This is a genomic window from Ralstonia flatus (genome assembly GCF_958439105.1).
Classification (GTDB): Bacteria; Pseudomonadota; Gammaproteobacteria; order Burkholderiales; family Burkholderiaceae; genus Ralstonia; species Ralstonia flatus.
This window is the reverse complement of the sequence record NZ_CAUDLI010000005.1, coordinates 1-113781: the sequence shown is the minus strand read 5'-3', so window position 1 is coordinate 113781 and position 113781 is coordinate 1. Positions and strand designations below refer to the sequence as shown.

The 113781-nt window shown below is 65.6% G+C and carries 111 protein-coding genes and 1 pseudogene (1 of these 112 only partly in view); 70 read left to right on the top strand and 42 right to left on the bottom strand.

Going from position 1 to position 113781, the window contains the following annotated elements:
- The 3 genes from R2676_RS13310 to R2676_RS13300 form a co-directional block, all read right to left on the bottom strand.
- Positions 1–194: the 5' portion of a sigma-54-dependent transcriptional regulator gene (locus R2676_RS13310; protein WP_027678375.1), read on the bottom strand. The gene continues 1123 nt to the left of window position 1, outside the view; only the first 194 of its 1317 coding nucleotides appear in the window; its start codon is at positions 192–194; the stop codon falls past the left edge of the window.
- A 25-nt stretch (positions 195–219) separates the two neighbouring features.
- Positions 220–2238 (bottom strand): sensor histidine kinase, encoded by a 2019-nt coding sequence (locus tag R2676_RS13305; RefSeq protein ID WP_206273305.1) that lies wholly within the window; start codon positions 2236–2238, stop codon positions 220–222.
- Between the two features lie 101 nt (positions 2239–2339).
- Positions 2340–3629 carry a dicarboxylate/amino acid:cation symporter gene (locus tag R2676_RS13300; protein ID WP_206273304.1) on the bottom strand — a complete coding sequence of 430 codons (1290 nt, stop codon included), beginning with the start codon at positions 3627–3629 and terminating at the stop codon, positions 2340–2342.
- A 451-nt stretch (positions 3630–4080) separates the two neighbouring features.
- Between R2676_RS13300 and R2676_RS13295 the strand changes: the two genes are divergently transcribed.
- The 4 genes and pseudogenes from R2676_RS13295 to R2676_RS13280 all read left to right on the top strand — a co-directional run bounded on the left by R2676_RS13295 (position 4081) and on the right by R2676_RS13280 (position 6709).
- On the top strand, positions 4081–4410 hold the full coding sequence (locus tag R2676_RS13295; protein WP_027678378.1) for a (2Fe-2S) ferredoxin domain-containing protein: 330 nt from the start codon (positions 4081–4083) through the stop codon (positions 4408–4410).
- A 35-nt stretch (positions 4411–4445) separates the two neighbouring features.
- Positions 4446–5093 (top strand): alpha/beta hydrolase, encoded by a 648-nt coding sequence (locus tag R2676_RS13290; RefSeq protein ID WP_027678379.1) that lies wholly within the window; start codon positions 4446–4448, stop codon positions 5091–5093.
- A gap of 92 nt (positions 5094–5185) precedes the next feature.
- Positions 5186–6389, top strand: a pseudogene (locus R2676_RS13285) (D-alanyl-D-alanine carboxypeptidase family protein).
- 20 nt (positions 6390–6409) lie between these two features.
- On the top strand, positions 6410–6709 hold the full coding sequence (locus R2676_RS13280) for a YbeD family protein (RefSeq protein WP_027678381.1): 300 nt from the start codon (positions 6410–6412) through the stop codon (positions 6707–6709).
- A 91-nt stretch (positions 6710–6800) separates the two neighbouring features.
- Here the strand turns inward: R2676_RS13280 and R2676_RS13275 are convergent, their stop codons facing one another.
- A complete protein-coding gene (locus R2676_RS13275) occupies positions 6801–7763 on the bottom strand; it encodes a transcriptional regulator GcvA (RefSeq protein ID WP_027678382.1) in 963 nt (320 codons plus the stop codon).
- A gap of 150 nt (positions 7764–7913) precedes the next feature.
- On the opposite strand from R2676_RS13275, the gene R2676_RS13270 reads away from it, so the two are divergent.
- The 3 genes from R2676_RS13270 (at position 7914) to lipA (ending at position 10167) form a co-directional block, all read left to right on the top strand.
- Positions 7914–8273 (top strand): DUF2917 domain-containing protein, encoded by a 360-nt coding sequence (locus R2676_RS13270; RefSeq protein WP_206273302.1) that lies wholly within the window; start codon positions 7914–7916, stop codon positions 8271–8273.
- Positions 8274–8433: 160 nt separating this feature from the next.
- Positions 8434–9123, top strand: a complete 690-nt coding sequence (lipB, locus tag R2676_RS13265) for a lipoyl(octanoyl) transferase LipB (protein WP_027678384.1) — start codon at positions 8434–8436, stop codon at positions 9121–9123.
- Positions 9124–9165: 42 nt separating this feature from the next.
- A complete protein-coding gene (gene lipA, locus R2676_RS13260) occupies positions 9166–10167 on the top strand; it encodes a lipoyl synthase (RefSeq protein WP_004633801.1) in 1002 nt (333 codons plus the stop codon).
- Positions 10168–10243: 76 nt separating this feature from the next.
- Here the strand turns inward: lipA and R2676_RS13255 are convergent, their stop codons facing one another.
- The 5 genes from R2676_RS13255 to R2676_RS13235 form a co-directional block, all read right to left on the bottom strand.
- Entirely contained in the window at positions 10244–10705 is a 462-nt protein-coding gene (locus tag R2676_RS13255; RefSeq protein WP_206273301.1) for a hypothetical protein, read from the bottom strand.
- A gap of 248 nt (positions 10706–10953) precedes the next feature.
- The gene (locus R2676_RS13250; RefSeq protein ID WP_027678386.1) at positions 10954–11256 is read right to left on the bottom strand and encodes a CBU_0592 family membrane protein; all 303 of its coding nucleotides are present in this window, start codon (positions 11254–11256) and stop codon (positions 10954–10956) included.
- A gap of 65 nt (positions 11257–11321) precedes the next feature.
- A complete protein-coding gene (locus R2676_RS13245; protein WP_206273300.1) occupies positions 11322–12131 on the bottom strand; it encodes a TorF family putative porin in 810 nt (269 codons plus the stop codon).
- On the bottom strand, positions 12131–13852 hold the full coding sequence (betA, locus tag R2676_RS13240) for a choline dehydrogenase (protein WP_206273299.1): 1722 nt from the start codon (positions 13850–13852) through the stop codon (positions 12131–12133). The genes R2676_RS13245 and betA overlap by 1 nt, the downstream gene beginning before the upstream one ends.
- A gap of 16 nt (positions 13853–13868) precedes the next feature.
- On the bottom strand, positions 13869–15392 hold the full coding sequence (locus R2676_RS13235) for an aldehyde dehydrogenase family protein (protein ID WP_051530829.1): 1524 nt from the start codon (positions 15390–15392) through the stop codon (positions 13869–13871).
- 266 nt (positions 15393–15658) lie between these two features.
- Between R2676_RS13235 and R2676_RS13230 the strand changes: the two genes are divergently transcribed.
- From R2676_RS13230 to R2676_RS13220, 3 genes are all read left to right on the top strand, one after another.
- Complete coding sequence (locus tag R2676_RS13230; RefSeq protein ID WP_206273298.1) at positions 15659–17104, top strand: PAS domain-containing protein; 1446 nt, start codon at positions 15659–15661, stop codon at positions 17102–17104.
- A gap of 191 nt (positions 17105–17295) precedes the next feature.
- Entirely contained in the window at positions 17296–18366 is a 1071-nt protein-coding gene (locus R2676_RS13225) for a DMT family transporter (RefSeq protein WP_206273297.1), read from the top strand.
- Complete coding sequence (locus R2676_RS13220; protein ID WP_206273296.1) at positions 18363–18665, top strand: hypothetical protein; 303 nt, start codon at positions 18363–18365, stop codon at positions 18663–18665. The genes R2676_RS13225 and R2676_RS13220 overlap by 4 nt, the downstream gene beginning before the upstream one ends.
- A gap of 179 nt (positions 18666–18844) precedes the next feature.
- Here the strand turns inward: R2676_RS13220 and R2676_RS13215 are convergent, their stop codons facing one another.
- The 6 genes from R2676_RS13215 to R2676_RS13190 form a co-directional block, all read right to left on the bottom strand.
- Positions 18845–20947: a phosphocholine-specific phospholipase C gene (locus tag R2676_RS13215; protein ID WP_206273295.1), complete on the bottom strand. Its 2103-nt coding sequence runs from the start codon at positions 20945–20947 to the stop codon at positions 18845–18847.
- Positions 20948–21425: 478 nt separating this feature from the next.
- On the bottom strand, positions 21426–22616 hold the full coding sequence (locus tag R2676_RS13210; RefSeq protein WP_206273294.1) for a VanZ family protein: 1191 nt from the start codon (positions 22614–22616) through the stop codon (positions 21426–21428).
- 115 nt (positions 22617–22731) lie between these two features.
- Positions 22732–23397 (bottom strand): ABC-type transport auxiliary lipoprotein family protein, encoded by a 666-nt coding sequence (locus R2676_RS13205; protein WP_206273293.1) that lies wholly within the window; start codon positions 23395–23397, stop codon positions 22732–22734.
- A gap of 9 nt (positions 23398–23406) precedes the next feature.
- Positions 23407–24375 (bottom strand): MlaD family protein, encoded by a 969-nt coding sequence (locus R2676_RS13200; RefSeq protein ID WP_206273292.1) that lies wholly within the window; start codon positions 24373–24375, stop codon positions 23407–23409.
- Positions 24375–25256, bottom strand: a complete 882-nt coding sequence (locus tag R2676_RS13195; RefSeq protein WP_206273291.1) for an ABC transporter ATP-binding protein — start codon at positions 25254–25256, stop codon at positions 24375–24377. Before R2676_RS13195 ends, R2676_RS13200 begins: the two co-directional genes overlap by 1 nt.
- On the bottom strand, positions 25253–26377 hold the full coding sequence (locus R2676_RS13190; RefSeq protein WP_206273290.1) for an MlaE family ABC transporter permease: 1125 nt from the start codon (positions 26375–26377) through the stop codon (positions 25253–25255). Before R2676_RS13190 ends, R2676_RS13195 begins: the two co-directional genes overlap by 4 nt.
- A 187-nt stretch (positions 26378–26564) precedes the next feature.
- On the opposite strand from R2676_RS13190, the gene R2676_RS13185 reads away from it, so the two are divergent.
- The 3 genes from R2676_RS13185 (at position 26565) to R2676_RS13175 (ending at position 29211) form a co-directional block, all read left to right on the top strand.
- Entirely contained in the window at positions 26565–27446 is an 882-nt protein-coding gene (locus R2676_RS13185) for a biotin--[acetyl-CoA-carboxylase] ligase (RefSeq protein WP_206273289.1), read from the top strand.
- Positions 27443–28324 (top strand): type III pantothenate kinase, encoded by an 882-nt coding sequence (locus R2676_RS13180; RefSeq protein WP_206273288.1) that lies wholly within the window; start codon positions 27443–27445, stop codon positions 28322–28324. Before R2676_RS13185 ends, R2676_RS13180 begins: the two co-directional genes overlap by 4 nt.
- A gap of 101 nt (positions 28325–28425) precedes the next feature.
- Positions 28426–29211, top strand: coding sequence for an SPOR domain-containing protein (locus tag R2676_RS13175; protein WP_206273287.1), 786 nt, complete (start codon positions 28426–28428; stop codon positions 29209–29211).
- Positions 29212–29215: 4 nt separating this feature from the next.
- Here R2676_RS13175 and rfaE2 read toward each other — a convergent pair whose 3' ends face one another.
- Positions 29216–29713 (bottom strand): D-glycero-beta-D-manno-heptose 1-phosphate adenylyltransferase, encoded by a 498-nt coding sequence (gene rfaE2 / locus R2676_RS13170; RefSeq protein WP_102065121.1) that lies wholly within the window; start codon positions 29711–29713, stop codon positions 29216–29218.
- A gap of 74 nt (positions 29714–29787) precedes the next feature.
- Positions 29788–30642, bottom strand: a complete 855-nt coding sequence (locus tag R2676_RS13165) for a ferritin (RefSeq protein ID WP_027678401.1) — start codon at positions 30640–30642, stop codon at positions 29788–29790.
- A 403-nt stretch (positions 30643–31045) separates the two neighbouring features.
- Between R2676_RS13165 and R2676_RS13160 the strand changes: the two genes are divergently transcribed.
- The gene (locus R2676_RS13160) at positions 31046–31741 is read left to right on the top strand and encodes a glutathione peroxidase (protein ID WP_206273286.1); all 696 of its coding nucleotides are present in this window, start codon (positions 31046–31048) and stop codon (positions 31739–31741) included.
- On the opposite strand, the gene R2676_RS13155 is transcribed toward R2676_RS13160, so the two are convergent.
- The 5 genes from R2676_RS13155 to R2676_RS13135 all read right to left on the bottom strand — a co-directional run bounded on the left by R2676_RS13155 (position 31742) and on the right by R2676_RS13135 (position 37046).
- Positions 31742–32926 carry a patatin-like phospholipase family protein gene (locus tag R2676_RS13155; RefSeq protein WP_179817601.1) on the bottom strand — a complete coding sequence of 395 codons (1185 nt, stop codon included), beginning with the start codon at positions 32924–32926 and terminating at the stop codon, positions 31742–31744.
- A gap of 3 nt (positions 32927–32929) precedes the next feature.
- Positions 32930–33838 (bottom strand): PhaM family polyhydroxyalkanoate granule multifunctional regulatory protein, encoded by a 909-nt coding sequence (locus R2676_RS13150; RefSeq protein WP_206273285.1) that lies wholly within the window; start codon positions 33836–33838, stop codon positions 32930–32932.
- Between the two features lie 56 nt (positions 33839–33894).
- Complete coding sequence (locus tag R2676_RS13145; RefSeq protein ID WP_102064385.1) at positions 33895–34713, bottom strand: enoyl-CoA hydratase/isomerase family protein; 819 nt, start codon at positions 34711–34713, stop codon at positions 33895–33897.
- Positions 34714–34793: 80 nt separating this feature from the next.
- Positions 34794–35957: an ABC transporter substrate-binding protein gene (locus tag R2676_RS13140; protein WP_206273284.1), complete on the bottom strand. Its 1164-nt coding sequence runs from the start codon at positions 35955–35957 to the stop codon at positions 34794–34796.
- An 84-nt stretch (positions 35958–36041) separates the two neighbouring features.
- Positions 36042–37046, bottom strand: coding sequence for an LLM class flavin-dependent oxidoreductase (locus R2676_RS13135; RefSeq protein WP_206273283.1), 1005 nt, complete (start codon positions 37044–37046; stop codon positions 36042–36044).
- Between the two features lie 105 nt (positions 37047–37151).
- Between R2676_RS13135 and R2676_RS13130 the strand changes: the two genes are divergently transcribed.
- Positions 37152–38060 carry an IclR family transcriptional regulator gene (locus tag R2676_RS13130; protein ID WP_206273282.1) on the top strand — a complete coding sequence of 303 codons (909 nt, stop codon included), beginning with the start codon at positions 37152–37154 and terminating at the stop codon, positions 38058–38060.
- A gap of 9 nt (positions 38061–38069) precedes the next feature.
- On the opposite strand, the gene R2676_RS13125 is transcribed toward R2676_RS13130, so the two are convergent.
- Positions 38070–39062 carry a fumarylacetoacetate hydrolase family protein gene (locus tag R2676_RS13125; protein WP_206273281.1) on the bottom strand — a complete coding sequence of 331 codons (993 nt, stop codon included), beginning with the start codon at positions 39060–39062 and terminating at the stop codon, positions 38070–38072.
- Between the two features lie 82 nt (positions 39063–39144).
- Here R2676_RS13125 and R2676_RS13120 point away from each other — a divergent pair, with 82 nt between their 5' ends.
- The 4 genes from R2676_RS13120 (at position 39145) to R2676_RS13105 (ending at position 42534) form a co-directional block, all read left to right on the top strand.
- A complete protein-coding gene (locus R2676_RS13120; protein WP_206273280.1) occupies positions 39145–40017 on the top strand; it encodes an IclR family transcriptional regulator in 873 nt (290 codons plus the stop codon).
- Positions 39983–41116, top strand: a complete 1134-nt coding sequence (locus R2676_RS13115) for a DUF3108 domain-containing protein (protein WP_206273279.1) — start codon at positions 39983–39985, stop codon at positions 41114–41116. Before R2676_RS13120 ends, R2676_RS13115 begins: the two co-directional genes overlap by 35 nt.
- 1 nt (position 41117) lies before the next feature.
- Positions 41118–41957 (top strand): 3-oxoadipate enol-lactonase, encoded by an 840-nt coding sequence (gene pcaD, locus R2676_RS13110; protein WP_206273278.1) that lies wholly within the window; start codon positions 41118–41120, stop codon positions 41955–41957.
- A 319-nt stretch (positions 41958–42276) separates the two neighbouring features.
- Positions 42277–42534: a BTH_I0359 family protein gene (locus R2676_RS13105; protein ID WP_012760982.1), complete on the top strand. Its 258-nt coding sequence runs from the start codon at positions 42277–42279 to the stop codon at positions 42532–42534.
- Positions 42535–42646: 112 nt separating this feature from the next.
- On the opposite strand, the gene R2676_RS13100 is transcribed toward R2676_RS13105, so the two are convergent.
- Positions 42647–43039 carry a rhodanese-like domain-containing protein gene (locus R2676_RS13100; RefSeq protein ID WP_027678413.1) on the bottom strand — a complete coding sequence of 131 codons (393 nt, stop codon included), beginning with the start codon at positions 43037–43039 and terminating at the stop codon, positions 42647–42649.
- Between the two features lie 151 nt (positions 43040–43190).
- Between R2676_RS13100 and R2676_RS13095 the strand changes: the two genes are divergently transcribed.
- From R2676_RS13095 to R2676_RS13065, 7 genes are all read left to right on the top strand, one after another.
- A complete protein-coding gene (locus R2676_RS13095) occupies positions 43191–44231 on the top strand; it encodes a homocysteine S-methyltransferase family protein (RefSeq protein WP_027678414.1) in 1041 nt (346 codons plus the stop codon).
- A 1-nt stretch (position 44232) separates the two neighbouring features.
- Positions 44233–44586 carry a bleomycin resistance protein gene (locus tag R2676_RS13090; protein WP_206273277.1) on the top strand — a complete coding sequence of 118 codons (354 nt, stop codon included), beginning with the start codon at positions 44233–44235 and terminating at the stop codon, positions 44584–44586.
- A 16-nt stretch (positions 44587–44602) separates the two neighbouring features.
- Positions 44603–47320: a methionine synthase gene (gene metH, locus R2676_RS13085; RefSeq protein WP_206273276.1), complete on the top strand. Its 2718-nt coding sequence runs from the start codon at positions 44603–44605 to the stop codon at positions 47318–47320.
- 240 nt (positions 47321–47560) lie between these two features.
- Entirely contained in the window at positions 47561–47986 is a 426-nt protein-coding gene (locus R2676_RS13080) for a hypothetical protein (RefSeq protein WP_027678417.1), read from the top strand.
- Between the two features lie 305 nt (positions 47987–48291).
- Positions 48292–48924, top strand: a complete 633-nt coding sequence (locus R2676_RS13075; RefSeq protein ID WP_009277190.1) for a response regulator — start codon at positions 48292–48294, stop codon at positions 48922–48924.
- 102 nt (positions 48925–49026) lie between these two features.
- Complete coding sequence (locus tag R2676_RS13070) at positions 49027–49467, top strand: response regulator (protein ID WP_027678418.1); 441 nt, start codon at positions 49027–49029, stop codon at positions 49465–49467.
- Positions 49468–49539: 72 nt separating this feature from the next.
- On the top strand, positions 49540–49680 hold the full coding sequence (locus R2676_RS13065) for an entericidin A/B family lipoprotein (protein WP_004633731.1): 141 nt from the start codon (positions 49540–49542) through the stop codon (positions 49678–49680).
- Positions 49681–49783: 103 nt separating this feature from the next.
- Here the strand turns inward: R2676_RS13065 and R2676_RS13060 are convergent, their stop codons facing one another.
- Positions 49784–51226: a CHASE3 domain-containing protein gene (locus R2676_RS13060; protein WP_206273325.1), complete on the bottom strand. Its 1443-nt coding sequence runs from the start codon at positions 51224–51226 to the stop codon at positions 49784–49786.
- Between the two features lie 219 nt (positions 51227–51445).
- Here R2676_RS13060 and R2676_RS13055 point away from each other — a divergent pair, with 219 nt between their 5' ends.
- The 3 genes from R2676_RS13055 to R2676_RS13045 all read left to right on the top strand — a co-directional run bounded on the left by R2676_RS13055 (position 51446) and on the right by R2676_RS13045 (position 52776).
- Positions 51446–51619, top strand: coding sequence for a DUF1328 family protein (locus R2676_RS13055; RefSeq protein ID WP_004633727.1), 174 nt, complete (start codon positions 51446–51448; stop codon positions 51617–51619).
- A gap of 142 nt (positions 51620–51761) precedes the next feature.
- Positions 51762–52187, top strand: a complete 426-nt coding sequence (locus R2676_RS13050) for a DUF883 family protein (RefSeq protein ID WP_206273275.1) — start codon at positions 51762–51764, stop codon at positions 52185–52187.
- A 31-nt stretch (positions 52188–52218) separates the two neighbouring features.
- Positions 52219–52776 carry a ferritin-like domain-containing protein gene (locus tag R2676_RS13045; protein WP_206273274.1) on the top strand — a complete coding sequence of 186 codons (558 nt, stop codon included), beginning with the start codon at positions 52219–52221 and terminating at the stop codon, positions 52774–52776.
- Positions 52777–52888: 112 nt separating this feature from the next.
- Here R2676_RS13045 and R2676_RS13040 read toward each other — a convergent pair whose 3' ends face one another.
- Positions 52889–53212, bottom strand: a complete 324-nt coding sequence (locus R2676_RS13040; RefSeq protein WP_012760972.1) for a DUF1840 domain-containing protein — start codon at positions 53210–53212, stop codon at positions 52889–52891.
- A 174-nt stretch (positions 53213–53386) separates the two neighbouring features.
- Between R2676_RS13040 and argS the strand changes: the two genes are divergently transcribed.
- The 5 genes from argS to R2676_RS13015 all read left to right on the top strand — a co-directional run bounded on the left by argS (position 53387) and on the right by R2676_RS13015 (position 58519).
- Positions 53387–55177: an arginine--tRNA ligase gene (argS, locus tag R2676_RS13035; protein WP_206273273.1), complete on the top strand. Its 1791-nt coding sequence runs from the start codon at positions 53387–53389 to the stop codon at positions 55175–55177.
- A 60-nt stretch (positions 55178–55237) separates the two neighbouring features.
- On the top strand, positions 55238–55948 hold the full coding sequence (locus tag R2676_RS13030) for an SPOR domain-containing protein (RefSeq protein WP_102064369.1): 711 nt from the start codon (positions 55238–55240) through the stop codon (positions 55946–55948).
- Between the two features lie 160 nt (positions 55949–56108).
- A complete protein-coding gene (locus R2676_RS13025) occupies positions 56109–56765 on the top strand; it encodes a thiol:disulfide interchange protein DsbA/DsbL (RefSeq protein WP_004633713.1) in 657 nt (218 codons plus the stop codon).
- Between the two features lie 111 nt (positions 56766–56876).
- Positions 56877–57677: an SDR family oxidoreductase gene (locus R2676_RS13020; RefSeq protein ID WP_027678424.1), complete on the top strand. Its 801-nt coding sequence runs from the start codon at positions 56877–56879 to the stop codon at positions 57675–57677.
- On the top strand, positions 57674–58519 hold the full coding sequence (locus R2676_RS13015) for a helical backbone metal receptor (protein ID WP_206273272.1): 846 nt from the start codon (positions 57674–57676) through the stop codon (positions 58517–58519). Before R2676_RS13020 ends, R2676_RS13015 begins: the two co-directional genes overlap by 4 nt.
- Positions 58520–58586: 67 nt before the next feature.
- Here the strand turns inward: R2676_RS13015 and R2676_RS13010 are convergent, their stop codons facing one another.
- Both R2676_RS13010 and R2676_RS13005 read right to left on the bottom strand, forming a co-directional pair.
- On the bottom strand, positions 58587–58973 hold the full coding sequence (locus R2676_RS13010) for an antibiotic biosynthesis monooxygenase family protein (RefSeq protein WP_027678426.1): 387 nt from the start codon (positions 58971–58973) through the stop codon (positions 58587–58589).
- Between the two features lie 34 nt (positions 58974–59007).
- The gene (locus R2676_RS13005) at positions 59008–60087 is read right to left on the bottom strand and encodes an MBL fold metallo-hydrolase (protein ID WP_206273271.1); all 1080 of its coding nucleotides are present in this window, start codon (positions 60085–60087) and stop codon (positions 59008–59010) included.
- Between the two features lie 184 nt (positions 60088–60271).
- On the opposite strand from R2676_RS13005, the gene R2676_RS13000 reads away from it, so the two are divergent.
- The 20 genes from R2676_RS13000 to R2676_RS12905 all read left to right on the top strand — a co-directional run bounded on the left by R2676_RS13000 (position 60272) and on the right by R2676_RS12905 (position 81356).
- Positions 60272–60769: a MerR family transcriptional regulator gene (locus R2676_RS13000; protein WP_027678428.1), complete on the top strand. Its 498-nt coding sequence runs from the start codon at positions 60272–60274 to the stop codon at positions 60767–60769.
- 175 nt (positions 60770–60944) lie between these two features.
- On the top strand, positions 60945–62126 hold the full coding sequence (locus R2676_RS12995) for an isovaleryl-CoA dehydrogenase (protein WP_004633702.1): 1182 nt from the start codon (positions 60945–60947) through the stop codon (positions 62124–62126).
- A 158-nt stretch (positions 62127–62284) separates the two neighbouring features.
- Positions 62285–64120, top strand: coding sequence for a bifunctional isocitrate dehydrogenase kinase/phosphatase (gene aceK, locus R2676_RS12990; protein ID WP_206273270.1), 1836 nt, complete (start codon positions 62285–62287; stop codon positions 64118–64120).
- Between the two features lie 23 nt (positions 64121–64143).
- Positions 64144–64824 carry a carbonate dehydratase gene (can, locus tag R2676_RS12985; protein ID WP_027678430.1) on the top strand — a complete coding sequence of 227 codons (681 nt, stop codon included), beginning with the start codon at positions 64144–64146 and terminating at the stop codon, positions 64822–64824.
- Between the two features lie 674 nt (positions 64825–65498).
- Positions 65499–66680, top strand: a complete 1182-nt coding sequence (locus R2676_RS12980) for an acetyl-CoA C-acetyltransferase (RefSeq protein WP_316857296.1) — start codon at positions 65499–65501, stop codon at positions 66678–66680.
- Between the two features lie 9 nt (positions 66681–66689).
- Complete coding sequence (locus tag R2676_RS12975) at positions 66690–67403, top strand: SDR family oxidoreductase (RefSeq protein ID WP_206273269.1); 714 nt, start codon at positions 66690–66692, stop codon at positions 67401–67403.
- 10 nt (positions 67404–67413) lie between these two features.
- On the top strand, positions 67414–68544 hold the full coding sequence (locus R2676_RS12970) for an acyl-CoA dehydrogenase family protein (RefSeq protein ID WP_206273268.1): 1131 nt from the start codon (positions 67414–67416) through the stop codon (positions 68542–68544).
- Positions 68545–68571: 27 nt separating this feature from the next.
- Positions 68572–69270, top strand: a complete 699-nt coding sequence (locus R2676_RS12965) for an HAD family hydrolase (RefSeq protein WP_206273267.1) — start codon at positions 68572–68574, stop codon at positions 69268–69270.
- Positions 69270–69710, top strand: a complete 441-nt coding sequence (locus R2676_RS12960; protein ID WP_206273266.1) for a YchJ family protein — start codon at positions 69270–69272, stop codon at positions 69708–69710. The genes R2676_RS12965 and R2676_RS12960 overlap by 1 nt, the downstream gene beginning before the upstream one ends.
- A gap of 28 nt (positions 69711–69738) precedes the next feature.
- Positions 69739–71346, top strand: a complete 1608-nt coding sequence (locus tag R2676_RS12955; protein WP_012760956.1) for a carboxyl transferase domain-containing protein — start codon at positions 69739–69741, stop codon at positions 71344–71346.
- Between the two features lie 29 nt (positions 71347–71375).
- Entirely contained in the window at positions 71376–72281 is a 906-nt protein-coding gene (locus R2676_RS12950) for a dienelactone hydrolase family protein (protein ID WP_206273265.1), read from the top strand.
- Positions 72278–73072, top strand: a complete 795-nt coding sequence (locus R2676_RS12945; protein ID WP_027678438.1) for an enoyl-CoA hydratase/isomerase family protein — start codon at positions 72278–72280, stop codon at positions 73070–73072. The genes R2676_RS12950 and R2676_RS12945 overlap by 4 nt, the downstream gene beginning before the upstream one ends.
- Before the next feature lie 43 nt (positions 73073–73115).
- A complete protein-coding gene (gene bioB / locus R2676_RS12940) occupies positions 73116–74198 on the top strand; it encodes a biotin synthase BioB (protein WP_206273264.1) in 1083 nt (360 codons plus the stop codon).
- A 658-nt stretch (positions 74199–74856) separates the two neighbouring features.
- Positions 74857–76881 (top strand): acetyl/propionyl/methylcrotonyl-CoA carboxylase subunit alpha, encoded by a 2025-nt coding sequence (locus tag R2676_RS12935; protein ID WP_206273263.1) that lies wholly within the window; start codon positions 74857–74859, stop codon positions 76879–76881.
- 109 nt (positions 76882–76990) lie between these two features.
- Positions 76991–77932, top strand: a complete 942-nt coding sequence (locus R2676_RS12930) for a 2-hydroxyacid dehydrogenase (RefSeq protein WP_147217435.1) — start codon at positions 76991–76993, stop codon at positions 77930–77932.
- Between the two features lie 2 nt (positions 77933–77934).
- A complete protein-coding gene (locus R2676_RS12925; protein ID WP_147217433.1) occupies positions 77935–78864 on the top strand; it encodes a hydroxymethylglutaryl-CoA lyase in 930 nt (309 codons plus the stop codon).
- 22 nt (positions 78865–78886) lie between these two features.
- On the top strand, positions 78887–79387 hold the full coding sequence (locus R2676_RS12920) for a YbaK/EbsC family protein (RefSeq protein ID WP_027678443.1): 501 nt from the start codon (positions 78887–78889) through the stop codon (positions 79385–79387).
- 10 nt (positions 79388–79397) lie between these two features.
- On the top strand, positions 79398–79664 hold the full coding sequence (locus R2676_RS12915; protein WP_027678444.1) for a DUF1289 domain-containing protein: 267 nt from the start codon (positions 79398–79400) through the stop codon (positions 79662–79664).
- A gap of 12 nt (positions 79665–79676) precedes the next feature.
- Entirely contained in the window at positions 79677–80630 is a 954-nt protein-coding gene (locus tag R2676_RS12910; protein WP_206273262.1) for an MBL fold metallo-hydrolase, read from the top strand.
- Positions 80631–80690: 60 nt separating this feature from the next.
- Positions 80691–81356 (top strand): TetR/AcrR family transcriptional regulator, encoded by a 666-nt coding sequence (locus R2676_RS12905; RefSeq protein ID WP_206273323.1) that lies wholly within the window; start codon positions 80691–80693, stop codon positions 81354–81356.
- A 5-nt stretch (positions 81357–81361) separates the two neighbouring features.
- On the opposite strand, the gene R2676_RS12900 is transcribed toward R2676_RS12905, so the two are convergent.
- From R2676_RS12900 to R2676_RS12865, 8 genes are all read right to left on the bottom strand, one after another.
- Positions 81362–82948, bottom strand: coding sequence for an AMP-binding protein (locus tag R2676_RS12900; RefSeq protein WP_316857282.1), 1587 nt, complete (start codon positions 82946–82948; stop codon positions 81362–81364).
- Positions 82949–83024: 76 nt separating this feature from the next.
- Complete coding sequence (locus tag R2676_RS12895) at positions 83025–85019, bottom strand: acetyl/propionyl/methylcrotonyl-CoA carboxylase subunit alpha (RefSeq protein WP_206273260.1); 1995 nt, start codon at positions 85017–85019, stop codon at positions 83025–83027.
- A 3-nt stretch (positions 85020–85022) separates the two neighbouring features.
- Positions 85023–86180 (bottom strand): acyl-CoA dehydrogenase family protein, encoded by a 1158-nt coding sequence (locus R2676_RS12890; RefSeq protein ID WP_065860218.1) that lies wholly within the window; start codon positions 86178–86180, stop codon positions 85023–85025.
- A gap of 61 nt (positions 86181–86241) precedes the next feature.
- The gene (locus tag R2676_RS12885) at positions 86242–87861 is read right to left on the bottom strand and encodes an acyl-CoA carboxylase subunit beta (RefSeq protein ID WP_206273259.1); all 1620 of its coding nucleotides are present in this window, start codon (positions 87859–87861) and stop codon (positions 86242–86244) included.
- Positions 87848–88735 (bottom strand): SDR family oxidoreductase, encoded by an 888-nt coding sequence (locus tag R2676_RS12880; RefSeq protein WP_206273258.1) that lies wholly within the window; start codon positions 88733–88735, stop codon positions 87848–87850. The genes R2676_RS12885 and R2676_RS12880 overlap by 14 nt, the downstream gene beginning before the upstream one ends.
- A 46-nt stretch (positions 88736–88781) precedes the next feature.
- The gene (locus R2676_RS12875; RefSeq protein WP_206273257.1) at positions 88782–89948 is read right to left on the bottom strand and encodes an acyl-CoA dehydrogenase family protein; all 1167 of its coding nucleotides are present in this window, start codon (positions 89946–89948) and stop codon (positions 88782–88784) included.
- Between the two features lie 14 nt (positions 89949–89962).
- Positions 89963–91735, bottom strand: a complete 1773-nt coding sequence (locus R2676_RS12870; RefSeq protein WP_206273256.1) for an acyclic terpene utilization AtuA family protein — start codon at positions 91733–91735, stop codon at positions 89963–89965.
- Position 91736: 1 nt separating this feature from the next.
- On the bottom strand, positions 91737–92516 hold the full coding sequence (locus tag R2676_RS12865) for an enoyl-CoA hydratase/isomerase family protein (protein WP_206273255.1): 780 nt from the start codon (positions 92514–92516) through the stop codon (positions 91737–91739).
- A gap of 274 nt (positions 92517–92790) precedes the next feature.
- On the opposite strand from R2676_RS12865, the gene R2676_RS12860 reads away from it, so the two are divergent.
- Genes R2676_RS12860 through R2676_RS12850 form a run of 3 tightly spaced genes read left to right on the top strand, consistent with a single transcriptional unit; the run spans position 92791 to position 96514 of the window.
- The gene (locus R2676_RS12860) at positions 92791–95070 is read left to right on the top strand and encodes a TonB-dependent receptor (RefSeq protein ID WP_206273254.1); all 2280 of its coding nucleotides are present in this window, start codon (positions 92791–92793) and stop codon (positions 95068–95070) included.
- Positions 95070–95840, top strand: a complete 771-nt coding sequence (locus R2676_RS12855; protein ID WP_206273253.1) for a tetratricopeptide repeat protein — start codon at positions 95070–95072, stop codon at positions 95838–95840. The genes R2676_RS12860 and R2676_RS12855 overlap by 1 nt, the downstream gene beginning before the upstream one ends.
- Positions 95831–96514: a Fe2+-dependent dioxygenase gene (locus R2676_RS12850; protein WP_206273252.1), complete on the top strand. Its 684-nt coding sequence runs from the start codon at positions 95831–95833 to the stop codon at positions 96512–96514. Before R2676_RS12855 ends, R2676_RS12850 begins: the two co-directional genes overlap by 10 nt.
- Before the next feature lie 49 nt (positions 96515–96563).
- Here the strand turns inward: R2676_RS12850 and R2676_RS12845 are convergent, their stop codons facing one another.
- On the bottom strand, positions 96564–97490 hold the full coding sequence (locus tag R2676_RS12845; RefSeq protein WP_206273251.1) for an alpha/beta fold hydrolase: 927 nt from the start codon (positions 97488–97490) through the stop codon (positions 96564–96566).
- A gap of 137 nt (positions 97491–97627) precedes the next feature.
- Between R2676_RS12845 and R2676_RS12840 the strand changes: the two genes are divergently transcribed.
- The 3 genes from R2676_RS12840 to R2676_RS12830 all read left to right on the top strand — a co-directional run bounded on the left by R2676_RS12840 (position 97628) and on the right by R2676_RS12830 (position 100943).
- Positions 97628–98176, top strand: coding sequence for a type 1 glutamine amidotransferase domain-containing protein (locus R2676_RS12840; protein WP_206273250.1), 549 nt, complete (start codon positions 97628–97630; stop codon positions 98174–98176).
- Between the two features lie 100 nt (positions 98177–98276).
- Positions 98277–99260 carry an NAD(P)H-dependent flavin oxidoreductase gene (locus R2676_RS12835; protein ID WP_206273249.1) on the top strand — a complete coding sequence of 328 codons (984 nt, stop codon included), beginning with the start codon at positions 98277–98279 and terminating at the stop codon, positions 99258–99260.
- A gap of 210 nt (positions 99261–99470) precedes the next feature.
- Positions 99471–100943, top strand: coding sequence for a DUF1254 domain-containing protein (locus R2676_RS12830; RefSeq protein WP_206273248.1), 1473 nt, complete (start codon positions 99471–99473; stop codon positions 100941–100943).
- Between the two features lie 22 nt (positions 100944–100965).
- On the opposite strand, the gene R2676_RS12825 is transcribed toward R2676_RS12830, so the two are convergent.
- Positions 100966–101997, bottom strand: a complete 1032-nt coding sequence (locus tag R2676_RS12825; RefSeq protein WP_206273247.1) for an NADP-dependent oxidoreductase — start codon at positions 101995–101997, stop codon at positions 100966–100968.
- A 181-nt stretch (positions 101998–102178) separates the two neighbouring features.
- Here R2676_RS12825 and R2676_RS12820 point away from each other — a divergent pair, with 181 nt between their 5' ends.
- Together R2676_RS12820 and R2676_RS12815 are read left to right on the top strand one after the other, a co-directional pair.
- The gene (locus tag R2676_RS12820) at positions 102179–102763 is read left to right on the top strand and encodes a helix-turn-helix domain-containing protein (RefSeq protein ID WP_206273322.1); all 585 of its coding nucleotides are present in this window, start codon (positions 102179–102181) and stop codon (positions 102761–102763) included.
- Entirely contained in the window at positions 102763–103302 is a 540-nt protein-coding gene (locus R2676_RS12815; RefSeq protein WP_206273246.1) for a GNAT family N-acetyltransferase, read from the top strand. The genes R2676_RS12820 and R2676_RS12815 overlap by 1 nt, the downstream gene beginning before the upstream one ends.
- Here R2676_RS12815 and R2676_RS12810 read toward each other — a convergent pair.
- The 3 genes from R2676_RS12810 to R2676_RS12800 form a co-directional block, all read right to left on the bottom strand.
- Positions 103299–104156 (bottom strand): PhzF family phenazine biosynthesis protein, encoded by an 858-nt coding sequence (locus R2676_RS12810; protein ID WP_206273245.1) that lies wholly within the window; start codon positions 104154–104156, stop codon positions 103299–103301. The two genes, R2676_RS12815 and R2676_RS12810, sit on opposite strands and share 4 nt — an antisense overlap.
- Positions 104157–104287: 131 nt before the next feature.
- Complete coding sequence (locus R2676_RS12805) at positions 104288–104716, bottom strand: acyl-CoA thioesterase (RefSeq protein ID WP_206273244.1); 429 nt, start codon at positions 104714–104716, stop codon at positions 104288–104290.
- 29 nt (positions 104717–104745) lie between these two features.
- Positions 104746–105600, bottom strand: a complete 855-nt coding sequence (locus R2676_RS12800) for a 3-hydroxybutyryl-CoA dehydrogenase (RefSeq protein WP_206273243.1) — start codon at positions 105598–105600, stop codon at positions 104746–104748.
- A 189-nt stretch (positions 105601–105789) separates the two neighbouring features.
- Here R2676_RS12800 and R2676_RS12795 point away from each other — a divergent pair, with 189 nt between their 5' ends.
- From R2676_RS12795 to R2676_RS12765, 7 genes are all read left to right on the top strand, one after another.
- Complete coding sequence (locus tag R2676_RS12795) at positions 105790–106722, top strand: LysR family transcriptional regulator (protein ID WP_206273242.1); 933 nt, start codon at positions 105790–105792, stop codon at positions 106720–106722.
- Between the two features lie 255 nt (positions 106723–106977).
- A complete protein-coding gene (locus R2676_RS12790) occupies positions 106978–107661 on the top strand; it encodes a hydrolase (protein WP_027678469.1) in 684 nt (227 codons plus the stop codon).
- Positions 107662–107772: 111 nt separating this feature from the next.
- Positions 107773–108594 carry an alpha/beta fold hydrolase gene (locus R2676_RS12785; RefSeq protein ID WP_206273241.1) on the top strand — a complete coding sequence of 274 codons (822 nt, stop codon included), beginning with the start codon at positions 107773–107775 and terminating at the stop codon, positions 108592–108594.
- A gap of 57 nt (positions 108595–108651) precedes the next feature.
- A complete protein-coding gene (locus R2676_RS12780) occupies positions 108652–108972 on the top strand; it encodes a XapX domain-containing protein (protein WP_206273240.1) in 321 nt (106 codons plus the stop codon).
- Between the two features lie 4 nt (positions 108973–108976).
- Positions 108977–109408 carry a DoxX family protein gene (locus tag R2676_RS12775; protein WP_104610756.1) on the top strand — a complete coding sequence of 144 codons (432 nt, stop codon included), beginning with the start codon at positions 108977–108979 and terminating at the stop codon, positions 109406–109408.
- Between the two features lie 4 nt (positions 109409–109412).
- Positions 109413–111251 carry an amidohydrolase gene (locus tag R2676_RS12770; RefSeq protein WP_206273239.1) on the top strand — a complete coding sequence of 613 codons (1839 nt, stop codon included), beginning with the start codon at positions 109413–109415 and terminating at the stop codon, positions 111249–111251.
- Positions 111241–111948, top strand: a complete 708-nt coding sequence (locus R2676_RS12765) for a YoaK family protein (RefSeq protein ID WP_206273238.1) — start codon at positions 111241–111243, stop codon at positions 111946–111948. The genes R2676_RS12770 and R2676_RS12765 overlap by 11 nt, the downstream gene beginning before the upstream one ends.
- A gap of 12 nt (positions 111949–111960) precedes the next feature.
- Here the strand turns inward: R2676_RS12765 and R2676_RS12760 are convergent, their stop codons facing one another.
- Positions 111961–112683, bottom strand: coding sequence for a GntR family transcriptional regulator (locus tag R2676_RS12760; RefSeq protein WP_206273237.1), 723 nt, complete (start codon positions 112681–112683; stop codon positions 111961–111963).
- 274 nt (positions 112684–112957) lie between these two features.
- Between R2676_RS12760 and R2676_RS12755 the strand changes: the two genes are divergently transcribed.
- Positions 112958–113665: a porin gene (locus R2676_RS12755; protein WP_316857287.1), complete on the top strand. Its 708-nt coding sequence runs from the start codon at positions 112958–112960 to the stop codon at positions 113663–113665.
- The last annotated feature ends 116 nt before the right edge of the window (positions 113666–113781 follow it).

The window sequence follows — 113781 nt, the reverse complement described above, 5'->3', positions numbered from 1 at the left end:
TCCAAGCCGCTCGCGCCCGGCAGGCGCAGGTCGCTCACCACCACGCCGGGAAAGTTCGCGTCGATCTTGCCGACGGCCTCTTCGGCGCTGCCGAACGCCTGCACGTTGAAGCCCGCCAGTTCCAGGCTCTGCGCGGTGGCCTGGCGCACAGGCGGGTCGTCTTCGATGAAAAGAACGGTCAAGCCTTCGGACATGGTTCGTGTCTGTGTGAAAAACGGATCAGAGGGAGGCCGCGGAAGTGACGTCGGCGCGTACCAGCGTCAGCGTAAATTGCGCGCCGCCGCCCGGCACGTTGGCAGCCGACAGCGAGCCGCCAAAGTCCCGCGCAATGCTGGTGGAAATCGCCAGCCCCAGGCCCAGTCCCTGGCCGATTTCCTTGGTGGTGAAGAACGGTTCGAACAAATGCGGCATGGCGTCGGGCGGAATGCCGGGGCCGTTGTCGCGCACGGCAATGGACAGCTGATTCGACGGCGCCTGCGCTCCCTCGATGGGCCCGATGGTGATGTCGATGCGGCCGGCGCGTGCCGGCTCATTGGCGTTGATGGCATCGAGCGCGTTGCCAACCAGATTGATCAGCACTTGCTCCAGCTTCAGTTCATCTGCGCGAACGACGGCCTCCGTCTCGGGGATGCGCCAGTGCAGTTCGACCAGCACGTCGCCCAAGCGCGGACGCAGCAGCGCGAGCGTGTGATCGAGCGCCACACGCACCTGCACATCGACCACCTTGCGCCGCGAGCGGCCCGCGAACAGCTTGAGCTGCGCAGTGATCTTGCCCATGCGTTCGGTCAGGTCGGCAATCGCCTGCAGGTTATCGGTGGCCGCGCCGTGCTGGCCGCGTTCGAGCAGGATGCGCGTGTTGTCGGAGAACGTGCGCAACGCGGCCAGCGGCTGGTTGAGTTCGTGCGTGATGCCGGCGGCCATCTGGCCCAGCGCGGCGAGCTTGCTGGCCTGCACGAGTTCGTCCTGCGTGGCGCGCAATTCGGCCTCGGCGCGCGTGCGGTCGACGATCTCGTGCTGCAGCTGTTCGTTGGTGGCCATCAGGTCAGCGGTGCGGTCTTCCACACGGCGTTCGAGCTGATCGTATGCGGCTTCCAGCAGCCGGCGGCTACGCAGCATCTCCATCATGCGCAGGCGCCGCTGCCGCCAGTAGAAGAGCAGCAGGCACGCAAACGCGAAGGCAAACGCCGCCGCCACGGTCGCGCTGCGCGCGGCGCCCATCACGGGCTCCACCGGCGTGAGGTACATCAACGTCCAGTCGGGCTCGACTAGGTCACGGGACACCTGCAGATAGCGCGTGGCGTTCGTGCGCTCGCCAACGCGGATCAGTTCTGCACCTTCCGGCAACCGCCCGGTCAATCGCAGGAAGGCCGGCGCCTCGGGCTGCAACGGCAGCGGCGTGATCTGCTTGCGGTAATACTGGCGCGTCGCCTCCAGCTGTGCCTGCAGTTTCGACGTGAGAGGTTCCACCGTGCGGTACTGCCACGCAGGCACGGACGACAGGAAAATCACGCCGTTCTCGTCGGCCACCATCACGGGCTCCGACGCGTCGTGGCTGGCGCGGCCGAACCATTCGAGGTTGAGTTTGACGACCGTGACGCCGATCACGCGGCCGTCCTGCATGACGGGCTGCGAGATGTAATAGCCCGGCTCCTCACGCGTGATGCCAATGCCGTAAAAGCGCCCGACGTGGCCTTCTGCCGCCTGCTGGAAGTACGGCCGGAACCGATATTCGGCGCCGACGAAGCTGTCGGGCTGGTTGTAGTTCGATGCGGCCAGCGCCTTGCCGCTGGGGGCGATCACATAGGTGGCGGTCGCGTGCGCGCGATCGTTGACTTCCCGCAGATAGCGGTTCGCCCGGTCGACATTGGCGGGCGTCGGATTGGCGAGCAGATCGTGGATGAACGGATGCAGCGCCACCAGCGCCGGCAGGTATTCGTAGCGGTCGAGCGTGCTCTTGAGGTTGGCGGCATAGCGATCGACCCGACCGCCGGCGGCCTGCTGGGCCTGTGCGAGGCCCCGGTTCCACGCCACCACAAAGGTGGTCGCGCACACCACGGCCATCACCGCCACGAGCCCGAGCGCCACCAGCCACCAGAAGCCGCGTCGCGGGCCGGAGGCGCTGGTCAGGGAGAAATCGGGATCGGACATCGGCTGGAGGTCGGCGGCGGAGGGGGGTGCCGTGCCTTCCAACGCCGTGCCGGCAGTCGGCATGTCGCCGAGGTGCTTCACGAGGTGCATCCCAAAAAAGAAGCGGGGCCGTCTGGAAGGACAGGCCCCGCAATCATACGCTTTGCGCTTTCAGGCGCCGGCGCCCGCAGGCGCCAGCCAGAACCCACGGATCAAGCTGCCGGAGTCGCCGGCACGCCCTCGTCGCTGCGGTCGCCCGACAGCACGCGCGCCAGCTTGGCGCGATCCAGTTCACGCTCCCAGGCCGAGATCACCACGCAAGCCACGCCGTTGCCGGTGATGTTGGTCAGGGCACGGCATTCGCTCATGAAACGGTCGATACCGAGAATCAGCACCATGCCGGCCACGGGAATATCCGGCACCACGGCCAGCGTGGCGGCCAGCGTGATGAAGCCCGCGCCGGTGATGCCCGATGCGCCCTTCGACGTCAGCATGGCAACGGCCAGGATGGTCAGTTGCTGCGTCCAGGTCAGCTCGATGTTCAGCGCCTGCGAGATGAAGATCACCGCCATCGTCATGTAGATGTTGGTGCCGTCCAGGTTGAACGAATAACCGGTCGGAACCACCAGGCCCACCACCGACTTCGAGCAGCCCAGCTTCTCCATCTTTTCCATCAGGTGCGGCAGCGCCGATTCCGACGAGCTGGTGCCGAGCACGATCAGCAGCTCTTCCTTGATATACGCAACGAAGCGGAAGATGTTGAAGCCGACTACCCGCGCGATGATGCCCAGCACCACCACGACGAAGATGATGGCCGTCAGGTAGAACGTGCCGACCAGCTTGAGCAGCGGCACCAGCGAGATCACGCCGTACTTGCCGATGGTGAAGGCCATGGCACCAAAGGCACCGATGGGGGCCACACGGGTGATGACGTGCACGATGCGGAAGAAGACGTGCGAGATCTGGTCGATGAAGTCCGTCACCATCTGCGCGCGCTCGCCCATGGCCGAGAGCGCACCGCCGAACAGCAACGCGATCAGCAGGATCTGCAGGATGTCGCCCTTGGCGAAGGCATCCACCACCGTGCTCGGGATGATGTTGAGCAGGAAATCGACCGTGCTCGCCGATTGCGCCTTGGCGGCGTACTGCGCCACGGCCTTGGCGTCAATGGTGTGCACATCAACGTTGAAACCCGCGCCCGGGTTGAAGATGTGGCCCGCGGCCAGACCGATCACCAGCGCGAAGGTCGAGACGATCTCAAAGTAGAGCAGCGCCTTGCCGCCAACGCGGCCCACCTTCTTCATGTCGCGCATGCCGGCAATGCCGGAGACGACGGTACAGAAGATGATCGGGCCGATCACCATCTTGATCAGTTGGATGAAGCCATCGCCCAGCGGCTTCATCTTCACGGCAAGTTCGGGCGAGTAATGGCCAAGCAGAACGCCGATGACGATCGCCGCCAGCACCTGTACGTACAGGATTTTGTAGAACGGTTTTTTCATGTCTTCCTCGAGTGTCACAGACCGGCCGTGCGCTCAACTGCTCGCCCGGTCCGACCCGCCCTGGTGTGGTCTCTCTCCTGCCTCGATACGCTGATGTGTCCGGCGTTTCCCGCAGCAGGTCGGTCGTTATCGCAAGGGCCATGCCAACACTCATTTCCACCGCTGGCGGCCCGCCAGCCCTTGTACCACCTTGGTGTGACTACGATGGCACCCGCCCCAGCCGTCGTCAATCCCGGAATCCGCGCAGAGGGGCGTCCAGACATCCGGAAAACGTGTTGCGACGCAGCATCGCGCGTTGGTTGCGGCCAGCGTCTTGGAAGGGCGCGCGACACCGGGGTCGTATAATGCCGGCTCGTTACGCAAATCCACATATGTGCGCGACGCCAGGAAAGCCAGCCGCGTCCTGCCGCGCGTACCGTCACGCAGCCCTCCCAGCCTTCTCGGTCCGCCCATGAGCAGCCACTACCAGCACCACGTTTTCTTTTGCCTGAACGAACGCGAGGACGGCTCGCGCTGCTGCGCCGACTTTGGCGCCAAGGCCATGCAGGAATACGCCAAGAAGCGCTGCAAGGAACTCGGCATCAACGGTGAAGGCCGCGTGCGCATCAACAAGGCCGGCTGCCTCGACCGCTGCGAACTCGGTCCGGTCATGGTGGTCTACCCCGAGGCCGTCTGGTACACCTTCGTCGACAAGGAAGACATCGACGAAATCATCCAGAGCCATCTGATCGAAGGCAAACCCGTTGAACGGTTGATGGTCGACCGCCCTGCCAACGCGTGAGCCCGCGCTTTACCGCATCTGTTTCTCCAGTTTCCATGAACGTTCATACCGAAGAACGCCTGATTCCCGGCCCCGTCGGGCAGATCGACCTGTCAATCGACCAGCCGGACGGCGCACCGCGCGGCCTGGCGCTGATCGGCCATCCGCATCCGCTGTTCGGCGGCACCAAGGACAACAAGGTCGCGCAGACGCTGGCACGCACCTTCGTCGGCCTCGGCTATGCGACGGTGCGTCTGAATTTTCGCGGTGTGGGCAAGACCGAAGGCACGCACGACAACGGCATCGGCGAGCAGGACGACATGCTGGCCGTGCTCGACTGGATGCGGACACAGACCGAATGGTCCGCCGATGTGGCTACGCTGCCGCTGGCGCTGGGCGGTTTCTCGTTCGGCAGCTTTGTCGTCTCTCAGGTGGCGCGCCGCCTGAACGAAGCCGGCACACCCGCCGAGCGCCTGGCGCTGGTGGGCACCGCCACCTCGCGCTGGGACGTCGCGCCGGTGCCGGCCGACACCATCATCATCCACGGCGAACAGGACGACACCGTGCCGCTCATCGACGTGCTCAACTGGGCGCGCCCACAGGAGCTGCCCGTGATCGTCATCCCCGGCGCCGATCATTTCTTCCACCGCAAGCTGCATCTGATCCGGCAGCTCATTACCGGCGCCTGGGCGCCAAAACCGTAACACCCACCCGTTGACTTTCCGGACGCCGCCGCCTCCCCCCCTTTTTCTGGCAGGCGGCGCCATTGAATTCCAAGCAGACCGCAGGACCCGACATGCAGACCCGCTTCGCCCATTTCACGCCCTCCGCCTTCAATTCCGCCGCAGCAACCGCCGTAGCCGCCGCCGTGCTTGCTACCGCGTTGCCCGCCATGGCGCAGCCGGTGCCGGCCCCCCCAAGTTGCGGCCCGCTCGTGGATGCTGACCGACGTGACCAGTGGCCAGGTGCTCGGCGGTGCCAATATGGACGAACGCATCGAGCCCGCCTCGCTCACCAAGCTGATGACGGCCTACCTGGTCTTCGAAGCCGTGCGCGGCGGCAAGCTCAAGTACGACCAGATGATCACGCCGACCGAGACCGTGCGCACCGTCAAGACCGACGAATCGCGCATGTTCCTGGAAGCCGGCAAGCCCGTCTCGCTGCGTGAACTGACGCAAGGTCTGATCATCCAGTCGGGCAACGATGCGGCCCTCGTGCTGGCCGAGGCGGTGGGCGGCACCGAGACCAACTTCGTGATGCTGATGAACCGCGAAGCCGAGCGCCTGGGCATGAAGAACACGCACTTCATGAATGCCGCCGGCCTGCCCGACCCGAATCACTACTCCACCGCACGTGATCTTTCGATCCTGACCGCGGCGCTGATCAAGGATTTCCCGCAGGACTACAAGTTCTACTCGCAGAAGGATTTCACCTATAACAACATCAAGCAGTCCAACCGCAACCGCCTGCTGTGGCTCGATCCGACCGTCGACGGCGGCAAGACGGGCCACACCAAGTCGGCCGGCTACTGCCTCGTCACATCGGCCAACCGCCCGCTGCCGGATGTGCCGGGTGCAAGCCGCCGCCTGCTGTCGGTCATCGTCGGTACCAAGAGCGACGCCATCCGCACGCAGGAAAGCCTGAAGGTCCTGAACTACGGCTATCAGTTCTTCGATACGGTGCGGCTGTACCAGGCCAAGGAAGCGCTGCAGACGCCCGACGTCTACAAGGGCCAGGCCAAGAGCGTGAAACTCGGCGTGGCGGAAGACAAGTGGATCACCGTGCCCAAGGGCGCAGGTGCGCGCCTGAAGCCGGTGCTGGAGCGCAAGGACCCGCTGATCGCCCCGATCGCCCAGGGCCAACAACTGGGCACGGTCAAGGTGATGGACGGCTCGACCGTGGTGTCGGAATTCCCGGTGGTGGCACTCGAAGCGGTGCCGGAAGCCGGCTTTATCGGCCGCACCATCGACGCGGTCAAGCTGTGGTTTAAAAAGAAGTAATCGTCCCCATTTACTTCGACATGACCTCCTCCCACACTCCCCCGCCGGGCCACATTCCGCCCGAACAGTCGCTCATCGAGTACCCGAGCGATTTCCCCATCAAGGTGATGGGGCCGATGCATGACGACTTTGCCCGGACCATCGTCGAAGTCGTCCGTCTGCACGACCCCGAATTCCACGAAGGGCGCCTGGAAAAACGGCCGTCTTCGAGCGGCAACTATCTGGGCCTGACCGTGACCGTGCGCGCGACGAGCCGCGAACAGCTCGATGCGCTGTACCAGGCGCTGACGAGCCATCCGATGGTAAAAATCGTGCTGTAACGCGCGTCTGCGGCGCCGCGCACCATGCAAAAACGCCCCGGTCATGCCGGGGCGTTTTGCGTTTATCGGAGCGCTTTTCGATGCCCGGGCCTCAGCCCTTCGAGACGTGCCCCAGGCACACCGCGTTGTCGTTCATCAGCCCGGCCAGTTTGAGCTTGAACGCCGCAATCTCGGGCAGCAGCCAGGCGCGAAACGCCTGCATCTTGGGCGTCTGCAGGGCGCTGTGCGGACAGACGAAGTAGTAGTTCCACGGACACGGGATCGTCGTCTCGGACAGGCGCACCACACGACCGGTCAGCAAATCATTGAAAGCCAGCGTCGGGCGGATCAGCGCAATACCCTGCCCCGCTGCCGCCGCCTGCAGCAGCAACGACGAATCCTGGAACATCAGCCCGCCGCGCGGCTCCACAAACCCCTCCAGGCCGGCCGCATCGAACCACGGTTTCCATGCCTCGCCCTCGCTGCGCAGCAGAGTCATGCCGGCCATCTCGGCGGGCGTGCGCGGCAGGCGGCCGCCGTTGAACGACGGGCTGCAGATCGGGAAGAACACATCGTCGAGCAGCTTTTCCACGTACAGGCCCGGATAGTTGCCCGAACCCATGCGCAGCGCCACGTCCATCTCTTCGCGCGCAAAGTCGACCAGCGCGGGGCTGGAGAACAGTTCCACCTCCAACTCGGGATGGCGCTCGATGAAGGTGCCGATATGCGGCGTCAGCCAGCGCGCCGCAAACGACGGCATCGTGCTGATGGCCAGGCGGTTGTCACGATTGCCGGCGCGCAGTTGATGCGTGGCCTGCGCGATCTGGTCGAGCGCCTCACGCACGCGATCGGCATAGGCGCGGCCTGCGTGCGTGAGCATGACGCGCTTGCCGCGCCGCTCGAACAGCGGCACGCCTAGCTCGTCTTCCAGGGTGCGCATCTGGTGGCTGACAGCCCCATGCGTGACGAATAACTCCGTCGCTGCACGCGAAAAACTCTCATAGCGCGCCGCCGCCTCGAACACCCGCAAGGCGCCAAGTGACGGCAAGCGCATCGGTTCGCGGATTTCGGTCATCGTTCCCTCCGGTTTTTCGTAGCACGGCGTGGTTTTTATGTGAGCTGTGCTATCAAGAAACGCAATATATATCGTTTGGTACAAGGCAACCAAGCGCCTAGACTTCCTTCAACGGCAAGGCCCCATCCCACTGCCGTGAAGGAGCCGATCATGAAAGCTGTACTAACAAAAATTGTATTCACTCTGCAGCCCGGCGAGGTGGTGGCACTGCGCATGCCGGCCAACCAGAATGTGCGCGTCGAAGAAGCCTCCGGACGCGACGTATGGATCACGCACGAGAACAAAGCCGGCGACGAATGGCTGCGCGCGGGCGGCAGCGTTGCCGTGAAGCGCGGCGAAGAAATCGTCGTCTCGGTAGACCCGAAAGCCCTCGGCCCGGTCGCGCTGGCCGTGGAAGCCACCGACGGCCACATGCCCCGCAAGCCGTGGCATGTTGCGGACGGCTGGCGCCACACGCTTGCGGCGCTCGGCTGGAACGAGCACGCCGACACGCCCATCGTGGCTGCCTGAGCCCGAAACCTGTTTCAAGCCTCCTTTTGCGGCATCCGCCGCAGAAGCCGATGCCGGCGCCGATGCCTCCCATCGCGCCGGCATTTTTTTGCCCGACCCTGCAACCAAAGCGGGCAAAGGCGCACGGCGACATCGGCGGCCCTGCGCTACACTCGCGGGCATGATTCCGATTGACATCGTCGAACGCGGCCTGCAGGACTACGCCACCTGCTTCGACGAAATGCAGACCTTTACCGCACAGCGGGGCCCCGATACGCCCGACACGATCTGGCTGGTCGAACACCCGCCGGTGTTCACGCTCGGCCTGGCGGGCGACCCGGCACATCTGTTGGCCCCGGGCAACATCCCGCTGGTGAAAGTCGACCGTGGCGGCCAGATCACTTATCACGGCCCCGGCCAAGTCGTTGCCTACCTTTTGCTGGATTTGCGCCGCCGCGGGCTGTTCGTGAAAGCGCTGGTCGACGCGATCGAGGCGGCCGTCATCGAGACGCTCGCCACGTATAATGTCGCCTCCGAACGCAAGGCTGGCGCCCCCGGCATCTACCTGTCGAGCGGGCCGCATGCTGGCGCCAAGATCGCCGCGCTAGGCCTGAAGATCCGCAACGGCTGCAGCTACCACGGCGTGAGCCTGAACCTGGCGATGGACCTGTCGCCCTTCACGCAGATCAACCCGTGTGGCTATGCCGGCCTGGAAACCGTCGATATGGTGACCGCCGGCGCCCGTGATGCGTCCGGACGCGCCGTCGATGCGAACGACTGGCAAACCGTTTCCCGCGGCCTGGCCGATGCGCTGGTCGCCCAATTGCAGCAACGCGCGCAAGCGCACCCCGCCGAGGCCGCTACCGCATAGCGCCCGCAAATGCACGAGCCGCAAGCCCGTGCGGAGAACACGATGACCGATTCCGCCGCCGGCGCCACTGAAGTCGCCACCCCTGCCACCCCGTCGAACAAGCCGTACGACGCGACGGCCAAGCAGAAGTCGCTCGACAAGACCGCCCGCATCCCCATCAAGATCGTGCCGGCCGAGAAGCTCAAGAAGCCGGATTGGATTCGCGTGCGCGCCGCTACCGGCAACTCGCGCTTCTACGAGATCAAGGACATCCTGCGCGCCAACAACCTCGTGACGGTGTGCGAAGAGGCCAGCTGCCCGAACATCGGTGAGTGCTTCGGCAAGGGCACGGCCACGTTCATGATCATGGGCGACAAGTGCACGCGCCGCTGCCCGTTCTGCGATGTCGGGCACGGCCGCCCGGACCCGCTCGACGTGAACGAGCCGGAAAACCTGGCCAAGACGATCGCTGAACTCAAGCTCAACTACGTCGTCATCACCAGCGTCGACCGCGACGACCTGCGTGACGGCGGCGCACAGCATTACGTCGATTGCATCTCGCGCACGCGCGCCTTGTCGCCGGCCACGCGCATCGAAGTGCTGGTGCCGGACTTCCGCGGCCGCCTGGAGAAGGCGCTGGACATCCTCCAGGAATGCCCGCCCGACGTGATGAACCACAACCTCGAAACGGTGCCCCGCCTGTACAAGCAGGCGCGCCCGGGTGCGGATTACGCGCACTCGCTGAAGCTGCTGAAGGACTTCAAGGCCCGCAACCCGAACGTGCCGACCAAGTCCGGCCTGATGGTCGGCCTGGGCGAGACCGATGAGGAAATCCTGGAAGTCATGCGCGACATGCGCGAGCACGACATCGACATGCTGACCATCGGCCAGTATCTGGCGCCGTCGGGCCACCATCTGCCGGTGCTGCGCTATGTGCACCCGGACACCTTCAAGATGTTCGAAGAGAAGGCATACGAGATGGGCTTCACGCACGCCGCGGTCGGGGCAATGGTGCGCAGTTCGTACCACGCGGACCAGCAGGCACACGAAGCCGGCGTGGTCTGATTAGCGCCGGAACGCTGCAGAAACAAAAAGGGCCTTGGGGTAGAACCCAAGGCCCTTTTGCTTTGGCGCGGCTGGATCAGGCTTGCGAAGCGGCGTCCTTCGGATACGAGGCATCGCCGTTCCACGACAGGTAGCCGTAAGTGTCGGCCTGGCGGTCGGCACCCTGCGTGTAGACGTCGTACTTGGCAGCGGCGCCGTCGGTGTACGGATCGGCCTTGGCGATGGCGCCATCGGTGTACGGGTCAGCCTTGCCCACGGCACCTTGGGTGTACGGATCGAAGCGATCGGTCTTCCACGACAGATAGCCGTAGGTATCAGCTTGACGATCCGCACCTTGGGTATAGACGTCGTACTTGGCGGCAGCACCCTGCGTGTAGGGGTCAGCCTTGGCGACAGCGCCTTGCGTGTACGGATCGGCGCGGCCTTGCACGGCGGCAGCGGCCGGCTGGGCCGACAGCAGCGCAGCGGAAGCGGAAAGCGTGGCCACCAGGGCCAGCAGCGTATTGCGGGAGAAAGCGGTTGCGAGACGGGTGTTCATGATGGGCTCCTGATCTGTCTGGATATTCGGTTGCGCTCAGTTCGTTGCGCTTAAGATCAGAATAGATCGTTGCCCTTGATGAATAAATGTCCAAACCAAGAAAATACTGTTCTCCAAAAATCAACAATTAGGACAGGCCATGTTCTGCATAAAGTGGCCTGTGAACCATATTTGCGGGGTAGATCGGCAATAAGAGACCCCAAAAAAAACCGCGTACGTGGACGCGGTTTTAGTCGTGCTCGGCGAACCTACTGCTGCGCCGGGTGACCCGGACGCGGTGCGCCTGGAACCTCGGCCACTGGCCGCCCCGCCTGCTTGTTGCGCCACCAGCCCATCAGCGTCAACGCCAGCCAGAAGAACTGGGTGAGGAACGACGCAAGATTGAACGCGCCCATCAACGAAATCAGGATGCAAATCGGTCCAAGGAGATTGAGGCGAACGGCAAATGCGCCGGTCGGGGGCTTATGCAGGACCTGCACGCCAAAGTGTGCAGAGACGTACGCGGCGACGCCGACCAGACCGACAACGTCGGTAAAACCCAGGGAGGCCATGGTGTGTGCTTTGAAAGCAGAGGTTGTGGAGAAAGGGTTGCAGGTAAAACGCCGTCGCCCGCCGCTCAGTACGTCGCCGTCAGCTTGAGGGCGACGGTGCGTCGGCCGAGCGTCATGCGATCCGTGCCGTTGCGGGTGGAGAGTTGGTGGGCATAAGCGGATGCGTCCGCGCCGGTCAAAGCGGCAGACAGCGTCACGAACTTGTTGATGGGTCGCGAGAGTTCAACGCGGTAATCGGTAAAGCTGAAGGCGCTGTGGTTGCGCACATGCTCGTGGCCAACGTGCAGCCCGAGCGTGAAGTTGTTCGGCAAGGGCACAGCCCAGTTGGCTTCGGCGTAAGTGGAACCACGGCTGCCGCGGTCGATGCCGTCGGCCAGCGAATTGCCATCGAAGCCGAAGTAGTTCGACAGCGTCGTCCATAACTTGACCGACACGCCGCGCCAGCCGGCCCCGACCATCCATTCCGTGTAGTCGTAGCCGGTGGCGGGGCCGCCGCCAGCGGCCTTGTCGTAGCGGGCACCGGGATACCAGTAGCGATAGAGCCCGGTGGTCAGTTCGACGCCGTGCGCGACGGTGGTGGCATAGCCGAGGTAGGTGTCGATTTCGGCATGCGCACCGGCGATGACGTGGTCGCTGACCTGCGCGCCCCACACGCCGGCATAGAAGCCGCTCGGCGATGCGTAGTCGACGCCGGCTTGGAGCGCAGGTTTTCCCCATGTCTGGCGCAGGCCGCGCGACACGTATTGCGAGACAACCGATGCGTTGGCCGACCAGCGTCTGTCATCGCCCGCTGGCACCTCGTCCGCCAATGCGGGCAACGCAGCTGCACACGCCGCCGCCCCGCCCAGCATTGCGGTGACCTTGCGCCAGCGCATCAGGCCGCCACCAGTTCACTGGCAACCAGCGGCTTGACCGGCGCCTGCAGCGGCGATTTGCCGTGCACGTAGAACGCCGCATCCGAGCGGGCGAGCGGCGCCACACCGCGAATCCGGTCGGCGATCTTCTCGGCCATCATGATCGTCGGCGCGTTCAGGTTGCCGGTGATGATGCGCGGCATGATCGATGCATCCACCACGCGCAGACCCTGCAAGCCATGCACACGGCCTTCGTTGTCGACCACGGCCATCGGATCGTCGGCCGCCCCCATCTTGCAGGTGCAGGACGGATGCAGCGCAGTCTCAGCGTGTTGCCGCACGAAGGCGTCGATCTCGGCGTCGGTCTGTACGCTCGGGCCTGGGCTGATCTCGCGACCACGGTATTGGTCGAACGCACGCTGCGCGATGATGTCGCGCGTGATGCGCACACCGGCGCGGAATTCACGCCAATCCACGTCATGCGCCATGTAGTTGAAGAGGATGCGCGGCTTGTCCCGCGGATCGCGCGAGGCCAGCTTCACGTAACCGGTGGACGGCGAACGCATCGAGCCCACGTGGCACTGGAACCCATGCATCTTCACCGGGTTGCTGCCGTCGTAGTTCACGGCCAGCGGCAGGAAGTGGTACTGGATGTTCGGCCATTCGAAGCTGTCATCGCTGCGGATGAACCCGCCCGCCTCGAAGTGGTTGCTGGCGCCGGGGCCGGTGCCGTGCATGTACCACTCCAGCCCGACCTTCGGCTTGTTGTACCAAAGCGTGTTTTCGTAGATCGACACCGGGCGCAGGCACTCGTACTGGATGTACATCTCCAGATGGTCCTGCAGGTTCTCACCCACGCCGGGCAGATGTGCCACCGAGTGGATGCCCAGGGCACGCAGCTCGTCGGCATTGCCGACGCCCGAGCGCTGCAGCAACTGCGGCGAAGCGATGGCGCCGCTGGCGACGATCACCTCGCGGCGCGCACGCCATGTTTCGCGGTTGCCGTCCATCAGCGCCTCGACGCCGACCGCACGCGTGCCATCGAAGATCACCCGATCGGCCAGCACGCGCGGCAGCACCGTCAGCGTGGACCGCTTGCGCGCCTCGTCGAGATAGCACAGCGATGTGCTGGCGCGGCGGCCCTTGGCGGTGACGGTGCGATCCATCGGGCCCAGGCCCTCCTGGCGATAGCCGTTCAGGTCGTCCGTGGCCGGAATGCCGGCTTGCTCACCGGCTTCGATAAAGGCGTGGAACAGCAGGCTGTTGTCGTGCTTGGGCGTGGTGACCTGCAGCGGGCCCGAATCGCCGTGCCAGTCGTTGGCGCCCTTGTCATACGTTTCCGATTTGCGGAAGTACGGCAGGCAGTCGGCATACGTCCAGTCGGGCAGGTTGAAATCGCTCGCCCAGCGCTCGTAATCCATCGCGTTGCCGCGAATGAAACACATGCCATTGATCAGCGACGACCCGCCCAGCCCCTTGCCGCGGCCTTGCGCCATGCGGCGGTTGTTCATGTGCGGCTCGGGCTCGGTTTCGTAGGCCCAGTTGTACGTGGTGCCTTGCAGCGGATACGCCAGCGCCGCCGGCATCTGCGTGCGGAAATCCCAGCGGTGGTCGGGGCCGCCAGCTTCGAGCAGCAGCACGGTCACGTCCGCGTCTTCGGTCAGGCGCGCAGCCAGCGTGCAACCAGCCGAGCCCGCGCCCACGATGATGTAGTCGTACTCCTGTACGGTGTTTGTGGTCAAAACATGCCCTCCGTTCTTACTCAGCACCGGCGCCGAACCAGCCCATCGGCTGCGGTGCGAGGTTGATGTAGCTGTGCTTCAGTTCGGTGTACTCGTCCAGGCCGCCGCGGCCCAGTTCGCGGCCGATGCCGCTGGCCTTGTAGCCGCCCCACGGCGCTTCAGGAAAGTACGGGTGATAGTCGTTGGCCCACACGGTGCCGAAACGCAGTGCGCGGGTCACGCGGTTGGCGCGGTTCAGGTCGGCCGTCCACACCGCCCCGGCCAAGCCGAACGGCGTGGCGTTGGCGCGGCGCACCGCTTCTTCTTCGGTGGAGAAGCGCTCCACCGTCAGCGCCGGGCCGAAGATTTCTTCGGTGGCGATCTTCATGTCGTCGCGCACATTGGCGAGCACGGTCGGCTCCAGCCAGAAGCCGCGCTCGAACGCCTCGCCCTCCGGCGCCTTGCCGCCACAGCGCAGCACCGCACCTTCCTGCACGCCGGCCTGAATCATGTTGATGATCTTCTGGCGCTGGAATGCGGATTGCACCGGGCCCATCTCCGTGCCCTCGGCAAAGCCGTTGCCGATACGGATGCGCTTGACGCGCTCGACCAGCGCATCGACAAAGCGGTCGTGAATGCCGTCTTGCAGCATCAGGCGCGATCCGGCCGAGCACACTTGGCCCGCGTGGAAGAACGCCGCATTGACCGCGTAGTCGACAGCGGCATCGAAGTCCGCGTCGTCGAAGATGATGTTCGGGTTCTTTCCGCCCAGCTCCAGGGCGACTTTCTTGAAGTTGCCGATGGCTGCATTCATGACCGCCGCGCCAGCCACCGCGCCACCCGTGAACGAAACGAGATCCACGTCCAGATTGCGCGACAGCTCGGCCCCGGCCTCGCCCGCTCCAGTGACGAGGTTGAACACGCCCGCCGGCACGCCAACCTCGATCAGCAGCTCGGCAAAGCGGTGCGTGGTCAGCGGCGTCAGGTTGCTCGGCTTTACGATGACGGTGTTGCCCGCGCCGAGCGCCGGCGCGATCTTCCAGGCGGCTTGCAGCAGCGGGTAGTTCCACGGCGTGATGAGGCCGCATACGCCCACCGGCTCGCGCAGCGTGCGGCTGATGACCGTGTCGGGCGCCTCGTTGATGAGACCGGATTCCGTGGCAACCAACCCCGCGAAATAGCGGAACGTCGCGGCAATGCCGTCCATGTCCCAGCGGCTTTCGGTGATGGTCTTGCCGGTGTTGAGCGATTCGAGCGTCGCAAGGTTCTCGGCGTCTGCGTCGATGGCGTCGGCAATGCGGTTGAGCAGGCGAGCGCGATCGCGGGTGCCCGTCTGGCGCCACGGCCCTTCGTCAAACGCGCGGCGGGCGGCAGCAATGGCACGCTGCACATCGGCCACGGAGGCATCGGCCGCCTGCGTCAGGACGTTTTCGGTGGCGGGATCGACGATGTCGCGGTACACGCCGCCCTCGGGCTGGACCCACTGGCCGTCGATATAGAGATCAAGACGGGGCGCCAGCGTGGCGGAATGGAATTCGGTGGAAAGGGAAGCTTGCGTCATATCCAGTACCCCTGTGGATGGCTGGCGCACAAAGAGACGGCGCCCGAAATGCCGACACCGTAGCGTCTTGGCAGACGACATTCGGCGCGGCGACCCAGAAATTCACTCATGGTGTTTTTATTTACCTTTGGAGAATTTTGGACTAGTCTAGGAAAAATTAGTTGCCTCAGGCCAATCGTTATGGCCTAACGATGGTGAATTTCGATAAATTTTGGCTATTTTTAACGCGCTATACTCTTAGGAATCACTGTCAGTAAATCCGCCCCATGACCGCCGCAGCACTTCCGCCGCCCGACGGCCACATCGATGACGACAGCTTTGCCGGCCGCCTCAAAGGCGTGCTGACACGCGGCCGCATCCAGCTCAAGCAAGTGGCGGCGGCGCTGGGCGTGTCGCCGTCGGCGGTCCACAAATGGACGCGTGGCGGCGAAATCGAATACGCCAACCTGCTGGCATTGGCCCGCTTCCTGAACGTGAATTGGTTGTGGCTGCGTTACGGAGACCGCGCGCTCGCCGATCTGGAAGCCAGCTTGGCCACCGACGCCCGCGCTCGCGAAGGCCGCCAGAAGCACATCGCGGCCATCATGGAAAGCGAGGCGCGCATGACCTTCGCGCAGGAGATTTCCGGCGTGGTCACGTGGGAGTGGAACCTGCTCACGGACGCGGTCGCGTATTCACCGAATGCCGCTCGCCTCTTTGGCCGGCCGATCCGCACGCTGGACGATTTTTGGCAATGCGTGATTCCCGAAGACGTGCCCGGCGTGCAGGCCGCGGTCTCGCAGAACCTCAGCGCGGGCGGTGTCTACGAGCATGAATTCCGCATTGCGCTGGCGCCGGACGTGGTGCGCTGGATCGTCTCGCGCGCAACGCTCGTGCGTGATGCGCAGGACCGCCCGGTCAAGATGATCGGCCTGAGCCTAGACACCACGGAGCGCCACACCGCCGAAGCCGCGTTGCGCGATTCGGAAGCGTTGCTGGCCAAGGCGCAGCAGATCGCCCACCTCGGGAGTTGGCTCTGGGAACCGGGCACCGACGCCTGCCGATGGACGGATGAGGCTTACCGCATCTTCGGCTGGGCGCCGCAATCCACGCCCGTGACGATGGCGCGCTATCTGGAGGCCATCGTTCCCGCAGATCGCGCCCGCGTGCAGGCCGTGCTGGACCGCGCCGTGGCATCGCGCCAGCCGTATCGCGTTGAATACACCATCACCCTGCCCGACGGTTCCCACCGCCATCTTCGTGAAGAAGGCGAAGCGCAGGACCCATCGGCCGCCACGCCCACGATGATCGGCGCGGCGCAGGACATCACTGCTGAAGTGGAAGCCCAAGCCGCCTTCCGCGACAGCGAGGCCAAGTTGCGGACGTTGTTCGAACAGGTGCCCGTCGGCATCGCGCAGGTCAGTCTGGAAGGCCGCTGCCTGCGCGCCAACCCGTGGCTTTGCACGCTGCTGGGCCAGTCGGAAACGGCGCTGCAGCAGCGGATGCTGCTCGACCTCACGCACCGCAACGACCTCGCCCGCCACCTGCGCCAGTACGGTGAGTTGCTCGCCGGCACGGTACCAACGTATGCGCTATCGCTGCAGTTGGTACGCGGGGATGGCTCTGCCGTACCGGTGCGGATCACCACGTCCTTGGCCCGCGATCCGGCTACGGACACACCGCTGCATCTAATCACCGTGGTCGACACCGTGCCCGAGGCGGGCGCCTCGTAGCCCACGGCACACCCCCGACGTCGCAGACGTCAACTTCTGACAATCCCGTCAACCATTGCGACTTTTTCCGGCACGCCTGGAGGGCCGGCATAGACTCCGAAAAACTTACAGTTAATTTATCAACCTCCAGTAACTAAAGCGTCACACCCGGCCGTTTGGACGTCTGACGCGTACAGAACAAGGAGATCGGTTTGGCCTCTTCCTCCGCCGCCCGCGCGGCCCATCATCAACGCACGCTTCAGTGGGGCTACCGCTGGGCCTTATGGGCCGCCATCCTGTGGGGCGCTTGGTACGTGCCCGGCACGGCCGTCTGGCATGAATCCCCATTCGCCGCGATGGACCTTTCCGACCCGCGCGTCTTCCTGGTCTGCGCGGCTGTCATCACGGCGTTCCACAGCGTCATGGTGACGGTCTTCCAGTGGGTGTGGCTCGGCTCGCTCGGCAAGCTGGGGGATTACTTCCGCACCCTCGGCCAATTCCGCAAGATCTCGCGCTGGTACTTCATTGCAGCGGTCGTGGGCGGACTGATGGCCAACTTCGGCTCGTATCTCGCGATGGGCTATGTGGGCGCCGTGTTTGCGGCCGTGGCCGGGCTGCTGTACCCGGTGGTGGGCGCGACGGTGGCCAAGCTTTGGTACAACGAGCGCATCAGCGCGCGGGCGGCAGTCGGCATCGCCATCATCATCCTGGGCGGCGTGGCGATCTACGCGCCGGCACTGATGGCAGAATCGCACAGCGGCAGCCATCAGTGGATCGGCTACCTGGGTGGCGCCATGGCCGCCATCGGCTGGGGCCTGGAAGGCGCGATCGTCGGCCGCGCCATGGACGTGACGGACCCCGACTGCGGTGTCTCCATCCGCTACACCGCCGAGGCCATCTACTGGGTCGTCTTCATCCTGCCGGCCATCGCGCTGTTCGTGCATGTGCCGGTGCCCGTGACGGAGATTGCCTCGGGCATCGTCCACAGCAAGGCGCTGCTGTGGCTGGTCGTGGGCGGCCTCACCTTCTCGTTCTGCGCAGTCGCCTGGTACAAGTCGTTCCCGTTGATCGGCGTGGGACGCGGGCAGGCGCTGGGCGCGTTCTACGCAATGTTCGCCACCCTCTTCACAGCCATCTTCACGCTGCAGTTTCCGGAGTGGTATTTCCTGATCGGGCTGGCGCTGGTGATCTTCGGCGGCTTCGTGATGGTGTCGGAAAGCGCGGAAAACCTGGAAGTCATCCGCGGCGGCGCGGCACCTGCAACCACGGAGACGCACGCATGAAACTGCACATGAAGGGCTACATCCTGCAACTGCTCGCGGGCAGCGACATGCTGTGGGACAGCGAAATCGCCCATCGCACCTGCATCGAATACGGCAAACCCGAAGACGAGTACTGGACGGGCAGCATTCGCGCCATCCTTGCGGACCTGTACTCCGGCGGCCTGGTGCAAACACCCGAAGACCAGCTCGACGACGCCACCAACAAGATGCACTTCCGCTACGCCATCACCGAGTTTGGCCGTCAGCGCATGGCCGACACCGGCCTGCTCGACCTCGAATCGAAGGAGACCACGCAATGACGCAGTATTGGGGCTATCCGTTTGCTGATGTCCTGGCGATCGTGGTGATCGTCGGGCTGAGCGCGCTGGCGCTGTATCAGGCACGCACGTACACGAAACAACTCTGACGCTGAGCGTCGCAAGGAAAAAAACGGCCCGCTGGCAAGTCACGCCAGCGGGCCGTTTTGCTGGGGTCTCGCTTATGCGCTCAGCGCCGGATCGGACGCGCTGACACGGCCGGTCTCAACGTGGCCAGCAAGGCGACGCTCAAAGCCGGCATCGCTGCTGGCCGTGACGGTCAGGTCGTACCAGGCGTGCTGGCCGCGCAGGTCCAGGTACACCGCCGCATCGTCACCGCCGCGCACTTCGCGTTGCACGCTCTCGCCCGTGTAGGCGCTCTTGATGGTGAAGACGGTAGGCGCGCGGCCGTGGTTGATGAGACGCAGTTGCAGGTTGCCGTTGGCCACGTCGTAGCCTTCCTTCACTTCCAACGCGCGACCATGCGGACGCAGCAAGCCTGACAGCGTGAGCTTGCCGACAAAGCGACGCAGGAAGCCGTTCGGGCCATGCACCGTGAAGTCATACGCGCCGCCAGCGTTGACGGCCAGCTTGTCCGACAGGCGCTTGCCCGCCTCGACCGTGTAGGTGCGCGGTGCGTCCGTGCTGCCGGCGGTGTAGACGAGGAAGGCGGCGCCCACGTCCCCGGTGTTCACGAATTCCAGTTGGAACTTGCCGGCGGCTTCGTCCTGGCGGCCGCGCACGAACAGTTCGTACGGCAGCGCACGCGATGGGCGCACGCCGGCTTCCTGCTTCGGCACGGCCTGCACCAGCGGCGGCAGCGGCACGTAGCTGGCGTGGCGCAGCTTGTCTTTCGGCACATAGGCGGTAGTGCTCGGCAGCGCGGGCACCACCTCGTTGGGCGTCGCGAAATTGAACGCCGACGTCAGATCGCCGCACACGGCGCGACGCCACTTCGAGATGTTGGGCGAGCGTACGTTGTGCGTGCGCTTGAAGCGCTGTTCGATGAAACGGATGATCGACGTGTGGTCGAACGTTTCCGAGCACACGAAGCCGCCCTTGGACCACGGCGACACCACGAGCATCGGCACGCGCTGGCCCAGGCCGTAGCTGCCGGCGCCGTACGTGCTGTTGCCTGGAAAGTACTCGCCCGTGGTGTCGACCGTCGACAGGCCATTGCTGCCCGACGATGCAAACGGCGGGACGAGGTGGTCGAAGAAACCGTCGTTCTCGTCGTAGGTGATGAACACCGCAGTCTTGCTCCACACCTCGGGGTTCGAAGTCAGGATCTGCAGGACCTGGTCGATGTACCAGGCGCCGTAGTTGGCCGGCCAGTTCGGATGCTCGGAGAACGCTTCCGGCGCGGCAATCCACGACACCTGCGGCAGCGTGCCGTTCTGCACGTCGCGCTTGAGGATGTCGAAGTAGCCGTCGCCGGCTGCTGCGTTGGTGCCGGTGCGCGCCTTGTCGTACAGCGGGCTGCCGGGCTGTGCATTCTGGTATTGCTTGAAGTACAGCAGCGAGTTGTCGCCGTAGTTGCCGATGTAGGCGTCGCTCGTCCAGCCCCAGGAGCCCGCGGCGTCCAGGCCCGTGCCGATGTCCTGGTAGATCTTCCACGAGATGCCGGCGGCCTCCAGCACCTCCGGATACGTCGACCAGCCGTAGCCGGCTTCAGCGTTGTCGATCACGGGGCCACCGCCGACGTTGTCGTTGCCGACGTAGCCGGTCCACATGTAGTAGCGGTTCGGATCGGTCGACGTGGGTGTCGCGCAGTGATAGGCGTCGCAGATGGTGAAAGCGTCGGCCAGCGCGTAGTGGAACGGAATGTCCTGGCGCGTCAGGTACGCCATCGTCGTGGTGCCCTTGTGCGGGACCCAGCCATCGTAACGGCCGCCGTTGACGGCAAGGTGCGTGTCGTTCCAGCCGTGCGGCAGGTCTTGCAGGAACTGCAGGCCCAGATCGGGCGCGCTCGGGCGGAACGGCAGCACTTCACCCACGCCACCGGCCATCGGCTGATGCCAGACGCTCTTGCCGCTCGGCAGCGTGACGGTGCGCGTATCGCCATACCCGCGCACGCCACGCAGCGTGCCGAAGTAATGGTCGAACGAGCGGTTTTCCTGCATGAGGATCACGATGTGCTGCACGTCTTCGATCGTGCGGTGCGCGTTATGGGCGGGAATCGCCAGCGCCTGGCGAATGCCTTCGGGCACCGCGCCCATGGCTGCGGAGGCAGCAGCCAACTGGGCAGCGGAACGGAGAAAACCACGGCGACTGTTGGAGGTCATGTTCTCGTCCTGATGTCTGTGTGTTTGGGGTTGGGGGTGGGGGGAGCGGGGGACAACACGGGGCAACGCCGGACTGAGCGCGTGCGAACGCAGTCAGTCGACGGCGTGGATCACGGGAGGCACATGAGGATCGGCCGCATCGCCACCGCTCAACGCGAACGCAGACACCACGGGCAATCGACGGCGAGCGCCGGCGTTTTGGCTGGCAGACACAGATGACCTCCTGATGACATCAGCGAGCCGGACGGGGCAGCGCGCGCCGTCAGCTCATCAGGCGCTAAGGTAGAAAGGATTCATGTCGGTTACGTGAAGACGGCGCGCGCCGGCATCACCGCGCGTCTGCGCTGGAGGGGATGGGCGTATTCGCGTGACGCGCGGGTTTTGTCGCCATGGCGGCGATGTACCTCGGGGCACTGCTGGCACTGATTGCGGTACGCCGCGCAGCGTCACCGCGTGCGGCACCGGCCGCAGCGCGCGCTCAACGCGCCTGACGTCCGGCGCGCCGCTGCAGCTGCGTCTGCTCGGCGCGCCAGGCCAGATAGCCCAGGCCGAGAAACGGCCACAGCCAGCCGATCCATTGCGACAGGCTGTTGAAATGGACGAAGCGTCCGAGCCGCCAGCTCTGCGCCGACACCCACGAATACGGGCTCGGCGGCAGCACGTTGGACAGAATGATCAGCGCAATCAGCAGCGTCATGGCCAGCGCGCCGCGCAGCCAGCGCGGCAACCGCACCAGCAGCACCAACACCAGCGAGCCGACGACCAGCCCGAAACGTGCGCCGGACGAAAGCCAATCCCACGCGCCGCCCAGCGGAAACTGCAGCACCGTCGCCCCCGCCTTCACCAGCAGCGCCCCGGCCAGCAGCGCCGCCAGCAGGCGCAGCATCGGCGCACCGCGGCGCATGGCCACGCTGGCCAGCAACCCGGTGCCGATCCAGCTGCAGGCCGTGATGAGCGCTTCGAGCAGCTCCTGGCGCTGCAGTGCTTCCGGATGTGCCGTCAGCTTGTCCTGCCAGTCGAACAGCTCCGGAAACCAGCCGTTGAGGAGATTGACCACAAACGCATCCGGCGATGGATCGAGCAGGATGCTGCGGATCACCCCGCCCATGCTGAAGAGAAATTCCTGCGGAAAGATCTGCGCGAACGGCCACACCAGCATCAGCAGGATGGCGAAGGTCGCATGCGGCTCGAACCACCGGCGGCGCAGGCGGCGCAGCCCGCCCCGGTCGATGAGCCGGGCTGAAAACGGCAACATGACGATGCCGCCCAGCAAGGCGCCCAGCGTGTTCGTCGCCAGATCGACATTGGAGGACACGCGCGTGGGCAGATAGGTCTGGATCGCCTCCATCGCGCCGGAAAGCAGCAGCCCCGCCAGCAACGCCAGCAACACCGCACGCCAGCCAGTGATGCGCGGATGCAGCGCCAGCACCGTCAGCATGCCCAGCGGCATGTAGCCCCACACGTTGGTGAGCAGGTCGAAGCCGGTGTTGTAGCGCGGCAGCGGCGCGCTCAGGAAGGCGAACGGCGACACGCCGGTGTCTGTCCAGCCGGCAAACGGATACAGACTTGCGTAGACGACCAGCAACACGAACCAGCCCAGCCCGGCGCGCGCGAGCGGCGAGTGACGATGCGAGGTGGGCGCGGCGGGTTGCGAGTGGAAGTCCGTCACCGGAGAAGCTGCAATCTAGAGGGAGGAGCGGACGTGCCCGGAAGAAGCCGCCCATGATAGCGTCCGATGCCGCGCATCACGGATGGTTCCTCCGTCCGGTGGAGAAGTCGAGGTCTCAGCGCCGGAGCATCCCAGAGGCAGCCGAGGACCTCGCGGGCGCGGAAGACGGCGAGGCCGCGAGCGGCAAGCCCGCCACCCAGTCGAGCACCTCGCCGATGGCCTTGTCCGACGCCTGTGTGAGCGCCGCCACGCCACCTGCTGCATCTGCGCTGGGCGCCGGCGCATCGGCCTGCACCACACGCTGGTCGATCACACCGCGCGCCAGCGACACCGTTGCCCGCAACCGCACCACGCCGCGGCTGGCGTCCGGCCTGTCAAACACCTGTGAAAAATCGACCAGCTCGACGCGCAGGCTCGGCACTTCTGGCGTGGGATAGCCGATCACCTGGCCGCGCCCCGCCGCCGCATTGCGCAAACGGGCATCGAACAGACTCACGGGCGATTCCACCCACCGGCTGTTGGCGTAGACGTCGGTGCGCTGGCTTTGCGCATAGGCGAGGCGGTAATAGATGGCGTTGCCATCCATCCAGCCCGGGCCGGCCACGTCGGCCACGCGCAGGGCGGTGGGCAGGCGCGCGCCAGCGCTTGCGGCCGGCGCGAGCCCAAAGTCATACAGGGCAGCGGGCGCCACGGGCGCGCTCGAGCAGGCTGCCAGGAGCGACAGCGCCATCAGCGCAGGCAGCGCGTATGCACGGCGGAACACAGCGGACAACATCGACATGGAATCTCCTCAGGGCTGGGCCGAAGCGCGGGCGGCGGGCGCGGTAAAGCCGGTTTCACCGGGGCCGGGTGCGCCGGGTGCGGGGCCAAACAGCACGCTTTGCGGCCGGGCGTTGAAGTCGGTCACGGCATGATCGAAGCCGCGCACGGCCTGGCGGGCCTCACGCGCAAAGCCATTGAGCTGCGGCAGCGTTTCGTACGTCAGCACATTGGCGGCGGATTGCATCGACTGCGTTGCCGCCGTCAGATCGGTGCCGGCACCGGAAAGCGTCGTCATCAACGGCCCCTTCGGATCCGACAGCGACTGCGTGAGCTTGCGCGTGGCCACCAGCGTGGAATCGAGGTTGTCGGCAATCTGCGGCAGGCGGCGCATGGTCGGTTCAGCCTGCTGCGCGAGCGTGCTGTAGGCGTCCATCGTCTTCTGGAACGATTGCAGCGACGCAGTGACCTGCTGGCGATGCTCGTCGTCAAACATGATCGACAGCGAACTGAGCGTCTGGTCGAGCTTGGAAAGCATCTGGTCGCCGCGTTTGTCGAGTTCGTCCAGGAAGCCGGCTTCCATGCGGATGCGCGCGGGGTTCTTCTCCGACGTGGCCAGGTGCGTGGGGCTCGGCGCGCGCTTGCTGTTGTCGAAACCGCGATCGTCGAGCTGCACATAGGCGAGGCCCGTCACGCCCTGGTACGCCAGGCGCCCATACGTCGTGGTGGTGATGGGCGCATCCTTGTCGACCAGCACGCGCACGACGATCTGCCCGGGCACCTTGTCGTCAAAACGGATGCTGTCGACCTTGCCGACGTCCAGGCCGCGGTATTTCACGGAAGCCTGCGGGTTCAGCCCGTTGACAGTGGAACGGGTGACCACTTCGTAGGGCACGCGCACAGTCTGGTCGCGGTTGAACCACATGACCGCCAGCCCGATGAAGATGGCCAGCCCGATCGTAAACAGCCCGGCCAGGAATGCGTGGGCTTTGTTTTCCATCAATCCTCCTGCGTCGAAAGCGAGGCCGCGGCCACCGCCTCCGTCATCTGCGGGCCCAGCGCCATGAGGGCCCGTTTGCCCCGTTCACCGAGGAAATATTCCTTGATGAAGGGATGATCGATCTGAATGATCTGGTCCAGCGGCTTGGCCGCCAGCACCTTGCGGTCCGCCAGCACGGCAATGCGGTCGGACAGTGCCACCAGCGTGTCGAGATCGTGCGTCACCATCACGACGGTCAGGCCGAGCTCCTGGCGCAACTCGCGGATGAGCGCGACGTAATCGTCCGACGCGCGCGGGTCCAGCCCCGCCGTCGGCTCGTCCAGAAACACCAGCTCGGGCTCGAGCGACAACGCCCGCGCCAGCGCCACGCGCTTGATCATCCCGCCCGACAGGTCCGACGGCATCTTGTCGGCATCGGTGGATTTGAGCCCCACCATCTGCAGCTTCAGCATCGCCACGCGCTGGATGAACGCATCGGGCAGCGTACGCAATTCGCGCATCGGCAACGCCACGTTGTCGATCACGGACAACGCAGAGAACAGCGCGCCGTGCTGGAACTGCATGCCCCAGCGGTTGCGCATCGACTGCAGATCGTTGCCGACCTGGCAGGTCAACTCCTCGCCAAAGATGTGGATCGTGCCCGAGGTGGGTTTCTCCAGCCCCACCACCTGGCGCAGCAGCGTCGTCTTGCCGCTGCCCGAACCGCCGACGATGGAAAGCACCTCGCCGCGAAAAACGTCCAGGTTGATGTTGTCGAGCACCGTCACCTTGCCGTAGCGCTTGGTGACGCTGCGCACCTCGATCACGCGTTCGCGCGCGGGCGTGATGGCCTCGGGCGCGGCCCCGGCGTGCACGATATGCGGATGACGGGGTCGCGTCATATCCCGATGTCCTTGAAGAGGATGGCGAACACCGCGTCCGCCAGGATGACGATGGTGATGGATACCACGACGGACGTCGTCGTGCCCTCCCCCAGGCTCTTCGTGTTGGGCTGGATGCGCAGCCCAAAGTGGCACGCCACCAGCGCGATCAGCATGCCAAACACCACGCCCTTGCCGATGCCGAGCCACAGATTGGCCACCGGCACCGCATCAGGCAACGAGGTGATGAAATACGTCGGGCTGATATCGAGCTGGAACTTGGCCGCCAGAATGCCGCCCGCCAGCGCAAGCAGATCGGTCCACGCCACGAGCAGCGGCATGGCGATCGCCAGCGCAATCACCTTGGGCAGGATCAGCCGGAAGCCGTGCGAGATGCCCATCACGCGCATCGCATCCAGCTCTTCGGTCACCCGCATTACGCCGATCTGCGCCGTGATGGCCGAGCCCGAACGCCCGGCCACCAGAATCGCCGCCAGCACCGGCCCAAGCTCGCGGATGATGGCCATCCCGAGAATATTGACGATGAAGATGCTGGCCCCGAATACGCGCAGCTGGTTGGCCGACAGGTAGCTCAGCACAATGCCGATCAGGAAGCCGACCAGCGCCGTGATGCCCAGCGCCTTGTAGCCCGTGCTGTAGATGTTGGCGGAGATCTCCCGCCACGGCCCATGATGCGGCGCGCGCAGGAACCTGCCGAAGTCGAACACAAGCTGACCGACCATCGCGATGCCATCGCGCGCGTGATCGAAAAAATCGAGCATGCCCGCGCCGAGGATCGTGACCGGATTCAGGCGTGGCGCCAGGCGTTGTTTCCAGCCGCCGGGGTCGAGCTTGGCCACGCGGTCGATCATGCGGCGCTGGTCGGGCCGGGCGTCAAGGTGTTCGGGCCACTGGTTGCCCCAGGCACGCCAGAGCAGCTGCGCCCCAAAGTGGTCGATACGGCCGACTTCGGTCAGGCACCACGCGTTGGCATTGTCCAGCCCGGCGCGGATCTGCTGGCGCGCGCTGCGCACGCCGGCGCGTTCGGCCAGGGCAAGCGTCGTCCAGTCGCCGGAGAGGAAGGCGACGGAGCGTCCATCGACGACGCGCACCTCAAGCTGCGGTGTACGGCAGGTGATCAAACGGTTCTCCGTAAGCGGTGATGCCGGATATCGGTCGAATTGTAGCCAACGCGCCGCCGAACACTGTCACACTGGCCCTCACACTGTGAGGCCTTTGCGTCGCTTGAAGCAAGCGCCGGGCCCATGTTTGCAACGCCGCTCGTACAATGCGCGCATTCTTAGCGCGAACCTGATCGCCCGTTTTTCTATGTCTCTTGCCGAACCCTCCACGCGATGGCGCCTTGCGCGCGAGCGTATCCAGCCCAGCGGTCCCGCCGCCGGCTGGCCTGTCGACGTGGTCGAAGCCACCGGCTCCACCAGCGCAGACCTGATGGCCGCGGTGCGTGATGCCGCGTGGCCTGCCAACACGGCGGCTCCCGCCCCTGCCGGCACGGCGCCACTGCTCGGTGCGCGGGTGCTGGCCGCGCAGCGTCAGACGGCAGGACGCGGCCGCCAGGGGCGCCCATGGGGCGGCGACCACGGCCTGACCTTCTCCGTCGCCTGCGCCTTTGCCGGTGAGCCCGCGCAACTCGGCGGCCTGAGCCTGGCCGTGGGTGTGGCCGTGGCCGACGCCGTGGCCGGGTACGCGGAAGCGCGAGGCGGCAGCGGACAGGCGCTCGGCCTCAAATGGCCGAACGATGTGCAAATCGCCGGGCGCAAGCTGGCCGGCATCCTGGTCGAGACCGTGCGGAAGGAACCGGGCCAGACCTGGGCCGTCATCGGCATCGGTCTGAACCTGGAACGGCCGCGCGTGCTGGAGACCGCCCTGGGCCGAGGCCTGTCGGGCGTGGAAGAACTGGTGGATGCGCCCGAACCGAACGCCGTGTTTTCGGCACTGCTCACGTCGCTCGGAGAACACCTGCAGCGCTTCGGCGCGCAGGGCCTGGCGCCGTTCGTTGCGCCGTTTGCCGCCCGTGATGCCTTTGCCGGCGAACGCGTGCGCCTGTGGCAGGACGGCACCGTGGTGCTCGAAGGCGTAGCGCACGGCATCGACGCACAAGGCCGCCTCGCGATTGAATCGGGCGGACGTGTGCAGTGGGTCCACAGCGGCGAGGTCTCCTTGCGCAGCGCAGACGCGGAGCAGCCATGACTCGCCTGAAGGTCTCGGCCGCGCACGCCGCCCCCGCCCGTCCGCTGTTGCTGATCGACGCAGGGAATACGCGCATCAAATGGGCGTGGATTGCCGGCGGCGCCGATGCCGAACTCGCCCTGCCGGAGGAGCCCGGCGGCACGCCCTGGCAGCATGCCGGCGCCCGCGCGCATGATCGATTGGCGGAGCTGGTGGAAGACTGGCGCGATTGCCACGCCTCCGGCGTTGCGCCGCCCGAGGTATGGATCAGCGCGGTGGCCGGTCCGGCGCTGCGCGATGCACTCACCGCCCGCATCGCCCGCGTGTTCGATGGGGCGCGCGTGCGTATTGCGGCATCGGAAGACGCGACCGCCGGCCTGCGCAATGGGTATCGCGACCCCACGCAACTCGGCACTGACCGATGGATCGGCGCGGTCGGCGCCCGCCATCTGTGGCCCGACACGGCCTTGCTGCTCGTGACGGCCGGCACCGCCACCACGCTCGACATCGTCACGCCCGACGGCCTGTTTGCCGGCGGCCTGATCCTGCCCGGCCTGACGTTGATGATGCGCGCACTGTCACGCAACACGGCGCAGTTGCCCGAAGTGGATGTCAGCTACCTGAGTGCGGGCGACGTCGTGGCACCGCCCTGGGCCGACAACACGCAAGACGCCATCGCGCTGGGCTGCGTCATCGCGCAGGCGGGCGCCATTGCGCAGACGTGGATGGCACTGCAGAAGCAACATCCCGGGCCGGCACGCTGCGTGCTGAGCGGCGGGGCGCGCGCTGCGCTGGGGCCGCATCTGCGCATGCCGTTCCAGATGCACGATAATCTCGTGCTGCTTGGCCTGCAGGTGCTGGCGCGCGCGAGCCGGGAAGGCGCCGCGACGCTGGCTTAGTCTCACATGGCCGGGCTGCTGTGTTCGCCTGACGTTTTACCGTTGTTGCCGCTGTGTTCCTGCATTCCGAACCACCACCCGAATCCACGTCCGTTCGCACCATGACGCTTCGCCTCGCCCTGCTGCTCCTGCTGCTCGTCAACGGCGTTCTGCTCGCGGCCAATACCGGCGTGTTCGGGCCCGAAGTGTCCAAGGCGTGGTTCGAAAGCGAGCGCGAGCCTGACCGCATGCGGCGCCAGATCCGCACCGAAGAGATCCGTATTCTCGAACCGGCACCCGCTTCTGCACCGGCCGCAACCGTACCCAAATCGGCGCCGGGGTCGTCGCCGGCTGGCGCCGCACCAGCCGCATCGGGCTCCCAAGCCAACATCGAGCCTGCGGCGCTGACCACTGCCGGCACCGCTGAAAGCGGCGGCACTTGCACCGAGCTGGGCGGCCTGACCGAAGCACAGGCCACGCGCGGCATCGATCAGCTCAAGCAACTGGCGGGCGTGCAGGTTGAGCGCATCACGCGTCAGGAAGACAACCGCTGGTGGGTCCACATGCCGGCCCGCGACACGCGCGACGATGCCGAGCGCAAGGTCTCTGAACTCAAGCGCCGCAACGTAGCGGATTCAGCCATCGTGCAGGAAGGCAATACGTTTGTGGTGTCGCTGGGCCTGTTCCGCGACAAGGAGCGCGCGCAGCAGCGCCTCGATGAACTGCGCGCCAAGGACGTGCGCACGGCCGTGGTCACGCAAACGCGCCGGCTTGGCTCGCAGACGTCGCTGCGCGTGACCACCACCGCCGATGCGGCTTCGGGCGTCGCAGCCCAACTGGCCGCGCTGAAGAAAACCCTGGGCGCCGAAGACCTGCACGCGTGCGCGGCGGTCACGGCATCGCGCTAACCCTTCAGGACGTCGCGCGCACGCGCTTGAGCAGGGCCGTCGTCGAGCGATCGTGCTCGAACGGAATCGCCAGCGCCGTGCCGCCCCAGCTACGCACCACGCGCGTTTCTTCCAGCGCATCGATGTCGTAGTCGCCGCCTTTCACGTAGATGTCAGGGCGCACGCGCTCGATGAGTTCGACCGGCGTGCGCTCGGCAAACAACACCACCAGACTCACCGCTTCCAGCGCAGCCAGCACGGCCAGGCGATCGTCCTGTGTGTTGAGCGGGCGGTCGTCGCCCTTGCCCAGCATCCGCACCGAGGCATCGGTGTTCACCCCCACCACGAGCGACGCGCCCAACGCACGCGCCTGCGCCAGATACGTAGCGTGACCGCGATGCAGGATGTCAAACACGCCGTTGGTGAAGACCAAGGGGCGCGGCAAGGCGCGCACGCGGGCTTCCACATCGGCGGCGTCGCAGATCTTCTGTTCAAAGGCGGGCGCGGGCTGGCGAGCGGTCATGGCGAAAGCGGAATCGGAGTGGAAAACAAAACGGCCCATCGAATCGATGGGCCGCTGGCTGCCAGTGGCAAGGATCAGGCAGCTTGTTCGGTCGAGCCGAGCAGACGTGCGTTCAGTTCCTTGCGATAGCGGTTCAGGTCTTGCACGGTCTCGAAGGTGCGCTCGAACAGCAGGCCCATGTTGTGCAGGATGCGCTCGATGACCTTCTTTTCCCAGCCGGCGTCGAACTTGATCTGCTCGTCCAGCCAATGCTCCAGCCAGTCCGGGTTCGGCAGGCGCGACTGCACCGTGTCTTGCGGGAACAGCGCCTTGTTGACGTGCAGGTTGGTCGGATGAAGCGGCTTTTCGGTGCGACGCGCCGAGGCCATCAGCACGCCGATCTTGGCGAATGCGCTGCGCGCGCTGTCGCCAAACTGGCCGAGGTATTTCTTCATGTAGCGCAGGTAGGCGCCGCCGTGGCGGGCTTCGTCCTGCGACAGATGCTTGTAGATCGCCTTGATGACCGGCTCGGTGTGCCATTCGGAGGCACGGCGGTACCAGTGGTTCAGGCGGATTTCGCCGCAGAAGTGCAGCATCAGCGTTTCCAGCGGCGGGGCCGGATCGAATTCGAAGCGCACGTTGTGCAGCTCTTCTTCGGTCGGGACGAGGTCCGGACGGAAGCGGCGCAGATATTCCATCAGCACCAGCGAGTGCTTCTGCTCTTCAAAGAACCACACGCTCATGAACGCCGAAAAATCGGAGTCGTGACGATTGTCACGCAGGAACATCTCGGTGGCCGGCAGGGCTGACCACTCGGTGATGGCATTCATCTTGATGGTCTGCGCTTGCGCGTCGGTCAGCAGCGACGCATCGAACGTGTCCCACGGAATATCCTTTTCCATATTCCAGCGGACCGCTTCCAACGACTTGAACAATTCGGGATAGAGCATGGTAAGCCTTTGAATTTGCAGGCGGATTCTAGCAGACATGCTTGACCAGCCCCCGTTTTTCATGGTTGCCGGAGCAAAGTTCTTGGTCTGCCCGTTTCCTCATCACAACAGGCCTGCCGCAGCCACGGTTGCAACGTGGCCCGGCGACCCCCTCACGCGCGATGCCGTCGCGCGTTGTCTCGCGGTAGGCCGCGATGTGATCGACAGCACGCGGGCTGTCGTCTTTCGTGTCGGACCGGACGACGCCCGGCGAGGTTTCAGTATAGGAAGCGCTGCAATCCGTGTGCCGAATGACAGGCAACGCATACTGCACATTCCAGCCGGTGCGACCCCGGGGCGTTATACCCTAGACTGAAGAAAAACTCCGGTTCGCCGGCTGAGCGTCCGCTTTTGGAGAGTCCCCATGTTGTTTCCCGCCACCGTTTCCGCGCGACGTCCGCGCCTGCAATTGCACGCATCGGGTGCGCTGCGCCGGCACCATGTGCTGATGATCGTCATTGCGATTGCCATTGCCGTCATTGCATTGCTGCTGCCCCGCACAGGGCATGCCGCCACGGCTGGCGTTGTACCGACCGTGCAAGCGCCGGTGGCCGCAGGCGCATGCCCTGCCAGCCTGAATTTTCGCGTCAAGCGCCTGCAGGACGACGCGCCACAAGACCTGTGCCAGTACGCCGGCCGCGTCGTGCTGGTCGTCAACACCGCAAGCTATTGCGGCTACACGCATCAATACGAAGGGCTCGAAGCGCTGTACGCAAAGTACCGTGACAAGGGCCTGACGGTGCTGGGCTTTCCGTCCAACGACTTCCAGCAGGAACCCGGCAACAGCAAGCAGATCGCGGACTTTTGCTACAACACGTACGGCGTGAAATTTCCGATGTTCTCGAAGACGCCGGTGGTAGGCGCGAGCGCGTCGCCGCTGTATGCGTGGCTGGCGACGCAGACGGGCCAGCCGCCCAAGTGGAACTTCCACAAATACCTGCTGGACCGCACCGGCCGCGTGGCGGCGGTGTTCCCGAGCAGCGTCGAGCCGAGCGACCCGGCGCTAATCAAGCGCATCGACGCGCTGCTGGCTGAACCATCGACACGCTCGTCGCGCTGATCAGGCTGCGCGCATCGTGTCCGGAATCGCGCCGTACAGGAACGCCGCCAACTCGTCGCGGCGCGCCTGCACATCGCGCTCGCCCAGGTCGATCAGTTCCTGCGTGAACTCCGGCTCAAAAAGCAGATAGCTGGCGAATGCCGCGCCGCGCGCTTCGGTGCCGCCCAGCGGCTTGAGCAGCGCCCGCACGGTGCCGGGCAGGCGCTGCACGTGGCGGGAGGCAATCAGCTCGATGCGCTCGGAAGGCGCCATGACCAGCACTTCGATCTTGCGCCAGCCGTCGCGCGCATCGGCAATTTCAGGGTTGCGGGCCACCATGGCGTTGACGTGCTGCAGCCGCTCGATGTCAGCTGAAAGCCCGTCGAGAAAGATGCTCGCCAGCGCCTGCCCCGCAATCTGCGCCAGCGACGGATAGCCGGACGCCGGTACCGTGTCGTACCAGCCAGGCTGCGTGCGAGACGCCGCGCCCACCACCAGAATGCGATTCGCACCCAGATGAATGGCGGGGCTCAACGGCGACATCTGGCGCATCGTGCCGTCGCCGAACCATTCGTCGTTCCCTTCGAGCGGCACCGGCTCGGCCGGGAAGACGAACGGGATGCTCGACGACGCGAGCATGTGCGACACGCCGATCTGATCCGACACCGCAATCCGCTGCGACCGCCGCCACGGCAGCACCACGTGCGGCGATTGATAGAACGTGACGTGACGCCCTGTGGTGTATGACAGCGCGGTGATGGCCAGCGCGCGCAGTGCTCCGGCGTCGAAGGCGGCCTGCACCTGCTGACCGTCGTGTTGCGACTCCAGCAGCTCGCGCAGCGGCGTGTTGTCGAACAAGGCGCGCGGCGTGTGGCCGGTCATCCAGCCGAACGCCAGCGCGGTCAGCCAGCGCGCGCCGCTGGAGCCCACGCGACCGACATCCGTGCGATAGACGCGATCGGCATGCAGGCTGCCCCACAGCTGGGTGAGCGCCTCGGTGGCGAGCGTGAAATCCTGCGCGCCGCGCGCGAGGCCGAGACTGTTGATGGCGCCCGCCGACGTCCCGCAAATGACATCGAACGGCGTGCGCGCCACACCCGGCGCATACTCGCGCGCCAATCCTGCGATGCCGCGCAGCACACCGACCTGATAGGCGGCACGCGCGCCGCCGCCCATCATCAAAAGTGCAGTGCAGTCTGTCGACATCGATCAGGGCGTGTCGTTGGTGGGCTTGCGCGGTGCAGAGTTCGCGGGCGCTTTCTTGGCAGCGGCCTTCTTGGTGGCGGGCTTGGCCGTCTTGCCTGCAGGCGTCTTGGCGGCCGGTTTCTGCGCCGACTTGGCGGCAGCACGTTTGGGCTTGGCCCGCGCCGGCGTGCCTTCGATATCTTCCGGCGCGGCATCCAGGCCTTCCGCGCCCGGGGCGCCGCCAAACCCAGGGAAGCCGCCCGGGAAGCCCGGCATCAGGTTCTGCGGCATCGGCATGGCGGCCGCTGCGGAACTGGCGATCTGGTTGAACTGCTGTTGAAGCATGTTCCACCACGGTGACGGGTCCAGCGCGGCCGCGGCGGCGCGGGCGGCTGCTTGCGCCTGCGCAGCGGCCTGGGCCTGCGCCTTGGCATTCTCGGCGCGAGCTTCAGCCTGATCGTCGTCCGTGTCTTCTTCCGCTTCGTCCTCGTCTTCGAGCGGCGGCTCGTCGTCAGCCGGCTTGGCTGTGGCGGCGGTGTGGGGCCACGCAGGTTTGGATGCCTCATCGGAAGACGATGAAGATGAAGATGAAGATGAAGATGAAGACGCGTCCGGCGTCAGCCCGTCGAACGCAGATTTCATGGCCTCCGGCGACAGTGCGGAGCCGAATGTCTGCAACGCCACCAGCGTGGCGCGCTGCACCTCCAGGCCCTGGATTGCCGTGCGCAGCAGGCTGGCGTTCAGTTGCAGCCAGCTCTCCACGGCGCGCAGGTCGTGGATGCGCTTGTCGATTTCCTCAAGATCCATCGGCGGCGCGGCAAAGCTCGCCATGTTGGGCATGCCGCCACCGGCCATGCCGGCAAAGCCGCCGCCCCACAGCTTGCGCAGGAATTCAAAACCGCCTTCGGCGAAATTGGGCATCTGGGTGAACATGGTGTCTCCTACAAATCGGTCGGGGGTCGGGCGCGCTTGCGAGTCTTCATCTTCGATCAGGCGCCGTCGAACGTGGGCGGACGCTTGTGGCGCAGGCTCGCAATGCCCTCGCGCACGTCGGGGCCCGCGAAACCCATGAATTCAAGCGCCAGCGACGTATCAAAACTCGGGCCCGCCATGCGCAACCAGTTGTTCAGCGCGTACTTGGTCCATCGGATGGCCGTCTGCGAACCGGCCGCCAAGCGCTCGGCGACTTCGAATGCGCGGTTGACGAGTTCCGATTCGGGCACGGCCAGCGAAACCAGCCCGATGCGCTCGGCCTCCTCGCCCGTCATGGACTCGCACAGCAGCAGGTAATACTTCGCCTTGGCCATGCCGCACAACAGCGGCCAGACAATCGCGGCATGGTCGCCCGCCGCCACGCCCAGGCGCGTGTGGCCGTCGACGATGCGGGCATCCTTCGCGGCGATCGAAATATCGGCCAGCAACCCGGCGACGAGTCCTGCCCCCACGGCCGGGCCGTGCATGGCGCTGACAATCGGCTTGTCGCAGTTGATGACGTTGTAGACGAGGTCGCGCGCCTCGTGCCAGACGCGCGTGCGCACCTCGAAGTCGTCGGCCATCTGCTCGACGAGGTGCAGATCGCCGCCGGCCGAAAAGCCCTTGCCCTCACCGCGGATGAGCGCGACGCGCACCGACGGCTCGGCGGACACATCGCGCCAGATTTCCGCCAGCTCCCGGTGCAGGCCGGCATCGGCGGTGGACAGCTTGCGGTTGGCCGACTGCGCCGCGCCCATCACGATTTCGAGGACGGGGCCGTGCTGGACGAGCGTCAGCGCCTGGTAGCGGGCAAAGCGGGGAGCGAGCGAAGTCATGGCGTCTGAGGTCATGGATCAAGCATAGCGGATGAGACTGGGCGCGCAACGCGGGATGTGCGCCATCGTCACCGTCACTGTCACTTCGGGGGATCGGCCAAGTGCCATTGGCCGCGGCGGATCTGCGCCATCACGCGGGCGCGCTGGTCCAGGCCGACGTGGTCTTGCGGGCTCATGTTGACCACGCCGGTGCTGGTCGGCAGATCGCGCACCTGCTCCAGTGCGTCGCGCAGCGCCTCGCGAAAAGCCGGCGTGCCCGGCTTGGCGCGCTTGAGCGCCACGGGCACCGCGCGCTGCAACAGCAACCCGATGTCGCCCGTGTAGGCAGCGAAGATCGACACACTGCCCTTGCCAAAGGCCGCCTCGTAGCGATGCGCAAAATCCAGCGCCTGCTTCTTGGCCGGATTGGCGTCGGGCAATTCGGCGGCGACCATCACGGGGCCGGTCGGCACGTAGGCGCCTTCGCAGTCCTTGCCGCACAGCTTGACGAAATCGTTGTTGGATACGCCGTGGTTGAAGTAAATCTTGCCGGTGTAACCGCGCTCGGCCAGCGCGCGGGCCGGCAGTGCAGCGGGCGTGCCGGAGCCGCCAATCACCACCGCATCAGGCTTGTTGGCCAGCAGATGCAGCACCTGCGCGGTCACGCTGTTGTCGGTGGGCGAAAAACGCTCGGTATCGGTGATGCGGATGTGCTTGAGATCAGCAAAGCGCTGGACCTCCGCGAGAAAGGCCTCGCCCAGCGCGTTCGCAAAACCGATGTAGGCGACGGTCTTCACGCCTTGCGCTGCCGCGTGCTCGGCAATCAGCGACGCCATGTGCGAGTCCGAATGCGGCGTCTTGAAGATCCAGCGCCGCTTGGCATCCATCGGCTCGATCAACCGGGCGGATGAGGCCAGTGAGATCACCGGCGTCTTGCCTTCGGCCGCCGCGTCGATCATCGCCAGCGTATTCGGCGTCGTGGACGAACCGACGATCAGGTCCACGTTCGACTCGCTCATCAGCTTGCGCGTGTTGGTGACCGCGCGCGTGGTGTCCGACGCATCGTCGAGCACGATCACGTCGACGCGCTCGCCGCCGAGCTCGCGCGGCCACAGCGTGGTGGCGTTCTTCTCGGGCTGCCCCAGCGACGCCTGCGGCCCGGTGGCCGACACCGTGACGCCGATGCGGATGTCCGCCAGCGCGGCGGAAGACAACAAAGCCAATCCAGCCAGTACGCCTGCGTGCCGCCACTTCGGTCGCTGCATTGGGGGTCTCCTCCCGTGGTTTGGCAAAGAGCGTAGCGGTTTTGCGGCGGTTTGGCGATGCGGAGTCGCCCAGGCTGGACAGGTTCAGGCAGCGAGCGCAGTGATGCGGGCGCGCGGCAGCGCATCCTCCACCAACGCGCGCATCGATTCGAGCACCGCCGATTGCGGCATCAACCCGAAGTTGTGCAGCGCCATCACGTGATCGACGCCCATGTCGGACAGCTGCGCGAGCTTCTCGGCTATCGCGTCGGGCGTGCCGAACAACGACAGGCCGCTGGCGAGCACATCGTCGTACGTCTGGCGGCGCGCGTAGAGCCGCGTGGCGACGTACAGGTCGAATGCGTCGGCGGCCGTTGCACGCACGGCGGCTTCGGTCGGGCCCACATGCGTGTGCAGCGCGACGGCCGCCATGCCGCGCGTGTCGGCAATGCCTGCTTCAGCCAGACCACGGCGGTATTCGTCCATCAACATGCGGATGTCCTGAAAACTTTCGACCGAGGCATACGGCACGAACAGCATGCGCCGGCCCTGCCGGCCAATGTGATACGCCGCCTCGCGACGCAGGATCGCCACGTGGATCGGCACACGCGTCTGCACCGGCAGAACGTTGAGGCGCACGTCGCGCAGCGTGTGGAACTGGCCCGCGTGGTGCACGCGCTCGCCGGAAAGCAAGCGCTCGACAAGCATCAGCGCTTCGTCAAAGCGCTCGCGCTTGATGGCGGGGTCGACGTCGTAGCCTTCGAACTCGTGCTTGAGGTAGCCGGAGCCCACGCCCAGCGACAACCGCCCGCCCGAAAGCGCATCGACCATCGCGTAGTTCTCGGCCACCGTGGCCGGATGGTGGAAGGTCAGGATCGAGATGGCCGTGCCCAGTCGCAGGCGTTGCGTCTGCGCGGCCAGATGCGACAGAAAGACTGCGGGGTTGGGAACGGCGCCGTACTCGTGAAAGTGATGCTCGGCCACCCAGAAGGTGTCGTAGCCGAGCGCTTCGGCGTGGCGCGCCTGGGCGATGACGTCTGCGTAGAGTTGCGGCAGACTGCGGGGCCGGTCGGGGTAATGGTCCTGCACGGAAAAGATCGACAGCTTCATGGCGTCTCCCGGAGTTTCGAGGTCTTTTCCAGCGCGCAGGCCGCCGCGCCGGTTGTATCTTTTTACGTAACGTGTATCTTATAAAGCGACACCCGAGACATCAAGATGCCGATCGACGACCCGCAGCCGCCCGATACATCGCCCGACGAACTGCCCGCAGAAGACGCCACGCCTGAACGCACCAGCGCCGGCATCCAGTCCGCGGAGATCGCGCTGAGCGTGCTTTCGGCGATGGCGCATGCCGGTGGCGCCCACGCCGTCTCCGAACTCGGCCGGCAGCTGGGCATGCCGCGCGCGAAGGTGCACCGCTATCTGGTGTCGCTGGAACGCATGGGTTTTGTCGAGCAGGACCCCGCTTCCGCCCGCTACCGGCTGGGCGCGCAGGCGTTGCAGGTCGGGCTGTCGGCGCTGTCCGACGTGGATTTCGTGCGCGAGGGCAGCAACCTGCTCCCCAAGCTGGCCGAACGGCTGAACGAAAGCGTGTTTCTGTCGATCTGGACCGCGCGCGGCCCCGTCATCGTGCGCTGGGAAGACAGCGGCCGGCCGGTGGCGGTCAATGTGCGGGTGGGCTCCGTCATGCCTCTGTTGAATTCGGCCACGGGACAGGCGTGCGCCGCGTGGGTGCCCGAAATCCAGATCGTCTCGCTCATCGACCGTGAATTGCGCGGGCCGGGCGCCGGCAAGGCAGGCCTGACTGACTGGCTGAACTGCCGCGCGCGCTGGCAGGCGGTGCGGCAGGAAGGCGTGGCGCGTATCGGCGGGACGTTGGTGCACGGCATCGATTCGGTGGCCGTGCCGGTGCTCGATTCACAAGGCAAGCTGGCCGGGGCCATCACGGCGCTGGGCTTGTCCAGCGTGTTCGATTCGAGCCTGGAGGGGCCTGCGTCGCGGCTGCTGCGCGAGGCCGGGCGAACGCTATCGCTGCGCCTGGGGTATCACGGGCAGGCGCTGACGGCCGGTGCCGCTGCGCCAAAGCGCGGGCGCCGCCCGAGGACGGCACCCGAATCCGCATAAGGCAAAGTCTTACACCTGCGTGCCCGGCGCAACCACTTCCTGGTCGATCGCCCCGAAAATCGACACGCCGTTGGCGTCGAACATCTCGATCTTCACGGTGTCGCCGTAGCGCATGTATTCGGTGACGGGCGCGCCGGATTCGATGGTTTCCAGCATGCGTTTCTCGGCGATGCACGCGTACCCCTTGCTGCGGTCCACGTTCGAGATCGTGCCGGAGCCGACGATGCTGCCTGCGCGTACGTTGCGCGTCTTGCAGATATGCGCGATCAGCTGGCCGAAGTCGAACACCATGTCGGTGCCGCACTCGGGCTGGCCAACCTTCTTGTTGTTCCAGCGCACCGTCATCGGCAGATGCACCTTGCGTTCGCGCCAGGCCTCGCCCAATTCATCGGGCGTGACGGCCACGGGTGAAAACGCCGTTGCCGGCTTGCTCTGGAAGAAGCCGAAACCCTTGCTCAACTCAGCCGGGATCAGGTTGCGCAGCGACACATCGTTGGCCAGCATGATCAGGCGGATGCCCTCGGCGGCGGCGGCCGGCTCGGTGCCCATCGGCACGTCGCCGGTGATGACAGCGACCTCGGCTTCGAAATCGATGCCGAACGCCTCGCTGCGGCAGACGATGGGGTCGTGCGCGCCCGCCAGGTCATCCGAGCCGCCTTGATACATCAGTGGATCGGTCCAGAACTCGGGGGGCATCTCGGCGCCGCGCGCCTTGCGCACCAGTTCAACGTGGTTCACATAGGCGGAGCCATCGGCCCATTGATACGCGCGCGGCAGCGGCGCCATGCAGTTGGCGGCGTCGAACGCAAACGGGTGGCGTGCGCGGCCCGCATTGAGCTGGTCGTACAGATCCTGCAGCTGCGGCGCGTGGAAGGCCCAGTCGTCCAGCGCGCGCTGCAGCGTGCCGGCGATGTGCGTGGCGAAGTGAGCGGTCTTCAGGTCGCGCGAGACCACGGCCAGTTGGCCGTCGCGCGAGCCATCCTTGAGGGTGGCGAGTTTCATGTGCGTTGTATGGAGAAAGGCTGCGCGGATGGTACACCGAGCATCGGCTAAACTGGCCCGAACCGATCCATCGCCCCTGACCATGCCACCGCTGCCCGCCGACACCGATCTCGACCTGGAGCCCGATGCCGATGGCGAATTGGATGCGCCCGCGCGCTCGGGCATCCAGTCCATCGAAGTCGGCTTCCGGCTGCTGGAAGTGCTCACGCACACCAACGGCCCGATGATGCTGCGCGACCTGGCGCGGGCTGCGCCCATGAACCCCGCCAAGGCGCACCGTTATCTGGTGAGCTTTGCGCGACTGGGGCTCGTCACGCAAACGCCCGAAGGCCGTTACGACCTCGGCCCGTTCGCGCTGGAAATGGGCTTGGTGAGCCTGAACCGGCAAGATCCGATGCGCCGCGCCCGGCCCGCCGCCGCCGCGCTGCGCGACGAAATCGATCACACCATCGGCCTGGCTGTCTGGGGCAATCAGGGCCCGGCCATCGTCCACTGGGAAGAAGCGAGCCACCCTGTGACGGTCAGCCTGCGCCTGGGGGATGTGATGCCGATGCTGAACTCGGCCACCGGCCGCGTGTTCGGCGCGTACTTGCCGCGCGCGCAGACGCGCTCGTTCGTCCAGCGCGAACTCGATCGCATTGCGGCCAAGGGCGAGCCAGCCGACACCGAGAACCCGGAGCTGCCGCAAACGCTCGAAGCCTACGACGCCATCTGCGCCGACGTGCGCTTGCACGGCGCCTCGCGCATCCACGGCGGCGTACTCCCGGGCATCAACGCGATGTCGCTGCCGGTATTCGACGCCAACGGCCAACTGTGTCTCGTGCTGATCGCATTGGGCGCACAAAGCACCTTCGACACCACCTGGAGCAGCCCGCTGGAGCGGCGCTTGCGGCTGGCCGCACAACAGCTTTCCGCCGACCTTGGATACGTTGCCCCCAACGCCCCGCAATCCTGACGAACTGCGTACCGACGGCGTGCCATCACGCAGGCGCCGTTTCCATCGGCTTGGCCGTCTCGGGGTCGTGCTGCTGGCCGTGCTTGTGCTGCATGTCATTGCCGTCGTGTGGATCGCGCGCAGCCGTCAGGTGACGTGGCCGCCCGCGCCCGAGCAGATCATCCCCGCGCTGCTGCTGCACCCGGAGCCGGTGCATCCGCCAGCGCCTCCCCCGCCCCGGACGACGGCCCGGCAGCGCCCGGCACCGCATCCGCGCCCGCAGGCCGCACCGACGCCGGCGCCGACACCCGCGCCCGATCTCGCCAGCATGGACCCTTCCGAGTTCACCAGCGCCGGCGCGCAAGCCTCGGGCGACACCGGCGTCGTCCGGGATCTGAGCGGCGATGGCCCCGCCGGGCCGCCTGCGGTTGGCGGTGACGGCTTCTCGCTCCCGCCGTCGGCTACGCTGCGATACGCCACATACGTCAACGGCGTCCGGAACGAGGACGGTGTGATCCGCTGGGCCACCGACGGCAAAACTTACACGCTGGCCGTGGAAATTCCGTTGCCGCTGTTCTTCGGCACGCTCGCCTTTCGCAGCGCGGGCACCGTCGGCGCATATGGCCTGACCCCCACACGCTACGAAGAAGTGCGTGGCCGTAGACAGCCCGACGTCACCACTTTTCATTACGCCACTGAGCAGGGGCCGGCGTCCGGCACGCAGAGCGCATCGACGGTCACTTTCTCGCGCACGCCAACCGTGTTGCCGTTGCCGGAGGGCACGCAAGACCGCTTCAGCGTCTTCCTGCAATTGACCGGCTTGGCGCGCGGCGGCCCCGAGCGCATCGCCAGCCCCGGCCTCACGCTGGAATTCCCCATCGCCGATACCGACAGCGTGGAAGTCGCCCGCGTCCAGCACATCGGCGAGGAAAGCGTCGACACGCCGAACGGCACGATTCGTGCGCAGCACTTCATACGGCTGGCGCGCCGTGCCGACGACAAGCGCCGCGTGGAGATCTGGCTGTCCCCCGATCACGGCTGGCTGCCGGTACGCCTGCGCCAGACCGAGCCCAACGGCATGCAGTTCGATCTGGTCTACCAGTCCCAGGAAGGAGGCTGACATGGACGCCGACGCCCTCTCCAATTCCGGCACGGTGCGCGCCAACGGCATCGACATCCACTACCGCACCGACGGCGCAGACGGCCCATGGGTCGTGCTTGCGCACGCGCTGGGCGTCGATCACCAGCTATGGGACAGCGCCGCTCAACGCCTGGCCGGCCGCTATCGCGTGCTCCGCTACGACGCACGCGGCCACGGCAAGACCAGTGCCCCGCACGGCCCCTACACGCTGTTCCAGATGGCGGACGATGTGGCCGGCCTGCTCGATGCGCTGTCGATTGAACGCGCGCATTTCGTTGGGCTGTCGATGGGTGGCATGGTCGGGCAGGTTCTGGGCGTGCGGCACCCGCAGCGGCTGCTTTCTCTCACGCTATGCGACACCGTGTGCTACACGCCTGTGTCCGCGCATCCGATGTGGGACGAACGCATCGGCCAGGTCGAAGCGCACGGCATGAGCGGCATTGTCGAACCCACCATGCAGCGTTGGCTAACCACGCCGTTTCGTGAAGCCCATCCCGACGTGGTTGAACGCATCCGGGCGTTGCTGCGCGCTACGCCGCCCCACGGCTATGTCGGCGCATGCCTGGCCATCAAGGCGCTCGACACACGCAGCGCGCTGGCGCGCATCGCCTGCCCGACGCTCGTCATGACCGGCGAGCGGGACACCGGCGCGCCTGTAGAAGCAGCGCGCGAAATCGCCTCGCACATTCCCGACGCACGTTTGAAAGTGATTCCGCATGCAGCGCACTTGGCCCCTATCGAACAGGAGGAGGCCTTTCTCGCCGATCTGGATGAGTTCCTCGGGCACGCGGGATGCGGAAGCCAATGTGACACGCCATGAGGCCTGCTTGCCTTGCCGATAGTTGCAAGCGCCCCGCACACCGCCCGTCGTCCACTGGCCGAATGGCGGAAGGCCGCTTGCTCCTTTCGGTGCAGGCCCGGAAAGGTCTTGTTACGCGATCACAACGCACGTCACACATTTCGCCTCGCGTTTGCGAACTTTGTGACCGATCATGAAGCCCAAGGAACAGATGGGGCAGAACGATCATGAGGCGGGAGTTGATCGGCCCTTGAAGTCATGATGGTGGGCCCCATCTACCCGGTGCAGCAGTAGAGCAGTCCCCACAACAGCAAGACAATTGACGCCTCGGAGGTGCACCATGCAAATGATCTACAACAGCGACAACTACTGTGTTGTTGAGTTCGGTGTAGACGGCCAACACGCCATGCTGGCAGCAGGCGGCTACGAGATCGTGGACAAGAACCTCAAACGTGAGATCTTCCTCGGTGGCGAGTTGGCTGAGCATTTCCGCGAGGACGTGAAAAAGCTCATCGCCAGCGAACCGACCGTTGAAGAAGTCGACGATTTCCTCGGCAAATTCGACACAGTAATGACGCAACCCGTCACGATGCACTGAGGCACCCGCGGGCGAGACCGCCCGCCAGAGCGACCCATGAAAAACGCCCGGAGCATGGCGCTGCCGGGCGTTTTTTCATGGGTCGATCGACTATCGGGCCGATAGTTTCTTTCTAGCACTGCTCCCAGGGCAGGCCGGCGTGACGCCAGCCATTGAGCGTGTTGCGATGGCGCGTGCCGTCCAGATCGCCCTCGAAGCCGTGGCGCACGACGTAGACATCACGGAACCCCGCTTCTTCCAGAGCATGCGCCGCCGCCGCGGAGCGATTGCCACTGCGGCAGATCAGCACGACCGGGCGCTCGATGCCGTGGCCGGCCAATTTGCGCACGGTCGGCACGAACTCCGGATTGACCTCCCAGTGCGGGCCGTCGTTCCACGAGACGTGGTGCGCGCCGGCTGGATGCCCCACGAAAAGGTGTTCCATTTCACTGCGGCAGTCGATAAAGAGGGCGGCGGGCGTACGCTGCAGGAACGCGTGGGCGTCTGTGGGGTCGAGCAGTTGCATGGCGGGCGTCAGAGCGGAGCAATTGGCGTGATGTCGATTATAGAAGCGCGATTGCCCACAACGGCGGCAAGTCATTGATGCGACTGGTAAAATTCGTTTTTGGCCGCAAGTTCTGAATATTCAACGGCCGCCGCACACCGGAGTCCCTCCCATGACCGCGCCCCTGCCCTATACCCGTGCCGCCAACCTGCCCGCGCTGCTGCGCGAGCGCATCCTGATCCTGGACGGCGCGATGGGCACCATGATCCAGCGCTACAAGCTGAATGAGGCGCAATACCGCGGCGACCGATTTGCCGACCATCCGATCGACGTGAAGGGTAATAACGAGCTGCTGCTGCTCACCCGCCCTGACGTCATCCGCGAAATCCACGAACAGTACCTGGCCGCCGGCGCGGACCTGATCGAAACCAACACCTTCGGTGCGACGACCATCGCGCAGGAAGACTACAAGATGGCGGAGCTGGCGTACGAGATGAACGTCGTAGCCGCCCGCCTCGCACGGGAAGCCTGCGACAAATACAGCACGCCCGACAAGCCGCGCTTTGTCGCCGGCGCCTTTGGCCCCACGCCCAAGACCGCCAGCATCTCGCCCGACGTGAACGACCCGGGCGCCCGCAACGTCAGCTTCGACCAACTGCGCGACGCGTATTACGAGCAGGGCAAGGCGCTGCTCGAAGGCGGTGCGGACGTGTTCCTGGTCGAGACCATCTTCGACACGCTCAACGCCAAGGCGGCGCTGTTCGCCATCGACCAGCTGTTTGAGGACACCGGCGAGCGCGTGCCCGTGATGATCTCCGGCACGGTGACCGACGCCTCGGGGCGCATTCTCTCGGGCCAGACCGTCGAGGCGTTCTGGAACAGCCTGCGCCACGCCAAGCCGATCACCTTCGGTTTGAACTGCGCGCTGGGTGCTGCGCTGATGCGTCCGTACATCGCCGAGCTGGCGAAGATTTGCGATACGGCCGTCTCGTGCTACCCCAACGCCGGCCTGCCCAACCCGATGAGCGACACGGGCTTCGATGAAACGCCTGACGTCACTTCCAGCCTGGTCGACGAGTTTGCCTCGGCCGGCCTGGTGAATCTGGTGGGCGGTTGCTGCGGCACCACGCCTGAGCACATCAAGGCGATTGCCGATCGCGTGGCCAACCGCAAGCCGCGCGCCTGGCCCGGCCAGTATCTCGAAGCCGCCTGACATGACGGCGCGCATCGACAGCACGATCCCGGTGCTGGCCTCGCTGGACCTGCAGGAATCGGCCCGCTTCTACACGGAGCGGCTCGGGTTCACGCAGGCACTCGTCGCAGACGACTACCTGATCGTGCAGCGCGATGGCACTGAAATCCATTTCTGGCTGTGCGACGACCGACGCATTGCCGAGCACACCTCGTGCTACCTGCGTGTGCCGAGCGCGCAGGCGCTGTTTGAAGAATTCACCGCGCGCGGCCTTGCACTCGCGCCGCCGGCGGTGCGTCCGTGGGGCATGAAAGAACTCTACGTGATCGACCCGCACGGCAACCTGTTGAAGCTGGGCGAATACGCCCCCGCCTGACCGAACCCGCACCATCATGACCGACCACCCCATGCGCCTTTCCGGCCTCGAGCCGTTCAACATCGGCGAGAGCACGCTGTTCGTCAACGTCGGCGAGCGCACCAACGTCACCGGGTCCAAGGCGTTTGCGCGCATGATCCTGAACAGCCAGTTCGACGAGGCGCTGGCCGTGGCGCGCCAGCAGGTCGAAAACGGCGCACAGGTCATCGACATCAACATGGACGAGGCGATGCTCGATTCCAAGGCGGCGATGGTGCGCTTCCTGAATCTGATCGCCTCGGAGCCCGATATCGCGCGCGTGCCGATCATGATCGACTCGTCCAAATGGGACGTGATCGAGGCGGGCTTGAAGTGCGTGCAGGGCAAGGCGATCGTCAACTCGATCTCGCTCAAGGAAGGCGAAGAACAGTTCGCGCACCACGCCAAGCTCATCAAGCGCTATGGCGCGGCCGCCGTGGTGATGGCGTTTGACGAGCAAGGCCAGGCCGACACGTTTGCCCGCAAGACCGAGATCTGCAAGCGCAGCTACGACTTCCTGGTCAACAAGGTCGGCTTCGCGCCGGAAGACATCATCTTCGACCCGAACATCTTTGCGGTGGCCACCGGGATCGAAGAACACAACAACTATGCGGTGGACTTCATCGAAGCCACGCGCTGGATCAAGCAGAACCTGCCGTACGCGAAGGTGAGCGGTGGCGTGTCGAACGTGTCGTTCTCGTTCCGCGGCAACGACGTGGTGCGCGAGGCGATCCACACCGTGTTCCTGTACTACGCGATTCAGGCGGGCATGGACATGGGCATCGTCAACGCCGGGCAGCTCGGCGTGTACGAGAACCTCGACCCCGAGCTGCGCGAGCGCGTGGAAGACGTGGTGCTCAACCGCCGCCCGGATGCGACCGACCGCCTGCTGGAAATTGCAGACCGCTACAAGGGCGGCGGCACAAAGCGCGAAGAAAACCTCGCCTGGCGCCAGGAGCCGGTGGAAAAGCGGCTGGCCCACGCGCTCGTGCACGGCATCACCGACTACGTGGTCGAAGACACGGAAGAAGTCCGCCAGAAGATCTTTGCCGCCGGCGGCCGTCCGATCCAGGTCATCGAAGGCCCGCTGATGGACGGCATGAACATCGTGGGCGACCTCTTCGGCGCGGGGAAGATGTTCCTGCCGCAGGTGGTCAAATCCGCCCGCGTGATGAAGCAGGCGGTGGCGCACCTGATTCCGTTCATCGAGGAAGAAAAGCGCCAGATTGCGGCGGCAGGCGGCGACGTGCGCTCGCGCGGCAAGATCGTCATCGCCACGGTCAAGGGCGACGTGCACGACATCGGCAAGAACATCGTCACCGTCGTGCTCCAGTGCAACAACTTCGAGGTCGTGAACATGGGCGTGATGGTCCCGTGCAACGACATCCTGGCCAGGGCGAAGGTGGATGGCGCGGACATCATCGGCCTGTCGGGCCTGATTACGCCGTCGCTCGAAGAAATGGCCTACGTCGCGTCGGAAATGCAGCGCGACGAATACTTCCGCGTGAAGAAGATTCCGCTGCTGATCGGTGGCGCGACGACGAGCCGCGTGCATACCGCCGTGAAGATCGCCCCGAATTACGAAGGGCCAGTGGTTTACGTGCCGGACGCGTCGCGCTCGGTGAGCGTGGCGTCGAGCCTGCTGTCGGACGAAGGCGCCGCACGTTACGTCGAAGAACTGCATGCGGATTACGACCGAATCCGCACGCAGCACGCCAACAAGAAGGCCACGCCGATGGTGTCGCTGGCCGCCGCGCGCGCCAACAAGACGAAGATCGACTGGAGCAACTACACGCCGCCCAAGCCGAAGTTCATCGGCCGCCGCGTGTTCCGCAACTACGACCTGAACGAACTCGCGCAGTACATCGACTGGGGCCCGTTCTTCCAGACGTGGGACCTGGCCGGCAAATTCCCCGACATCCTCAACGACGAGATCGTCGGCGAATCGGCCCGCAAGGTGTTCTCCGACGGCAAGAGCATGCTCGCGCGCCTGATCGCCGGGCGCTGGCTCACGGCCAACGGCGTGATCGCGCTGCTGCCGGCCAATACCGTCAACGACGACGACATCGAGATCTACACCGACGAATCGCGCTCGGAAGTCGCGCTGACCTGGCGCAACATCCGCCAGCAGAGCGAGCGCCCGATCATCGACGGCGTGATGCGCCCGAACCGCTGCCTGGCCGATTTCATCGCACCCAAGAGCACCGGCATTGCCGACTACATCGGCCTGTTTGCCGTGACCGGCGGCATCGGGGTGCAAAAGCGTGAAGCCGCTTTTGAAGCCGACAACGACGACTACAGCGCGATCATGCTCAAGGCGCTGGCCGACCGCTTTGCCGAAGCCTTCGCCGAATGCCTGCACGCCCGCGTACGGCGCGACCTGTGGGGCTATGCCCCGGATGAAACGCTCGACAACGACGCGCTCATCCGCGAAGAGTACAAAGGCATTCGCCCCGCGCCCGGCTATCCGGCCTGCCCGGAGCACACCGTCAAGCGCGACATGTTCCGCGTGCTCGACGCGCAGGAGATCGGCATGGGCCTGACCGAGGCGCTGGCAATGACGCCGGCCGCGTCCGTCTCGGGCTTCTACCTGTCGCATCCGGACAGCACGTACTTCACGCTCGGCAAGATCGGCCAGGATCAGGTGGACGACATGATCGCCCGCAGCGGCGAAGACCGCGCCTTCGTGGAGCGCGCCCTCGCCCCGAATCTCTGATTCTGTGACAAGACGTTTAAGACATGGTGTGATCCACACTGTGTCTTACGTCCGCAAACCCTTGCTGGCGTTGGCTTTTCCGGGGTTTCAAGAGGGGCGATCCTTACATTACAAAGGCTTACACCCCCTAACAGTCGTAACCGGAAGGGCTCCATAGACTGAACCCATTCACTCAACACACACAGAGTGATGCCGCGACGAATCCCTCGCGTGGCCGTTCAGACTGAAAGGAGTCTCTCCATGAACAAGCTGCTGATCTCCCTGTCCGCCATCGCCATCGCTGCTGCTTCGGCTTACGCCAACGCGCAAACCCCGTCGGCCGGCGCATCGCTGCAAACCAACGGCACCGCGGCCGTGGCACCGGCGCAAGGCAACGCCGGCGTGGGCCTGAAGGCCGATGCGAAGTCGGACGGCGGCGCCAAGCTGGACACCGAGTCCGCCAAGAGCCAACTGAACACCAAGGCTGAGCACGGCGCCAAGGCCGCACACGAACACAAGGCCAAGACCGAAGCCGGCGTCGACAAGACCGCCGACAAGGTCGGCAAGTCGGTCAGCAAGACCGAAAAATCGGCAGAGAAGTCGGGCAAGGCCGCAAAGGCTGATACCGCTGCCGGCCTGAGCGCCGACGCGGGCGCCAACGCCGGTGCCACGACGCAGACGAAGTAAGGAATACGGCATCGCGCCGGCCAGGCCGGCGTGGCGTGGCCATCACCGGGGCGGACTCCATCCGCCCCGTTTTCTTTGGGCCTATGGCGCCGGGCACGCAGATTGCTGAACGGGAGGCATCCACATGTTGCGATTCATGCACATTCCCGAGGTCTCTTATGGAAACGCCGACAACACCCTCTCAAACCGCCAGCAAGAGGGGCCCCGTTTTGGCGCAACAGTCCGATACAATTGCTGTCGTATCGAACCAACAAGCGCAGCGCACGGAGTCGGGCAACCCGCCCAGCGCGCTCATAAGGAGCAGCATGATTCGCGTCCTGATTGCGGACGACCACGAGATCGTCCGCGCCGGCCTTCGACAGTTTCTGTCCGAAGAGCGGGACATCGAAGTCGCGGGGGAAGCGGCCAGTGGGGAAGAGGTGATGGAGCAGTTGCGCACCGGCGCCTTTGACGTCGTGGTGCTCGACATTTCCATGCCCGATCGCAACGGCATCGACACCCTCAAGCTGGCTCGCCAGCGCCATCCGGATCTGCCGGTGCTGATCCTGTCGACCTTTCCGGAAGACCAGTACGCCATCAACCTGATCCGTGCAGGCGCCTCGGGCTATCTGACCAAGGAAAGCGCGCCGGACGAGCTGGTCAAGGCCATCCGCACCGTGTCGCAAGGCCGTCGCTATGTCAGCCCGACCGTGGCCGAACTGCTGATTGGCGGCCTGGAAAAACCGACCGACCAGCCGCTGCACCAGACCCTGTCCAAGCGCGAATTCCAGATTTTCTGCAAGCTGGCCCGCGGACAGTCGGTATCGATCATCGCGGAAGAGCTGTTCCTGAGCGTCAAGACGGTCAGCACGTACCGCACGCGGATTCTGGAAAAGATGGGCATGAAATCCAATGCCGATCTGACTTATTACGCCATCAAGAACGGGTTGGTCGAGTAAGCCCCCGTGGGGCGCCCAAAACCCTCGGCGCGCCGCAAACCCAACGGGTATGTAGGACAACGCCTGATACCACCTCGGCAACCCGCTGGCTAACATCAACCCATGCTGGATCAAGCCGTCACCCTCTCCGCCCGTGGCCTGCGTGTCCTCCTGATCGAGGACTCCCCCGTGCTTCGCGGCATGGTGCTGGAATACCTCAAGGCCTCCGCCTTCGTGGCGACGGTCGAATGGGCAGACACCGAAGATTTGGCGTTGCGCCTCCTCGAACAAGGCAACTACGACGTCGTGATCGTCGACCTGCAATTGCGGCAGGGCAACGGCTTCAAGGTCCTCCAAACGCTGCGCGATCAAGCATCGCCCAGCGTGCGTATCGTCTACACCAACCACGCGCAGGTGCCGACCTACCGGCAGCGCTGCTTTGAAGCCGGCGCCAACTATTTCTTCGACAAGTCGCTCGAGCTGGACAAGGTGTTCGAGGTCATCGAAGAGCGCGCCGGCGTCGGACGCCCGCGCCCGCAGCCCGCGCAGCATTTCCACCCCTGAGATTCTTCGCGCGCGCAGCATGTGCCGTGGCAGCGCGCGCCCTACGCCATTTCTCACCCCAAGGAGCGTTCGATGAAGACCTTGTGTGCCGCACTTGCAGTGACGTGTATGTTCCTGGCCGGCTGCAACACCATGGCCGGCGCCGGCAAGGACATCCAGACCGGTGGTCAAAAGCTGGAGAACTCGGCCGACAACGCCAAGCAGAAAATGTAACGCCAGCGCCAGCGACGCCGGCATCAAAAGCAAAAAGCCCCGCGATTGGGGCTTTTTGTTTGGGCGATGCTTTTTGTTCGGGCGATGTGTCGCGGCGGGCGGCTTACACCGTCGCGCCGCCGCGGCCCGGCGCGGGCGCAATGCCGCCCGTCAGCGCCTGCATGCCCGACGGTTCGTCGGCGGCACTCCGATCGAAGACGGCATCGTTCGGAGGCAACTCGACGATGATCGTCACGCCTCCGCCCGGCATTGAATCGATGACGAGCGTGCCGCCCAGCGCAATGGCACGCTGCTCCATCCCGAGCAGGCCGTGATGGCCGACCATGCGGCGCCGCTCGATGTCGGCGGGAAAGCCTCGGCCGTTGTCGCGCACGCGCAAGCGCACGCCCTCTTCACCCACATCGAGCGCCACCGACACCGTGGTCGCATGCGCGTATTTCGATGCATTGGTCAGGGACTCCTGCACGATGCGATACAGCGCGATGGCCGCATCGTCGGTCAGCTTGGGCATGTCGTCGGGCAGGCTCACTTCCGTATGCCAGCCGTTGCGCGTGCCGACGTCCTCGGTCAATTGCGAGAGCGCCTCCACCAGACCCAGGTTCAGCAGGATCGTCGGGCGCAGGTCTTCGATCAGGCGGCGCTTGATCTGGATGCCCTGATCCACGTGGGCCATCACGCGCGTAATTTTTTCACTGACCGCGGGCTCGCTGGCGTGAATGCGTGAACGCAGCCAATGCAGATCCATCTTGGTGGCGGTGAGGATGGCGCCCAATTCGTCGTGCAACTCACGCGCCAGGCGCGTCTTCTCGTCTTCGGTCACGCGCTGCAAGTGCGCGGCGAGGTCGCTCAACTGCCGCGTACGCTCACGCACCATGCGGTCGAGCTTCTGGCTTTCCTCTTCGGCCATGTCCCGCTCGCGCTCCGTCACGGCAAGACGCTTGGCGTGCTGCATGCCCAGCACCACCAGCAGGATGATGTTGACCGCCGTGATGAGCGCAATGCCGTAGCGCGAGAGCGCCAGATCGCGCTCGGCGTGTTCAAGACTGCGCGCCACGGTGGCGATCTCACGCTGACGCAGGCGGTCCAGCCCCTGCCGCACCGCTTCCATCGACGCCTTGCCGAAATCGGTCCGCACAAGGTCGAGCGCCACTTCCAGATCACGCTTGCCGTAGATGAGTGTCAGCTCCATCTCGGTGAGCTTGCGGCTGACCTGCAGCGCCGTCTCCGAGAACAGCTTGAGCGCGTCCGGATCGTTGGCGTAGTGATCGCGAATTTCTGCCATCAACGCGTGGATGTGCGGGATGGCCTTGTTGTACGGATCGAGGTATTCGTCCTTGCCCGTGAGCAGGAAGCCGCGCTGGCCCGCCTCGGCGTTGACCAGCTCGGCGAGCAGTTCGTTGATGGCGGTTTCAGCCTGCTGCGACTGAATCACCTGCCGATAGCCCTGGCTCAGGCGGATGTTGCCCGTCTCCGAGGCAATCAGCACCCCGAGCGTCAGCAGAATGCCGCCGGCGAGCAGCAGAGTGGAGCGCAAGGATGACCGCATGGCATGCAGACCCATAGGAAACGCGTCAAACCGCCCGACGCGGCGCGCGTTGCGTTTGTGTTTTTTTGGCACTTCGGATGATACCGCGTGGGCGCCCCGGGCGACACTTGGGGCGCACCCCGGTCAGGCACGCAATGTGCGTGGGAGTACTCCGCGGGGCGCCCGCTTCACGAAATGCGCAGTGCCCTGCATCCATCCATCCGAACCGGAGACGACAACATGCTGAAATGGGCACTCATCTTCGCCATCATTTCCCTGGTGGCCGGCGTGCTGGGCTTTACCGGCATTGCCGCAGGCGCGGCGAGTATCGCCAAGGTCCTGTTCTTCATCTTCGTAGTGCTGTTCGTGCTGTTTCTGGTGTTGGGCGTCACGGTCTTCAAGGCCGTCGATTAGCGCTGCAACCCCGGCTGAAGCGCGGCCCGTGTCTTGCTAACCCGTTGACACGCGGCCCGCTTTTGCAAAAGTCGAAGCGCACTCAAGACAACGGCGCCGCGGGTGCGTGCTTCTCCTCGGCGCCACGATGAGGAATCTCACCATGTCACTTTTTGCCAACCATCGCGTCCGCAGTCGAATCGATGATGTCAACGACCGCGCGCGCCGCGTCATGGACAGCGCCAGCGACGCCGTCGACCACGCCCGCAGCGCCTCCCGCCCCGCCGTGGAAGACGTTCAGAGCCTGCTGCGCTCGCTTGAAAACGCCATCCACACGTTGACCGACGAAGGCAGCGCAGAGGCCGACCGCGCCAGCCGCACGCTGCACGCGCGCGCCGACCAGTTGCGCCGCGCCGCCAATGACCGTGCCCACCAGGCCCGCGAACGCATGGATTGGGCACTCGGCCGCACGGAAGAGACCATTACCGCGGCACCGTTCAAGTCGGTGGGCGTGGCCGTGGCGATTGGCGCGGCGATCGGCCTCGTCGTGGCGCTGGCCGGCAGCGGCCGTCGCGACGCCAACGAATAACCTCTACGCAAATCACCGCAGGAGCAACCACATGAGTCTGACCAACGTCGCCGCCCCCTCGGAAAGCGGCTTCCTCACCGACATCAAGACCTTGCGCGAACGTGCCCGCAAGCACATTGAAGAAGGTGCGGTGACCGAAGATTACAAAGCCGACCGGGAGACCGTGCTGCGGCTGCTGAATGAGGCGCTGGCGACGGAGTTGATCTGCGTGCTGCGCTACCGGCGCCACCATTTCATGGCCAAGGGCATCAACGCAGAACCGATCGCCGCAGAATTCCTGGTACACGCCAACGAGGAACAGGCACACGCCGACAGCATCGCCGCTCGCATCGTGCAACTGGGCGGGGAGCCCAATTTCAATCCCGAAGGGCTGTCCACACGCAGCCATTCCGAATACGTGGAAGCCGACAACCTGGTCGACATGATCAAGGAAAACCTGGTGGCCGAGCGGATCGCGATCGACAGCTACTTGGAGATGATCCGCTACATCGGCGACCGGGACCCCACCACGCGGCGCGTGCTGGAGCAGATTCTGGCCGTGGAAGAAGAACATGCGGACGAGCTGTCCGACATGCTCCACGACCAATAAGACGAGACACCGGCCAGCGCGCCAGCCCCCCCTCCCCCGCTCCCGGCCCCTGTGGCCGGATGCCCGGACCGCCCCGTTTGGCGGCCGGGCATTTTTTTGGCCCGTGCGGCGCTCAGACGCCCCAGAGCACGCTGGATTGTTCGACCAGCGATTCTTCCAGCATGTGCAGCAACGGGTACGCACGCTGCCCCAGGTGCGGCGGCTCTTCCTCGCCGTTTTCGTCCAGTTCGGACGCTGACAGCTCTGCCACCTTGATATGCGCCTGGTGAGTGTCATCCTTGATGGCACGCTTCAGACGGTCGATGGCGTGGGGCATTTCTTCGGGCGTGATGACACCACGCTCGCCCAGCGTCTTGCCGATCACGCCCAAGAGCACCATGGCGAGATCCTTCTGCATCGAGAATTTTTGCGAAGCGTGCGAAGTAAAGGTGATCATGATTTCTTCGTTTCCCTTGGTTGGGTGGGCCGCGGATTGCCACGACTGGGGGCGGATACGTCTGAGACCGCGGCTCACCTGATAAAATTTCGTACTTTTCCCCGAACAACGCAACTGGCGGCGCCAGGACTGGATTTCAATCCATTTCAGCACTGCCGGCGTCATGGTTTCTTTATGCTGCCCTCCCACAAACAGACGATCGCCCAACTGTTGTCCGACGCCGTCGGCTCCCTGCTGCCCGAGGGCCAAGCCCGACCGGAGATCGTCCTGGAGCGCCCCAAGCAGGCCGCGCACGGCGACATCGCCTGCAACGTCGCGCTGCAGCTCGCCAAGCCGCTGGGCACCAACCCGCGCGAGCTGGCCGGCAAGATCGCCGATGCCATCCGCGCCGACGCCCGCGGCCAACGCCTGGTGGCTGCCGTGGAAATCGCCGGCCCCGGCTTCATCAACCTGCGCCTGTCTGCCGCCGCGCGTGCCGACGTGATCGCCGCCGTGTTTGCCGAAGGCGACCGCTATGGCGCCGCCAACACGCATGACGGCGCTCCGGTGCTGGTGGAATTCGTCTCGGCCAATCCGACCGGTCCGCTGCACGTCGGCCACGGCCGCCAGGCCGCGCTAGGCGATGCGCTGGCGAGCCTGCTCGATTGGCAGGGCCACAAGGTCCACCGCGAGTTCTATTACAACGACGCCGGCGTCCAGATCCATAACCTGGCCGTCTCCGTCCAGGCCCGCGCACGCGGCTACAAGCCCGGCGACGCCAACTGGCCCGAAGCCGCCTACAACGGCGACTACATCGCCGACATCGCCGCCGATTACCTGGCAGGCAAGACCGTACGCGCCTCCGATGGCGAACCCGTGACGGGCGAGCGCGATGTGGAAAACCTCGAAGCCATCCGCCGCTTTGCGGTGACGTATCTGCGTAACGAGCAGGACATCGACCTGCAAGCCTTTGGCGTGAAGTTCGATCGTTACTACCTGGAATCGTCGCTCTACACCGAAGGCAAGGTGCAGCAGACGGTGGACGCGCTCATTGCCGCCGGCAAGACGTACGAGCAGGAAGGCGCGCTGTGGCTGCGCACAACCGACGACGGCGACGACAAGGACCGCGTCATGCGCAAGTCCGACGGCGCCTACACCTACTTCGTGCCCGACGTGGCGTACCACACAACCAAGTGGGGCCGCGGCTTCAAGCAGGTCATCAACGTGCAGGGCAGCGACCACCACGGCACCATCGCGCGCGTGCGCGCCGGCCTGCAGGGCCTGAACATCGGTATCCCGAAGGGCTACCCCGACTACGTCCTGCACAAGATGGTCACGGTGATGAAGGACGGCGCCGAGGTGAAGATCTCCAAGCGCGCCGGCTCGTACGTGACCGTGCGCGACCTGATCGAATGGTCCAACGGCGACGCTGAATCGGAATCCGGCGTCGACACCATCCGCGCCTGCGTGGAAGCTGGTGAGCCGAACTGGCCCGCTCGCTTCACGCGCGGGCGCGATGCCGTGCGCTTCTTCCTGCTGTCGCGCAAGGCCGATACCGAATTCGTCTTCGACGTCGATCTGGCGCTCAAGCAAAGCGACGAAAACCCGGTGTACTACGTGCAGTACGCCCACGCGCGCATCTGCTCGGTGTTCGAGCGCGCCGGCGTTGACGCCGCCTCGCTCACCAGCGTTGATCTGGCTGCCGTGACGGGCCCGGATGTCAGCCCGCAGGCGACTGCGCTGGTGCAACGCCTGGCCGCCTTCCCCGACATGCTGGCCGACGCCGCGCGCGAGCTGGCGCCGCACGCCGTGGCCTTCTACCTGCGCGACCTGGCAGGCGATTTCCACGCGTTCTACAACGCCGATCGCGTGCTGGTCGACGACGAGGCCGTCAAGCGTGCCCGCTTGGCGCTGCTGGCCGCCACGCGTCAGGTGCTGCGCAACGGGTTGGCGGTGATCGGCGTGTCGGCGCCGCAAAAGATGTAAACGCGCACGATTTGGCATCACACGGCGCTCTTATAATCGGGCGCTTCTAGAAGGATCGACATGGCACGCAATACGCAATCTTCCCGTGCCCGCTCGCAACGGGGCGGCACGTTTCTGGGTCTGGTGCTGGGCTTGATCGTCGGTTTGGCGATCGCCGTGGTGGTGGCGGTGTACATCACCAAGGCGCCGGTACCCTTCGTGTCGCGTGGCGGCGCACAGCCCAAGCCGAGCGAAGCGGGCAACGTGGTCAACACGCTGCCGACGCCGGTGCAGCCCGCGCCGCAAGCCAGCGCACCGCAGGCCGCTGACCCGAACGCGCCGTTGTGGAGCCGCGTGCCGGCCAAGCCGGTCGATCAGGCGCCGGATCAGAACAATCCGCCGCCGGGCATCACCATCCATCCGGCCCAGCCGGGCTCGGCACCGCAGGTGGCAAGCGCGCCTGCCGCCAAGCCGCCCAAGCCGCCGGTCACCGCCTCCAACGAAAAGCCGGTGACGGACCCGATTGCCGAGATCGCCCGCCAGGACGCCGCCAAGACGGGCTACTTCCTGCAAGTGGGCGCTTACAAATCGTCCGAAGATGCCGAGCGCCAGAAGGGCAATCTGGCCATGCAGGGCTTTGAAGCCAAGGTGACGCAGCGCGAGGTGAACGGCACCACCATGTATCGCGTGCGCCTGGGGCCGTTCAATTCGCTCGATGAGATGACCGCCGTGCGCGGGCGCCTGCAGTCGACGGGCGTGGAATCGTCGGTCATTCGCTTCGCTCGCCAGTAACGTCAAGTCGTGCAGCCCACTGTGAACCCGGCGGGCTGTGATCGGTCAGAAACCTGAGTCTCAGTGACGCTGACAGCGGCGTCTGTCGGTTCTGCGCTGGATTTCGCTGGTTGTTCCGTCGCTTCGTCCAGTTCGTCGTCTAATTCGTCGTCCATTCACCATGAAAAAACTCGCTGCTTTCCTGATCGCCCTCGCCACTGGCGCCGGCTTCCTGATGACCGCGCCGGCCAATGCCGCGCCCACCGCCGGCAAGGAATACAAAGTGCTGCAAACGCCGCAGCCCGTGCCCGCAGGCAAGATCGAAGTGACCGAGTTCTTCTGGTACGGCTGCCCGCACTGCTACGACTTTGAAAACACCTGGACGGCGTGGGTCGCCAAGCAAGGCAAGGACGTCGTGATCAAGCGCGTGCCGGTGGCCTTCAATGCCAAGCTGGAACCGCATACGCGCATCTATTACACGCTGGAAGCGCTCGGCAAGCTCGACGCCAAGGACGCCAGCGGCAAGACGCTGCATGACCGCGTGTTCGACCAACTGCACAAGAACTACCGCTCGATGTCCGAACTGGATGACATTGCAAAGTTCATGGCCGCCAACGGCGTCGACGAAAAGCAGTTCCGCGACACCTACAACTCGTTCAGTGTGAACGCCAATACCAAACGCGCCGCGCAACTGGCCGATCAGTACAAGATCGAAGGCGTGCCGACCGTCGTTGTGCAGGGCAAGTACACCACGTCGCCGGCAGATGCCGGCAGCAACGTGGGCGCCGCCCAGACGCTCGACTACCTCGTCGACCAGGTGCGCAACCGCAAGATGTGACGGGTTGCCGCGTTTCCGGGCATCCGCCCGGGCGTGACACCGCCATCGACGCCCGCCCCTGTGCGGGCGTTTTTTGTGCGTCGGCCTTCTTCACACCAACAGGACATCGACATGAGCGAGACCGTCTTCATCACCGGCGCTTCCAGCGGCATCGGCCAAGCCTTGGCACGTCAATACGCAGCGCAGGGCGCCACGATCGGGCTGGTCGCGCGGCGTGTCGACGTGCTGCACGAATTTGTCCAGACGCTGCCGGCCGGCATCCAGAGCCGCTGCCATTGCTACGCCGCCGACGTGCGCAGCGCCGAATCGATGCGCGACGTGGCCAGCGCATTCATCGCCACGGTCGGCGTGCCCGATGTGGTGATCGCCAACGCCGGCATCTCGGTCGGTACGGACTTGCGCGAACCGGGCGACCTGAAAGCCTTTGCAGCGGTAATGGACACCAACTGGATGGGCGTGCTCAACACGTTCCAGCCGTTCGTCACGCCGATGCTGGCACGCGCCAAACCTGGGCGGCCCGGCGGCACGCTGGTCGGCGTTGCCAGCGTGGCGGGCGTGCGCGGCCTGCCCGGTGCGGCGGCCTACAGCGCGTCCAAATCGGCGGTCATCAAACTGATGGAGAGCCTGCGCGTGGAGTTCAGCCCGTTGGGCTTGCGCGTCGTGACGATCGCGCCCGGCTACATCCGCACGCCGATGACCGAACACAACCCGTATCCGATGCCCTTCCTGATGCCGGTGGACCGCTTCGCGCAGAAAGCCGTGAATGCGATCCGTCGCGGCGTGCGCTTCACGGTGCTGCCATGGCCGATGGGCATCGTTGCCAAGCTGCTGCACGTGCTGCCGCGCGGGCTCTATGACTTTGCGTTTGCGCGCGCCGGGCGCAAACCCCGCAATCCCGAGATTTCGTCATGACTTACACCGATGCGGCTGGGCTTGCCCACGCCCCCGTCGACACCGCACCGCGCATCGCCAGCCTGGTGCCTTCGATTACCGATCTGCTCTTCTCGCTCGACCTCGGCGATCAGCTCGTCGCCCGCACCGGCTTCTGCATCCACCCGCGTGAAGCGGTGCGCAACGTGCCCAAGGTTGGCGGCACCAAGACCGTCAAACTCGACAAGCTGCGCGAGCTGGCCCCCACGCACGTCATCGTCAACATTGACGAGAACACGCGCCCGACCGTCGACAAGCTGCGCGAGTTCATCCCGCACATCATCGTCACGCATCCCTGCTCGCCCGAAGACAATCTCGCGCTGTACCAGCTGCTCGGCGGCATCTTTCGCCGCGAAGCGCAGGCGCAAAAGTTATCGGATGCGCTGACGCAGGAGCTGGAGGCGCTGCGCGGCCGCCACTTCCTGCCGCATCGCGTGCTGTATGCCATCTGGCAAGACCCGTGGATGACGGTGTCGCGCGATACGTACATCTCGCGCATGCTCAAGCTCGTCAACTGCCATACGTGGCCCGACGATCCGGCGCCCGTGCAATGCGGCACCGACAAGAGCGGCGATTGCGCCCGCCCCAACCGCCCCGACACGCGCTACCCGACGTTCCGCTGGAGCGATGAGGTCGTGCGCAACATCGACTGCGTGCTGCTATCCACCGAGCCTTACAGCTTTACCGAAGAGCATGTCGACGCGCTGGAAAAGCAGATCGGCAAGCCGGTCTATCTCGTCGATGGCGAGATGGTGTCGTGGTACGGCAGCCGCGCGATCGACGGCGTGCGGTACCTGGGGCAATTTGCGAAGACGCTGCGTTAGACCTTCCAGCGGCGCACAAAAAAAGAACCCGCCAATTGGCGGGTTTTTTGTTGGTCGGAGCGATGCGTTATCGCACAAACCCATAGTCGTACTCCACCTTGGCAATGCGCAGGTGGTACGACGCATACCACTGCTCGCGCCCCAGCTTCTGCGCGGCAAGGTGGTCGCTCTGGTTCTTCCATTCGCGAATGGCTTCCAGCGACGACCAATACGACACCGTGATGCCCGGCCTCCCCTGGTCGCCGGCCAGCTCATCGCGTACGGATTCGATGCCGAGAAAGCCCGGCATGCTGCGGGCCAGTTCCACCATGCGGTCAGCCATGGCGCCGTAGCCGTTGTCGCCCTCGGTGCGGGTGGAAGCGAAGATCACGGCGTAATACGGCGCAGTCGGCGTTTGCGCGGGAAACGGCAAGACGACGGCGCTGTCGTCGAGAACGTCATGCTGGTCAGCCATGGGCGGCTCCGTTGAAAGGCACGGGTTGTTGAGTTTATGCAGCTGCGTGGAATCGAACGATACCGTCCGCGCCGGTTTCGCGCACCAGTTCGCCTTGATGCCACAGCGCATGCAGGTGGGCAAGCGCCTCGCCCATCGCGAAGGTCATCTGGTGGACATCGAACTGGCGTTTGAAGATGACGTTGACGATGTCGCGGGCCGATTGCGGCGCGGCCTTGCACGCAGCCAACGTTTCGGCCAGCCGGTCCGCATGGTGGTCGCGCAGTTGCCGGATGCGCGTATGCAGCCCGCGGAACGGCCGCCCGTGCGACGGCAGGATCAGCACGTCCGCCGGCAGCGGCTCGTATTTGCCGAGCGAATCCAGATACAGCGTGAGCGAATCCGCTTCAGGCTCCAGATCGAACACGCTCACGTTGGTGGAAATGCGCGGCAGGACCATGTCGCCGGAAATCAGCACATTGGCATCTTCACTGTAGAGCGCGACGTGCTCGGGTGCATGGCCGAAGCCGGTAATGACACGCCACTGGTGCTGGCCGATGACGACGACGTTGCCGTCCATCAGGCGGCGGTATTGGCTGGGCACGCCGGGCACGAGCGTGCTGTAGTAATCCTTGCGGTTGCGGATGCCTTCGATGGAGGCCGGGTCCGTCAAGCCGTGACGCTCGAAATGTCGCGCGGCAAATTCGCCGCCGGCGTTCGACGCGCCGGTGCCGCCCACCAGCATGCGCGCGAAGGCGTAGTCGCCCAGACTCATCCACAGGCGCACGTTCCAGCGTTTTTCGTCGCCGCCTTCGCACAGCCAGTTCGACAGGCCGACGTGATCCGGGTGGCAGTGCGTGACCAGCACGCGCAGCACCGGCAGTCCGTCGAGGTGGTTCGCGAAGATCGTTTCCCAATACCCGCGAATCGCTTCGTGATTGATGCCGCAATCGACGATCGTCCAGCCGTCCTGCCCGTCCTGTCGATCGCGCAGCAGCCAGAGGTTGATGTGATCGAGCGCAAACGGCAGCGGCATGCGCAGCCAGTAGACGCCGGGGGCGACTTCAAACCGCGTGCCGCCTTCGGGAAGCGTGTCGCCAAAGGGATAGTCGAGTTGGTGTTCGAGCGCGTTCATGTGGATGGGGTCTCGGTCGCCGCCTTGAGCTGCTTCGGGGCGGTCTGTGCGATTGCGGTTTGGCGCCATTGACGCTAACGTAAACGTCAATTCGCCGCCGGTCATCCATCTTAAGCGAAAACTTAATGTCGCTGGCCGGCGTGCATGTGTCATCACACCTCTGTCGTTACTCCGTTCCCGCCGTATGTCTGCCTCCACTCCGTCTGCCGCCGCCGCGCTTGCCGCCGATCTTGAATCGGGCGATGCCGGCGCGCTTGCCGACGCCAGCTTCACCATCACCGACCTTGCACGCGAGTTCGACATCACGCCGCGCGCCATCCGTTTCTATGAGGATCAGGGCTTGCTGGCGCCAGATCGCCAAGGCCCGGGCGGGCGTCGACGCGTGTATTCGGCCGGCGAGCGCACGCGCCTGAAGCTGACCTTGCGCGGCAAGCGGCTCGGCCTGTCGCTGGGCGAGATCAAGGAGATCCTGGATCTGTATGAATCGCCGCGCGATACGGTGCCGCAGCTGGAGCGCTTCCTGGCGTCGCTCGCGCAGCATCGCGCGGTGCTCACGCAGCAGTTGGAAGACCTGAACGCGCAACTGGCCGAGATCGACCAGCACGAACGCCAGTGCCGCCGGCTGCTGGAGGATGCGCAGGCCGGCACGGGCAAGCCGCCCAAGCGACGCAAGGCCGCCTGATCCGCAAATCTACGTAATCGCCAGTCATTGACGTTTACGTAAACGTCAATACAATACGCAACACCTCGCATCACCCTCCCGGCACCGGTGTGCCCGCCACAAGCGGCGCGCACCGCACAGCGCCAGACCACTTACCCGAGACAACGCGGCTTGAACCGCGCCCAAGGAGACCACCATGATTGATCTGCCCGGCCTGAAATTCGACTTGGGCGAAGACATCGAGATGCTGCGTTCGGCCGTGCGCGATTGGGCGCAGGGCGAGCTGGCACCGCGTGCCGGCGAAATCGACCGCACCGATCAGTTCCCGATGGATGCGTGGCGCAAGATGGGCGAGCTGGGCGTACTGGGCATCACGGTGGCCGAGGAGTACGGCGGCGCCAACATGGGCTACCTGGCGCACATGATCGCCATGGAAGAAATCAGCCGCGCATCGGCGTCGGTGGGTCTGTCGTATGGCGCGCACTCGAACCTGTGCGTGAATCAGATCCACCGCAACGGCACGGCGGCCCAGAAGGCCAAATACCTGCCCAAGCTGGTTTCCGGCGAATGGGTGGGCGCGCTGGCGATGAGCGAGCCGAATGCCGGGTCGGACGTCGTCAGCATGAAGCTGCGCGCAGAGCTGAAAGGCGACCGCTACGTGCTCAACGGCACCAAGATGTGGATCACCAATGGCCCCGACTGCGACGTGCTGGTCGTCTATGCCAAGACCGAGCCCGAACTGGGCGCGCGCGGCATGACGGCGTTCATCGTCGAGAAAGGCATGAAGGGTTTCTCGGTGGCGCAGAAGCTGGACAAGCTCGGGATGCGCGGCTCGCACACGGGCGAACTGGTGTTCGAGAACGTGGAAGTGCCGGTGGAGAACATCCTCGGCCAGGAAAACGGCGGCACCAAGGTGCTGATGAGCGGCCTGGATTACGAGCGCGCGGTGCTCTCCGGCGGCCCGATCGGCATCATGCAGGCCTGCATGGACGTGGTCACGCCGTACATCCACGACCGCAAGCAGTTTGGCCAGAGCATCGGCGAATTCCAGCTCATCCAGGGCAAGATGGCCGACATGTACACCACGTTGCAGGCGTGCCGTGCGTACCTGTACACGGTCGGCAAGAACCTCGATTCGCTGGGCCGCGACCACGTGCGACAGGTGCGCAAGGACTGCGCCGGCGTGATCCTCTACACCGCCGAAAAGGCCACCTGGATGGCGGGCGAGGCGATCCAGATCCTGGGCGGCAACGGCTACATCAACGAATTCCCGGTCGGCCGCCTGTGGCGCGACGCCAAGCTGTACGAGATCGGCGCCGGCACGTCGGAAATCCGCCGCATGCTGATCGGCCGCGAGCTGTACGCAGAGACGATGTAACTGGCGAGAGCACGCGGGGCGGGGGCACGGGGCCATCAGCCAAACGGATAAGGAGGCGCAACGGTTTCAGGACGCGAACACGGTACCGAAGACCCTACAATCTAGGTCTGCCTGGTTTGCTGGTTTTGCCGCTTCCCTGCCCTCCCTGCGCACACGCCATGTCCCATTTCCCCAAGCTTCTCTCGTCGCAGATCGCCTTTGACGTCGCCCGCACGATGCTCGACGGCTTCGACAAGCACTACCGCTTGTTTCGCGAAGTCAGCGTGCAGGCCAAGACGGCGTTCGAGACCGGGGACTGGGCCGGCCTGCAGCAACTGCAGCGGGACCGCATCGCCTACTACGACGAGCGCGTGCGTGAAGCCTCCGTCATCCTGGAAGACGAATACGACGCCGAGAACATCGACGACGAGATCTGGCGCCAGATCAAGCTGCACTACATCGGGCTGCTGACCAACCATCACCAGCCGGAACTGGCCGAGACCTTCTTCAACTCGGTGTGCACGCGCATCCTGCACCGTTCGTACTTCAACAACGATTTCATCTTCGTGCGCCCCGCCATCTCGACGGAGTACATCGAGAACGAAGAGTCGCCCACCAAGCCGACGTACCGCGCGTACTACCCCGGCACACGCGACGGCCTGGGCGCGTGCTTCGAGCGCATCGTCCACAACTTCCAGCTCAATGCACCGTTTGAAGACCTGGAGCGCGACATTGGTTACGTGGTGCGCGCGGTGGGCGAGCACTTCGGCGATTTCCGCATCGCGCCGAATTTCCAGATTCACGTGCTGTCGTCGCTGTTCTTCCGCAACAAGGCGGCGTACATCATCGGGCGCGTGATCAACGGCGACAAGACGTTCCCGCTGGCCGTGCCGATCCTGCGCAATGCCGCGGGCCAGCTTTCGCTCGACACGGTGCTGCTGCGGCAGGAACAGCTGCTGATCCTGTTTTCGTTCACGCACTCGTATTTCATGGTGGACATGGAGATTCCGTCCGCCTACGTGACCTTCCTGCGTGACCTGATGCCGCGCAAACCGCGCGCCGAGATCTACACCTCGCTGGGCCTGCAGAAGCAGGGCAAGAACCTTTTCTATCGCGACTTCCTGCATCACCTGCAGCATTCGTCGGACAAATTCATCATCGCGCCGGGCATCAAGGGCCTCGTGATGCTGGTGTTCACGCTGCCGTCGTACCCGTACGTGTTCAAGGTCATCAAGGACTACTTCCCGCCGCCCAAGGAAACCACGCGCGAGCTGATCAAGAGCAAGTATCAGTTGGTGAAGCGCCACGATCGCGTCGGGCGCATGGCGGATACGCTGGAGTATTCCGACGTGTCCTTCCCGCTCTCGCGCTTTGACGACGACCTGATCAAGGAGCTGGAGAAGCACGCGCCGTCGATGGTCGAATACCAGCGCAGCGAAGACGGCAGCGAAGAGATCGTCATCCGCCACGTCTACATCGAGCGCCGCATGACGCCGCTGAACATCTGGCTGCAGGAAGGCACCGATGCGCAGGTCGAACACGGCATCATCGAATACGGCAACGCCATCAAGGAACTCATCGCCGCGAACATCTTCCCGGGCGACATGCTGTACAAGAACTTTGGCGTGACGCGCCACGGCCGCGTGGTCTTCTACGACTACGACGAGATCGAATACCTCACCGACTGCAACGTCCGCACCGTGCCCGAGCCACGCACGGAAGAAGAGGAAATGTCCGGCGAGGTCTGGTACAACGTCGGCCCGCACGACATTTTTCCGGAGACGTACCGCACGTTCCTGCTGGGCGACCCGCGCGTGCGCGAAGCCTTCCTCAAACACCACGCGGACTTCTTCGAAGCGTCCATGTGGCAGGGATACAAGGACCGCCTGCTCTCCGGGCAGATGCACGATTTCTACGCGTATGACGCAGCGGAGCGCTTCGTCAATCGCTACGGCGCGAGCGCGCCAGACAACGCAGCGCAAGACAACGCGACGCTGCAGCGCGCCGCCGCTTAACCCTCTCACCACGACGGGAAACCATGCCACATCGCATCAAAGAGCTGTTCGAGAACAACCGCAAGTGGGTCGAGCGGGTCAACGCTGAAGACCCGGCGTTCTTCTCGAATCTGGCCAATCAGCAGAACCCGGAATACCTGTGGATCGGCTGCTCGGATTCGCGCGTGCCGGCCAACCAGATCATCGGCTTGCCGCCGGGCGAGGTGTTCGTCCACCGCAACATCGCCAACGTCGTCGTGCACTCCGACTTGAACTGCCTGTCGGTGCTGCAGTTTGCGGTGGAAGTGCTGAAGATCCGGCACATCACCGTGGTGGGCCACTACGGCTGTTCGGGCGTGAAGGCCGCGCTGACGAAGCAACGCTTCGGCCTGGCTGACAACTGGATTCGTCACGTGCGGGATGTGGCCGAGCAGCATGAAACGTATCTGGGCACGGTGGTCCGCGAGCAGGATCAGCATGACCGGCTGTGCGAGCTGAACGTGATCCATCAGGTCAACAACGTGTGCCTGACGACGATCGTGCAGGACGCCTGGGATCGCGGGCAGCCGCTAACGGTTCATGGCTGGATCTACGGCGTGAAGGACGGGATGCTGCGCAATCTGGGGATGGCGGCGAGTTCGAATGAGGAACTGCATGCGCAGCTTGCTGATGCTTGGTTGAACTATGGGAAGGAAGGGAGTGTGCCTAGTCCGGTGGGGTTTTGAGCTTTTGTGTGGTTGGGGTGGGTCGTTTTTTGGTGGTGCATCCCTTGTTTCATCCCCTGCCGGGGCTGAGTCACTTTCTTTGTCTTGCCAAAGAAAGTAACCAAAGAAAGGCGCGCCCGAGATGGCGAAAGATTCCTTGAATTTATGTCGCAGAGAGGGAGGAGAGGCAAACTCGCTTCGCTCAGACAGCCTCCCCTCTTTTTCCTCTCTGCAACAGAAATTCAAGGCGCCATCTAGGGCTCCAACGGCCAAACAATCAGAGCACGATTGCAGCAGGAACCAGCAGCACAACGCGAAGCAAAGCGAGCAACACAGCAACAAACAAGAGCCAGTTAGGACAGCAGACCGACGGTGTGGCCGTTGACGTTCCTGCCCTAGATGGCGCCTTGAATTTGTGTAAGCGGGCGGAAAAAAGAAGGACCGCTGTTTGAGGCCCTTTAGGGCCGAGTTTCGGTCCTTCTCCGCCCGGTTACACAAATTCAAGGAAGGGGTCGCCATCTCGGGCGCGCCTTTCTTTGCTTACTTTCTTTGGCAAGACAAAGAAAGTGAGTCAGCCCCGGCAGGGGACGAAACGGAGATGGACCAACAAGGCCCACCCAACAAGCAAGAGACACACAACCCCTGCACCACAAGTGCAGAACATGTCCCAAGCACAGTTCCAGGAGATTGCAGCAATGTCCGACCGCATCGTCATCGCCTCAGCAGCCCGTACCCCGATGGGCGCCTTCCAGGGCGAACTCGCCAGCCTCACTGCCCCGCAACTCGGCGCCGCTGCCATTCGCGCGGCGGTCGAACGTGCGGGCCTGAAACCGGAGCAGATCGAAGAAGTCATCATGGGCTGCGTGCTGCCTGCGGGCCAGGGGCAGGCACCGGCACGCCAGGCCGCACTGGGCGCGGGCCTGCCGCTGTCGGTCGGCTGCACCACGGTCAACAAGATGTGCGGTTCGGGCATGCGCGCGGCCATGAACGCGTATGACGCGCTGCTCGCGGGCTCGGTCGACGTGGTGGTTGCGGGCGGCATGGAAAGCATGACCAATGCGCCGTACCTGATCCCGAAAGGCCGTGGCGGCTATCGCATCGGCCACGGCATGATCTACGACCACATGATGCTCGACGGCCTGGAAGACGCCTATGAAAAGGGCCGCGCCATGGGCACCTTCGGTGAGGACTGCGCCGAGAAGTACGGCTTCACGCGCGAGGCCCAGGACCACTTCGCGATGACGTCCGTGCGCCGCGCGCAGGAAGCCACCGAATCGGGCGCGTTCCGCTGGGAGATCACGCCCGTCACCGTGTCGGGCAAAGCCGGCGACACCGTCATCGACACCGATGAAGGCCCGCGCCGCATCAAGGTCGACAAGATCCCCTCGCTCAAGCCCGCGTTCAAGAAAGACGGCACGGTGACGGCCGCATCGTCTTCGTCGATCAACGATGGTGCGGCTGCGCTGGTGATGATGCGCGAGTCGACTGCCAAGCAGCTCGGCATCACGCCGCTGGCGGTGATGCTCGGCCACACCACGCACGCGCAAGCGCCCGGCTGGTTCACCACTGCGCCGGTCACGGCCATCGACAAGCTCTTCAAGAAGCTCGATTGGAACTCGGGCAACGTCGACCTGTTCGAGATCAACGAGGCGTTTGCCGTGGTGCCGATGGCCGCGATGCACGACCTGCGCATCCCGCACGAGAAGGTGAACGTGAACGGCGGCGCGTGCGCGCTGGGCCATCCGATCGGTGCATCCGGCGCACGTTTGATCGCGACGCTGCTGGGCGCCCTGCGACACCGCGGCGGCAAGCGCGGCGTGGCCAGCCTGTGCATTGGCGGCGGCGAGGCCACGGCTGTCGGCATCGAACTCTACTAAGGCGCGCGCATGACGAACGCAACATCGCGCCGCACGCGCACCGCGCTCATCCTGGGCGCGTCGCGCGGCATCGGCCTGGAAACCGTCACGCAGTACCGCGCGGACGGCTGGCGCGTGATCGCCACCGTGCGCACGCAGGAAGCCGCGCAGGCGCTGCAGGCGTCGGGCGCGGAAACGCACGTGCTCGACCTCACCGACCCCAACGCCGTCGCCGGCCTTGCATGGAAGCTCGACGGCGAAGCGCTGGACGTGGCGATCTACGTGGCGGGCATCTACGGCCCGCGCACGCAGGGCGCCACGCCCGTCAGCCAAGCGGATTTCGATGCCGTGATGCACACCAACGTGTGGGGCCCGATGAGCGTGCTGCCCGCCGTGCTGCCCATGGTGGAAGCCGGACGCAATGGTGCGGATGAAGCCGGCGGCGTGCTTGCCGTCATCTCCAGCCGCATGGGCAGCATCGGCGAGATGGAAAGCAACGGCGGCTGGCTGTATCGCGCGAGCAAGGCCGCGGTGAATGCCGTGCTGCGCGCCGTGTCGCTCGACGCCAAGAACGCCACGTGCCTGACCTTCCACCCGGGCTGGGTGCAGACCGACATGGGCGGTGCAGGCGCGGCCATCACGCCGCAGGAAAGCGTGGCCGGCATCCGCCGCGTGATTGCCGGCGCCACGCGCGCCGACAACGGCAGCTTCCGCAACTACGACGGCAGCGTCATTGCATGGTGAGGCCGAAACAATGCTGCTGACCCAAGAGCAAGAGATGATTCGCGACGCCATCCGCACCTTCGTGCGCGAGGCGATCACCCCGCACGCTGCCGCATGGGACCGCGATGCGACGTTCCCGAAAGACGTGCACCGCCAGCTCGGCGAGCTGGGCGCCTATGGCGTGGCCGTGCCGGAAGAACTCGGCGGTGCGGGGCTCGACTACCTGTCGCTGGCGCTGATCCTGGAAGAGATTGCCGCGGGCGACGGCGGCACCTCCACCGTCATCAGCGTGAACAACTGCCCCGTGTGCAGCATGCTGATGGCGTTTGCGAACGATGCGCAAAAGCAGCAGTGGCTCGTGCCGCTGGCGCGCGGCGAGATGCTCGGCGCGTTCTGCCTGACCGAGCCGCACGTCGGCTCCGACGCATCGGCGCTGCGCACCACGGCCGTGCGCGATGGCGACCACTGGGTCCTCAACGGCGTGAAGCAGTTCATCACCAGCGGCAAGCATGCCGACGTGGCGATCGTCATGGCCGTGACCGACAAGGCCGCGGGCAAGCGCGGCATTAGCGCGTTCCTGGTGCCGACCAACACGCCGGGCTACATCGTCGCTCGGCTCGAAGACAAGCTCGGCCAGCACTCGTCCGACACGGCACAGATCGTGTTCGAAGATTGCCGCATTCCCGCCGATTGCCTGCTGGGTGAAGAAGGCGCCGGATACAAGATGGCGCTGTCCGGGCTGGAAGGCGGGCGCATCGGCATTGCCGCGCAGAGCGTGGGCATGGCGCGTGCGGCCTTTGAAGCCGCGCTGGCGTACGCCAAGGAGCGCGAGAGCTTCGGCCAGCCGCTGTTTGCGCACCAGGCGGTGCAGTTCCGCCTGGCCGAGATGGCAACGCGCGTCGATGTGGCGCGGCAGATGGTCTGGCATGCGGCCAGCCTGAAAGACGCCGGCCTGCCGTGCCTGAAAGAGGCCGCCATGGCCAAGCTCAACGCCAGCGAGATGGCCGAGCGCGTCTGCTCCGATGCCATCCAGGTCTTCGGCGGCTACGGCTACGTCAGCGACTTTCCGGTGGAGCGCATCTACCGCGACGTGCGCGTGTGCCAGATCTACGAGGGCACGAGCGACATCCAGAAAATCTTGATCGCCCGCGCGCTGGCGTAGGCGGTCTCAACTTTCAACGCACCAGGCATGACTGCAGTGACTTCCCCTGTTTCGAACCACCCGCGCTTTGACGCGATCCTTTTCGATTGCGACGGCGTGCTGGTCGACAGCGAACCCATCGTCAACCGGCTGATCTGGGAGATGCTGACCGAGCTCGGCATCAACATCAGCCTGGAAGATTCCATCCAGCGCTTCCTGGGCAAGGCCATCCGCGAAGAGCTGGATGCGATTGCCGAGATGCGCGGCGCACCGCTGCCGCCGAACTGGCTGTCGACGTTCCAGGCGCGACGCAACGCGCTGCTCGAAGCCGAAGTGGAAGCCGTGCCGCATATCGGGCACGCCATCGATGTGCTGTCCAGGCTCGGCCTGCCGATGGCCGTGGCTTCCGGCGCGGATCGCATGAAGGTTGAACTGCAGCTCAACCGCACCGGGCTGATCGAGCATTTCCGGCCGACCGACGTGCGCATCTTTTCGGCCACCGAAGTCGCGCGCAGCAAGCCCGCGCCCGATGTGTATCTGCTGGCCGCCAGCAGCCTCGGCGTATCGCCGTCGCGCTGCCTGGTGATCGAGGACAGCCCAACCGGCGTCACCGCCGGGCACGCTGCCGGCATGACGGTGCTGGCATACGCCGGCCGCAACGCGCCCGGCCCGTTGATCGCCGCCGGTGCGACGCGCACGTTTACCGACATGCGCGAGCTGCCGGAGCTGCCGGAGTTGCTGGCCTGATGCCTGCTGTACAAACCCGGTCCATCGGCCCAGCCGACGCTTGCCCGTGCGGCAACGGCGCCTACGCGCGCTGCTGCGGCCCGTTCCACGCAGGCGACGCCATGCCGGCCACCGCAGAGCAACTGATGCGCTCGCGCTACAGCGCCTATGTGCTGGGCGACACGGCGTACCTGCGGCGCACGTGGCATCCGTCCACCTGCCCCGTCGACCTGGAAACCAGCGAAGCAGACGCGGCCGCCACGCGCTGGCTCGGCCTGGACGTCAAGCGCCACACGCCCCAAGACGCCACGCACGCGACGGTGGAATTCGTCGCCCGCTACAAGGTGGGCGGCCGCGCGCATCGCCTGCATGAAACCAGCCGCTTCGTCCGCCTGGACGCCAGCGGCGCTGAATCCGCCGAAGGCCGTTGGCTGTACGTCGACGGCACCTTCCCCGACTGAACCGCACCGACCTTCCCGCACTGCTGCCATGCCGACGCTAGAGACCAAGCTGAACCCCCGCGCTGAAGACTTCAAGGCCAACGCCGATGCCATGCGCGCGCTCGTCGCCGACCTGCGCGACAAGGTGGCGCGCATCGCCCAGGGCGGCGGTGACGACGCCCGCGCCAAGCACCTCGCCCGCGGCAAACTGCTGCCGCGCGACCGCGTGCAGCAACTGCTCGACCCCGGCACGCCGTTCCTGGAGTTCTCGCAGCTGGCGGCGTACGGCATGTACGACGACGCCGCACCGGGCGCCGGCATCATCACCGGCATCGGCCGCATCTCGGGGCAGGAATGCGTGATCGTCTGCAACGACGCCACGGTCAAGGGCGGCACGTATTACCCGATGACGGTGAAGAAGCACCTGCGCGCGCAGGAGATTGCCGAGCAGAACCACTTGCCCTGCGTCTACCTGGTCGATTCGGGCGGCGCCAACCTGCCGAACCAGGACGACGTGTTTCCCGACCGCGACCACTTCGGCCGCATCTTCTACAACCAGGCCAACCTGTCGTCGAAGGGCATTCCGCAGATTGCGGTCGTGATGGGTTCGTGCACGGCGGGCGGCGCCTATGTGCCGGCCATGAGCGACGAGTCGATCATCGTCAAGGAACAGGGCACGATCTTCCTGGCAGGCCCTCCGCTCGTGAAGGCCGCGACCGGCGAAGTGGTGAGCGCTGAAGACCTGGGTGGCGCCGATGTGCACACGCGCCTCTCCGGCGTGGCGGATTACTTCGCCAACAACGATTCGCACGCGCTGGCGCAAGCCCGCAGCATCGTCGCCCACCTGAACCGCCGCAAGCCCGAGCAGGTGCAGATTCATGCGCCGGTCGAACCGCGCTACGCGGCCGAAGAACTCTACGGCGTGATCCCGACCGACACGCGCAAACCGTTCGACGTGCGCGAAGTCATTGCCCGCATCGTCGACGATTCCGCCTTTGACGAATTCAAGGCGCGCTACGGCACGACGCTGGTCTGCGGCTTTGCGCGCATCTGGGGTTACCCGGTCGGCATCATCGCCAACAACGGCATCCTGTTTTCGGAGGCGGCGCTCAAGGGCGCGCACTTCATCGAGCTGTGCTGCCAGCGCAAGATCCCGCTGGTGTTCCTGCAGAACATCACCGGCTTCATGGTCGGCCGCAAGTATGAGAACGAAGGCATCGCCAAGAACGGCGCGAAGATGGTGACGGCGGTGGCGACGGCGCAGGTGCCGAAGTTCACGGTCATCATCGGCGGCTCGTTTGGGGCAGGCAACTACGGCATGTGCGGCCGCGCGTATTCGCCGCGCTTCCTGTGGATGTGGCCGAACGCGCGCATCTCGGTGATGGGCGGGGAGCAGGCGGCCAGCGTGCTCGCCACCGTGCGCCGCGACGGCATCGAGGCCAAGGGCGGCCAGTGGAGCGCGGATGAAGAAGCCGCCTTCAAGGCGCCGATCCGCGACCAATACGAGCGCCAGGGCCATCCGTACTACGCCAGCGCACGCCTGTGGGACGACGGCGTGATCGACCCCGCCGACACGCGCAGCGTGCTGGGCCTGGGGCTGTCGGCCAGCCTGAACGCGCCGATCGGCGACATGAACTTCGGCGTGTTCCGCATGTAAGCGGGCCGCCCATCGAACAGGGATCTGCAGTGAACAGCAACACCGCGCGAACGTGGCGCAGCGCCTTGGCAGCCGTTGGTTGCACGCTGCTGCTTGCCGCCGCGCATGCAAGCGACACGACGCCGCCGGGCATCAGCGAGACCATCGTGGAGGTGCCCAAGTCCGCGGGCATCTTCACCGTCAAGCTGGAGACGACGGTCTACAAACCGGCCGGCGACGGGCCCTTCCCGCTCATCGTGCTCAATCATGGGAAGGCGCACGGCAATCCGGCGTTCCAGAGCCGCGCACGATACACCGCGCAGGCCGCGGCGCTGGTCGCACGGGGCTACGTGGTGGTCATCCCGATGCGCCAGGGCTTCTCCAAGTCGGGCGGTGCGTACATCGGCGGCGGCTGCAATGTCGAGGGTAACGGCCTCGTGCAGACCGAAGACGTGGTCGCCACGCTCGACTACATGACGAAGCAGGCGTATGTGGACCGCGACCGCATCGTCATCATGGGGCAGTCGCACGGGGGCCTGACCACGATGGCCTTCGGCACCATCGGCTACCCCGGCGTGCGTGGCTTGGTGAACTTTGCCGGCGGCCTGCGCAACGACACCTGCGTGTCATGGGAAGACAATCTCGTGCGCGCCTTCGAGAACTACGGACGCCAGTCGCGCTATCCGTCGCTCTGGTTCTACGGGGACAACGACAGCTACTGGCCCAAGCCGCTGCCCGAGAAGATGTTTGCGGCATACACCCGCGCAGGCGGCAAGGCGCAGTTCGTCGATTACGGCAATTTCCAGAGCGATTCACACGGCATGTTTTCAAGCCGCGCGGGACTGAGCATCTGGCTGCCCAAGGTAGACGCCTTCCTGCGCGAACTCGGTCTGCCTGCCGGCTCCGTGCCCGCCAACGCGAGCACACAAGACGGCCCCAACAAGGACACGCAATGAACACCTTCGAAACGCTCGCCTTCGCACAGAACGGCGCCGTCGCCACGCTCACGCTGAATCGGCCTGACGTGCGCAACGCCTTCAACGAGACCGTCATCGCCGAGCTGACCGGTGCGTTCCGCGCGCTGGCCGATGAGCCCAGCGTGCGCGCCATCGTCCTGTCCGGCAACGGGCCCGCCTTCTGCGCGGGCGCCGACCTCAACTGGATGAAGAAGATGGCCGGCTACTCCGATGACGAGAACCGCGCCGACGCCCTGCGCCTGGCCGAAATGCTGCGCGCCATCTACACCTGCCCCAAGCCCGTGATCGCGCGCGTGCAGGGCGACACGTATGCCGGCGGCGTCGGCCTGGTCGCCGCATGCGACATCGTCGTCGCTGTCGACACGGCCAACTTCTGCCTGTCGGAAGCGAAGCTTGGCTTGATCCCGGCCACCATCAGCCCATACGTGATCCGCGCGCTGGGCGAGCAGGCATCGCGCCGCTACTTCATCACCGCCGAGCGTTTCTCCGCCGCAGAGGCCCATCGCCTGGGCCTCGTGCATGAGCTGGTGAGCGCAGACGCGCTCGACGCCAAAGTGGGCGACATTACCGCCGCGCTCGTCGCCAACAGCCCGAACGCCGTGCGCGAGAGCAAGCGCCTCGTGCGTGAAGTCTCTGGCGCCGCTGTCAACGACGCCTTGCTGGCGGATACCGCCGAGCGGATCGCCGCCATCCGCGCCTCGGAAGAAGGCCGCGAAGGCGTGCAAAGTTTCCTGGGCAAGCGCAAGCCGAACTGGCTGCTGCCGGCCTGACCCGCATAACAACGAAACCACGCATCACTTGAAGGAAGTCCTCATGCAATCCACTCCACTGAACTTCGTGCCGAACGCCGCCAAGGTGCCGCCCACGCCCGGGCAGAATCCCAACGCCCGCTGGAGCCGCGAAGCCATCGAAGCGCTGTTCGCGCTGCCGTTCAACGACCTGCTGTTCCAGGCGCAGCAGGTGCACCGCGCCAACTTTGATGCGAATGCGGTTCAGCTGTCGACGCTGCTGTCCATCAAGACCGGCGGCTGCCCTGAAGATTGCTCGTACTGCCCGCAATCGGCGCGCTACGACACCGGTGTCGAAGCCGAAAAACTGATGCCGATCGACGCGGTGCTGGAAGCCGCATCGCGCGCCAAGCAAAACGGCGCAAGCCGCTTCTGCATGGGCGCCGCGTGGCGCAACCCGAAGCCGCATCAGCTCGACGCCGTGGCCGACATGGTGCGCGGCGTGAAGGCGATGGGGCTGGAGACCTGCGTGACGCTCGGCATGCTCAAGCAGGAACAGGCCGCGCAGTTGAAGGAAGCGGGCCTGGACTACTACAACCACAACCTCGACACCGCGCCCGAGTTCTACGGCGAGATCATCACGACGCGCACGTATCAGGACCGGCTCGACACGCTCGAACACGTGCGTGAAGCGGGCATCAACGTGTGCTGCGGCGGCATCGTCGGATTGGGGGAATCGGTGCACGAGCGCGCGGGCCTGATCGCCGAGCTGGCGAACATGGAGCCGTATCCGGACTCGGTGCCGATCAACAACCTGGTGAAGGTGGAAGGCACGCCGCTGGCGGGCAACGAAGAACTGGATCCGTTTGATTTCGTGCGCACGATTGCGGTGGCGCGCATCACGATGCCCAAGGCGATGGTGCGACTCTCCGCTGGCCGCGAGGCGATGGACGATGCGCTGCAGGCGCTGTGCTTCATGGCGGGCGCCAACTCGATCTTCTATGGCGAGAAGCTGCTGACGACGGATAACCCGGAGGCCGATGCGGATCGGAAGCTGCTGGCGCGGTTGGGGATGCGGGTGGAGGTGCAGGATCATCTGCATCAAAGCGCTGATGCTTCGCACTCGCATTCGTCGCATTGCCATATCGACATTACGCCTGCGGACTGATGCTTTGTTGTGGGGGGGTCTTGGTTTTTTGTGGGTGGTCTGCTCCCCTTTCGTCCCCTGCCGGGGCCGACTCACTTTCTTTGCCTTGCCAAAGAAAGTAAGCAAAGAAAGGCGCGCCCGAGATGGCGAAGGATTCCTTGAATTTATGTCGCAGAGAGGGAGAGGAGGCAAACTCGCTTCGCTCAGACAGCCTCCTCTCTTTTTCCTCTCTGCAACAGAAATTCAAGGCGCCATCTAGGGCAACAAAGTCAACGGCCAAACCGTCGATCACATCTGCTGTAGGGATCGGCAGCGCAACGCGAAGCAACGAGCAACACAGCAACAAACAAGAGCCACCTAGGACAGCACACAGATTGTGTGGCCGTACCCTGCCCTAGATGGCGCCTTGAATTTGTGTAAGCGGGCGGAAAAAGGAAGGAGGCTGTCTGAGCGCAGCGAGTTTGCCTCCTTCCCCGCCCGGTTACACAAATTCAAGGAGGGTGTCGCCATCTCGGGCGCGCCTTTCTTTTGCCTACTTTTCTTTGGCAAGACAAAGAAAAGTAGGTCGTGCCCGGCAGGGTACGAAACAGGGATGGACCAATACCGCCCGCCCCGGCAGGGGATGAAACAAGGAATGCACCACAAGTGCAAAACCAAAACCAGGAGACGTAACAACACCATGATCACCAAGCTCCTCATCGCCAACCGAGGCGAAATCGCCTGCCGGGTCGCCGCCACCTGCCGCAAGCTCGGCATCCGCACGGTCGCGGTCTACTCCGATGCCGACGCCAACGCCCGCCACGTCGCGGCGTGCGACGAAGCGATCCACATCGGTGAGCCCGCCGCCCGCGACAGCTACCTCCGCGCCGACCGCATCCTCGAAGCCGCACGCGCCACGGGCGCGCAAGCCGTCCATCCCGGCTACGGCTTCCTCTCGGAAAACGAAGCCTTCGCAAAGGCCTGCGCAGACGCCGGCATCATCTTCGTCGGCCCGCCGGCCTCGGCCATCGAAGCGATGGGCAGCAAGAGCGCAGCCAAGGCGCTGATGGAAACGGCGGGCGTGCCGCTCGTCCCCGGCTACCACGGCGACAACCAGGACGCCGCCTTCCTGCGCACGCAGGCCGATCGCATCGGCTATCCGGTGCTCATCAAGGCGAGCGCGGGCGGCGGCGGCAAGGGCATGCGCGTGGTGGAATCGGGCGACGCGTTTGAAGCCTCGCTAGCGTCGGTCAAGCGTGAGGCGTCGTCCAGCTTTGGCGATGACCGCGTGCTGATCGAGAAGTACCTCACGCGCCCGCGCCACATTGAAATCCAGGTCTTCGCCGACAGCCTCGGTAATGCCGTCTACCTGTTCGAGCGCGATTGCTCCGTGCAGCGCCGCCACCAGAAGGTGCTGGAAGAAGCCCCCGCCCCCGGCATGACGCTGGAGCGTCGCCGCGCGATGGGCGAAGCCGCCGTGGCTGCCGCGCGCGCCGTGGGCTACGTGGGCGCCGGCACGGTCGAGTTCATCGTCGACGAAGACGGCACGTTCTACTTCATGGAGATGAACACGCGCCTGCAGGTCGAGCACCCGGTCACCGAAATGATCACGGGCGAAGACCTTGTCGAATGGCAATTGCGCGTGGCCGCCGGCGAGCCGCTGCCGCGCACGCAGGACGAACTGCACATCCACGGCCACGCGCTCGAAGCCCGCATCTACGCTGAAAACCCCGACCGCGATTTCCTGCCCTCCATCGGCACGCTGAAGGTGCTGCGCACGCCGGCAGCGGTTGAGTTCACCGTCGGCGCGCAAGCCAATGGCGAACCCGCCGCTGTCCGCATCGACGCGGGTGTGCGCGAGGGCGACGCCATCAGCCCGTACTACGACCCGATGATCGCCAAGCTGATCGTCTGGGGCCGTGACCGTGAAGAAGCGCTCGCGCGCATGCTGCAGGCGCTGGGCAGCTTCCACCTGGTGGGGCTGTCGTCCAACGTGGCGTTCCTGCGCCGGCTTGTTGCATCGAAGCCGTTTGCAACCGCCGATCTGGATACCGGCCTGATCGCGCGCAATCACGACACGCTGTTCCCCGCCGCACCGGACGTGCCGCAAGACGCCATCGCGCTGGCCGTGGCAGCGTTGCTCGCCCGCGAGGCGCGCAGCCTGCGCACCGACACGCGCGACCCGCATTCGCCGTGGGCACGCGGCAGCGGCTGGCGGCTGAACGGTGCTGCTGAGCGCACGCTGCGTTTCACGCATGGCGATCAGTCCATCGACGCGACGCTCGTCTACGGCCGCGACGGCTCGCGGCTGAAAGCTGGCGGCAGCGAAGCACCCTTCACCTCGCAGCGCCATGCCGAGACCTTCACCGTCACGCTCGGCACGCACAAGGCGACCGGCCAGGTGCACGCCGATGGCGATGCCTTCCACGTGTTCACCGGCGGCACGCATTGGACGCTCGAGCGTCACGACCCGCTCGCCCATGCCGGCGAAGCCGACGACGAAGGCGGCAAGCTCACGGCGCCGATGCCCGGCAAGGTCATCGCCGTGCTGGCCGCGCCCGGGCAGACCGTCACGAAGGGCGCGCCGCTGGTCGTCATGGAAGCCATGAAGATGGAGCACACGCTCACCGCACCGGCCGACGGCGTCGTCGAATCCGTGCTGTATGGCGTGGGTGATCAGGTGACGGAAGGTGTGCAACTGCTGGCGTTCAAGCCGGCCGAATAACGGCTGTATGACGCCCGGATGAGGCCCAAGCGGGGCTGCCACACGCGTTGGCGGCCCCTGCTACACTGCTTGACGTATACGTCAATCACCCGCACAGAAGTCGCCCCACATGCACATCCAGATCTACACGCCCGACGGCAAGCCCCAACCCTGGCTCGATGGTTTTGCGCAGGCCCTGCCCGAGGCGCGGCTGTCGGTGTGGGAGCAAGGTGCGGCGCAGGATGCCGACTACGCCGTGGTGTGGCAACCGCCCGCCGACATGCTGCGCGATCGCCGCGACCTGCGCGCGGTGTTCAACCTCGGTGCGGGCGTCGATGCGATCCTGGGCCTGCGCGCGCAATCGCCCGATGCGATTCCAGAAGGCCTGCCGATCGTCCGGCTGGACGACGCCGGCATGGCCGCGCAGATGGGCGAGTACGTCACGCACGCCGTGCTGCGCTTCTTCCGCCGGCTCGACGAATACGAGCGTCAGCAGCAAGCGAAGATGTGGCGCTTCCTCAAGCCATTCAACCGCGACGAATTCGTCGTCGGCGTGCTCGGCCTGGGCGTGCTGGGCACGCACATCGCCAAGACGCTGGCAGGCTTCGGCTTTCCGGTGCGCGGCTGGAGCCGCTCTGCCAAGCACGTCGATGGCGTCGATTGCCGCGCGGGCAGCGATGCCCTGCCGGGTTTTCTCGCCGGCACGCGGGTGCTGGTGAACGTGCTGCCGCTGACGGCCGACACCGAAAACGTGATCGACGCGAAGCTGCTGGCTCAACTCGCGCCGGGCGCGTTCGTCGTCAACGTGGCGCGCGGCAAGCATGTGGTGGAAGACGACCTGCTCGCCGCCGTGCGCAGCGGGCATGTGGCCGGGGCCGCGCTCGACGTGTTCCGCACCGAGCCGCTGCCGGCCGACCACCCGTTCTGGACCGAACCGCGCATCCACATCACGCCGCACATTTCGGCGCTGACGCTGCGCGAGGTCAGCATTGCCCAGATCGCGCGCAAGATCCGCGCGCTGGAAGCGGGCGAGCCGATTGCCGGCATCGTCGATCTGCAACGAGGGTACTGAGGATGAGCATGCCGAATTTTGTGAAGGTGGTCGAGGTCGGCCCGCGCGATGGTCTGCAGAACGAGAAGTCGCCGGTCTCGACGGACACCAAGGTCGAGCTGGTGAACCGGCTGTCCGACGCCGGCTTCGTCAACGTGGAAGCCGCCTCGTTCGTGTCGCCCAAATGGGTGCCGGCGATGGCCGATGGCGCCGACGTGATGGCACGCATCCAGCGCCGGCCGGGCACGCTGTACTCCGTGCTCACGCCCAACATGAAGGGCTTCGAGGGCGCGGCCGCAGCGGGCGCGGATGAGATCGTGATCTTCAGCGCCGCCAGCGAGGCCTTTGCACAGAAGAACATCAACTGCTCGATTGCGGAGTCGATCGAGCGCTTTGTGCCGGTGGCCAAGGCCGCCAAGGATGCAGGCATTCGCGTGCGCGGGTCGATCTCGTGTTCGCTCGGCTGCCCGTATCAGGGCGAGGTGCCGGTGTCGTCCGTGGTGGATGTCATCAAGCGCATGGCCGATCTGGGCTGCGACGAGATCGACATTGCCGACACCATCGGCGTGGGCACGGCCGGGCAGGTGAAAACCGTGATGGAAGCCGCGGCGGCGACGTTCCCGATCGACCGCCTCTCGGGCCATTTCCACGACACGTACGGCCAGGCGCTGGCCAACATCCTCGCCAGCCTGGAAGTCGGCATCGCAATCTTCCACGCCTCGGTAGCAGGGCTGGGCGGCTGCCCGTATGCCAAGGGCGCGACCGGCAACGTCGCCACCGAAGATGTGCTGTACCTGCTGCACGGCCTGGGCATCCGCACCGGCATCGACCTCGACAAGGTCGTGCTTGCGGGTGACTTCATCTCGCAGGCCATCGGCCGCCCGACTGCCTCGCGTGCGGGCCGCGCGCTGCTGCTCAAGCTGCAGGACCAGATCGCCCAGGCCTGCATCTGAAATCCCATCCAGAAACACGACGATGACCGCTACCGATACGAACGCCCCCCTGCCTGAATCCGCCCAACGCGTGGCAGATCACCTGCGCACGCTCGGCTACGAAAAAGCCATCGTGATGCTGCCGGCCACCGGCAAGACCTCCGCCGAGGCGGCTGCCGGTCTGGGCTGCTCCGTGGCCGAGATCGCCAAGTCGATCATCTTCCGTCGCGCAGAAGACGACGTGCCGGTGCTGGTGATCGCCAGCGGCACCAATCGTGTCGACGAGGCAAAGGTTTCCGCGCACGTGGGTGCGCTCGCCAAGGCCGATGCGAAGTTCGTGCGCGAGAAGACCGGTTACGCCATCGGCGGCGTGTGCCCGGTCGGCCATGCGGTCAAGCCCGTGATGCTGCTCGACCAAGACCTGTTCCAATACGACAGCGTGTGGGCCGCCGCCGGCCACCCGCATGCCGTGTTCAACCTGACGCCTGCCGAACTCGAAGCGATGACCGGCGCGCCCGTGGCCGACATCGCCCAGCGCGACTGATCGCCCAAGCATGGACGCCTGCACCCGCGCGCAGCTGAAACTGTCGCTCGGCAAGTTGCGCAACAGCCGCCAGCAGGCGGAGCGTGCGCAACCGGTGTCGTCGCCGTGCATCAGCGTCTGCAAGATGGACGACGCGCGGGGCCTGTGCATCGGCTGCATGCGCACGATCGACGAAATTGCCGCGTGGTCGACCATGAACGACGCGGCTCGTCTGGCAGTGTGGAAAACCTTGCCCGAGCGCGCCTGCGCCTGGCTCAACGACGCGCCCTGCGCCTGACCGCTGATCACCATGGCCGAACACGACATCGTCACCTTGCCCAGTTCGATGCGCGTGTTCGAGCGCGGCTGGCTGTCGTCCAACAACATCCTGTTCTTGGATGACGAAGCGCACGGCGGTTGCGCGCTGGTCGACAGCGGCTATCTCACGCACGCCCCGCAGACTGTCGCGCTGGTGCAGCACGCGCTGCAAGGCAAGCCGCTGCGCCGTCTGCTGAACACGCATCTGCATTCCGACCACTGCGGCGGCAATGCAGCGCTGCAGGGCATCTACGGCAGCCACACGCGCGTGCCCGCCGCGCAGATCGACGACGTGCGCCGCTGGGATACCGACGCCCTCAGCTACGGCCCCACCGGTCAGGAATGCGCGCGCTTCACGCTGCCCGACAACGATGCCGACGCAGCCCTGGCCGACGGCATGACCGCGCGATTGGGCGGCTTCGACTGGCAGGTCATCAGCGCACCCGGCCACGACCCACACGCGGTCATTCTGTTCAGCCCCGACACGCGCGTGCTGATCTCGGCCGACGCCCTGTGGGAACGCGGCTTTGGCGTGATCTTTCCCGAGCTGGAAGGCGAGAGCGGTTTTGCCGAACAGCAAGCCATTCTTGAGCGCATCGCGCAACTCGACGCCCGCGTGGTGATTCCCGGACACGGCCGGCCGTTCACCGACGTCAACGCGGCGATTGACGCTTCGCTCGGGCGGCTGGCCTATCTGCGCGCAGACCCCGAGCGCAACGCGCTGCACGCCATCCGCGTGTTGGTGAAGTTCAAGCTGCTGGAGCAGCAGGCGCTGTCGCACGACGCGCTGTTTGCGTGGTTCACGCAGACCACGCTGATGCCGCGCTTGCAAGCGCGCTTCTTCGCGAGCCAATCGATGGAGACATTGCTGGATGCCGCGATTGCGGCGCTGGTCAAGGCGGGCGCCGCCACCGCCGAACACGGCCGCATCCTGAACCGCGATTGACGTGCCGCGCGGTGGCGATGCCCCGCTACAATGCAGCGACGCCTCTTCTCCCCCCAGGGCATGCCGACACCCGCCACACCGAACCCGCCCGAATCTGCCACTGAAGCCGAAGCACCGCGCCGCAAGCGCGGCCGCCCCGCACAGGATGCCAACGAGGGCTTGCGCCGCGCGCTGATCGAGCAATCGGCCAGGCTGTTCCGCGAGAAGGGCTACGGCAACACCACGGTGCGCGACATTGCCGCCGCCACGGGCGTGCATGCAGGCAGCTGGTTCTACTACTTCAAGACCAAGCAGGACATCCTGCAGGCCGTGATCGAACACGGCCTGACCGTGGCGCTGGCCGACATCGAAGCCATCGATATCGACCACCTGCCGCCGCGCGAGGCGATGCGGCAGCTCGTGCGAGCACACCTCTACACGCTGCTCGCGCCGAACCAGGATTTCATTCCGGTGATGCTGTACGAATGGCGCTCGCTCGATGCTCAGGCACAGGAACGCATCATCGCGCTCAAGGATCGGTACGAAGACATCTGGACGCGCGTGATCGATCGACTGCGCGCCTCCGGCGAATGGGCCCAGCCGACGCCCGTCGATCGGCTGCTGATGTTCGGTGCGCTGAACTGGACGGCGCAGTGGTACCAGGCTGGCGCGGGCATCAGCATCGATGCGCTGGCCGATCAGGCGGTGCTGTTCATCCTGCGTACGCCGCCTCAGCCGGCGGCTTAGCTCTCTTAGCGGGCCTCGCCCTCGAACAGCGTCTGGTTGGCGCTGCGCAGCACGTGCTTCTGGATCTTGCCCGTCGCCGTCATGGGCAACTTGTCGACCACGGCGATGTGCTTGGGCACCTCAAAGCTGCCGAGATGCGCCCGACAATGCGCCTGCAGCGCGGGGGCATCGGCCTGGGCATCGGGCTTGAGGCAGACAAACGCCGCCACCGCTTCCACCCAGTGCGCGTGCGGCAAGCCGACCACTGCGGCATTCGCCACGGCCGGGTGCCGTAGCAACACTTCTTCCACCTTGACCGAAGGGACGTTCTCGCCGCCGGTCTTGATCATGTCCTTGATGCGGTCCTTGAACTGAAGCTGGCCGTCGGCATCCCACATGCCGAGGTCGCCGGTGTGGTGCCAGCCGAAGCGGCGCGCGTTGGCCGTGGCCTGCGGGTCCTTGTAGTAGCCGAGCATGACGTTGGGGCCGCGGTGCACGATCTCGCCCAACTGGTTCGGGCCGAGCAGATTGCCTTGATCGTCCATCACCGCTGCTTCGTTCACCATGCACGGCTGGCCCCAATAGTTGCCGGTGCGCTGCAGTTGCTGGTCGGGCGCGAAGTACATCGTCATCGGGAAAATTTCGGTCTGCCCGGAGCCCAGGGCAAAGTTCGGGCACACCTCGGCAATCAGGCGTTCGAGCAGCGGCTTGGCCATCGGCGCCATCGCATAGAGGCACAGGCGCAGGCTGGAGAGATCCCGCTGTGCACGTAGCGGATGGTGCAGCAACGCGGCGTACATGAGCGGCAGGCCAAACAGTTGCGTGATGCGCTCGTTTGCAATCGCGTCGAGCAGCGCCGCCGGATCAAAGCCGCGCTGGATGACGAGCGTGGCGCCCACCATCATCGCGGATGCAGCCGTCGCAAACTGCGCGCAGTGGAACATAGGCAGCAGGCACGAGAACACGTCGGTCTCGTTCAGGTTCAGGCCGGCGACGTTGGACATCAGCGCGGCATGCACCGAACGGTGCGAATGCATGGCCCCCTTGGGCCGCCCGGTCGTGCCGCTGGTGTACATGATGAGCGCGAGATCGCGGTCGTCGATGACCACGGCGGGCAGCGTATCGGCGTGGCCTTGCACCGCTTGCTCCACCGTTTGCGGCCCGTCAGCAGCGGGTTCACCGAAGCATTGGTGCGCCGGCAGCCCGAGCGCCGCCAGCGTGTCGCGCAGCGCCGGGTACAGCGCCGCGTCGATCACCACGTGCCGCGCCTCGGCATGTTCGAGGATGTAGCGCACATCCTCCGGCCCGAGCATCGCGTTGATCGGCACCCACACCAGCCCCGCCTTGAGAATGCCGTATGCGGCCACCAGGAACGGCGCCGAGTTCCCGCACACCATCGCGACCTTGTCGCCGGGCCTGAGGCCGCTTGCAAGCAGCGCGTGCGCATAGCGATTGCTGTTTGCATTGAGTTCGCCATGCGTCATGCGGCGCGGGCCGTCCACCAGCGCGACCTTCGCGCTGAACTTGCGTGCACTGCGATGCAACGTATCGCCCAGCGCCACCCGGTTCAGCAGGTTGGCTTCAAGCGTGGTGTCTGGCGTGGCTTCGGACATGGGACGTCTCCTGTGGACTGCATGGACCGCATTGACCGCACGAACTGCACAAACTGCATGACGAAACGATGGAGCGTCAGGCCGCGGCTATCTCCATCAGCAACCCACCGGGCGCAACCTGTGCCCCGACCTGGGTGAACAGCCCCCTCACCTCGCCTGCGAGCGGCGCGGCAATGCTGTGCTCCATCTTCATCGCCTCCACCACCAGCAGCACCTGACCGGCGCAAACGGCCTCCCCTTCGGCCACGTGCACGGCAACCACGCGGCCGTTCATCGGTGCGCTGATGCGGCCGCTGCCGGCTTGCGCGCCGCTGCGCTCGGCCTTGGCGTAGGTGGTGTCGATGGCGGTGTGCTCGATGCCATTCAGCACGAAGTGGCAAGCGCTGGCCCTGACGGCGTAATCCACCGCGTGGAACGTGTCGCCCAGCGCCAGCGTGATGCGACCCTCGCCCTCTGACACAAGCGCCACCTGCGTGGCACCGCCGTCCCAGGCCAGTTCCCATTGCTGCGCACCGAGCGCCCGCACACGCATGTCGATTGCTTCACCGTCGAGCGTGAAGCGGCACAGCGTGGGGTAGGTGCGGCTGCTGGCCCACCCATGCAGTTCTGCGGGATAGCGGCGTGCGGTGTCTTCACGCAAGTGGGTGAGCAGCACGGCAGCCGCCTGGCAGACCGCTGCATCGGATACGGCCGCCTGCCGCGTCGCCGCCGGGAAATGGCGGTCGATGAACGCCGTCGACACATCGCCGGCAAGAAACGCCGGATGCGCCACGCAGTCGCGCAGAAACGCACGGTTGGTCGGCAGCCCAAGCAGCAGGCAATCGTCCAGGGCGCGCGCGAGACGCCGGCAGGCATCGGCGCGGTCGGTGCCGTGCGCGACGATCTTGGCGAGCATCGAGTCGTAGTACGGCGAGACGACAAGCCCGTCGGCCAACGCATGGTCCGTGCGGACCTCTTCGGGCGCACGCCAGCGGGCGACGGTGCCGCTCTGCGGCAGGAAGTTCTGCTGCGGGTCTTCTGCGCAGAGCCGCACTTCGATGGCGTGGCCGCCTTGCGCGCGGCGCGCATCGATGGCGTCTTGCGCAAGCGGCAACGGCTCGCCCAGCGCCACGCGCAACTGCCACTCGACCAGATCGACGCCGACGATCGCTTCAGTCACCGCATGCTCGACCTGCAGGCGCGTGTTCATCTCCATGAAGTAGAACGCGCCGTCGGGGGCGAGCAGGAATTCCAGCGTGCCCGCACCCACATAGCCGATGGCGCGTGCCGCCGCCACCGACACTGCGCCCATGCGCGCGCGCAGTTCGGGCGATACGGCCGGTGACGGCGATTCTTCGATCACCTTCTGATGCCGGCGCTGCACCGAGCAATCGCGCTCCCCGAGGTGGACCACATTGCCGTGCGTATCGGCAAAGACCTGAATCTCGATGTGGCGCGGCTCGACGATGGCTTTTTCGAGGATCAACTCGCCGGAGCCAAACGCGTTCTCCGCTTCCGAGCGCGCAGACTGCAGCGCCGCCGCAAACTCCTCTGCCCGATTCACGCGTCGCATGCCGCGTCCACCGCCGCCAGCGGCCGCCTTGATCATCACCGGATAGCCAATCCGTGAGGCTTCCTGCGCCATGCGCGCGGCGGATTGATCTTCGCCTTGATAGCCCGGCACGCACGGCACGCCTGCGGCTTCCATAAGGCGCTTGGCGCCGGCCTTGTTGCCCATTGCGCGGATCGCATCTGCGGGTGGGCCGATGAAGACGAGGCCGGCATCTGCGCATGCGCCGGCAAAGGCATCGCTCTCTGCCAGGAAGCCATAGCCTGGATGGACCGCCTGTGCGCCCGACTTGCGCGCGGCCTCCAGCAACGCCGCAATGTTCAGGTACGAAGCCTGCGGCTGCGACGCGCCAATCGGCAACGCGAGATCGGCGGCGCGGCAATGCGGCGCATCGCGGTCAGCGTCGGAATACACGGCAACGGTACGCATGCCAAGGCGGCGCGCCGTGCGCATGATGCGCAAGGCGATCTCGCCCCGGTTGGCGATGAGGACCGAGCGGAAAGCGGCATGCGGAGCGGCCATCGTTCAGCCCTTCTTGCCCGGCAGCGTGTTCATGTATTTGCAGATGATGCCGAGCATCACCTCGTCCGCGCCGCCGCCAATGGAGCCCAGGCGCCCGTCGCGGTAATAGCGCGAGACCGGGTTGTCCCACGTGAAGCCCATGCCGCCCCAGAACTGCAGGCAGGCATCGGGCACGATGCGCGCAAGGCGCCCGGCCTTGAGCTTGGCCATCGATGCCAGCTCCGTCACGTCCTGCCCGTTGATGTACAGGTCGCACGCGCGATACGTGAGCGCGCGCAACGCTTCCACCTCTGTCTTCAGCTCGGCCAGCTTGAAGTGCACCCACTGGTTGTCGAGCAGGCTGGCGCCGAAGAGCTTGCGCTCGCGTGCGTACTCGGCGGTGGTCTCGATGCACATCGTCATCGTCGCCAGGCTGCTGGCCGCGGCCCACAGGCGCTCTTCCTGGAACTGCAGCATCTGGTACGTGAAGCCCTTGCCTTCCTCGCCGATGCGGTAGCGCTGCGGCACGCGCACGTCGTCAAAGTAGATGAGGCCCGTGTCTGATGAATTCATGCCGATCTTGCGGATCTTCTTGCCGACCGACACGCCCTTCGTGTTCATCGGCACGATGATGAGCGACTTGTTGCGGTGGGCCGGGTCATCGGACGTGTTGGCCAGCAGGCACATCCAGTCCGCTTGCAGGCTGTTGGTGATCCACATCTTGCTGCCGTTGATGATGTAGTCGTCGCCGTCCTTGCGCGCGGTGGTCTTGATGCTCGCCACGTCGGAGCCGGCGCTCGGCTCCGATACGCCCACGCAAGCCACCGCATCGCCGCTGATGGCGGGGGCCAGAAACTGTGCGCGCAGTTCATCCGAACCGAAGCGTGCGAGCGCGGGCGTCGCCATGTCGGTCTGCACGCCAATCGCCATCGGCACGCCGCCGCAGTGGATGTGCCCGAGTGTCTCGGCCATCGCCATCGCATACGAATAGTCGAGCCCCAGGCCGCCGAATTCGGTCGGCTTGGCGATGCCGAGAAAACCCAGCTCGCCCATCTTCTTGAAGAGCTGCTTGGCAGGAAACATCTCGGCCGCTTCCCATTCATCCACGTATGGGTTGATGTCGCTGTCGATGAAGCGTTTCAGGTTGCGCTGCAGTTCCTGGTGTTCGTGCGTGAAGTGCATGGTGTCTCGCTCCGTTGCCCTGTTGTGCTGGGCTGTTTCGTGTATGGATTTCGGGATGGCGCTACGGGCGCGCAACGCCAAACTGGATCGGATGCAGCGTTCGCCTGCGCGCTTCGTCGCAGACGGACAGCACGCAGGCGAGCACCTTGCGCGTATCGCGCGGGTCGATCACGCCGTCGTCCAGCAGCCGGCCCGAAATGGTGAACGCGTCGGACTGCCGCTCGAACGTGTCGGTCACCTTGGCGCGCATCGCTTCGATGGCGTCGTGGTCGACGGTCTGCGTCTTGCGTTGCATGCTCGCGGCCATCACCGTCGCCATCGTGCCGGCCGCCTGCTCTGCGCCCATCACGGCCGTCTTGGCGTTGGGCCAGCTGAAGCAGAAATCCGGAAAGAAGCCGCGCCCCGACATGCCGTAGTTGCCCGCCCCGAACGACGCACCGCAATGCACGGTGATGCGCGGCACGGTGGCGTTGGCCATGGCCTGGATCATCTTCGAGCCATGCTTGATCATGCCGGCCTGCTCCGACGCCTTGCCGACGATGAAGCCGGTGGTGTTTTGCAGATACAGCAGCGGCGTGTCGGACTGGCAGCACGACTGGATGAAGTGCACCACCTTGGTGGCGCCCGCCGGGTCCAGCGGCCCGTTGTTCGTGATGACACCCACGCGCATGCCGCAGATGGCCGCGTGCCCGGTGACGGTGCCGGGGCCGTAGTCGGGCTTGAACTCCAGGAAGTCCGACCCGTCGGCAATGCGTGCAATTACCTCACGCATGTCGAGCGGTTTGCGATGATCAGTCAGCGCAATGCCAAGCAGTTCTTCCGCATCAAATCGCGGCGGCGCGTATGGCCTGTCCGGCGCTGGCACATCGCGGTTCCAGTCGAGCGCAGCAACAACTTCGCGCGCGATGCGCAGCGCATCGGCGTCGTCTTCGGCCAGGTATTCGGCCAGGCCGGAGGTGGTGGCGTGCATCTCCGCACCGCCCAGTTCCTCTTCGGTGGCGATCTCGCCCGTGGCGGCTTTCAGCAACGGCGGCCCAGCGAGGAATGCGCGCGCCCGGTCGCGCACCATCACCACGTAGTCCGACAGGCCCGGCATGTAGGCGCCGCCCGCTGTGCTCGACCCATGCACCACGCTGATCACCGGAATGCCCGCCGCCGACAGCCGCGCGAGCCAATAGAAACCGCTGCCGCCGTGGATGAAGGTCTCCACGCGATACGTCAGCAGGTTGGCGCCGGCCGATTCGACGAGGTGGATGAACGGCAGCTTCTGCGCCAGCGCAATGGCCTGCGCGCGCTGGAACTTCTCGATGCCCATCGGCTGGACGGCCCCGGCGTCGATGCCCGCGTCGTCGACGATGATCATCGCGCGCACGCCACTCACCCAGCCGATGCCCGCAATGAAGCCGCCGCCAGGAATGGAGCGTGCCGGGTCGGCGTGATCGAGGCAAAAGCCCGCCAGCGTCGACAGCTCGAGAAACGGCGCACCGGCGTCGAGCAGGCGGCCCAGCCGGTCGCGCGGCAACAGTTGCCCGCGTTGCTCGAAGCGTGCGCGCGAGGCTTCGGACTTGTCGCGCGTGCGGTTCTCCAGCGTGCGCAACTGGCCGACGCGCTCCGCCAGCGCGGCATGGTTCTGCCGATACGCGTCGCTCTGCGGCACGATGCGCGATTCAAGCACCGGCATTGCGGTCCTCCTCGCCTTGCAGCACGTGCGGCGTCACGGCCAGGTGAAAACCGTCGAACGGCTCGGCGCCCTGACGCGGTGCCGGCATCGGCGAGCCTGGCCGCACGTTCGGCCGGCCGCCGTCCACGCGCAGCGTCGTGCCGGTGATGAACGCCGCGGCTTCCGAGAGCAGATACACGATCGCCGAGGACACTTCCGCCTCGGTGGCAAAGCGCCCGAGCGGCACCGTCGACGGCATGCTGCGGATGGTCTCGGCCATCCACGGCGGATACGCGTCCATGCCCGACGACGCCACGTAGCCAGGAGCCACCGCGTTCACGCGCACGCCGTACTGCGCCCACTCGAACGCGGCCGTCTCCGTCAAGTTCATCATGCCTGCCCGCGCGGCGCCGGAGTGACCCATGTTCGGCATGCCGCCCCACATGTCGGCCACGATGTTGACGATGGCGCCGCCGCGCTGCTGCATCGCCTGGTTGAGGCATTCGCGCGCCATCAGGAAGCCGCCCGTCAGGTTCGTCTGCACGACGGCTTCCCAGCCCTTGGCGGAAATGTCCTTGAGCGGTGCTGGAAACTGCCCGCCCGCGTTGTTGACCAGCGCGTCGATGCGGCCGTATTCGCCGTGGATATGCGCGACGGTCGCTTGCACGGCGGCCTCGTCGCGGATGTTGCAGACGTAGGCGTGCGCGGTGCCGCCGGCTTCGACGATCTCCGTGCGCACCGCCGCGAGCTTCTCTGCATTGCGCCCCACCAGCGCAACGGCCGCGCCCAGCGATGCCAGCTCATGCGCGGTGCACCGGCCGATGCCGCTGCCGCCACCCGTCACCACGGCCACTTGGCCCTGGAACAGCCCCGGTCGAAAGACTGAGCGATACATGGTTCTCTCCCTGAAAGCTGAATGCGCGGGTTGGGTCCTCAGGCCCTTAGGCCCAGCCGAGCTGGCGTGCGGCAAGGTCGCTGAGGACTTCCTCCGCGCCGCCGCCGATCATGTAGACCTTCACTTCACGATAGATGCGCTCCGACTTCGTGCCGCGCATGAAGCCCATGCCGCCGAGCAGTTGCACGGCCGTGTCGGCGCAGAACTGCAGGCTCTGCGTGGCGAAGTTCTTCAGCATGCACAGCTGCGCGACCGGTGCATCGCCGGCCTGCATGCGCCGCATCAGGTCTTCAAGCAGGGCGCGCGTGGCTTCGATGCGCGTGGCCATCGCCACCAGTTTCTGACGCGCCACCTGATGCTGCACGAGGCGCTTGCCGAAGGTTTCGCGCTGGGCGGCCCATTCCACGGCTTCGGTCAGGCACGTGCGCGCCAGGCCGTAGGCCTGCATCGCCAGCGCCAGGCGTTCGTGGTTGAAGTTGCGCATGACCAGCTCGAAGCCGCGGTTTTCTGCGCCGAGCAGGTTGCCGACCGGCACGCGGCAATCATCGAAATGCAGTTGCGCGGTGTCGGAGCACCACCAGCCCATCTTCTTGAGCGGCGTGCGCGTCAGGCCCGGCGTATTGCCCTCCACCAGCAGCACGGAGATGCCACCTGCCCCCGCCCCACCGGTACGCACGGCCACGGTGATGTAATCGGCGCGCATGCCGGAGGTGATGAAGATCTTGCTGCCATTGACGACGTAGTGATCGCCGTCGCGCACCGCGCGCGTGGTGAGGTTGGCGACGTCCGAGCCGCCCGAGGGCTCGGTGATGGCGAGCGCGCTGATCTTCTCGCCCGACAGAATCGCCGGCAACACGCGCGCCTTCAGCTCGGCCGATCCGCCAGCAACGATGGGCGGCGCGCCGATCGTGTGACTGAACAGCGAAGCGAGCAGGCCACCGCTGGCCGCGCGCGTCAGCTCTTCGATCATCGCCAGTTCAAGGAACAGGTCGCCCGGCGTGCCGCCGTATTCCTCGGGGAAACCGATGCCGAGCAAGCCCAGGTCGGCCGCCTCGCGATACAGCGCACGCGGAAACGTCTCGGCCTCTTCCCATGCATCGATGTGCGGCAGCACGGCCTTGTCGACAAAACGGCGCACGGTTTCGCGAAACGTATCGTGATCGGCGTCGTGATCGGCGCCGAAGCGCGCAGACGGCAGCAGGCCTGGGAACATGATCGCCTCGTCGTTCAAATGGGGTCGACCGGCACGCGCACCGGCATCGTCAGCAGCACCTGCGCCATGCCCTTGCCGAGCGGGTCGTTGCGCAGCGACGCCATGCCGCCACCGCCCAGCGCCTGCTCGCACACAAAATTGAGGGCGTGGATGCCGGGCAGTTCGTAGCGCGTCACACGCCCCTTCACGACGTGCGCGAGGTACGCCGCGACGGCCTCAGCGGTCAGCTGCGCGCGCAGCAATGGCAGGTCTTCAGGCCGACGTGCGATGACGCCAATGTTGGAGGTGTCGCCCTTGTCGCCGCTGCGCGCGTAGGCGAGTTCGATGAGCGGCACGTCCCGCGTCGGACCGGGCGGCAATGCAGCCGATGCCGGCGCAACAGCGGATGTTTCCAGCGCGACGCCGCCCGTCGGCACGGCGATGTCGAAGCTTTCCTCGCCCAGCAACGTCACGCGCGGCTGCACGCGCGCCTTGTCGAGCAGGAAGGCGTATTGCTTGATGGCCGGCACCACGCTTGGCCGCCCGCCCGCCCCGGTCGTGCCGGGCGCCCACGACGTGCCGGCCGGGGCGATTTCGCGCGCGAACAGTTCCAACGCCTGCTTGTTCGGATGCGTCACCGCCAGCCACATCACCGATTCAAAGCGGGGCGCGGCCGGCTGATGCGGCCCGAACAGATACGCCGAGCCGAGCGTCTCGATATGCGTTGCGCTGTAGTCCGGCAGGCCGAGCTGGCGGAACAGGCCGCGCGTGCGCTCAAGAATCGCCTCGGCTGTGCGGCGCGCCTTGCGATCGGCATCGATGCCGACAACGGTGAGCTGACCCGTCGCGCGATAGCCGTCGGCATACGTTGCGCTCACCTTGTAATCGGGCGTGGGCACGCGACCGCGTGCGCCGCGCACTTCGACGCGATGCTCGCCGGCCTGAGTCATCGTCACGTGTGTGAAATCACAAACGACGTCGGGCAGCACATAGCGCGCGGGGTCGCCGATTTCGTAGAGCAGCTGTTCGCCCACGGTCGCGGGCGTCACCAGCCCGCCCGTGCCGTCGGGCTTGGTGACGATGAAGCTGCCGTCGGCCCGGCATTCAGCGATCGGATAGCCGCTGTGCGCCCAGTCGGGCACGGCTTCCCAATCGGTGTGCAGGCCGCCGGCGCCTTGGCAGCCGCATTCAAGGATGTGCCCGGCAAGGCTGCCGGCAGCCAGTCGATCGTAGTCGTCGATCGCCCAGCCGAAGTGGTGCATCAACGCGCCGAGGGTGACGGCGCTGTCGACGCACCGCCCCGTGATGACAACCTGCGCGCCGGCATCCAGCGCTGCCTTGATCGGCAATGCGCCGAGATACGCGTTGGCACTGACCACCTTGTCGGGCAAGGGGCGGCCGCTTTGCAGTTCGCGCACGCCTTCGTCGCGCAGCGTGGGCAGCAGCGGCGTGACGTCGTCGCCCTCCACAACGGCAATGCGCACGCTGACGCCCAGCTCAGCGGCCAACGCTTGCAGCGCCGCCGCGCATCCGCGCGGATTCACGCCGCCCGCGTTGGCGATGATGCGGATGTTCTGCGCCAGCGCATCCTTGAGCACCGCGCGCATCGCCACGCTCACAAAGTCGGTGGCGTAACCCAACTCGGGGTTTTTCATGCGGGCGCTGGCCAGCAGCGACATGGTCAGCTCGGCCAGGTAATCGAAAACGAGGAAGTCGATGCGGCCGGAGACCACCAGCTGCAGCGGCCCGGTCACGCTGTCGCCCCAGAAGCCGCTGGCCCCGCCGATGGCAATGGTGTCCTTGCGCATGTCAGCGGCCCGTCCAGTTGGGCGCGCGCTTTTCGCGAAAGGCGGCCTGGCCTTCCTGCGCGTCTTCGGTCAAGGCAAACAGGCCGATCTGGCTTTCGGTAAAGGCCATGGCCTGTTCGAAGCTGAGCGATTCCACCTGCTTGAGCGTGTACAGGCCCCGCCGGATGGCCGACGGCGATTTGTCGACCAGCCGCGCGAGCAATGCGTCGACTGCTGCATCCAGCGCTTCCGGCTCGGCGACTTCGTTGACGAGGCCGGCGGCGAGCGCGCGGTCTGCGTTCATCGGTTCGCCCGTCAGGCAGAGTTCATTGAGCACGCGACGTGGCAACTGGTGCTGCAGCACGGCCAGCACCTGCGCCGGAAACAGGCCGACCTTCACCTCCGGCAACCCGAACGTGGCGCTGCGGCTGGCCACCGCCAGATCGCACATCGCCAGCAAGCCCATGCCGCCCGCCATGCACGCGCCGTTCACGCGGGCGACGAGCGGCACGGTGCAGCGACGCGCCGCGCGAAACAGATCGGCCAGTGCCTGGTGCGGCTCGGAATAGTCGAAGCGGAACGATTGGCCGCTTTGCAGATCGGCACCCGCACAGAAGGCGCGCGTACCGGCGCCGGTCAGCACCACGGCGCGCACGGCAGCGTCACGGCCGGCGTCGGCCAGCGCGGCAGTCAGCGCTTCCAGCACGGCGGCGTTGATCGCGTTGCGGCGGTCTTCGCGCTGAATGGTCAGCCACAGCGCTTGGCCGCGCCGCTCGATGAGGAGTTCCGGGTCCGTGCTCACGCGACGCTCGCCTTGGAAAGGGAATTCGGTTGGAGAACCTGCCCGGCAATACTAAATCATTTGATTGAAAAAATGGAAGCGTTCGCGTGCCATCGCCCTCAACAATTTTCTACAGCGCGGCCGGAGCGTCGTAACCCCATGATTTATATGACGATCCCGCTGCAGCCGTAAGCAATTCGCCAGCTGCCGCGTTGACTCGCTCACATGCAAACGATAACAATTCTCATTTACAACAAACATGTGACGAAAACTTTCAGGGGAGTGTCACCACGTCATGTCCGCAGCACAGATCGAACGCAAGCGCACCGAACATTCGGTGGTGGGTTACCTGACCGGCGCAATGAGCTTCGCGGTAGCCTCAGCGCCGGCGCTGGCCGACACGAAGAAAGACGCCGTATCCGCCACCCTGCCCGAGCAGACCGTGACCGGCACCAACGGCTTCAAGGCCGATGCGGCCTCTGGCGGCAAATTCACCGCGCCGCTGCTCGATACGCCCAAGTCCGTCACGGTGATCCCCGCAGAGGTGTTGCAGGGCACGGGCTCCGTCACGCTCACCGAGGCGCTGCGCACGGTGCCGGGCATCGCGTTTGGCGCCGGCGAAGGCGGTAATCCCGTCGGCGATCGCCCGTTCATCCGCGGCTACGACGCGCAGGCCAGCACCTTCCTCGACGGGCTGCGCGACATCGGTGCGCAATCGCGCGAGATGTTCAACGTGGAATCGGTGGAAGTCATCAAGGGGCCGTCGGGCGCGTATGAAGGCCGCGGCGCGGCGGGCGGGGCGGTCAACATCGTCACAAAGACGCCGAAGCTGGAGCACTTCACCGAGGGCACGCTGTCGGTCGGCAACGCGGCGTACAAACGCGCCACGGCGGACGGCAACTACCAGATCGGCGAGCACGCGGCGTTCCGCCTGAACGCGATGGCGCACGACGCCGCTGTTGCCGGCCGCGACGTGACGAGCTTCAGCCGCTGGGGCATCGCACCGTCCATCGCCTTTGGGCTGGGCACGCCCACGCGGGCGACGCTGTCGTACTACCACCTGCAATCGAACGACACGCCGGACACCGGCATCCCGTACAACAACGGCACGTTCAACCGCCGCACCGACGGCCGCCCGCAGCTGTTCGCCCCCGGCGACGGCGCGCCCGTGAATGTCGATCGCAATGTCTATTACGGCCTGTCGCGCGACTTCCGCCGCGACCGCGCCGACATGGGCACCTTCACGCTGGAGCACGATGTGTCGAGCGCGTTGAAGCTGCGCAACACTACGCGCGTCGCCCGCACCAGCCAGGACACCGTCTGGACGCAACCCGACGACAGCCAGGGCAACATCTACTACGGCATGGTCTGGCGCCGCACCAATTCGCGCTATTCGGTGGCCAACACCGTTGCCAACCAGACGGAAGCGACCGGCAAGTTCACCACCGGCGGCCTCAAGCACAGCTACGCGGCGGGCCTGGAGTTCTCGCGCGAGCGCAGCCGCAACGACACCTACAACGTGGCCACCGGCAGCAACCGCTGCCCCAACGGCATCGGCGCGGCGGGCGGCAACAACTGCGCGGATCTCTTCAACCCAAACCCGAACGACCCATGGGCCGGCAGCATCACGCTCAGCAACAATCCGGCGGAGACGACGGTGCGCACGCAATCGGCGTATGTGTTCGACACGATCGAGCTGTCGCCGCGGTGGCAAGTCAACGGCGGGCTGCGCTTTGATCGCTATTCGGCATCGGCCACCACGTCGGCGAATGCGCAAGGCGTGCGTTCGAGCTTCTCGCGCGATGACAACCTGCTGAACTATCAGCTCGGCCTGGTGTTCAAGCCTGCGCAGAACGGCAGCATTTATCTGGCGTACGGCACATCGTCGACGCCATCGGGCTCGGTGGCGGGCCAGGGCGCCGATACCAGCGCGCTCACACCGGACCGCTCGGGCAATCGCGGCGACGTGCTCGCTCCGGAAAAGAACCGCGCCTACGAACTCGGCACCAAGTGGAACGTGCTCGACAGCAAGCTGGCACTGACGGCCGCGATCTTCCGGATCGAGACGACCAACGCCCGCATCGTGCAGCAGGACGGCACCGCGGCCATGGCGGGCAACAAGCGCGTCGATGGCTTCGAGCTGGGCTGGTCGGGCGCGCTGACCAACCGCTGGCAGGTGTTCGGCGGTTACACGTATCTGAAGAGCGAGCTGCGCAACAACGGCGGCGCGGGCGCAGCCTTTGGCGGCACCAACGGTACGGCCTTCCCCAACACGCCGAAGAACAGCTTCAGCCTGTGGACGACGTATCAGCCGATGCCGAAACTCACGCTGGGCGGCGGCGCGTATTACGTCTCGAAGGTGTGGGGCAGCGCCAACCCCGCCAACCCGAAGTGGGTGCCGGCCTACTGGCGCTTTGACGCCATGGCCGCGTACCGCATCGACAAGCACACCACCCTGCAACTGAACGTGCAGAACGTGTTCGACAAGGTCTACTTCAACCAGGCGTATGCATCGCACTACGCATCGCTGGCACCGGGCCGCATGGCCATCCTGACGCTGGGCATCCGCTACTGATGCCGGCTGACGCTGCAACCGCCACAGCCGCTGTCGCCGCCACAGCCGACGCGGCGGTGGTCGATGCCATCCACGCCGTGCTGACCGGCCCCGCCGACCGCGCCGCGCGCTGGCTGGCGGCAGCCGCCCAGCGCGGGCACACGGAAGCGCAGGCGATCTTCGGCCAATGGCTGCTCGATGGCCGCGGTGTCAAACGCAACCCGGGCGAAGCGCTGTTCTGGTTCAAGACGGCCGCGCTGTCGGGCCACGCGATGGCCGCCAACATGCTGGGCCGCTGCTATGAGCACGGCTGGGGCACGCCCGCCTGCGACAAGACCGCCACGCACTGGTACGCCCGCGCAGCCGATGCAGGGCTCGACTGGGGTCAGTACAACTACGCGACGCAGTTGCAACTCGGGCGCGGCATCCCGGCGGACCGCGCCCGCGCGTTTGCGCTCTTCCAGGCGGCGGCCGCGCAAGGGCACGCCAAGTCGATCAACGTGCTGGGCGGCTTCTATGAAGACGGCTGGGAGGTCGAGGCCGATCCCGCGATGGCCCTGCGCTGCTATCTGCGTGCCGCAGACGGCGGAGACTTCCGCGGCCAGTTCAACGCTGCGCGCCTGCTCGCACTCGCCAACCGCGCTGACGACGCCCTCGTCTGGATGCAAGCCGTACCGCGCACCGCCACACCGGCCTTCCTCGCGAAGGCGCATGACTTTCTCGCTGGCCATCCCGATGCGCGGTTGCGTGCGCTGGCCTGCGTGCTGAACACCCCATCGCCATGTTGCTGAAAATTCCCGCCGTCCTCACGAAGGAACAGGTCGCGCAGTGCCGCGCCACGATCGACGCTGCCGAGTGGGTGGACGGCAAGGTCACGGCCGGCGCGCAGTCGGGCCACGTGAAGTACAACATGCAGCTGCCCGAGGGCTCGCCGGCTGCGCGCGAGGTCGGCACCTTGATTCAGGATGCGCTGTCCGCCAATACGCTGTTCTTCTCGGCCGCATTGCCGCTCAAGGTGTTTCCTCCGCTGTTCAACCGCTACGCGGGCGGCCAGACCTTCGGCAACCACGTCGACAACGCCGTGCGCCATCTGCGCGGCACGGATTTCCGCATCCGCAGCGACCTCTCCTGCACGCTGTTTCTGACGGAGCCCGAAGACTACGACGGCGGTGAACTCGTCATCGACGACACCTTCGGCGAGCACCGCGTCAAGCTCGGGGCCGGCGACATGGTGCTCTACCCCAGCAGCAGCCTGCACCGCGTAACACCGGTGACGCGCGGCGCGCGCGCGTGCTCGTTCTTCTGGCTGCAGAGCATGGTGCGCAGCGATGCGCACCGCACGCTGCTGTTCCAGATGGACACGGAACTGCAGCGGCTGATGGGGTTGCTGGGGCAGGACGATCCGTCCGTCATTGCCTTGACGGGGACGTATCACAACCTGCTGCGCGAATGGGCCGAAGCGTAGGCGGCCGCTTCAAGCCACCTCAGGCCGCCTCAAGCCGCCTCAAGCCGCCTCAGGCAAAGTACGCGCGCATCTCCTTGAGCAACGCCTCCGGCGCCTCCTCCGGCACGTAATGCCCGCATGGCACCGTGCCGCCGCTCACGTCGTCCGCCACGGCTTTCCACAACTCCAACGGCTTGAAGCAGCGCTGGATCACGCCGTGCTCGCCCCACAGCACACGCAGCGGCACGCTCACGCGCTTGCCTGCGTCGCGGTCGGCGCGATCATGTTCGAGGTCGATGGTGGCGGCGGCACGGTAGTCCTCGCACATGGCGTGCACGCACGCAGGTTCGCGCATGGCAGCGGCGTAGGTCGCCATGGCTTCGGGTGCGAACGGTTCCAGCCCCGCGTGGCGCAGGCCCATCAGTTTGCTGATGTAGAAATCGGGCGTGGCGTTGATCAGCGTCTCGGGAAACGGCGACGGCTGGATCAGGAAGAACCAATGCCAGTAGGCAGACGCAAACGCCATGTCGGTGTGTTCGTACATCGCCAGCGTGGGGGCGATGTCGAGCAGCATGGCGCGCTCGACGTGGAGGGGATGATCGACACACAGGCGATGCGCCACCCGCGCCCCGCGGTCATGCGCGCACAGCCGGAAGCGGCCGAAGCCGAGCGCGCGCATCACCTCCACCTGGTCCTGCGCCATGGTGCGCTTGCTGTATTCCGCATGCCGGGCGCTGCCGGCAGGCTTGGACGAGGCGCCATAGCCGCGCAGATCGGTCGCAACGACCGTGTAATCGTGCGCCAGCTCGCGCGCCACCTTATGCCAGATCACATGGCTTTGCGGATGGCCATGCAGCAACAGCAGCGGCGGGCCGCTCCCGCCGATCACCCCCGCGATCTCCACCCCGTTGGCCATCTGGCGGAACGGACGAAAGCCGGGAAACAGCGCGGCATCTGCGGCAGCGGTGGCGGCATCGATGGAAAGCGGCGTGGTCATGCGGGTCTCCGGTGATCGGTCGTGGTTGAAGTGATGCGTGGCGAATGCTCCGCATGCTAGCGCAGAGCGGGCACGCGCGTTGCGGAACCATCCCCTGCGGTTCTCTTCTTTTGATTTCCCCTGACAAGGAGTTCGCCATGACCCAATTGCATGACATGCGCATCGCCATCCTCGTCGACGACCTGTTCGAGCAGGCCGAACTCGCCAGCCCCAAGCAGGCGCTGGAAGCCGCCGGTGCCACCGTCAGCATCATTGCGCCGAAAGGCCCCAGCGTGACGGGCCTCAACCACGCCGACAAGGGCGATACGTTCAAAGTCGACCTGACGCTTGATCAAGCCAAGGCAGACGACTTCGACGGCCTGGTGCTGCCCGGCGGGGTTTTCAACGCCGACGCACTGCGCGTGGTGCCGGGCGCGCAGGCCTTCGTGAAAGCGTTCGAGCGCGCGCAAAAGCCCATCGCCGTGATCTGCCACGGGCCGTGGCTGATGGTGTCTGCCGGACTGGTGCGAGGCCGCACGCTGACGAGCTGGCCGACGCTGCAGGACGACATCCGCAATGCCGGCGGCATGTGGGTCGACCGTGAGGTGGTGACCGACCGCAACTGGGTCAGCAGCCGCAAACCCGATGACCTGCCCGCCTTCAACCGCGCCTTCATCGAACTGCTGGCGCAGCACGCCCACGTCTGAGCCCGGTGGGGCGACCTCGCGCGGCGGGGTGCGGGATCGTTCCTATAATCGAACGACATGCTCTGCCCTGTTGTGCCGGTTTGCCAAACCAGGAGACGCCATGCCCGCCGCCAAGCACCTGCCGCCCGCGCTGCAGCACCTGACGCTGCCCGTCATTGGTTCACCGATGTTCATCGTCAGCTATCCGGAACTGGTGTTGGCGCAATGCAAGGCCGGCATCGTGGGGGCATTCCCGGCGCTCAATGCGCGCCCGGCGGAGGTGCTGGACGACTGGCTCACGCAGATGAACGCGGAACTGGCGGCGTACCGCACCGCGCATCCGCAGGAGGTGGTTGGGCCGATGGCCGTCAATCAAATCGTGCACCACTCAAACGCGCGGCTGGAGCAGGACGTGGCCACGTGCGTCAAGCACAAGGTGCCGATCTTCATCACCTCGCTGCGCGCGCCGGTCAAGGAAATCCTCGATGCCGTGCACAGCTACGGCGGCATCGTGCTGCACGACGTGATCAATCTGCGCCATGCGGAAAAGGCCTTGGAAGCCGGCGTCGACGGCCTGATTCTGGTCGCCGCCGGCGCGGGCGGGCATGCCGGAACGCTTTCGCCCTTCGCACTCGTGGGCGAGGTGCGCCGCATCTTCGACGGGCCGATCGCGCTGTCGGGCGCAATCGCCACGGGCGATGCCATCCTCGCTGCGCAGGCCATGGGCGCCGACTTTGCCTATATCGGCACGCGTTTCATCGCCAGCCAGGAAGCCCACGCGGCGGAAAGCTACAAGCAAGCCATCGTGCGCGCGGCCGCGTCGGACATTGTCTATACCAACCTCTTTACCGGCGTGCACGGCAACTACATCCGCGAAAGCATCGAACTGGCCGGCCTGGACCCGGCGGCCCTGCCCGAGGCCGATAAATCGAAGATGAACTTTGGCGACGGCAGCTCGCGCGCCAAGGCCTGGAAAGACATCTGGGGCGCCGGCCAGGGTGTCGGGCAGATTGCCGATCTGCCGCCCGCCGCCGAAATCGTGGCGCGCATGAAAGCCGAGTACGACGCTGCAAAGTTGCGTCTCGCGCTGCACCTGCGCCTGTGAAACGCGCCTGCGCCTAGCCATGCGTGCGTGCCCTGCTGCACTTCAATTGACTTGCGCTGGCGGCGCTTCTACATTCCAAAGATTCATGACACGACATGCGCGGGGCTGCGGAATCGGCCACCGCGCAACCGTATGCGCAAGCATCCTTGGGGGGATGACCGACAGGCGTCTGCTTTCCTGTTGCGCGCACCGACGACAAAGGAGAACAAGATGACGCACTGCCCTGCGCCCGCGCGCCCGCTGACCAAGCTGGCCGCGGCGCTGAGCGTGGTGGCCTCGGCGATCACCCTGGGCCTGACCGGTTGCTCTACCCAGAACACCGCGACCACGGCTCCCATCGAACAACGTCTGCCGCAGCCGAACGAAGCGCTCGTGCGCTCGGCCTACGTCTACGCGTTTCCGTTGATGATGACCGACGCGCTGGTGCAGACCACGTCCGCGCTGGCGCCCGCCGGCACGTTCATGCATCAGCGCACGCTGGAAGACGAAACCCTGCCGACCGGCGTGCGCGCCCGCGTAGATGTGCTCGCGAGCAGCGCATTCGTCGATTTGCGTAATGGGCCGGTCGTCCTGAGCGTGCCCGACACGGGGCGCCGCCACATCTGGGTGGCGCTGCACGACGGGTGGAGCGATGTGTTCGAGTCACTCGGCAACCGCACCACGGGGTCGCGGGCCGCGCACTACGCCCTCACGCCGCCGGGCTGGGAAGGCACGCTGCCGGCCGGCGTCAAGCAGATCGCCGCGCCGACCAACCTGGTGTGGATCGTCGCCCGCACGCAAGTCGCCGGCGCGCGCGACGTGGCCGCCGCGCGCCGCGTGCAGGACCGCTACCGCATCACCCCGCTGGACGCCTTCGGCAAAACGTCCCTGCGTGAGGCCGAAGCCGAAACCAAGGTGAACACCGACAAGGCCACCGACCTCGACGTCAGCATGGAGGCCGCGCGCCGCCGCGTCACCGCATTGGATGCCAACAGCTACTTCACGCGCTTTGCCGAACTGCTGAAGGACAATCCACCGCACGCGGCCGATTCGACGATGCTGCAATCGCTGCGCGACCTGGGCATCGTGCCCGGCGCGCCCTTCGATGCCAAGGCCGTGAGCGCCGCCCATCTGAAGGTCATGGATGGCGGCGTGGCGGCGGCGCGGGAGACCCTCTCGCTGGCCGTGAAGCAGCCGTCCATCACGCAGAACGGCTGGTTCATCCCGCGCATGGTCGGCGCCTATGGGCTGGACTACGCGCAGCGCGCCATCGTCGCGTGGAACGGCGGCGGCACCGACCTGCCGCAAGACATGCTCGTCGCCACCGCCAAGACCGACACCAACGGCATGGCGCTGGACAGCACGCACCGCTATGTCCTGCACTTCGATCGCAACCAGCTCCCGCCCGAGAACGCAGGCTGGGCCATCGCCGCGTTATCCGCCGGCGGGCAACCGCGCAGCACTGCGGAGCGCCCGGGCCTGCGCAACATGCTGAGCGAAGCCGACCACCCGCGCCTGAACCGCGACGGCTCGCTCGACATCCTGATCCAGCGGGCGCCGCCCAAAGGCATGCGCAACAACTGGCTGCCGCCGCCCACCGGCCCGTTCCTGCTGCGCATGCAGCTGACGTGGCCGAAGGAGGCCGCGCTCGACGGCTCGTGGCTGCCGCCCACGTTACAGCGCCGCGACGCCGCAGCCCAATAACGAACCGACAGCGCCCGGCCGATCAGGCCTCGGCCACGCGCACCACGAGCTTGCCGAAGTTGCGTCCTTCGAGCAGGCCGAGGAACGCGGCCGGGGCGTTTTCCAGGCCTTCGACGCGGTCTTCGCGCACCTTCACCTTACCGGCCGCCACCCACGCGGCCATGTCGCGCTGGAACGCGTCGTAGCGACTGGCGTAGTGGTCGAGGATGATGAAGCCCTGCATGCGCACGCGCTTCTGCAGCACGGTCGCGGTGACCTTGGGCAGGCGGTCTGGCCCGGCGGCGGCCTCGTCGTTGTAGTGCGAAATGAAACCGCACACAGGCACACGCGCGCCGATGTTCAGCAGCGGCAACACTGCGTCGAACACCTCGCCACCCACGTTTTCGAAGTACACGTCGATGCCGTCTGGGCAGGCCTGGGCCAGGCGCTTCGCGAGGTCGGGTTGGCGGCGGTCCAGGCAAGCGTCAAAGCCGAGCGTGTCGACGGCGTAGCGGCATTTGTCCGCGCCGCCGGCAATGCCGACCACGCGCGCGCCCTTGAGCTTGGCAATCTGTCCGACCACCGCACCGACCGCGCCCGTGGCCGCGGCTACCACCACGGTTTCGCCGGGCTTGGGCTCGCCAATGTCGAGCAGACCGACGTACGCCGTAAAGGCCGGCATGCCGAGCCCGCCCAGCGCCAGCGATGGCTCCGGCATATCGCCCAGCGCGGTCAACTCGTCGCCGCCCGCAACGGCATAGTCCTGCCAGCCAGCCGCGCCGAGCACCACGTCGCCCTCGCGAAACCGCGCGTCCCGCGATGCCACCACGCGGCTGACGGTACCGCCCACCATGGGCGCGCCCACCTCCACCGGCGGCGCGTAGCCGGGGCCGACTTCGTCCATCAGATTGCGCATGTAAGGATCGAGCGACAGGTACAGCGTGCGCAGCAGCACCTGGCCGTCCTGCGGCGTGGGCACTGCAGTCTCTTCGATGCGGAAGTTGTCGAGCGAAGGCGTGCCGCTGGGGCGGCTGGCGAGAACGATGCGGCGATTGACGGCTTCACGTTGCGGCATGGCAATCTCCTGTAGACCAATCGTCTAGAAAACGGCGAAAAAAATTTGCGTGGCTGGGCAATCTAGCAGCAATCGCAAGATTCAGCCGACGGTTGCGCAAGGCACTACCCTCAGCAAGGCCAATCATTCGTCGCTTCATATTCCAGTTTACTAGATGAAAATTTCCATTAAACTGGAATGCATGGACATCCATCAACGTATCGCCCAGCGCCTGCGCGAATTGCGCGACGCCCAGGGGCTCTCGCTCGACGCGCTGGCCGAACGCAGCCAGGTCAGCCGATCGGCCATCTCCCTGATCGAGCGCGGTCAGAGCAGCCCGACCGCTACGGTGCTCGATCGGCTCAGCTCCGCGCTGGGCGTGACGCTGGCCTCGCTGTTCGAAGACGGTGCGGCGCCGGCCGCGGAGCCCTCGCCCGTATCGCGCGCGGCGGAGCAGCCGGAGTGGACCGACCCCGCCTCCGGCTACGTGCGGCGCAATCTGTCGCCGGCAGCGCGTTCGCCGCTGCAGCTCGTGGAGGTGCACTTTCCGCCCGGCGAGCGCGTCGCCTATGACACCGGCGCGCGCGATGCGGAAATCCACCAGCAGGTGTGGATCATCGAAGGCACGATGGAAATGACCGTGGGCGACGCGCACTGGCGCCTCAATGCAGGCGATTGCCTGACCATGCGGCTGGACTGTCCGATCGTCTATCACAACCCCACGCGGCGGCCGGCCCGCTACCTCGTCGCACTCACAACCGTATCCGCTGCCCACTGGAGGCCCTGATGACCGACACCCTGACCATCCGCCGCGTGGGCGCCAACGAGGCAAGCGCGTGCGTCGATGCCTTGGCCGATGTGCTCATCGATTGCGTGGAGGGCGGCGCGTCGGTCAGCTTCATGGCGCCGCTGTCGCAAGACAAGGCGCGGGCATTCTGGCGCGGTGTGGCCGACGGCGTGGCCAGGGGCGAGCGCGCCCTGCTGATTGCCGAAGATGCGGCGGGCGCCATCCACGGCACCGTGCAACTGGTGCTCGCGCAGCCGGAAAACCAGCCGCACCGCGCCGACGTCGCCAAGATGCTCGTGCTCCGCCGGGCGCGCCGGCAAGGCCTGGCGCAGCGGCTGATGGCGGCCATCGAAGACGAGGCGCGCGCCGAGGGCAAAACGGTGCTGGTGCTCGACACCGTGACGGGCGGCGACGCCGAGCGGCTGTACGCACGCGCCGGCTGGCAGCGCGTGGGCGTGGTGCCCAACTACGCGCTGATGCCGGACGGCGCGTTCTGCGGCACGACGTTCTTCTGCAAGCAGCTGGGCGCCGCCGATTAAATCGTCAACGTGCCGCGGCCGATTTCGATCACGCGGCCACCGACGTGGATCGTGCCGTCCGCATCCACACGCAGCGTGAGGTGGCAGGGTCGTCCCACCGCAGCGCCCTGCTCGATGCGGTAACTGGCCGGCAACGCATGGCCCGTCGCGCGCAGCCAGCCGCCGAGGTTGGCACACGCCGAGCCGGTGCCCGGATCTTCGAGCATGCCGGTGCCGTATTCGAAGAAGAAGCGCGACACCACCGGATCATTGCTGCCGGGCTTCGGCATGGTGAAGACGTACGCATTGCGCCCGTCGTTGCGGCTGCGCGGCCACGCGTCGAATACCGACAGATCGGGGCGGGCGCGATCGACGTCAGCGCGTGTCTTGACGGGCACCATCAACTGTTCGATACCGGCATCCACCCACAGCGGCGGGCCTGCCAGCGCATCGGCATCCAAGCCCAGCATGCCGGCGATGGCCGGGTCCGCCTCGCGCGTGCTCAGGGCACCGGAGCGCGGCGGCACCAGCGACCACCCGTCGTCCTGCGCCGTCAGCGACACGATGCCCGACGGGCAACGCAACGTCAGCTCATTGCCGGGGCCATACAGTTCGCGCACCACCTGCGCGGTCCCCAGCGACGGGTGGCCGGCAAACGGCATCTCGTAATCGGGCGTGAAGATGCGGAAGCGCGCCGTGGCGCCATCGGCCGCGTCGGGAAAGATGAAGGTGATCTCGGACAGGTTGAACTGGCGTCCGATGGCCTGCATGGTGGCGTCGTCCAGGCCGCGCCCGTCTTCAAACACGGCGAGCTGGTTGCCGCCAAAGGTGGATTCGGCAAAGACGTTGAGCAGGCGGAAGGCGTAGCGCGACATGGTGGCGTCCGAAGTGTTGGGGAAGAAAAAACGGTGTGGCGATGCGTCATCTTCAACGCACCGCCACACCGTCTCCATGCACACTTGCAGACAGTTTGCGCGAATCCGGCCTGACAGTTGTCGGACAGCCGTTAAAGCAGCCGGTAGTCGTCCGTACGGGGCGTGCGCTCCATCACGGCGAACAGCTCCGGCGGTGGCGCGGCAACTTTGCGCTCGGCAAGGTCAAACCACGCGCACATGCTGGTGATTTCCGCACACAGGTCGCCCGCTTCATTGCGGATGCGGTTGACCATGATGAAACGCGAACCGCGCTCGTTGCGGCCGGCGGTCTCCACGCTCACGGTAAAGGCATCCATGAGGCGCAGTTCCTTGCGGTAGCTGACACGGTCTTCAAACACCACCGGCCCGAGCTTGTGCTGCGCGAAGGCCTTCGGGCCAAAGCCCTGCTCGGTCAGAAAACGAAACCGGCTGTGCGACGCGTAGTCGATGTAGCGCGTGTTTTTGAGGTGCTGGTTGCCGTCCAGGTCAGCCCACAGCACCTGATACGTATAGATCGACATGGACGGCTCCGATGCGGTGTGGGATTGGCTCACTTGCGATAGTCGTACACACCGCGGCCGGTCTTGCGGCCCAGGTAGCCGGCGGCCACCATTTCGCGCATCAGCATGGCCGGGCGGTATTTCGGATCACCGAATTCGGTGTACAGCACTTCCATCACGGCCAGCATGGTGTCCAGGCCGATCATGTCGGCCAGCGCCAGCGGCCCGATCGGGTGATTGCAGCCGAGCTTCATGCCTTCGTCGATCTCCTCCGGCGAAGCCAGACCCTCGCCCAGCACGCAGAACGCCTCGTTGATCATCGGGCACAGGATCCGGTTGACGACAAAGCCCGGGCTGTTCTTGACCGTGATGGGCGTCTTGCCGAGCTGCTTGGCCAGCGCTTCCACTGCCGCATGCGTGGCATCGCTCGTCTGCAGGCCGCGGATGACTTCCACCAGCGCCATCATCGGCACCGGGTTGAAGAAATGCATGCCGATGAAGCGGCTGGCGTCTTGCAGCACGGCGGCCAGCTTGGTGATCGAGATGGACGACGTGTTCGACGCCACGATTGCGTGCGGCGCAGCGGCAGCCTCGAGCTGCTTGAGGATCTTCACCTTCAGGTCGAAGTTCTCGGTGGCGGCCTCGATGACGAGGTCGGCGCGCTTGAGGTCGTCATACGACGTGGAGCCCTGAATGCGGGCGAGCGCTGCGGCCTTGTCGGCCTCGGTCAGCTTTTCTTTCTTGATGAGGCGATCCAGGCTGCCAGTCACGGTGGCAATGCCTTTCTGCACGGCGGCATCGCTGATATCCACCATCACCACATCCAGCCCGACCACGGCGCACGCTTGCGCAATGCCGTTGCCCATTGTTCCGGCACCGACGATGCCGACGACTTGAATTGCCATGAACTGCTCCTCGCTTGGTATTGCTTGGTATTGGAATGGAAGACGGGATGAAACAGATTGCAGAGGATAAACGACGCGACGACGGGCAGAAAAGCCTTGCTGACGCTCCCGTCACATTTCACCGGTTCGCCGTATGATGGCCGGCGTCGCGCCCCCCCCCCTTTCACCTCAGGCGCCAGGACGCTGGAAATGGACCGTTTTCTCAGTATCGAAGCCTTCGTGCGCGTGGCAGAAACGCGCAGCTTTGCCGAAGCCGCCCGCCAGTTGGGCGTGACCAACTCGGTGGTCACCAACCGCGTGCAGCAGTTGGAGCGCTTTATCGAAGCGCCGCTGTTTCACCGCAGCACGCGGCACGTGCGCTTGTCCGAAGTGGGCGAGACCTATTACAAGCAATGCGCCGAAGCCGTCTGCATGCTGACGGATCTCACCGACCAGATGCGCGGCCTGCGCGCCACGCCGGCCGGCAAGCTGCGCATCCGCATGCTGCCCGGATACGCGCTCAGCCACTTTGCCGAACCGCTGGCCCGGTTCGGTGCGCAGTACCCCGATATCCAGCTCGACGTGGTGGTCGACGACAACGTGGTCGACCCCATTGCCGAGGGGTTCGACGTGGTGTTCCAGATCTTCCCGCCCATCAACGATTCGCTGATCGAGCGGCGCCTGTTCACGCTGCGGCGCATGTTCTGCGCCACGCCGGCGTACGTGGAAGAGTACGGCCTGCCGCAACAGCCGGCCGACCTGCTGCAGCATTCGCTGGCGCTGTATTCCGGTTATCCGACACGCAAGCGCTGGGAGTTCTCGCGCAACGGCGAAACGCTCCCCGCGATGGACCTGCCCGAGCAGGTGCGCTCCAACTCCGTGCATCTGCTGCGCGACTACGCCCTGACCAGCGCCGGCATCGCCTGCCTGCCCACGCTCGTCATCAGCGACGACCTGGTCGCCGGCCGCCTCGTGCCCGTGCTGGCCGATTTCGACCTGACACCGCTGCATTTCTCGGCCGTGTATCCGGCGACGCAGCGGCAGGCAGTCAAGGTGTGCGCGCTGATCGATTGCCTGGCCAGCCACCACGCCGGCGAGCTGGCCTGGGACAAACCGCTGCTCGAGCGCGGCTGGATCCGCTGACGTCGCTGACGGCCACGCGCGCCGAATCGCACGACCGAATTCCACGACCGGCGCGCGGGTCCAGGGTACCCACTGAATGTTTCCGAACGTCGCGACGATTGTTCGGCAAACGCAAAAACTGCACTCGCCAATTAAGCCGTTCCGCCCGGAGCGCAACTTCCTATCATGGATGGGCCGTTGATCGCGCCGCGTCGATGCGGCGACAGGTCTGCAGCATCCCCTCTCGTAGTTCCCCATCGGAAACTGGATACGGCCATGAATCCCAAGCTGGAAGTCCTTACCCCGCAGAACTGTCAATTGATCTTCATCGACCACCAGCCGCAAATGGCCTTCGGCGTGCAGTCGATCGATCGTCAGGTCCTGAAGAACAACACCGTTGGCCTTGCCAAGGCCGCAAAGATCTTCAACATCCCCACCACCATTACGACCGTCGAGTCGCAGAGCTTTTCGGGCTACACCTATCCGGAGCTGCTCGATGTGTTTCCGGATCAGCCACTGCTGGAACGCACCTCGATGAACTCCTGGGACGACCAGAAGGTGCGTGATGCCCTGGCAAAGAACAACCGCAAGAAGGTGGTCGTCTCGGGCCTGTGGACGGAGGTGTGCAACTGCACCTTCGCGCTGTCGGCCATGCACGATGCCGACTACGAGATCTACATGGTCGCCGACGCGTCCGGTGGTACGTCGAAGGACGCGCACGACTACGCCATGCAGCGCATGGTCCAGGCCGGCGTGGTGCCCGTGACGTGGCAACAGGTGCTGCTGGAATGGCAGCGTGACTGGGCCCACCGCGACACGTACGACGCCGTCATGAAGCTGGTGAAGGAGCACTCCGGCGCCTACGGCATGGGCGTCGACTACGCCTACACGATGGTGCACAAGGCCCCGCAACGCACCGCGACGCCGCACGAGGCGCTGGCTGCCGTGGCTGCCAACTGATCGCGCCGCCGACTATAAAAGAAGACGCTGTTCCGGCCGGGCGACGCATGTGCAACCGCATGCGTCGCCCCGTCGTCCATTCAACCAGCCTCCACCCTCTCTCTCATTCCCATGCAAACGATTACCACCCAAGACGGTACGCGCATCTTTTACAAGGACTGGGGCAGCGGCAAGCCCGTCGTCTTCTCGCACGGCTGGCCGCTCAATGCCGACGCGTGGGACGCGCAGATGCTGTTCCTCGTGCAGAAGGGCTTTCGTGTCATCGCGCATGACCGGCGCGGCCACGGCCGATCCGACCAGCCGTCGCAGGGCAACGACATGGACACCTATGCCGACGACCTGGCAGCGCTGCTCGACGCGCTCGACATCCAGGGCGCCACGCTGGTCGGCCATTCCACCGGCGGCGGCGAAGTCGCGCACTACATCGGCCGCCACGGCACCAAGCGCGTGGCCCGCGCGGTGCTGATCGGCGCGGTGCCGCCCATCATGCTGAAGACGGCGGCCAACCCGAACGGCTTGCCGATGGACGTGTTCGACGGCATCCGCAAGGGCGTGACCGACAACCGCTCGCAGTTCTACCGCGATCTCGCCACGCCGTTCTTCGGTTTCAACCGGCCGGGCGCGAAGGTCTCGCAGGGCACCATCGACGCCTTCTGGGCGCAGGGCATGACCGGCGGCATTCACGGCCAGTATCTGTGCATCAAGGAATTCTCGGAGGTCGACTACACCGAAGACCTGAAGAAGATCGACGTGCCGGTGCTGTTCCTGCATGGCGACGACGACCAGATCGTGCCGATCGACAATTCGGCCAAGCTGGGCGTGGAACTGGTGAAGAACGGGACGCTGAAGGTCTATCCGGGCGGCTCGCACGGCATGTGCGTGACCGAGGCGGACAAGGTCAACGCGGACCTGCTGGCCTTCCTCAGCACCTGATCGGCACGGGCGGCGCCGTTTGCGCGCGCCGCCCCTTGGCATCCTGGAGCCCTCCTCGTGAAGCCCTATCTCATCTCCATTGCCGTCGGCATGCTGGTCGGCGTCATCTATGCATTGCTGCACGTCCGCTCACCGGCGCCACCGGCGATCGCGCTGGTCGGGCTGCTCGGCATGCTGATCGGCGAACAGATCGTGCCGGCCGCGCAGCGCCTGCTGGCCGGCGAGCCGATCACCATGGCGTGGTTCCGGCACGAATGCGTGCCGAAGATCACCGGCGCGCCGCCTCAAGTGCCGAGCCAAGCGCCGCCCCAGGCGTCACCCACGGATTTGGTCGCCACCGGCGAATCCGGCAGCGCCACGCCGCGCAATCCGAGCTGATGCCATGACACGCCTGTCGCTCGAACCCTCGCAAGCTGCCGCCCCCGCCGGCACCGCGGCGAATGTTGCGCTGCATGCCGGCCTGCTGTTCCTGCGCGTCACCGGCAGCGCCCTGCTGATCGCCGTGCATGGGCTGCCCAAGGTGCTGCACTACAGCCAGGAACTGACGCGCATTGAAGACCCATTCCACATGGGCGCCGCACCCACGCTGCTGCTCGCCATCCTGTCGGAAACGCTGTGTCCGCTGCTGATTGCGCTTGGCGTGCTGACGCGCCTGGCGTGTCTGCCCATCATCGCCACGTTGCTGGTGGCCATGCTGGTGGTGCATCCGGACTGGTCGCTTGCCGATGGACAGTTCGGCTGGATGCTGCTGATCATCTTCACCACCGTCCTGATTGCCGGACCCGGACGCTTTTCGATCTATCCCAAATACTGACGCAATGACCGCCGACCTCATCCTGCACAACGGCCGCATCCACACGGTCGACCGCGAACGCCCCACCGCCAGCGCCGTTGCCGTGCGTGAGGGCCGCTTCGTTGCCGTGGGCGACGATGCCACCGTGATGGCCCAGCGCGGCGCTGCCACCCAGGTCATCGACCTGCGCGGGCGCACCGTCATTCCCGGCCTGAACGATTCACACCTGCACCTGATCCGGGGCGGGCTGAACTACAACCTCGAGCTGCGCTGGGAAGGCGTGCCGTCCCTGGCCGACGCGATGCGCATGCTCAAGGAGCAGGCCGCGCGCACGCCGTCGCCGCAATGGGTGCGCGTGGTGGGCGGCTGGTCGGAATTCCAGTTTGCCGAGCGCCGCATGCCCACGCTCGAAGAACTGAACCAGGCCGCGCCCGATACGCCCGTGTTCGTGCTGCACCTGTACGACCGCGCGCTGCTCAACCGCGCAGCGCTGCGCCAGGTCGGCTACACCAAGGACACGCCGAACCCGCCCGGCGGCGAGATCCAGCGCGACGCATCGGGCGAGCCCACCGGCATGCTGATCGCCAGGCCCAACGCGATGATCCTGTACGCGACGCTCGCCAAGGGGCCGAAGCTGCCGCCCGAATACCAGGTCAACTCCACGCGCCAGTTCATGCGCGAGCTGAACCGCCTGGGCGTGACGAGCGCCATCGACGCGGGCGGCGGCTTCCAGAACTACCCGGAAGACTACGAGGTCATCCGCGAGCTGTCGGCGCAGAACCAGCTCACCATCCGCATCGCCTACAACCTCTTCACGCAGAAGCCGAAAGAAGAGCTGGCCGACTTCAAGAACTGGACCGGCAGCGTGCAATACCGCCAGGGCGATGACTTCTTCCGCCACAACGGCGCGGGCGAGATGCTGGTCTTCTCCGCCGCTGACTTCGAAGACTTCCTGCAACCGCGCCCCGACCTGCCCGAGACGATGGAGCAGGAGCTGGAAACCGTGGTGCGCCACCTCGTCGCGCAGCGCTGGCCGTTCCGGCTGCACGCCACTTACGACGAATCGATTTCGCGCATGCTCGATGTGTTCGAGCGCGTGAACCGCGACATTCCCTTCAACGGCCTGCCGTGGTTCTTCGACCATGCGGAGACGATTTCGCCGAAGAACATCGAGCGCGTGCGCGCGCTCGGGGGCGGCATCGCCATCCAGGACCGCATGGCCTTCCAGGGCGAATACTTTGTCGACCGCTACGGCGCAACCGCTGCCGAACAGACGCCGCCCATCAAGCGCATGCTGGCCGAAGGCGTGCCCGTGGGCGCCGGCACCGACGCCACGCGCGTGTCGAGCTACAACCCGTGGACGTCGCTGTACTGGCTGGCGAGCGGGCGCACCGTGGGCGGCATGGCGCTGTATCCGGAAGGGCTGCCGCGCGAGGTGGCGCTCGAGCTGTACACGCACGGCAGCGCCTGGTTCTCGGCAGACCAGGGCAACAAGGGGCAGATCAAGGTCGGGCAACTCGCTGATCTGGCGGCGTTGTCGGCGGATTTCTTCAGCGTGCCCGAGGCCGATATCAAGACCATCGAATCGGTGCTGACGGTGGTCGGCGGCCGCATCGTCTACGGCGCCGCCGAGTTTGCCGAATTCGGCCCGCCGCCGATTCCGGTGCTGCCGGAGTGGTCGCCCGTGGCGCGCGTGCCGGGGCACTGGCGGCCGGCTGCGCCCATGCAGCAACAGGTGCATCAGTGCGTCGGTTCGTGTTCGGTGCACGGCCACGCCCACCAGAAAGCGCGCACGGCCAATGTGCCGACCACCAACTTCCGCGGCTTCTGGGGCGCCTTCGGGTGTTCGTGCTTTGCCTTCTGAAGCCGCGACGGCGGCAACGGCCACACCGGCGTCAGCACGTTTCCTGATCGCACAGGGAACGCTGCTGGCGTTCGTCGCGGGCTATGTGGATGTGGTCGGCTTTGCGGCGTTGTTCGGACTGTTCACCGCGCATGTCACCGGCAACTTCGTGATGATCGGCCTGGAGCTGGCGGGCTCCGGCCAAGGCGTGCTCGCCAAGCTGCTGGCGCTGCCGATGTTCGTGGTGACCGTGGCAGCGACCAAACTCGCCGTGACGGCGCTCACGCGGCGCGGTGTGGCACCGCTGCGGCCGCTGCTGCTTGTGCAGGCCGTTCTGCTGCTGGCCTTCATGGCGGCGGGCCTGCTGGCGCTGCCGATTCAGTCGCCCGATGCACCAGCCACGATCGTTGTCGGGCTGATCGGCGTCGCGGCGATGGGCGTGCAGAACGCCAAGGCGCGCATCGTGCTGTCGGAACACGCCCCCACGACGATCATGACGGGCAACACCACGCAGATCGTGATCGATGTGGTGGAGCTGCTGTCGCCGGGCGCTACGCAGAAGGACGTTGCGCGCACGCGGTTGCGCAAGATGGTGCCGCCGCTTGCCGGCTTTGCCATCGGGGCGGTGCTGGGGGCGCTGGCGTTTGCGATGCTGTCGTTCTGGTGCGTGTTGCCGCCCGTGGGCATTCTGGTGGCCCTGGCGATCCTGCAACGCTAGGCCACCGCGCGGTCAGAACTTGACGCGGCGGAAGAGCGTCGAGAAATCGATCGCCTCCACCTGCCGGGGCTCCAGCTCCAGCGCAGCGATGTATTCACCCAGGTGTTCGCCCATCAGCCGCGCGGCGCGCTCGCCGTCGCGGCGCTCCACCGCATCGAGAATGGCCAGGTGTTCGTCATGGCCGCAGCTCGGCCGTGCGGGAGACTCATAAAGCCCGATCAGCAGCGAGGTGCGCGCCACCAGCGTGCGCAGCATTGCCGTGATGATGGGGTTGCCGTTGGCCTCGGCAAGCTGGATGTGGAAATCGCCCGACAGGCGGATCCACTCGCGCCAGTTGCCGGACTCCCGGCTGGCATGTTCTGCAGCGGCCAGCGCGCGCAATTCGGCGAGTTGCGCCGCGGTGGCGTGCTGGGCCAGTTCCCGCACCGAGCCGGTTTCCAGGATCAGCCGCGCCCCAAAGACCTGTCGCGCTTCCGCCGCGTCGTGCACGGCGATGGTCGCGCCGCGATTGGGCTGCAGTTCGACCACGCCCTCATGCGCCAGCTTCACCAGTACCCGGCGCAATGTCCCCCGCGTAATTCCAAAGGCCTTGCATAGCTGTGCCTCGACCAGGCGCGTGCCCGGCGGCAGCTTCTGCTCAAGGATCGCCTCGTACACCGCATCGGAAATGCGGGCGTCGATTTCGGCGTTGTTGCGGCGGGGCTGGGAGATCGGAGGGGTCGTGGGCGCTGGCATCTCGCCATTCTAATCGAGCAAACCGCGCTTGGATTGTGCACAACCCTGATGCCAATCCGGACGACCTTGGTGCGCCATTCTCAAGAAATCTCCCCGCCCCACACACGGTTTTGCACCAGAAGCAGGCGAAAACCCGCGATTTTGCATGGCACGGTTACTGCATGGATGACCTCCGTGATTGTGCACAATCCAAACTAAGCTTGTACTCAACATAGAACGCAATGCCGGGAGCGGCCACGCGGTCGCGCCAATTCATTTAGGGGGATCACCTGTCATGAGCACCACCACCAAGCTGGGCGCTGCCGCCCTGGCATTCGGGCTGTCTGGCGTCGCTGCTGCGCAGTCGAGCGTGACGCTGTCGGGCGTCATCGATACCGGCGTGAGCTGGACCAACCATGCCGGCAACGGCTCGCAGAGCCTGACCGGCGTGTCGGACAGCATTCTCGGTGTGTCCAACTTCGGCCTGAGCGGCAAGGAAGACCTCGGTGGCGGCCTGAAGGCGCTGTTCAACCTGCAGGCGGGTTTCAACCCGAGCAACGGGCGCATGTCGTCCAACGGCACGCTGTTCTCGCGCAATTCGTATGTCGGGCTGAGTTCGTCGTCGGGCACGCTGACGGCCGGCAAGCAATGGAACTTCAACGACGACTGGCTGGTGGGCAGCGTCTTCAAGGGCGGCTACAACTCGGGCTCGATCTTCAAGTTCAGCGAGTTCGACGCCGTCAGCGAGATCTACAACAACACGATCAAGTACGTGTCGCCCGACCTGGGCGGCGCGCAGTTCGGCGCGATGTACGGCTTCGGCGAAGCCGCCGGCTCGATCTCGCAGGGTTCGCTGTTCAACCTGGCGGGGCGCTATAGCGCCGGCCCGCTGTACCTGGCCGCCAGCTACGACCAGGAGCGCGATGGCAGCGGCACCGGCTCGCTCTACAAGCTGATCACCGTGGGTGGCAGCTACACGTTTGGCGCGACCAAGCTGGGGTAGTCGTCCTTGTGCGACGTGACAGTCGCGTAGTTCGTTGTTTTGCCGTTGAAGTCTGACGGAAGAAAACCGGGCGTTCCGTCGCCCGTAGCCTATCGGTGCATGCAGTGCTGGCAACG

Coding starts and splice junctions, on each gene's coding strand:
- R2676_RS13305 (WP_206273305.1), bottom strand. CDS start 2,238: ATGCACCTCGTGAAGCACCTCGGCGACATGCCGACTGCCGGCACGGCG.
- R2676_RS13300 (WP_206273304.1), bottom strand. CDS start 3,629: ATGAAAAAACCGTTCTACAAAATCCTGTACGTACAGGTGCTGGCGGCG.
- R2676_RS13295 (WP_027678378.1), top strand. CDS start 4,081: ATGAGCAGCCACTACCAGCACCACGTTTTCTTTTGCCTGAACGAACGC.
- R2676_RS13290 (WP_027678379.1), top strand. CDS start 4,446: ATGAACGTTCATACCGAAGAACGCCTGATTCCCGGCCCCGTCGGGCAG.
- R2676_RS13280 (WP_027678381.1), top strand. CDS start 6,410: ATGACCTCCTCCCACACTCCCCCGCCGGGCCACATTCCGCCCGAACAG.
- R2676_RS13275 (WP_027678382.1), bottom strand. CDS start 7,763: ATGACCGAAATCCGCGAACCGATGCGCTTGCCGTCACTTGGCGCCTTG.
- R2676_RS13270 (WP_206273302.1), top strand. CDS start 7,914: ATGAAAGCTGTACTAACAAAAATTGTATTCACTCTGCAGCCCGGCGAG.
- lipB (WP_027678384.1), top strand. CDS start 8,434: ATGATTCCGATTGACATCGTCGAACGCGGCCTGCAGGACTACGCCACC.
- lipA (WP_004633801.1), top strand. CDS start 9,166: ATGACCGATTCCGCCGCCGGCGCCACTGAAGTCGCCACCCCTGCCACC.
- R2676_RS13255 (WP_206273301.1), bottom strand. CDS start 10,705: ATGAACACCCGTCTCGCAACCGCTTTCTCCCGCAATACGCTGCTGGCC.
- R2676_RS13250 (WP_027678386.1), bottom strand. CDS start 11,256: ATGGCCTCCCTGGGTTTTACCGACGTTGTCGGTCTGGTCGGCGTCGCC.
- R2676_RS13245 (WP_206273300.1), bottom strand. CDS start 12,131: ATGCGCTGGCGCAAGGTCACCGCAATGCTGGGCGGGGCGGCGGCGTGT.
- R2676_RS13235 (WP_051530829.1), bottom strand. CDS start 15,392: ATGACGCAAGCTTCCCTTTCCACCGAATTCCATTCCGCCACGCTGGCG.
- R2676_RS13230 (WP_206273298.1), top strand. CDS start 15,659: ATGACCGCCGCAGCACTTCCGCCGCCCGACGGCCACATCGATGACGAC.
- R2676_RS13220 (WP_206273296.1), top strand. CDS start 18,363: ATGAAACTGCACATGAAGGGCTACATCCTGCAACTGCTCGCGGGCAGC.
- R2676_RS13215 (WP_206273295.1), bottom strand. CDS start 20,947: ATGACCTCCAACAGTCGCCGTGGTTTTCTCCGTTCCGCTGCCCAGTTG.
- R2676_RS13205 (WP_206273293.1), bottom strand. CDS start 23,397: ATGTCGATGTTGTCCGCTGTGTTCCGCCGTGCATACGCGCTGCCTGCG.
- R2676_RS13200 (WP_206273292.1), bottom strand. CDS start 24,375: ATGGAAAACAAAGCCCACGCATTCCTGGCCGGGCTGTTTACGATCGGG.
- R2676_RS13195 (WP_206273291.1), bottom strand. CDS start 25,256: ATGACGCGACCCCGTCATCCGCATATCGTGCACGCCGGGGCCGCGCCC.
- R2676_RS13185 (WP_206273289.1), top strand. CDS start 26,565: ATGTCTCTTGCCGAACCCTCCACGCGATGGCGCCTTGCGCGCGAGCGT.
- R2676_RS13180 (WP_206273288.1), top strand. CDS start 27,443: ATGACTCGCCTGAAGGTCTCGGCCGCGCACGCCGCCCCCGCCCGTCCG.
- R2676_RS13175 (WP_206273287.1), top strand. CDS start 28,426: ATGACGCTTCGCCTCGCCCTGCTGCTCCTGCTGCTCGTCAACGGCGTT.
- rfaE2 (WP_102065121.1), bottom strand. CDS start 29,713: ATGACCGCTCGCCAGCCCGCGCCCGCCTTTGAACAGAAGATCTGCGAC.
- R2676_RS13165 (WP_027678401.1), bottom strand. CDS start 30,642: ATGCTCTATCCCGAATTGTTCAAGTCGTTGGAAGCGGTCCGCTGGAAT.
- R2676_RS13160 (WP_206273286.1), top strand. CDS start 31,046: ATGTTGTTTCCCGCCACCGTTTCCGCGCGACGTCCGCGCCTGCAATTG.
- R2676_RS13155 (WP_179817601.1), bottom strand. CDS start 32,926: ATGTCGACAGACTGCACTGCACTTTTGATGATGGGCGGCGGCGCGCGT.
- R2676_RS13150 (WP_206273285.1), bottom strand. CDS start 33,838: ATGTTCACCCAGATGCCCAATTTCGCCGAAGGCGGTTTTGAATTCCTG.
- R2676_RS13145 (WP_102064385.1), bottom strand. CDS start 34,713: ATGACTTCGCTCGCTCCCCGCTTTGCCCGCTACCAGGCGCTGACGCTC.
- R2676_RS13140 (WP_206273284.1), bottom strand. CDS start 35,957: ATGCAGCGACCGAAGTGGCGGCACGCAGGCGTACTGGCTGGATTGGCT.
- R2676_RS13135 (WP_206273283.1), bottom strand. CDS start 37,046: ATGAAGCTGTCGATCTTTTCCGTGCAGGACCATTACCCCGACCGGCCC.
- R2676_RS13130 (WP_206273282.1), top strand. CDS start 37,152: ATGCCGATCGACGACCCGCAGCCGCCCGATACATCGCCCGACGAACTG.
- R2676_RS13125 (WP_206273281.1), bottom strand. CDS start 39,062: ATGAAACTCGCCACCCTCAAGGATGGCTCGCGCGACGGCCAACTGGCC.
- R2676_RS13120 (WP_206273280.1), top strand. CDS start 39,145: ATGCCACCGCTGCCCGCCGACACCGATCTCGACCTGGAGCCCGATGCC.
- pcaD (WP_206273278.1), top strand. CDS start 41,118: ATGGACGCCGACGCCCTCTCCAATTCCGGCACGGTGCGCGCCAACGGC.
- R2676_RS13105 (WP_012760982.1), top strand. CDS start 42,277: ATGCAAATGATCTACAACAGCGACAACTACTGTGTTGTTGAGTTCGGT.
- R2676_RS13100 (WP_027678413.1), bottom strand. CDS start 43,039: ATGCAACTGCTCGACCCCACAGACGCCCACGCGTTCCTGCAGCGTACG.
- R2676_RS13095 (WP_027678414.1), top strand. CDS start 43,191: ATGACCGCGCCCCTGCCCTATACCCGTGCCGCCAACCTGCCCGCGCTG.
- R2676_RS13090 (WP_206273277.1), top strand. CDS start 44,233: ATGACGGCGCGCATCGACAGCACGATCCCGGTGCTGGCCTCGCTGGAC.
- metH (WP_206273276.1), top strand. CDS start 44,603: ATGACCGACCACCCCATGCGCCTTTCCGGCCTCGAGCCGTTCAACATC.
- R2676_RS13080 (WP_027678417.1), top strand. CDS start 47,561: ATGAACAAGCTGCTGATCTCCCTGTCCGCCATCGCCATCGCTGCTGCT.
- R2676_RS13075 (WP_009277190.1), top strand. CDS start 48,292: ATGATTCGCGTCCTGATTGCGGACGACCACGAGATCGTCCGCGCCGGC.
- R2676_RS13070 (WP_027678418.1), top strand. CDS start 49,027: ATGCTGGATCAAGCCGTCACCCTCTCCGCCCGTGGCCTGCGTGTCCTC.
- R2676_RS13065 (WP_004633731.1), top strand. CDS start 49,540: ATGAAGACCTTGTGTGCCGCACTTGCAGTGACGTGTATGTTCCTGGCC.
- R2676_RS13060 (WP_206273325.1), bottom strand. CDS start 51,226: ATGCGGTCATCCTTGCGCTCCACTCTGCTGCTCGCCGGCGGCATTCTG.
- R2676_RS13055 (WP_004633727.1), top strand. CDS start 51,446: ATGCTGAAATGGGCACTCATCTTCGCCATCATTTCCCTGGTGGCCGGC.
- R2676_RS13050 (WP_206273275.1), top strand. CDS start 51,762: ATGTCACTTTTTGCCAACCATCGCGTCCGCAGTCGAATCGATGATGTC.
- R2676_RS13045 (WP_206273274.1), top strand. CDS start 52,219: ATGAGTCTGACCAACGTCGCCGCCCCCTCGGAAAGCGGCTTCCTCACC.
- R2676_RS13040 (WP_012760972.1), bottom strand. CDS start 53,212: ATGATCACCTTTACTTCGCACGCTTCGCAAAAATTCTCGATGCAGAAG.
- argS (WP_206273273.1), top strand. CDS start 53,387: ATGCTGCCCTCCCACAAACAGACGATCGCCCAACTGTTGTCCGACGCC.
- R2676_RS13030 (WP_102064369.1), top strand. CDS start 55,238: ATGGCACGCAATACGCAATCTTCCCGTGCCCGCTCGCAACGGGGCGGC.
- R2676_RS13025 (WP_004633713.1), top strand. CDS start 56,109: ATGAAAAAACTCGCTGCTTTCCTGATCGCCCTCGCCACTGGCGCCGGC.
- R2676_RS13020 (WP_027678424.1), top strand. CDS start 56,877: ATGAGCGAGACCGTCTTCATCACCGGCGCTTCCAGCGGCATCGGCCAA.
- R2676_RS13015 (WP_206273272.1), top strand. CDS start 57,674: ATGACTTACACCGATGCGGCTGGGCTTGCCCACGCCCCCGTCGACACC.
- R2676_RS13010 (WP_027678426.1), bottom strand. CDS start 58,973: ATGGCTGACCAGCATGACGTTCTCGACGACAGCGCCGTCGTCTTGCCG.
- R2676_RS13005 (WP_206273271.1), bottom strand. CDS start 60,087: ATGAACGCGCTCGAACACCAACTCGACTATCCCTTTGGCGACACGCTT.
- R2676_RS13000 (WP_027678428.1), top strand. CDS start 60,272: ATGTCTGCCTCCACTCCGTCTGCCGCCGCCGCGCTTGCCGCCGATCTT.
- R2676_RS12995 (WP_004633702.1), top strand. CDS start 60,945: ATGATTGATCTGCCCGGCCTGAAATTCGACTTGGGCGAAGACATCGAG.
- aceK (WP_206273270.1), top strand. CDS start 62,285: ATGTCCCATTTCCCCAAGCTTCTCTCGTCGCAGATCGCCTTTGACGTC.
- can (WP_027678430.1), top strand. CDS start 64,144: ATGCCACATCGCATCAAAGAGCTGTTCGAGAACAACCGCAAGTGGGTC.
- R2676_RS12980 (WP_316857296.1), top strand. CDS start 65,499: ATGTCCGACCGCATCGTCATCGCCTCAGCAGCCCGTACCCCGATGGGC.
- R2676_RS12975 (WP_206273269.1), top strand. CDS start 66,690: ATGACGAACGCAACATCGCGCCGCACGCGCACCGCGCTCATCCTGGGC.
- R2676_RS12970 (WP_206273268.1), top strand. CDS start 67,414: ATGCTGCTGACCCAAGAGCAAGAGATGATTCGCGACGCCATCCGCACC.
- R2676_RS12965 (WP_206273267.1), top strand. CDS start 68,572: ATGACTGCAGTGACTTCCCCTGTTTCGAACCACCCGCGCTTTGACGCG.
- R2676_RS12960 (WP_206273266.1), top strand. CDS start 69,270: ATGCCTGCTGTACAAACCCGGTCCATCGGCCCAGCCGACGCTTGCCCG.
- R2676_RS12955 (WP_012760956.1), top strand. CDS start 69,739: ATGCCGACGCTAGAGACCAAGCTGAACCCCCGCGCTGAAGACTTCAAG.
- R2676_RS12945 (WP_027678438.1), top strand. CDS start 72,278: ATGAACACCTTCGAAACGCTCGCCTTCGCACAGAACGGCGCCGTCGCC.
- bioB (WP_206273264.1), top strand. CDS start 73,116: ATGCAATCCACTCCACTGAACTTCGTGCCGAACGCCGCCAAGGTGCCG.
- R2676_RS12935 (WP_206273263.1), top strand. CDS start 74,857: ATGATCACCAAGCTCCTCATCGCCAACCGAGGCGAAATCGCCTGCCGG.
- R2676_RS12930 (WP_147217435.1), top strand. CDS start 76,991: ATGCACATCCAGATCTACACGCCCGACGGCAAGCCCCAACCCTGGCTC.
- R2676_RS12925 (WP_147217433.1), top strand. CDS start 77,935: ATGAGCATGCCGAATTTTGTGAAGGTGGTCGAGGTCGGCCCGCGCGAT.
- R2676_RS12920 (WP_027678443.1), top strand. CDS start 78,887: ATGACCGCTACCGATACGAACGCCCCCCTGCCTGAATCCGCCCAACGC.
- R2676_RS12915 (WP_027678444.1), top strand. CDS start 79,398: ATGGACGCCTGCACCCGCGCGCAGCTGAAACTGTCGCTCGGCAAGTTG.
- R2676_RS12910 (WP_206273262.1), top strand. CDS start 79,677: ATGGCCGAACACGACATCGTCACCTTGCCCAGTTCGATGCGCGTGTTC.
- R2676_RS12905 (WP_206273323.1), top strand. CDS start 80,691: ATGCCGACACCCGCCACACCGAACCCGCCCGAATCTGCCACTGAAGCC.
- R2676_RS12900 (WP_316857282.1), bottom strand. CDS start 82,948: ATGTCCGAAGCCACGCCAGACACCACGCTTGAAGCCAACCTGCTGAAC.
- R2676_RS12895 (WP_206273260.1), bottom strand. CDS start 85,019: ATGGCCGCTCCGCATGCCGCTTTCCGCTCGGTCCTCATCGCCAACCGG.
- R2676_RS12890 (WP_065860218.1), bottom strand. CDS start 86,180: ATGCACTTCACGCACGAACACCAGGAACTGCAGCGCAACCTGAAACGC.
- R2676_RS12885 (WP_206273259.1), bottom strand. CDS start 87,861: ATGCCGGTGCTTGAATCGCGCATCGTGCCGCAGAGCGACGCGTATCGG.
- R2676_RS12880 (WP_206273258.1), bottom strand. CDS start 88,735: ATGTATCGCTCAGTCTTTCGACCGGGGCTGTTCCAGGGCCAAGTGGCC.
- R2676_RS12875 (WP_206273257.1), bottom strand. CDS start 89,948: ATGTTCCCAGGCCTGCTGCCGTCTGCGCGCTTCGGCGCCGATCACGAC.
- R2676_RS12870 (WP_206273256.1), bottom strand. CDS start 91,735: ATGCGCAAGGACACCATTGCCATCGGCGGGGCCAGCGGCTTCTGGGGC.
- R2676_RS12860 (WP_206273254.1), top strand. CDS start 92,791: ATGTCCGCAGCACAGATCGAACGCAAGCGCACCGAACATTCGGTGGTG.
- R2676_RS12855 (WP_206273253.1), top strand. CDS start 95,070: ATGCCGGCTGACGCTGCAACCGCCACAGCCGCTGTCGCCGCCACAGCC.
- R2676_RS12850 (WP_206273252.1), top strand. CDS start 95,831: ATGTTGCTGAAAATTCCCGCCGTCCTCACGAAGGAACAGGTCGCGCAG.
- R2676_RS12845 (WP_206273251.1), bottom strand. CDS start 97,490: ATGACCACGCCGCTTTCCATCGATGCCGCCACCGCTGCCGCAGATGCC.
- R2676_RS12840 (WP_206273250.1), top strand. CDS start 97,628: ATGACCCAATTGCATGACATGCGCATCGCCATCCTCGTCGACGACCTG.
- R2676_RS12835 (WP_206273249.1), top strand. CDS start 98,277: ATGCCCGCCGCCAAGCACCTGCCGCCCGCGCTGCAGCACCTGACGCTG.
- R2676_RS12830 (WP_206273248.1), top strand. CDS start 99,471: ATGACGCACTGCCCTGCGCCCGCGCGCCCGCTGACCAAGCTGGCCGCG.
- R2676_RS12825 (WP_206273247.1), bottom strand. CDS start 101,997: ATGCCGCAACGTGAAGCCGTCAATCGCCGCATCGTTCTCGCCAGCCGC.
- R2676_RS12820 (WP_206273322.1), top strand. CDS start 102,179: ATGGACATCCATCAACGTATCGCCCAGCGCCTGCGCGAATTGCGCGAC.
- R2676_RS12815 (WP_206273246.1), top strand. CDS start 102,763: ATGACCGACACCCTGACCATCCGCCGCGTGGGCGCCAACGAGGCAAGC.
- R2676_RS12810 (WP_206273245.1), bottom strand. CDS start 104,156: ATGTCGCGCTACGCCTTCCGCCTGCTCAACGTCTTTGCCGAATCCACC.
- R2676_RS12805 (WP_206273244.1), bottom strand. CDS start 104,716: ATGTCGATCTATACGTATCAGGTGCTGTGGGCTGACCTGGACGGCAAC.
- R2676_RS12800 (WP_206273243.1), bottom strand. CDS start 105,600: ATGGCAATTCAAGTCGTCGGCATCGTCGGTGCCGGAACAATGGGCAAC.
- R2676_RS12795 (WP_206273242.1), top strand. CDS start 105,790: ATGGACCGTTTTCTCAGTATCGAAGCCTTCGTGCGCGTGGCAGAAACG.
- R2676_RS12790 (WP_027678469.1), top strand. CDS start 106,978: ATGAATCCCAAGCTGGAAGTCCTTACCCCGCAGAACTGTCAATTGATC.
- R2676_RS12785 (WP_206273241.1), top strand. CDS start 107,773: ATGCAAACGATTACCACCCAAGACGGTACGCGCATCTTTTACAAGGAC.
- R2676_RS12775 (WP_104610756.1), top strand. CDS start 108,977: ATGACACGCCTGTCGCTCGAACCCTCGCAAGCTGCCGCCCCCGCCGGC.
- R2676_RS12770 (WP_206273239.1), top strand. CDS start 109,413: ATGACCGCCGACCTCATCCTGCACAACGGCCGCATCCACACGGTCGAC.
- R2676_RS12760 (WP_206273237.1), bottom strand. CDS start 112,683: ATGCCAGCGCCCACGACCCCTCCGATCTCCCAGCCCCGCCGCAACAAC.
- R2676_RS12755 (WP_316857287.1), top strand. CDS start 112,958: ATGAGCACCACCACCAAGCTGGGCGCTGCCGCCCTGGCATTCGGGCTG.